The sequence below is a fragment of the Streptomyces sp. NPDC090108 genome, from assembly GCF_044747185.1.
Taxonomy (GTDB): Bacteria; Actinomycetota; Actinomycetes; order Streptomycetales; family Streptomycetaceae; genus Streptomyces.
The window spans coordinates 169,621-276,686 of record NZ_JBIVDQ010000003.1; the positions used below are offsets into that span (position 1 = coordinate 169,621).

Sequence of the window (107,066 nt, forward strand, 5' to 3'; positions counted from 1 at the left end):
CGCGGGTGCACGACCGGACGGCGATGGCTCCGGAGCGCATGGCAAGCGCTTGCCCGAATCACCACACACGGCTCACCCTTGGCCAATGCATGGCAAAATTCCAGTAATGCCATGCGCGCGGAAATGATCAGTGCTCGATGACGGCAACCGTCTACTTTTCTTGATCACTTCTCCGCGCCGGTCGACCGCAAATTCCGTGGAGAGAACGCTCACCAGTGCAAATGCCATTTCGGCCGCGCGCCGGAGCGGCACCGCCGGGCGACGTGCGGGCGATCGGACGGGGCACAACACCGGCCCCCCGGAGGGAGGAACGCCTCGAACACCTGTCTTCACACTTCCGCCACATGACATCCAGGCCATCTTTTCACTTGGTATGGTTCTGACCGCTTCGATGCGACGGGGTTTTTTCGAAGCTGTTGTGACCGCGCGTTCCCCGTTCGAAAACGGGACGCGCGGTCCCCGGGGGAGGGGGAGAAAAATGGAACGTCACTGGGGTGTGCCGCGTCCGCATCCGGACGGCCTGGCGTCATAGACCACACGCCGTTCGTCGACCGCGGGGCACTCATGCCGCCCCGCAGGTGAGCGATCTGCCGGCACGGTCGGATCCACTTCACCTTTTTCTCCGCCAACGGGCGCATCCCGCCCGGACGGAAACTCATGCTGCCCGGACGTGAAGAAGCGCTCCGGGAAATCCGCCATGTTTCCGCGCTGTTCCCAGACTGTAATTCCGGCACTATTGGGGGGCTCACGTGAAGAGGCTGTCCGTCGTCATTCCCGCGCTCAATGAAGCGCTCAATCTCCCACCGCTCATGGAGACCATCCCGGTCACGGCGCTCACCAAGGCGGGGTGGGAGACCGAGGTCGTCATCGTCGACAACGACTCGTCCGACGGGACCGGTGACGTGGCGCTGGGCCTGGGAGCCCGTGTCGTCCACCAGCCGCGACGCGGCTACGGGAACGCCTACCAGGCGGGGTTCGCCGCCGCGTCCGGCGACGTGATCGCCACGGGAGACGCCGACCTCACCTATCCCTTCGACGCCCTCCCGGCGCTGCTCACGGCGCTGGAGGAGCACGAGATCGAGTTCATGAGCACCAACCGGCTGCTCCGGGAGAACTCGAACGCCATGAAGTGGTCGCACATGGTCGCCAACCACGCGCTGAGCCGGGTCAGCCGGATGCTCTTCCGCAACGGACTGCGCGATTCGCAGTCGGGCATGTGGATCTTCCGGCACTACGTGTGGCAGGGGATCGACGTACGCTCCCCCGGCATGGCGTTCTCCCAGGAGATCAAGAACGCGGCGACGCTCGCGGGCTTCCGCACCGCGGAGGTACCGATCGAGTACCGCAAGCGGGGCGGCCAGGTGAAGCTCAACGCTCTGCCCGACGGGATGGCCAACCTGCGTCAGCTCTTCCAGCACCGCTACGGCAGACCGCACATGGCGTCCACGGCCCTGTCCTTCCCGTCGCCCCTGTCGACCGCGGAGGGATTCGGGACCACCGCATGAGCCGACTGCTCGACGCGCCCGGCCGGCCGGCGGGCTCCGCGCCGGAGCCCCGCCGCCACCGGCGTGCGCCGGCGAAGGGACGCACGCGAACACGGCGGGCACCGGGCCGGATACTGGCCTTCGCCGCGGCGCTGTGCGCGCTGGCCCTCGCCGCGTGCGCCGTGCCCGGGGTACGGCATCAGTTGCGGGCGTCGTTCACACGCCTGCCGAGCCCGTACACCGAGCTGTACTTCGCCGGTGAACCCTCGCTCTCGCACGGCGAGATCACCGCGCCGGTGACCCTGGTGGCCCACGGCGGATCCCCCGGCAGATACCGGCTGCGCACCTGGGTCACCACGGCCGGGGGCCGGGTGACCGGGTCCCGCACCGACACCGTGGCCCCGCGCCGCACGGAGACGCCGACGACGCTGACGGCGCGTCTGCCGGCCGGCGGCAGGGCACACAAGGAGTCCGGGGCGTTCGTCGTACACGTAGCGCTGGTGGGGCAGACACAGTCGCTCCACTTCACCCTGAGAGGCACCCCATGACACACCCCGCGGTGGTGGTCACCACCAGCTGGGACGACGGGCACCGGCTGGATCCGCGCCTGGCCGACCTGCTCGACGAGCACGGCGTCGCCGCCACGTTCTACATCGCCCCGCGCAACATCGAGTTCGACGCGGCGGACCTTCTCCCTCCCTCCGGTGTGCGGGAGTTGGCCGACCGTGGCTTCGAGATCGGCGGTCATACCCTGAGCCACCAGCGGCTGCCGCTCATCCCCGACGCCGCGGCGCGGGAGGAGATCGAGGCGGGAAAGTCCGCACTCGAGGACATCACGGGCGGGGCGGTGACGAGTTTCTGCTACCCGCGCGGCGAGTACCGGCCCGTGCACGTCCGGCAGGCGGCACAAGCGGGCTTCACCTTCGCACGCACGGTCGTCCGCGGCTCGCTCGGCAGCGGTCGCCCCATGGAGGCGGCCACCACCGTCAACGCCTATGCGCACCGGGTGGACGTCCCGCTGGTCCTCAGGATGGCGGCCGGCCATCCGGTCAAGGCAGCGCGGTTGTATCTGAACTGGGAGGAACTCGCCATCCACTGGTTCGAGTTGTGCCGCCGCGAGGGTGGCGTCTACCACCTGTGGGGACACAGCTGGGAGATCGACGAGCGCGGCGACTGGGACCGTCTGAAGCGGGTGCTCGCGCACATCGGCGGCCGGGCGGACGTCCGGTACGTCACCAACGGCCAACTGTCCGGGATGGAGGCCGCATGAGCACGGTCGTCCAGATCACGCCCTACTACCCGCCGCATCTGGGCGGGCTGGAGCGTGTCGTGGAGAGCCTCGCCGCCGGACTGTCCGAGCGGCACGACGTCCGCGTCCTCACCACCGGCATCGGAGCCGAGGGAGCGGCACGCCTCAGCCGGGAGGGCTCGGTGCGCGTCGTGCGGCACCGGTCGGTCGAGCTGGCGCACACGCCGGTCGCCCCCGGCATGGTCCGCTCGCTGCTGCGCGCACCGCGGGACGCGGTGCTGCACCTGCACTCGGCGCATGCCCTGCTGCCCGAACTGGTCGCACTGCTGGCCCGGTTGCGCGGACAGCGCTTCGTCCTGCACTTCCACCTGGACGTCGACGCCTCCGGACGCCTGGGGTGGCTGCTGCCGGCCTACAAGCGGCAGGTGTTCGGGCGTGCCCTGCGGGCCGCGGCGGGCGTGCTGGTCCTGACCGAGGCACAGCGGGACTTCGTGACCGGTGCCTACGGCGTCGCGCACGAGAAGGTGTTCGTGGTGCCCAACGGCGTCGGCGACCGGTACTTCAGGCCCGTGCGGGAGGCCGGACAGGGGCCGCTGGACCTGCTGTACGTCGGACGGCTCAGTTCGCAGAAGCGGGTGGACCGGCTGCTGGACGCCATGGCTCTGGTGAAGCGGCCGGTGCGGCTGCGGATCGTCGGCGACGGCGAGGACGGCGAGGCGCTGCGGGCGCACGCGGCGCGTCTGGACCTCGGCGACGTCGTCTTCGACGGCCCACGGCTGGGCGAGGAGCTGATCGAGGCCTACGCCCGTGCCGACGCCTTCGTGCTGCCGTCCGACAAGGAGGGCATGCCGCTGGTCGCCCTGGAGGCGATGGCCGCGTCGCTTCCGGTGATCGCCACCCGGGTGCCCGGCAACACCGAACTCCTGGACGGCGTGGGTCTGCTGGCGGATCCCGAGCCGGAGGCGCTGGCGGCGGCCGTCGACTCCGTCGCCGGTGATCCGGAGCTGCGCCGGCGGCTCGGCGAGCGGAGCGCCGCAGCGGCGCGCGAGCACACCTGGGACGCGGTGGTGCGGCAGGTCGAGGACGTGTACCGGACGGTGTTCGCGTGAACGTCCGCGTCTGCGCCGTCGCGTCGGCGACCTTGGCGGCGCTGCTGGAATGCGTGCCCGGTCCGCCTGCGGTCCTGCTGGTGCCCGCCGGGCTGTGGCTGCTCGTCGGGGCGCCGGCCCTGCTCTGGTACGGGGTGACGGAGCGGGCGGTGTCCACGCGGGACGGCCGTGCGCTCGTCGCCCTGGGGTTCGGCGTCCTCGGGGCGATGGTGGTGCCGCTCGCGCTGAACACGGTGCTGCCCGGTCTGGGCGTGGCGCGCCCGCTGGAACGCGCGCCGCTGACCGCGGCGTCCTGGGCGTACGTGGTGCTGGTCGCGGCCGTCATGACCTGGCGCGCCGGGGACTGGTCCGCGCTGCGGTCCCGTCCCGCGCTGCCGCGGCCGCGCGGGCCCCTCCCCCACGGCCTCGGCACGGTCGGCGCGGCGGGCGCGCTGGTGCTGGTGCTGAGCGTGGCCGGGCCCGTGCGGCTCGACAACGGGCTGGGCGGCCAGGTCGCCGTCGTCGCCCTGGTCGCGATCACCGCGCTGCTGGCCTGGCTGATCGTGCGGCGGGGCCGGTACGGGACCCTGGTGACGGGCCTGGGCCTGTGGTGCGCGGCGGCGGGACTGCTGCTGCTGACGAGTCTGCGGGGCTGGTACATCACCGGGCACGACATCCAGCGCGAGTACCAGGTGTTCCGGCTGGCCGCGGACAACGGGCACTGGGACATCGGGGCGTTCCCCGACCCGTACAACGCCTGTCTGAGCATCACGCTGCTGCCGACCGCGCTGGCCCGCCTGACCGGCATCGAGGGCACGTACGTGTTCAAGGTGCTGCTGCCCTTGCTGTTCGCGCTGACCCCGGTGCTGGTGTACCGGTCGGTGCGCAACGCGGCGCCGGCGATCGTCGCGCTGCTGTCGGCCGTGTACCTGATGCTGTTCCCGACCTTCTTCACCGACATGACGTTCCTGGGACGGCAGGAGGTCGCGTTCTTCTTCACCGGCTGCGCGATGGTCGTGGTCACGGACACGGCACGTCCGTTCGCGAGCCGGCGCCTGTTCTTCGCGGTCCTGGGGGCCGGGATCGTGCTGTCGCACTACTCCACCACCTATGTGCTCGTCCTCGTGCTCGCCCTGGCCCTGGGCACGGACCTGTGCTGGCGGCTGGTGACCCGGCTGCGGGGCAGGCCGGCCGCGGGGCGGAGCTTCCTGACCTGGTGGCTGGTCGTGGTGACCGCCGCGGGCGCGTACGTCTGGACCGGTCCCGTGACCCACACGTCGGGGCAGCTGCACCGGACCCTGTCGCTGACGGTGCGGGAGATGAGCGGCGGCGCGACCGGGGACACCGCGTCCTCCGACGTGTCGTACAGCCTGTTCAGCGGTGCGTCCGTCAGCGCGGGGCAGCGGCTGCGGGACTACCGGGTGGACATCGTCCGGCAGACGGCCCGCGGCCGGGCGCAGGGCGACTATCTGCCGCTCGCCACGATCGACCGGTACCCGGTGCCCGTGGTGGAGGGTCAGGCGCGGCTGCCGCTGACCGTGGCCGGACGCGCGCTGGACGGGGCCGGGATCGACGTGGCCGCCTTCAACGACCTGGTGCGGGCCTCTGCGGCGCGGCTGCTCCAGATCCTGCTGCTGGTCGGTCTGGTCGTGGCCGTGGTGGCCGCGCGGCGCTCGCGCGGCCGGGCCGGCTTCCGACCGGTCCGTGACCAGGTGACCCTGTCGGCCGGCATGGTCGGCGTGATCGGGCTGCTGACCGTGCTCCCCCAGCTGTCCGTCGACTACGGTGTGCTCCGCGCATTCCAGCAGGGGCTGTTCTTCTTCGCGCCGTTCGTGGCCGCCGGGTCGCTGTGGCTGTTCCGCTGGGCGCGGCGCTGGACGGTTCCCGCGGCGTGCGCGCTGGCGCTGGGTCTGTTCCTGGACCTCACCGGTGTGGTCCCCACGGTGCTCGGCGGCTATCCGGCGCAGCTGCACCTGGCCAACACCGGCCAGTACTACGACATCTACTACGTCCATCCGGAGGAGCGGTCCGCGATCCGCTGGGTGCAGCGGCGGGCGACCGAGTCGCAGCGGGAGGACGTCCAGTCGGAGGTGCAGACCGACCGGTACACGTTCAGCAGGTTGCAGACCCTGATCCGGGGCCGGGCCGAGAACGACATCTATCCGGTGCTGGTGGGCTCCCGTACCTATGTCTTCCTGGGCAGCACGACGGTGACCAAGGACGAGGCGACCACGTTCTACCGGGGCGACCTGGTGACGTACCGCTATCCGACCGGATTGCTGGACGCCACGAAGGACAAGCTGTACAGCAACGGGGGAGCGGAGATCTACCGATGACGCGGGTACTGCTGGTGAGCCACTACTACCCGCCGCACGTGGGCGGCATCGAGAACGTGGTCCGCCACGAGGCGCTGCACCTCACCCGTGCGGGCGCCGAGGTGACGGTGCTGACCAGTGGCCCGCGCACGGTCACCGAGGAGGACGAGGGGGTCCGGGTGGTGCGCGTCGCGGCGTGGAACGGCGTCGAGGAACGGACCGGGGTGCCGTTCCCGGTGCTCTCTCCCCGGGTGCTGGCGGCGGCGGTGCGCTGGGCCCGGTGGGCGGATGTCGTCCATGTGCACGACTGCCTGTACATGACCTCGTGGGCGGCCGGTCTCGGTTCGGCCCTGACCGGCACGCCTCAGGTGATGACCCAGCACGTCGCGCTGGTCGAGCATCCGTCCGTCGTGGTCCGTGCCGTCCAGCGTGCCGTCTACGGGCTGGCGGGACGGCTGCTGCTGCGCCGCGCGCGCCGTGTCCTCGTCGTGAACGGCCGCGTCGCCGACTTCGTCACCGCGCACGGGGCACGCGCCGTGGACCATCTGGCCAACGGCGTCGACACCCACCTGTTCCGTCCACCGCGCTCGGCGGAGGAACGCCGTTCGGCGCGCCGGGAGTTCGGGCTGCCGAAGGACCGGGTCCTGGTGCTGTTCGTGGGCCGGCTGGTGCCGAAGAAGGGCTACGACCTGCTGGTCGGCGCCGCCGACGCGGGGTACGACCTGGTCTTCGCGGGTGACGGGGCCCAGGAGACCGCCGACGCCCCCGGTGTGCACCACCTGGGTGCTCTGGCGCCGGACCGGCTGGCGGGGCTGTACCGCGCGGTGGACCTGTTCGCGCTGCCGTCGGTCGCCGAGGGCTTCCCGCTCACCGTCCAGGAGGCGATGGCGTCCGGGCTGCCCGTGGTCACGACCGACGATCCCGGCTACGCGCCGTACCGGTTGGCGGACGCCGGGGTGCGGCTGCTGCCCCGGGACGGCGGACGCCTGCGCGGGACGCTGCGGGAGCTGGCGGGGGACGAGGAGCTGCGGGCCGCCATGGGCCGTTCCGCGCACGCCCGCGCGGCCACGGACTTCGCCTGGGAGCAGCACACGGCCGCGCTGCTGCGCACCTACGCCGCGGCCGTGGTCCGCCGGATGCCGAAGGCCCCGGCGTGAGCCGCGCGCCGGGGACGGGGCCCGCGGCGGGTGGAAGGCCCGCGCCGCGCGTGATGCGGGCGGCCGCGGAGACCGCCATGGTGTACGGGCTGCTCGGCTGGCTGTACGTGGCCGTCGTCGCCGCGTTCCGCCCCGACGTCCTGGCCGGCCCGGTCAGCGCTCTGGTGCCGGTGCGCCGGGACACCTGGGGTGCCGTGTGCTTCGCCGTGTCGGCCGGCGCCGCGCTCGTGCTCCAGGCGACGACGGGCGCGTGGTGTCCGAGGGCGGCGCCGCGCCGCGGTCCGCTGATCGCCCTGGCGCGGGTGTGCTGCGGCTACGGGCTGCTCGTCTGGGCCTATCTGTGCCTGAATTCGCTCACCCATCCGGACACCCTGTCCCGGCCGCTCACGCACTTCGCCGCCGTGCCCCGGGAGGGGCAGACGGCGTTCTGGGCGTTCGTCGTGTCGGCGGCGGCCATGCTGGCGGCCAGGGCCACGGCGCGAACCGAGGACACCGGCGGAGGGATCTCATGACCTTGGCGACCCAGCCCTGTGCCACCGACCCCACCCCCGCGCCCGTCCCGGGCCGTGCCGCGGCCGGACGGGCGCGGCTCGTCGCGGCGGTCCGTGACCCGCTGCTGCGCAACTCCTTCTATCTTCTGGCCACCACCGCGCTGGGCGCGGCGGCCGGGTTCGCCTTCTGGATCCTGGTCGCCCGGCTGTATCCGGCGGCGGACGTGGGCCGTGCCTCGTCGCTGCTGTCCAGCCTCTCGCTGCTGTCGTACTTCAGCCTGTTCGGGCTCGGTTCCACGCTGGTGCGGCACCTGCCGACCAGTGAGCGCCGGGCGGAGGAGACCAGTACGGCGCTGAGCGCGGTCGTGGTGGCCGCGGTGGTGATCTCCGGGGCGTTCGTCGTGCTGGTGCCGTGGGCGGCACCCGAGCTGGGGTTCCTGCACGGATCGCCCCTGCGTGCCGTGGTGTTCGTGGTGCTCGCCACGGGTGCGGCCGTCAACCTGCTCACCGACTCCGTCTTCGTGGCGTTCCGCACGAGCAAGGTGAACCTGGCGGTCAACGGTGTGCTGATGAGCCTGGTCAAGCTCGTCCTGCCGGTGCTGTTCGTGGCGTTCGGTCCGTTCGGCATCGTCGCCGCGAGCGGCACGGCGTCCACCGTGGCGGCGGTGGTCAGCGTGCTGGTGATCCGGCATCTGCTGCGGGTGCGGGTGCGGCCGGCGTTCTCCTGGCGCACGTTCCGCTCGACGCTCGGGTACTCACTGAGCAGCTATCTGTCGGGGAGCCTGAACCTCGTCCCGCAGATCGTGCTGCCGATCGTCGTGCTGCAGACGCTCGGCCCCGTGCCCGCGGCGACGTACTTCGTCGCCTTCCAGATCGCGAACCTGGTGAACTCGGTGTCCTACGCGATCGGGGAGGCGCTGTTCGCGGAGGGCTCGCAGGCGGGCGTGGCGCTCGGACCGGTGGCCCGCAGCTCCGGCAAGGCGATCGCGCTGGCGACGGTGCCGGCCGTGCTGGTCGTGTGCCTCCTGGCCCGTCCGGTGCTGTCGGTGTTCGGACCGCGGTACGCGGCCGGCGGCACGGCGACGCTGGTCGTGTTCACGGTCGGCGCTCTCGCGGTCGCGTTCAACACCTGGGTGAGCTTCCTGCTGAAGGTGACCCGGCAACTGGTGGCCATGGTGGTGTCCAACGTCGTACTCGCGGCCGTGGTCCTGGCCGTCGCGGTGACCGGGCTGGAACACGGGCTGCAATGGGCGGCCGTGGCGTGGGGGGTGGGCAATCTCGCCTCCGGGGTCGTGGCCGGCGCGGCTCTGCTGGCCGGGGGTCTGCGCGAGCCCTACAGCGGGCGGCACCGCCGCCGGCGCGGTGGACGGAGGACGGCATGAGGATCCTGCAGATCGTCAACATCGGGCAGGAGGCCGGAGGCGCCGAGAAGAGCGTCCGGCTGATCGCGGACGGCCTGCGGGCCCGGGGGCACGGGATACGGGTCGTCGCCACCGATCTGCTCAGCGAAGACGGTGAGGTGTTCGCGGACGAGCTGGTGCCGGCCATCTCCGGCCACCCCGTACGGCGCCTGGCCCGCAAGTTCTGGTACCGGCGGGCGTACGAGCAGGTCACGCGGGCCGTGCGCGACTTCGCGCCGGACTGCGTGCACCTGCACACCATCGGCGAGTTCAGCCCTTCGGTGCTGTCCGCGACCGCCGGGGTGCCCCGGCTGCTGACCGTGCACGGTCCGGAGGACTGGACGCGCGAGCTGCTGCGGTGGAACCTGCCGAGCGCGGTCGACGGCCGGCTCACCCCGCGTGACGCGCTCCGTCATGCCTACCTGCGCCGGGTGCAGCGCCCCGCCTACCTGCCGCGGCTGCGGCACGTGGACCGGGTGCTGGCACCGAGCCGGTACTTCGCCGACGCCGTGCGGGCGGACTTCCCGCCGCATGTTCCCGTGCACGTGCTGCCGAACGGTGTGCCGGGCGCGGTCGCGGCGCGTCCGCTGCGCTCGGCGGAGGACGTGCTCTACGTGGGCAGGCTGGAGCGCGTCAAGGGCGTGGACGTCCTGCTGGAGGCGTTCGGCCGGCTGGAGCGCGGCCGGCTGACCGTGGTGGGCGACGGCACCGACCGGGCGCGCCTGGAGCGCCTCGCCGGACCCGGCACCGTCTTCACCGGCTGGCTGGACGAGGAGCGGGTGGCCGGGCGGCTGGCGGAGGCCTCCGTGGTCGTCCTGCCGTCGCTGTGGCCGGAGAACTTCCCGACCGTGGCGCTGGAGGCCCTCAGGACCGGGCGCGCGCTGGTCGCCTCACGCGTCGGCGGCCTGCCCGAACTGGTCGGGGACGACAACGGGGCGCTCGTCCCCCCGGGCGACGCCGGGGCGCTGGCCGAGGCGCTGCGGCGGCTGCTCGGCGACCGGGCGGGCCTGGAACGCAAGGGGGCCGCCTCGGCAGTGCGCGCCCACCGCTACACCGTCGGGGTCTTCCTCGACGCCCTGGAACGGCACTACAAAGAGGTGGCGGGACGATGAAGGTCGTGATCGTGAACGCGTTCGAGCGGGGCAACCGGGGTGACGCGGCCCTGCTCAGCGTGGCGGTCCAGCAGGTCCGGGAGGCGTTCCCCGCGGCCCGCGTGCTCGTGGCGGGTTTCGAACACCCCTACCGCTGGCCCGAGTTCGACGGGGCCCGCAACATCGGCTCGATCCGCCGCTACGCGGGCGACGAGGCCGCGAGCCGCCCGGTGCGCGTCCTGCGCAAGCTGCTGGTGCTGGCACTGGTGGCGGTCGCGGCGCTGCCGGTGGGCGCCCGGCTCGTGAGGGCGTTCGCGCGGCTGCTCCCCCGGGAGATCCGCGACGAGACCAGAGCGGTCACCGAGGCCGACCTGGTCGTGTCTCTGGGCGGTGGCTATCTGAACGCGCGCGCCGACCTGCCCTCGGACCTCAACATCGCCTTCCTGCTGCTGCCCCTGTGGCTCGCCCAGCGCGCGGGTGTCCCGACGGTGCTGGGACCGCAGTCCTTCGGCCCGTTCCCGCGCCGCCGTCAGCGGCTGATGGTCCGCCGGGTGGTGGGCCGCGCCGCGGCCGCCGTCGCCCGCGAGGACATCAGCGTGACCCGGCTGGCCGAGGCGGGAGTGACGGCGCCGACCGTGGAGCGCGGCGTCGACAGCGCGTTCGCCTTCCGGGGCGGCTCACGTCGTCCCTGGCGTGCCGAACTGGGTGTCCCGGCCGGTGCCCCGCTCGTGCTCGTCACCGCCCGCAGGCATCTGGCGCCGGAGCCGCAGGCCGCCTACGAGGCCGCCGTCGCCGCCGCCGTCCGCCATCTGCTCGGCCGGGGCTGCCACGTCGTGCTGGTGCCCCAGGTCACCTGCGCCTTCCAGGCCGACGACGACCGCGCGGTCAACGCGCGCATCGCCGAACTGGTGCCCGGAACGCCGGAGTTGCGGGTCCTGGACGACGCCGGGATCGACCACCACGACATCCACGCCCTGTACGGGGCCGCCGACTTCATCCTCGGCACTCGCTTCCACTCCGTCATCTTCGGCCTCACGGCAGGCGTGCCCTGTGCCGCCGTGGAGTACGACCACAAGACGCGCGGCATCATGCGGGACCTCGGACTGGAGGAGTGGGTGGTCCGGATGTCCGACGTGCGGGACAACGCGCTGATCCCGCTCGTGGACCGCCTTCTGGCCGACGGTGAGGACTACCGGAAGCACCTCGCGACGGTCCTGCCGGCCTACACGCGGCTTGCCGCCGGCTTCGTCCCCGTACTGCGCGAGGCGGTGGGCCGATGACCCCCGCGGCAGATGCGGACGACGCGCGTACGGGCGGCGCGGACGCCGGAGGGGCCGCGGCGGGGCGCGGCCCGGCGGTGCTGCTCGCCGCACCGTACTTCCCGCCGGCCATAGGGGGTGTCGAGCAGTACGTGTGGCACCTGGCACGGGAACTGCGGGACCACCACGGGCATCGCGTCGTGATAGCGACCACGAGCACGCCCGGCCCGAACGGCAGCGGACCGGGCCGCTATCAGGACGGCCCGGGTGGCTGCACCGTGTACCGTCTCGCCGCCCCCGCGCGCGTCTCGCGCACACCGTACGGGTTGGGCTGGCGGCGGCAGCTGAGCCGGATCATCCGCTCCGAGCAGGTGAGCCTGGTCAACGGCCACGCCCCGGTGCCCTTCTTCGCGGACGCCGCGGCACTCGCCGCCCGCGACGCGGGACGGCCGTTCGTCCTGACGTACCACACCGGCCGGATGCGCAAGGGCACGTTTCTGCGCGACGCGGCGCTGACGGCCTACGAGCACACCGTGCTCGCCCGCACCGTACGGTTCGCCCAGGAGGTCGTCTGCTCCTCCGACTACGTGGTCGCGGACCTGTCGCACCTCTTCCCGGGCCGGGCGACCGTGATCCCGCCCGGCGCCGACCTGGACCTGTTCACCCCCGGTCCGGTGCCGCGTGAGCCGCGTCTGCTGTTCGTGGGGTCGCTGGAACGGGGCACCGCCTACAAGGGGGTGCCCCGGCTGCTGCGGGCGATGGGCGAACTGCGCGAACGCGGCTCCGCGGTGACCTTGGAAGTGGTCGGGGACGGGTCGGCGGCAGGCGAGTACCAGCACCTGGCCGAACGGCTCGGCCTGCGGTCCGCCGTCACGTTCGCGGGCCGCCTCCAGGGCGCGGAGCTGGCCGCCGCCTACCGCCGCGCGCGGGCTCTGGTCCTCCCCACCTCCTACGACAGCTTCCCCACCGTCCTCGTGGAGGCGATGGCCGGCGGCCGCCCCGTGGTCACCACTCCCGTCGGAGGCATCCCGGCCCTGGTCCGCGACGGCGAGAACGGTCTCCTCGTGGAACCGGACGACGCGGACGGCCTGCGTGACGCGCTCGCCCGGGTGCTGGAGGACGACGTTCTGGCCGACCGGCTCGGCGCCGCGGCCGGGGCGGACGCCCGGAAGAACCTCGGCTGGGAACAGCGGGCCCGGCGCACCGCCGAGGTCTTCGACAAAGCACGGAGCGGCAGGGGACTGCGCACGGTGGCCGTCGTGGCGCCGTACTACCCGCCCAAGGTGGGCGGCGTCGAGCACTATGCCGCGCAGGTCGCGGGTGCGGCGGGCGCCGACCCCGACCTTCGTGCCGTGGTGCTCACCACGAACCCGGCCGGACGGCGTACCCGTGTCAGCGTGGAGGACGGGGTGCACGTCGTGCGCCTGGGCACCTGGGCGCGGCTGTCGAACACCCCGCTGAGTCCACTGTGGCCGCTCCAGCTCCGGCGCCGGCTGCGGCAGATGCGTGTCGACGTCCTCAACTGCCACGCTCCGGTGCCCGGGTTGGGGGACCTGGCGGTGGCGTTGAGCGGCGGCCGCCCCACCGTCGTCACCTACCACGCCGGTTCGATGCTGAAGGGTGAGGCGGCCACGGTCGACCGGATCATCAAGGCGTACGAACGGCATGTGCTGCCACGGGTGTTCGCGCGCGCCCGGGCGCTGGTGGCCGTGTCACCGGTGTCCCTCGCCGCCGGTCACCGTCATGCCGTGCAGATCACCCCTGGCGTCGACACCGGGCGTTTCACCCCGGGTCCTCTGCCTCCGTCCCGGCGCGGGCGGACGGTCGTCTATCTCGGGCGACTGGACCGCACCTCGGCGTGGAAGGGAGTCGACGTGCTCCTGGAGGCCTTCGCGGGGCTGCCGGACGACACACGGCTCGAACTCGTCGGTGGCGGCGACGCGCTGCCCGACCACACACGGCACGCCGAGCGGCTCGGCATCGCCGAACGAGTGCTCCTGCCGGGCCAGTTGACCGGTCAGGAACTGGTGAGCGCCCTGCAGGAGGCGGCCGTGGTGGTGCTGCCCTCCCTGACGGAGGCGGAGTCGTTCGGCATGGCCCTGGTGGAGGCCATGGCCTGCGGCACCCCTGTGATCGGCTCGGACGTCGGCGGGATACCGCACATCGTGCGGGACCGGGAGAACGGTCTGCTGGTGCCGCCCGGCGATCCGGGCGCCCTCGGCGGCGCTCTGAAACTGCTGCTGGACGACGGCGTCCTCGCGGACCGCCTCGGCGCCGCCGGCCGGCGTCATGTGGTCGGTCACTTCGACTGGGGCGGCCTCACCGCCAGGTACGTGGACCTCTTCAAGACGCTGACCTGACGTCCCCCACCCCACCGCACCGGAGGCTGGCGAACCGGTCCGGCGGGGTGGGGGCCGGGGCCGTCGATCCTGAACGGGCGGGACCGGGAAAACTGGCAGGACCGGGGGAACGGGCTAGGCCGAGGGAACGGGCAGGACCCGTGATCCGGCCGACGGCGTACGGGCCGCTTCCCGGGTCACTCCGTCTCGGAGCGCACGATCACGACCGGGCAGCTCGCGTGCAGCGACACGTGCTGGCTGACGGAGCCGAGGAGGGCGCGCACGAAGCCGCCGCGGCCGCGGCCGCCCACGACCAGGATCTCGGCGCCCTCGGCGGCCCGCAGCAGGATCTCGGCCGGGTTGCCGTGGGCCAGCCGGGTGTGGACCGTCCCGATGCCCTCTTCCCCGAGCACCTCGGCGAGCTCCAGCCGCATGCGTTCCCGGGCCTCCGCCAGGTCGATGTCCATGTCCACGGGAGGCGCCGACCAGCCGTACAGGCCCGGCAGGTCCCACGCGGTCACCGCGTCCACGGTGCCGCCGATCAGCCCCGCGTACCGCACGGCCCAGCGCAGTGCGGCGTACGAGGACGTCGACCCGTCGACGCCGACCACGACCCTCGGCTCACTGACTTCCCCGTCCATGGGTCCCACCTCTCCAGAGGCGCTCGCGCCCGCCGCTCGGCCGGCCTGCTCGCCTCCACGCTGCGCGAGACGGCGCCGTACCGCCAGAAATACGCCTCCGGGAGGAGGACGGCCGCGCCCACCGCCCACCACCGCGCGGCCGGCGCCCGGCCCCGGCGGTGGTGACGGCGACGCGGACTACTTCGGCCGGGACGCCTCCACGATGTCGCACTCGATGAAGGACGGGGGCTGCTTGCACAGCGCCGCCATGGACTCGGCGAACGCACGCGCCTCGGGGTTCTCGCGGCTGCGCATCGCCTCGTCGACGGAGGCGAACTCCAGCACCTCGTAGTAGCGGTCGGGCTGGTTCCTGTCCTTGAGGACCACCTGGTACGAGGGCCCGTTCTCCATGCCCGCGAAGCGCTTCTCCGTGTCGACCGCCAGCCTGCCCATCTCCTCGATCCGGTCGGTCTCGAAGGCGATGATCTGGACGAACTTCTCCGCTGCTGCCACGATTCCTCCAGCCGGGTGACAGCGCCCCCAGGGCGGGAACGCTCAGCTCCCAACGAAACACGGGGTGTGACGCTCGGCAATTCGTCGGCCTCCGCGCCGGGACCGGCGGCCCTTCCCCGGCGCGCGGTACGCCACCGCTTCGCGGGCCTCCCGGCGCGAGCTTACGATCCATTCGTGGCAGACATTCCGGACAACCTGATCGCGTTGGAACGATCCGCCGAGATCGAGCGCGCCAAGCTGGCCGGCCTCACCGGCGCCGAGTACGACGCGCAGAAGCAGCGGTGGTGCGCGGCGTACGAGACCGTCCAGGTGGCCATCACCGCACGCGCGGCGGCGACGGGCGAGAGCCGGGACATCCTGGAGCGCGCGGTCAAGGCCGCGGTCATGCGCGCGCAGGAGGATCCCGCCGTGGAGTGAGGCGTGCGGCACGGCATCGTGGCGCGCGGGGGCGCGGCGCGCCGTCGTGGCGCGCGAGGGTGCGGCACGACATCGTGGCGGCCTCGACCCCGGCCCCGCGCCCCAACCCCAACCCCGGGCCCGGCCGCCCGGCCGCCCGGCCGCCCGGCCGCCCTGTCAGGAGCCTGACGGGCCGGGCTCGGCCGAGGCCGCCGGGCCGGAGCCGCCCCGCGTACACTCACGCGTCGTCGCGCACCAGCCGGTACGCCGCGCCGGCGAGGGCCAGTGCCGTCCAGCCGAGGAGGACGAGCAGTCCCGCGCCGGGTGACAGAGTGGCCGAGTCGTGGGTCAGGGCGAACATGGCCTGTCCGGCGTGGCTCGGCAGGTAGGGGTCGAAGTCGTCCTGCCAGGAGGCCGGCAGCAGCGCGGCCAGGCCCGGAACCAGCATCAGGGCGGCGACCAGCAGGGAGATCCCGCCGGCCACGGACCGCAGCAGCGCGCCCAGCGCCGTACCGATGACGCCGACCAGGGCCAGGTAGAGACCGGCGCCGAACAGGCCGCGCACGACACCCGGGTGGGTCAGGGTCGTCGCCGCGGGGGTGCCCGCGAGGATCCTGACGCCGATCAGGAACGCGGCGAACGCGCCGACGACGCCGAGCACCAGCACGACGGCGCCGAACGCCGCCGCCTTCGACCACAGCACGGGCAGGCGTCGCGGCACCGCAGCGAGGGTGGAGCGGATCAGGCCGGTGGAGTACTCCCCCGCCATGACCAGGACGCCCAGTACCCCGAAGGCGAGTTGGGCGATGCTGGTGCCGAAGAGGGACAGGCTCAGGCCGGTGGCGCGGGCGAAGTCCCCCTGGAGACGGCCCGATCCGTAGCCCGACCGGTACCGGGCGGCGGCGACGGTCCCGAACGCGACGAGGAACAGCAGGCCCAGGCCGAGGGTGATCCAGGTGGAGCGCAGGGACCACAGTTTGGCCCACTCGGAGGCCAGTACGCGCCGTCCGGTGACCCGGTAGGCGGGCCGGGCGGGAGCGGTCCCCGCGGGCTGCGGGGGCCGCGGGGTCGTGGCGAGGGTGGTCATACGGTCCTCCCCAGGGTCTCGACGCCTCCCGCGGTCCCGCGGGCCGACGTGGTCTCGATGTCCCCCGCGGTCTCGGCGTCCCCCGTGCTCTCGGCGTCCCCCGTGCTCTCGGCGTCCTGCGCGGTCCCGATGCCTGCGGCGGCCTCAGGGGCGGCCGTGGCCGCGCGGGCCCGCACGGTCTCCAAGTCCTGCGCGGTCCCGCGCGCGCCCGTGGAACCGTGGTACTCCACGGAGTCTCTGGTCAGTTCCATGAACGCCTCTTCCAGGGACACCGCGCGGGAGCCGAGTTCGAAGAGCGGGATGCCGTGCTCGGCGGCCCGCAGGCCGACCTCGCGGGCGGTCACGCCGGTCACCTGGAGTTCCTCGGAGCCGGCACGGCCGGTGACGGTCACGCCGGGGCCGGCCAGCACCTCGCTCAGGCGTGCCGGGTCCCGGGTCGCCACCTTGACCGTGCCGCCGCCCGCGGCACGGACGAGGTCGCGCACGGTCGTGTCGGCCAGCAGCCGGCCCCGCCCGACGACGATCAGGTGGTCGGCGACGAGCGCGACCTCGCTCATCAGGTGCGAGGAGACGAACACCGTGCGCCCCTCGGCCGCGAGCGAGGTGAGCAGTTCGCGGACCCAGAGCACGCCCTCGGGGTCGAGTCCGTTGACGGGCTCGTCGAGCATCACCGTCCGGGGGTCGCCGAGCAGGGCGGCCGCGATGCCGAGCCGCTGTCCCATGCCGAGGGAGAAGGACCCGGCCCGCTTCCCCGCCACGCTGCCCAGTCCGGCGAGTTCGACGACCTCGTCGACGCGGCGGCGGGGGATGCCGTGGGTGAGGGCGAGGGCTCTGAGGTGCTGGCGGGCCGACCGGCCCGGATGGACCGACCTGGCCTCCAGCAGGGCCCCGACCTCCTGGAGAGGGGCCCGGTGGCGGGCGTAGCGCCGGCCGTCGACCGTCACGGACCCGCGGGTCGGCGCGTCGAGTCCGATGATCATGCGCATGGTGGTGGACTTGCCGGCGCCGTTCGGGCCGAGGAAGCCGGTCACCGTGCCGGGTCGCACGACGAAGTCCAGCCCGTCGACGGCCGTCTTCTCGCCGTACCGTTTGGTCAGCTGCTCTGCCTCGATCACTGGCGCTCCCTCTTCTCGGCCTGTGGCGCCCGTCGCCGCCGACGTCTCACCGGTAACGCTATGAGCCGCGACGCCGGGTACCAGCGGGACCGGGGTCCGACTGGGCCGGCCGGGTGTATGCCGTACCGCGAACGGTCAGGGCAGGATCGCGTCGACGCAGCCGCCGTCGACGCGCAGGGCTCCCCCGGTGGTGGCGGACGCCTGCTCGGAGCTGAGGTAGACCACCATGTGGGCCACCTCGGCCGGCTCGATGAGCCGTCGCAGCAGGGACTGCGGACGGTGCTCGCGCATGAAGACGCGTTCGGCCTCGTCCCAGGGCAGGTCCCGGTCGACGAGTTCGTAGACGAAGTCCTCCACGCCCTCGGTGTGGGTGGGGCCGACGATGACGCTGTTCACGGTGACGCCGGTGCCGGCCGCCTTCTTGGCGAAGCCGCGGTCCAGTGCGAGCATCGCGGTCTTGGACATGCCGTACTGGATCATCTCCTCCGGGATGACGATCGCCGACTCGCTGGCGATGTACTGCACCCGCCCCCAGCCCCGCTCCATCATGCCCGGCAGGTACATCCGGGTCATGCGCACGGCGGACAGCACGTTGACCTCGAAGTAGCGCCGCCATTCGGCGTCGGAGATGTCCAGCGGGTCCGCGGAGCCGAAGATGCCGAGGTTGTTGATGAGGATGTCCACCTGCGGGAGCACGTCCAGGACGCGTCGTGCGCCGTCCTCGCTCGCCACGTCCGCGGCCACGGGGACGAGATCGGCTCCCGGCACCTCCGCCGTCAGCCGCCGGATGCTCTCGTCGACCCGTGCTTCGTCGCGCCCGTTGACGCCGACCCGGGCGCCGGAGCGGGCGAGTCCGGCGGCGATGGCCGCTCCGATCCCCTGGGTCGAGCCGGTGACGAGGGCGGTGCGTCCTGTCAGATCGATGTGCATGGGTGAGCGGCTTCCCTTCATGCGTCCGATGTGCGGCACTCTGCGGGCTTATGCGGCACTCCGGTCAGTGTGACGGTACGACAGGCGCGGCACGCGCAGGCGCATCCGTCCGGCCGAGTTTGTCCGCGGCCGCCCGGTTCCGCCGCACGGCCCGGCCCTCCCCCACCGGCCCGGCCTCCCCCTTAGGGGCAGCCCCGTCGGCGCCACCCGCCGGCCCCGTCTCCCCCGCCCGAGCAAGGACCGTCTGCGCCACCCGCCGGCCCACTCATCGACGCCCGCCGACCCCGCCCGTCGGCACTCGTCGGCGCCCCCGGCCACGGCGCGGCAACGGGTACGCAACGGGTCGGCCGACGCCCCGCACGCCACCCCCTGGTCAGGGCTAATGTCGCGGAACCGGGGCCCGCGGGGCGGCCCCGCGGGGCTGGGGGGCTTCATGCGTACGGGTGTGTCCTGGCGGGGAGTACGAGGCCTGACCGGCACCGTCGTAACGGCCGCGGCCCTGGTCTCGGCCTCCGGGTGCACGGTTCCGGTCGGTGCCGTGAGCGGCATCTCCGTCACCGAGGACGGCCATCTGCTCGGTGTGATCGCGGTCTGCGGGCACCGGATCGACGGTGCGACCGTCTACGTGGACGGCCCCGACGCCGACCACTCACCCACCGTGGGCACCTGGACCGCCGTCCGTCCCGTCACCTCGGGCGTCACCACGTGGACCCTGGACACCCCGTCGCCCGGCTGGACCACGGACAAGCCTCTCGCGCCGCTCAAGGCCCGTACCGAGTACGCCCTCTACGGCTGGACCAAGGACAACGCGTGGTCCTCGGCCGATGCCGCCTTCACCCAGGCCGACGTGAAGCGGCTCACCCCGGGAAAGGTCCGGTACGACACGGAGACCGACGACGGCCGCGAGGTCGCGGTCACCGTCCCTCTGTCGCGGTTCAAGGACCGTGCCTGCAAGGACTTCCAGGGAAGCTGACGGCCCGAGGGCACGGGGAGCGGAGGAGCCCGGCGCCGGGCGTCACCGCCCCCAAAATCGATGTCGGCCGACGGGTGACAACAGGTTGACTGTCGGCATGACCACGACACCAGCCTCACGGACCTCCGGCCCGCGGGAAGAGCGTGCCACCCGCGCGGGAGGTCTGCTGCCCGCCGACCCCGTGCTGCGCGTCGCCACCGTGCTGACCGCCGCCAACTCCCTGGGCAACGGGCTGTACTTACCCCTCGGCATCCTCTACTTCACCCGCATCATCGGCCTCGACGCGACCGCGGTGGGGCTCGGGATGACCCTCGCCGGGCTGGTGGGGGTGGTCGCCGGGGTACCGGCGGGCCGCGCCGCCGACCGCTGGGGCGCCCGCCGCACCGGCGCGCTGCTGTGGGGCGGCACGGGTCTGGCCACGGCCGCGTACACGCTGGTGCACTCCTACGCCGGGTTCCTCATCACGGCCGTCTGCGCGACGGGGCTGATGGCCGCGAGCCGCGCGGTCCAGGGCGCGGTGTACGCGGAGGTGCTGCCGGCGGCGACGCGGGTGGAGGCGCGGGCGTATCTGCGCATGGTGACGAACGTGGGGATGGGACTGGGCGGGGCGCTCGGCGCGATCGCCCTGCAACTGGACACGCGTGACGCCTACATGGCCGTCATCCTGCTGAACGCCCTGTCCTTCGCGGGTCCGGCGGTGCTGCTGCCCAGGCTGCCGCTGGCTCCGCATGTACGGGAGCGCGCGGCACCGGCGGCCGGCGCCCCGGAGGCCGACCGCTGGCGTGCGGTGCGCGACCTGCCGTTCCTCGCCGTGACCGGGCTCAACACCGTGCTGGTGGTGCAGTACACGCTGTCCGAGGTCGGGCTGCCGCTGTGGATCGTGGAGCGGACCGAGGCGCCGCGCTGGACGGCCGCGCTGCTGATGGTCGTCAACTGCGTGCTGGTGGCGCTCCTCCAGGTCCGTGCCGCCCGCCGTTCCTCCCAAGTGGCCACCGCGGTGCGGGCGATGGGCTGGTCGGGGCTGCTGCTCGCGGCGGCCTGCGCGGTGTACGCCCTGTCCGCCGGGCTGTCCCCGCTGTGGGCGGTGCTGTCGCTGACCGCCGGTGCCGTGGTGCAGGTCTTCGCGGAGGTGCTGTCGGCGGCGGGCGGCTGGACCCTCGGCTACGAGCTGGCCGACGCCCGCGCGCACGGCGTCTACCAGGGCGTGTTCAGCACCGGCATGTCGGCGGGGATGATGGCGGGGCCCACGCTGGTCACGGTCACCGCGATCGCGCACGGCACCCTCGGGTGGGCGGTGCTCGGCGCGGTGTTCGCCGCGGCCGGTCTCGCGGTGGCACCCGCGGTCCGCTGGGCCCAGCGCGACGGCGCGTGGCGGGGCGAGCCGGTCCAGGAGCAGCCGTCCGGCGTGACTCCCTGAGCGGAGGGCGTGCCCCCTGACGGAACGGGCGGCGGACGCAGCCACCCGCGCCCGCCGCACGGCGCCCGCACCCACGGCCTACCACCCACGCCCCGTCGCCCACCGCTGCGCGCCCCTCGGAGGGCGGTCCGCCACCCGGACCGCCGTCCGGCCGGGCGCGTGCGGCCCGATGGACCGATGATCGGAAGAGAGACAGCAGACCCTTCCGGTCCTCGTGCGGCGAACAGGGGAGGAACGGCCCGTGAAGCAGTGGCGGCGCGGCCTCCACCGCGTTTGGGAGTGGATCGCTCTGCCCACCCTGCTCCGGTGGGGCAAGGAGCTGGAGCTGCTGCACCGGGCCATGGGGTTCGCCACGCTGGCGCTGGTCACGCTCGCCCCGCTGCTGATCGTGGTCGCCGCCGCCGATCCCCTGGTGCGGGGCGGCTTCTCGTCGTGGCTGGCGGACGGCATGGGGCTGTCGGGGAAGTCCGCGCAGATCCTCACCGACATCTTCAGCCCTCCGCACGAGGTCATCGGCACCATCAGCGCATGGAGTGTGGTCCTGCTCGCCCTGTTCGGCATCTCCTTCGGCAGCAGTGTGCAGAACGGTTTCGAACGGATCTGGAACCTGACGGCGGGGCCCTGGCACCGGGTGTGGCGGCAGGCGACCTGGCTGGTGGTGCTGATGGCCTACCTGTACCAGGAGGTGCAGACCAAGACGACGATGTTCGGGATCCAGCGGATCGTGGTGACGACGGTCAGCACGGTGCTGTTCTTCTGGTGGGGTCCGCGCTTCCTGCTCGGCGGCCAGGTCCGCTGGCGCGATCTGCTGCCGGGAGCCCTCGCCACGATCGTGGGCCTGGCCGGTCTGCGCGCCTTCTCCGAGCTCGTCTTCGCCCCGCTGATCGTCACCAACGCGCTCAGCTACGGCGCCGTCGGCACCGTGCTGGTCGTGGAGTCGTGGCTGATCGGCGTCGGATTCGTCGTGTACGGCGGCGCGCTGTTCGGCCGCTGGTTCTGCGAGCACCACTGGGTGCCGGGCCACGGCCACGACCATGACGAGGAAGGACGGGCGAGGAAGGACGAACGGGGCACGACGGACGGGGAATGAGGGACGGGGGACGCAAGGTGACGGCGGCCACGGCACGCGTCAGGCCAGTTCCTGCTCCGCCCAGATGATCTTCCCGTCGGCCGTGTACCGGGCGCCCCACCGGTGGGCGAGCTGGGCGACGAGGAAGAGGCCACGCCCGCCCTCGTCGGTGCTGCGGGCGTGCCGCAGCCGCGGGGCGGTGCTGCTGTGGTCGGAGATCTCGCAGGTCAGACGGGCGTCGCTGAGGAGCCGCAGCCGGATGGGGGGCGTGGCGTAGCGGATGGCGTTGGTGACCAGTTCGCTCACGACGAGCTCCGTCGTCATGGCCAGCGCCCCGAGCCCCCAGTCCTCGACCTGCCGGGTCGCCTCGGCGCGTATGCGCCCGACGGCGGCCGGTTCGGGGGGCACGTCCCAGGTCGCGATGCGGGCGGGCGCAAGGAGGTGGGTGCGGGCCAGCAGGAGCGCGATGTCGTCGGGCTGCGGGACGGGCACGAGCTGCCGTACGGCGGAGCCGCACAGAGTGACGAGGTCGGTGCCGGTGTCGCCGAGCACCTCGCCGAGGCGGGCCATGCCGTGCTCCATGTCGTGCTCCGGGCCCTCCACGAGACCGTCGGTGTAGAGGCCGAGAAGGCTGTTCTCCGCCAGTTCGATCTCGGTGGACTCGAACCCCATACCGCCGAGGCCGAGAGGGGGGCCGGCGGGGATCTCGGGGAAGGAGGCGTGGCCGTCGGGGGTCACGACCACGGGTGGCGGGTGACCGGCCCGGGCCATGGCGCACCGGCCGGTGACGGGGTCGTACACGGCGTACAGGCAGGTCGCGCCGGTGAAGGTGGGCGTGTCGCGGTGGGCCGTGGCGGGGTCCGCGGATTCGTCGCTCAGCCGCAGCACGAGGTCGTCGAGGTGGGCGAGGAGTTCGTCGGGGGGCATCTCCATGTCGGCGAGCGTCTGGACCGCGGTGCGCAGCCGGCCCATGCCGGCGGCCGCGCCGATGCCGTGGCCCACGACGTCGCCGACGACGAGGCCCACGCGGGCCCCGGACAGAGGGATCACGTCGAACCAGTCGCCGCCCACCCCGTCGGTCGGGTCGGCCGGCCGGTAGGAGGAGGCCACCTCCAGGGCGGTGCCGCCCGTCAGGGCCTGCGGCAGGAGGCTGCGCTGCAGGGTGACCGCGGCGGTGTGCTCCCGGGTGTAGCGGCGGGCGTTGTCGACGCAGATCGCCGCCCGGGCCACCAGTTCGCGGGCCAGGAGCACGTCGTCGGGTCCGAAGGACACCGGGTTGAGCGAGCGGAAGAACGTGGTCAGCCCGAGCGCGGTGTCGCGGGCGCGCATCGGCACCGCGATCAGGGAGTGCAGGCCGTACTCGCGGATGCGGGCGATCCGCAGGGGCTGCTCGGCCGGGTCCTGGCCGTCGGGCGGATCGAGGACCGGGATGAGGACGGGATCCCCGTGGTCGAGCAGGTCACCGGCGTGGGGCGCGGGGACGAAGCCCGCCATCTCGCCGACCCCGACGAACGCGCCGGAGCCCTCACCGCTCACCGAGCGCATGCCGGCCCGCCGCATGACCGTACCCGCGCGGGCGGGCCCCGCGTCGGTCAGCCACGCCCCCTGGCCCTCGCTGCTGAGCACGCGCTCCAGCAGGTCCACGACGACGTGGTCGGCGAAGCGGGGTACGGCGAAATCGGCGAGTTCCTGGGCCGTGCGCAGCACGTCGAGGGTCGTGCCGATGCTGGTGCCGGCCTCGTTCACCAGGGACAGCAGGCGGCGCGCGTTCCAGCGTTCGGTGACGTCGGAGACCATGTAGCAGACCCCGGAGACGGCGTCGGCCGCGTCCGTCAGCGGGAAGAACGAGGTCGAGTACGCGCGCTCGCGGTGCGGATCGGCCCAGCTCCAGCCGACGTACTCGTAGTCCATCACCGGCTCCCTGGTGGCCAGCACCTTGCGCATCCGCCCTTCCAGGGCGTCGGCCTGCATGCCGGGCAGCAGTTCGCTCAGGCGCCGGCCGAGGCGCTGCTCGCGGGGGACACCGCCGAAGCGCTCCAGGGTCTCGTTCACCCAGACGTAGCGCAGTTCGGGGTCCATGACGGCCATGCCGACGGGCGCGCAGGCCAGGAATCCCTCCAGGACGGAGTCGTCCACCTCCCACTGCGAGCAGAGGGAGCGCGCCGAGACGAGGAAGCACTCCTCCTCGGCCATGGAGAAGACCGCGGAGACGCGCAGGTCGACGTCCGTGCGGCGGCCGTCGCCGTCGCGCAGGGCGGCGAGGCCGCTCCAGCCGGCTCCGGCGCGGCACCGGTCGGCGATGCGGGCGGCCCGTACCGGGTCCTCGGCCGCGTCCAGCAGGCGGGCGGCGGTACGGCCGACGACGTCCTGGGCGGGGAGGCCCAGCAGCTCCTCGGCGCCCCGGGTCCAGCCGGTCACCACGCCCCGTGCCGTGATCACCGCCACCGCGTCGGTCGACGCGTCGAAGCCCTTCCGCGCAGATTCCATCGGTTCCTTCCTCGACAGCACCATGGTCCCGCTTGTCCGCCCGGCGCGCACGGGGCGGGCGGACGGGGGTGCACGGGGAGGGGCCCGGGGGTGCACGGGGCGGGGCCCGGGGATGCACGGGGCGGGGCCCGGGGATGCACGGGGCGGGGCGTGAGCGGCGGCGGGCGGGCGCGGGAACGCGAAGATCGGGGTGACGCCCCCTGGCGGAGGGGCGCCGAGACGCCTCCGCAGGGGGCCGCGGTGCGGGCAGCGGCGACGGCGACGACGTCCGGGCGGTCACCCTGCGCGTCCGGCCGTGCGGTCCCGGGACGGGTGCGGCCGCCGGGACGGGTGCGGCCGGGGCACGTGCGGCCGCCGGGACGGGGCGCGCCGGGGCGCGGGCGCCCGTCCGCGTGGTGGGCCCCGGCCGGTGATGCGACGCTGGGGGCGGAGGTGACGCTGGGGTCAGAGCTGTCCGTCCGAGAAGCGGAATCCAGGAGGGCCGATGGGGCGTGACGTCCCGGCGCTCGTCTTCACCCGCGAGGACCGCCGCCGGTACCGGATCAAGATGCAGGAGTGCCTCGACGCGTTCGCGCAGATGCTGCGCGAGTCACGGTTCGAGTCCGAACGGCCGCAGGTGGGGCTGGAGATCGAGCTGAACCTGGTGGACTCCGACGCGGAGCCGGTGATGCGGAACGCCGACGTGCTGGAGGCGATCGCGGACCCGGCCTGGTCCACCGAACTCGGCCGGTTCAACCTGGAGATCAACGTCCCGCCCCGCCGGCTGACCGCGGGCGGCCCGGACGCCTGGGAGTCGGAGATCCGGGCGGCGCTCAACCACGCCGACGAGCGCGCCCGTTCGGTCGGCGCGCACCTCATGATGACCGGCATCCTGCCCACGCTGCGCCAGGACGACATCGGGGAGGAGTCGCTCTCGGAGAACCCGCGCTACCACCTCCTCAACGACCAGGTCTTCGCGGCCCGGGGTGAGGACCTGCGCATCGAGATCGACGGCGTCGACCGGTTGCGGACGTACGCGGACACCATCACCCCGGAAGCCGCGTGCACGAGCACCCAGTTCCATCTCCAGGTGTCCCCCGAGAACTTCGCCCCGTACTGGAACGCGGCCCAGGCCATCGCGGGAGTGCAGGTGGCGCTGGCGGCCAACTCGCCGTTCCTGTTCGGCAAGGAGCTGTGGCACGAGACCAGGATCCCGCTGTTCGAGCAGGCGACCGACACGCGCCCCGAGGAGATCAAGGTCCAGGGGGTGCGGCCCCGGGTGTGGTTCGGCGAACGCTGGATCAACAGCGTCTTCGATCTGTTCGAGGAGAACCTGCGCTACTTCCCGGCCCTGCTGCCGCTGTGCGACGACCAGGACCCGGCGCAGACACTGGACCGCGGTGACGTCCCCGAGCTGTCCGAACTCACCCTGCACAACGGCACGATCTACCGCTGGAACCGCCCGGTCTACGCGGTCGTCCACGACCGTCCGCACGTGCGCGTGGAGAACCGGGTGCTGCCCGCGGGCCCGACCGTCGCGGACGTCCTCGCCAACGGGGCCTTCTACTACGGCCTCACCCGCGCCCTGGTGGAGGAGGACCGGCCGGTGTGGTCGCGGATGTCGTTCGCCGCGGCCGAGGAGAACCTCCACACTGCGGCCCGGCACGGCATCGACGCCCGCCTGTACTGGCCGGGCACGGGCGAGGTGCCGGTGCCCGAACTGGTCCTCAGACGGCTGCTGCCGCTGGCGCACCGGGGTCTCGAGCGCTCCGGCATGGACGAGGCGTGGCGCGAGCCGCTGCTCGGCATCATCGAGCAGCGGTGTGTCGCCGCCCGCAACGGGGCGGTGTGGCAGAAGGAGATGTTCCACCGCATCGAGTCGTCCACCCGGGCGGGCCGCCACGAGGCCCTGCGTCGGATGACGGCGCTCTACATGGACTACATGCACCTCAACGCTCCCGTGCACACCTGGCCCGTCGACTGACCCGGACCGTGCGCGGCCACGGGGAACACCTGGGGAATTCCCGGGTGCGCGGCGGAAAGACCGGCGTATAGGCTCCGCCTGGCATGACCGGGGGAACGGTGGAGGTGGGGGGCATGACCGACGTTTCGGTAGCCGAGAAGGGGCACAACGCGGGGGTCCAGGCGGTCGCGGCGGTGCTGGCCGTCGGGGGTGCCTTCGGGGGCCTGTGGGCGCTGGGCAACGTGCAGGGGAACACCACGTCGGCGAAGGGGCCGGCGGCGTGCTCGCACGACGACGACCGGCAGGTGTCCCGGCGGGTCTCCGCGCACCGCCTGTGCACCGCGCTGAACCGGACGGATCTGCCGGTGCTCCTCGGCGCGCCGCAGGAGGAGGCGCGGACGGCGTACGGCTCGGAGAGCTCCTTCTCGGGCGCCGACGGTTCCAAGGTGGCCATGCCCTCGGCCGAGGTCGACACCAAGACCTACTCCGTGCAGCTCACGGCGTCGGACGACCGTTACCCCGTCTCCGAGACGGCGAGCCTGATGGGTACGGGCGCCGAGAAGCGCACGCTGCTGGGTCATCCGGCGGTGCTGTACTCGGACCACACGATCGCGATCCGTTTCCGTCTGGACGGCGGCAGGACCGAGAGCGGTACGGGCGGCATCGCGCGGCATCTGATGGTCGCCCTGGACCCGGAGGACGGGGGCGGATCGTTCGAACTCGCCCTCTGGCGCCAGGACGACGGCACCCCCGACGACGCGGCGCTGCTGCGCGTCGCGGAACAGGTGCTGCCCACGGTCCCCGGCTGGAAGGCCGGCTGACCTCGCACGAACGCCGGGCCGGGCGGAGACCCTAGGGGGCGTCTCCCCGATCTTCGTGGGTCCGCGACGATCGAAGAGACGCCCCCTAGGAACGATCGCGGTCTCGGGATCGTCACGTATCGGCGGCTACGGCCCGGTGCGGGGGCGGGACTTGCTGAAATTACGTCATGACCACGCCCAGCCCTCGTACGGGTGCAGGCCTCACGCGGTTGCACCGGATCGCCGAGCGACGGCGCCGCCGGCAGCCGGCCGGGGCAGCACCCCTGCCGCACGCCGCCGTAGCCCCCGCGGGGTCGGCCGCGGCCGACCCCGGTGCCGGGTCGCGGTCGCCCGCGGCCCCCGCGACGCCGACGACGGACACCGCTGCCGGCCCGACCGCTGCGCCGCCCGTCGGCAGTGGGCCGCCGGGTCCCGGGGCAACGGCGAACGGCAGCCCTTGGTGGACGCGGACGGAACGCTCGATGTCCCTCCTGGTGAGCGTCGCGACCCTGACCGCCGCCTGGTTCACCTGGATGACGATCCAGCAGGCCGGCACCGAGCAGCAGTTGGCCCGGGACGGGCAGGTGACCGACCGGTACACGGCCGCGGTGACGAACCTGGGCGACTCCGCGGAGGAAGTGCGGATCGGCGGCATGTACGCGCTTCAGCGCATCGCCCAGGACTCACCCCGCGACGCGCCCACCGTCGTCCAGGTCCTGGCCGCCTACGTCCGCAGTCACTCACCCGAGGCACGGACGGGCACCGTGGGGGTGGGCCGGCCGGCCAACGACGTCCAGGCCGCCCTGACCATTCTGGCCGCCCCTCTCGCCAGGAACACCCCCGTCGACCTGCATCACGCGGACCTGCACGGCGCGGTGCTGCCCGCCGCCCACCTGGACGGTGCGGACCTGGACGGCACGAACCTGACGAACGCGAACCTGCGCGGCGCGGACCTGCACGGCGCTTTCCTGACCGGTACGAACCTGGGCGCAGCGGACCTGTACGGCGCGAACATGCGCGGCACCCTCATGGGTCCGCGCCGGAAGACGACCCTGGCCGAGACGCAGCGGCGAGGCGGCTCCTTCGCCGAGACGGATCTGAGTCTCGCGGACCTCACCGACGCGGACCTCACCGGCGCGGACCTGAGCCACGCGACCCTGGGTGGCGCGATCATGGACGGCGTGAAGGGCTACGGCCTCCCCTCGTCGAACACCCCGCAGCCCGGTCCGTCCTCGGCACACTGAGCAATCGCGGCACCGGAGCACCGAGGCGCCGCCGGCGCGATCAGCCGGTGGCCTCCGCCGCACGGCACGGAAGCCCGTGTCGGGGAACGGGCGGGGTGGCAGCTTCATCCACCCTGTCCGGCGGAAAGTGTGATCACTTTCCCTCTCATGGAGCGTTCCCGCCGCTCTAGTCTCGCTCACGACACGCGGCTGTCCCACACCCTCGCTCCCGCCACTCCCCCATCGAGCAAGACCCGGAGGTGCTGCTGTGACTTTCCTGCCCGAGGACGGATTCCCGCTGTCCGAGATTCCCGGGGCGTACGCCGCCGAGACCGGAGACACCGTTGCGGTCCGCGCAGGAACCCGGTCGCTGACGTGGACGGAACTCCACCGCGCAAGCAACCGGATCGCGCGGGGCCTGATGGCGGCCGGCGCGACCACCGGCCGTTTGGTGACCCTGCTGCTGCCCAACTCGACGGACCTGATCCTGGCCGTGTTCGCGTGCTACAAGGCGGGGACGACCCCACAGGTCCTCTCGCCGCGGATGACGCACGTCGAACTCGACGAGATCCTCGGACTCGGCTCCCCCGCCGTGGTGGTGACCGAACCGGGCGGCGGCCCGCTCGTCGGCCGCCCAGGGGTGGTGACGACCGTCGAGGACCTGGGACACGGGCAGCCCGACGGCGACCTGGAGCCGAGGATCGCGACGTGGTGGAAGGCCCCGACCTCCGGAGGATCCACCGGCCGCCCGAAGATCATCCTGTCCGGCCGGCCCGCGGTGACCTCCGGCTTCGATCAGGAGATGTGGGGCATCGCGGCGCGGGAGCAGGCGCTGGTCACCGCACCGCTGCACCACAACGCCCCGTTCGTCACCGCGCTTTCGACCCTCTTCCTCGGCGGTACGGTGACCCTGCTGACCAGGTTCGACGCCGAGGGGACGCTGGCCGCGGCCGACGAGCACGACGCGACCTGGCTGTATCTGGTCCCCACGATGATGCGCAGGATCACGGCTCTCCCGGACGAGGTCCGCGGCCGGTACTCGCTCGCGTCCCTGCGCTCGGCCTGGCACTGCGCCGAACCGTGCCCGGCCTGGCTGAAGCGGAAGTGGATCGAGTGGCTGGGCCCCGAGCGGATCTGGGAACTGTACGCGGGCACGGAGGCCGAGGCGGGCTGCACGCTCCGCGGGGACGAATGGCTCGCCCACGCCGGCTCCGTGGGGCAGGTCACGTGGGGGGAGATGAAGCTGCTCGACGCCGATGGTGCCGAGATCACCCGGCCGGACGTCTCCGGCGAGATCTACATGCGGGTGACCCCGGGGACCGACGCCACCTACCACTACATCGGTGCCGAACCCACGACGCGCGACGGCTGGTCCTCTCTCGGGGACATGGGCCGTTTCGACGCCGACGGCTACCTGTATCTGCACGACCGCCGCTCGGACATGATCACGGTGGGCGGTGTCAACGTGTACCCGGCGGAGATCGAGGCCGCGCTGGTCGAGCACGAGCAGGTGCTGACCGCGGTCGTGATCGGCCTTCCCGACGCCGACACCGGTAACCGGCTGCACGCGATCGTCCATACGCCGGAAGAGGCCGAGGTCACCGCGGACGGCATCCGGTCCTTCCTCGACGGCCGGCTGTCCCGGCACAAGCTGCCGAAGTCGATCGAGCTGGTCCACGAGTCGCTGCGCGACGAGGCCGGCAAGGTCCGCCGTTCGGCCCTGCGCTCCCGACGGGTCACCGAGTCGCCCCGATGACGGCACCCGGCCCTCGGCCGCGCTTCTCCGACCAGGACTTACCCGGCACATGATCACCGAGCGAGTGTTCCCCGGCGCCACCGTACGGCGGGGCGGCATCGGCGGCGGTCGACCACGACGACCACGTCGGATCGTGTCCCGCGCAGGTCCTGGATGTCCACCCGCCTGCGGAACATCGCGTTCGTCGGAGGGTGCGGGGGTGGTCAGTCGGAGAACGCGGCGACGTACGACGCCGCGCATGTCTTCGGTGTGGCGCGGGAGGTCACGACGTGTCCGGCGACGGTCACCGGCGGGTCGAGCGGCACCTGGGTCATCCTGCCGGAACGCGGTGCGGCGAACTGTTCGGCCGGCATCAGCGTCCAGGTCCCGGGTTGTCGGCTGACCTCGAACAGTACGTTGACCAGGTCCCCGGCGGGCGGTGCCGGCGGCGCGACGGGCAGGGCGGCGAGGAGGGCGTCGTGCAGGGGCGGGTCAGTGTCGCGCGCGGGCAGTCGCAGTCCGGTGGGGTCGAGGTCCAGCAGACCGAGCGACGGCGCACCGGCGGCCGGGTGGTCGGTCGACAGCACCGCGTGCAGCGGCTCGGACCAACTGGGCATCACCCGAAGTCCGGGCTCCGTGACCGCGCCGCGGACCAGCGCGAGGTCCAGGCTGCCGTCGCGGACGGCGTCCAGACGCGCGGTCACCGGCAGGTCGACGAGGTGGGGAACGGCGGGGCGTTCGCTGTCGCGCAGACGGGCCAGGGCCCGGTCGAGCCGTGCGGTGACGCAGGACGCCACGCCGATGCGCAGCGGGGCCGCCTCCTCGCCGGCGACCACCCGGACGCGGGCCGCGGCGGCCAGAGTCTCCTGGGCTGCCGTCAGCACCCGCTCGCCCACCGCGGTGAGCCGGACGCTGCGCGACGTGCGCTCGAGCAACTGGACGCCGAGTTCCCGTTCGAGCCGGACGATCTGCTGGCTGACCGCCGATTGCACGATGTGCAGCCGTTCGGCCGCCCGGCCGAAGTGCAGCTCTTCGGACACGGTCACGAAATACTGCAACGCCCTCAGTTCCACCCCTCTGATCTATCACGAAAGGTGATCGCTGACTCGTGATCCTGATGATTGTTCACGCATCCCGCATCGGGTGAGCTGTCCGTATGAAGACACCGATACTTGGCATCATCGGCACCGGCATGGTCGGCACAGGGGTGGCCCGTCGCGCCGTCGCCGCCGGCGTCCATGTCGTCCTGAGCAACTCGCGCGGCCCGCGGACTCTGGCCGCCTTGGTCGCCGAACTCGGCCCCCGGGCCAGGGCCGCCACCCCGGCCGTCGCCGCCGCCGAAGCCGATCTCGTCCTGGCCGCGGTGCCGCTGACCGCCCGCAAGCGGTTGCCGATCGCCGGACTCGTCGGCAAGACGGTCATCGACCCGATGAACTACGCGATCTACCCCGGGGCGGAGATCGCGGAGCTCGACGACAACGCGTCGACCTCCAGCGAGCTCGTCCAGCGTGATCTGCCGGGCACCCGTGTGGTGAAGGCCTTCCACAACATCGGCCCCCGGCAGCTCCAGTCCCTGGCCCGCCCGGCCGGAGCCGAGGACCGTACGGGAATCCCCGTCTCGGGCGACGACCCGGCAGCGAAGAAGGAGGTGGCCGATCTGCTGGATCTGCTGGGGTTCGACGCGGTCGACCTCGGCTCCCTGGCGGAGAGCTGGCGCAGCGAACCCAACACGCCGCTGTACGCCTCCGCCTACACCGGACAGCCTCCCGCCGGCCTCAGCGTCCCGGACGCGGTGGCCTGGTTCCAGAACGCTCCCGGGACGCCGATCTCCGCTGCGAGGATCGCAGAATTGGCCGCGGCCACGGTGCGCGGACCGGCCGGCTTCCGGTTCTAGGGGCCATTCCTCGCTCCGGGGGATCAGGCTGCGGCGTCCGGTGCGGTGCCAACCCGCCCCGCTCCGGGGGCGGATCGCCCGCAGCCGGCCCGGGAAGTCAGCCCCGCCTCGTGAGCACGCGCGCGAGAGCGGTGGCGGTGCGTGCGAGGGGGCGGTGCGTGCCGAGGGCCGCCCGGGCCGCGTTGGCGCCGGGGGCGCCGTGGACGCCACCGCCGGGATGCGCGGACGACGATGCCAGGAAGAGGCCGTGGATCGGTGTCTCGGGGCGGCCGGTGCCGGGAACCGGGCGGAAGAAGGCCTGTTGGTGGAGGTTGGTGGTGCCTCCGTTGATGGCTCCCCCGTCCAGGTTGGCGTCGGTGGCCTGCAGGGTGGGCGGCGCCAGGATGCGCCGGTTCATCACACGGTCGCGGAAGCCGGGAGCGTACCGCTCGACCTGCTGCTCGACGCGGTCCGCCATGGCCTCGCGTTCCGCCCGGTCCCAGGCACCGGTGAGGTGGTCGTCCCCGGCGTCGTCCCGTATCTCCCGGGGCAGGTGGGTGTAGGCCCAGGCGGACTCGGTGCCCGCCGGTGAGCGCGTGGGGTCGGCGGTGGTCATCTGTCCCAGCAGCAGGAACGGCCGGTCGGGGACGAGCCGCATGGCGATCTGGGCGGCGAACCGGGTCAGGTCGTCCACGCTGTCGGCGAGATGGACCGTGCCGGCTCCCGCCGCCTCGCCGGCCTTCCAGGGGATGGGGCCGTCGAGCGCCCAGTCGACTTTGAAGGTGGCGAAGTCCCACTGGAAACGCCGCATGTCCGCGTGCAGACGCTGCGGCAGGTGCTCCGCGGCGATCAGCCGGCCGTACAGCGCGGGGGCGGAGACGTCCGCGAGGACGGCCCGCCGGGCCCGGATCGCGTCACCGTCGGCGGTGCGGACACCGAGGGCCGTGCCGCCTCTGACGACGACCTCGGTCACCCGCGCGCCGCAGCGGACGGTGCCGCTCCGGCGCTCCAGACGGCGGACGAGCGCGCCGGTGAGCGCGCCCGCGCCGCCGACCGGGACGGGGAAGCCGTACTCCTGCCCGAGCATGGTCATCAGCCAGCCGAAGCCTCCACTCGCGGCGGATTCCGGGCCGAGGTCGGCGTGCAGGGCGGTGCCCGCGAGCAGGAGGCGGCCGGCCTCGCCGGAGAACTCCTCCTCGCCGAAGCGCCGTACGGGCAACAGCATGCTGCGGGCCAGTCTCAGGGTGCCTCCGCCCCGCATCCGCAGGGCGAGTGCCACGAGGGATCTCACCGGAGGCATGGTCGTGAACACCGCGCCGAGGAGATCGTCACCCGCCCGGTCCCAGATCGCGCACAGGTCCTTCCAGGACTGTCCGTCGCCCTCCGCGAAGGTCTCCAGCGCGTCCGCGGTGACCTCCCGGTCCCGGTCGAGGACCGCGCAGCGCCCGTCGGGCAGCGGGTGGGCCAGTACGCGGGGCGCGTGGGACCAGCGCAGCCCCTCCCGGTCGAGCCGGAGGCCGGCGATGACCGGAGAGGCCGCGGCCAGCGGATAGAAGGAACTGAACAGGTCGTGGACGTAATCGGGGTGCAGGCCGCGGTCGCTGCGTACGGCCCCGCCGGGAGTGTCCTGTGCCTCCAGCACCTCGACGCTCCAGCCGTGGTCGGCGAGGATGTTGGCCGCCACCAGCCCGTTGGGTCCGGCCCCGATCACCACCGCGTCACTCATGGCTCGCCTCCTCCGGCGGCCGGGGCGCATCACCGATCACGCCGGCGTTCACGGCCCGCGGACCGGTGACCTCTTCCTCCACCGCTCGTGCGAGGTTGCTGAGCATCTTGCGGTGACGGATCTGGATCAGGGCGTCGAGAAGGGAGTTGTGCAGGGTGCCGCCGAGGCCGCGGAGCGGATGCTCGTCCACGAGGACCAGGGTGCCGTCGCCCCACGGACGGATGTCGAAGGCGATACGGGCACTCTGCTGCCCCGCGTGAGCCTCCAGTTCCAGGTAGCGGGGAGGCTCGTAGCGGCGGACCACCGTGAACCCCTCGGTCTTCCTGGGGCCGATCCTGACCGTGTAGGTGAGAGAGGAACCGAGCTCGGGCCATCGCCCCTCGCGCGGTGCGGAGTCCGACGTTCCCACGACCCAGTCGGCGAACCGCGACGGGTCGTCCAGCACGGTCCAGAGTGCGGTCGGTGCGCGCTGGATGAGCTGATGCCGGATCGCCATGTCTCCTCCTCCCGGCCGGCGCCGTGCGGGACAGCCGGCCGCGGCCACCCGTCACTCCGGTCACTCCGGCGACCGAGCGGCCGCGCTCCCGCTTCAGGCCTTGTCCTGCATGCCGCTGCGCGCCGGGTTGCCCTGGTCCGCGGCCTTGGGGTCGGTCTCGTCCGCCTTGGACCGCACGCTCTCCTTGATCCGCTCTCCGGTCTTCTCGTCGATGTTCGACCAGTACGCGAAGGCGCGTTCGAGGACGGGCCCGGAGACGCCGTTGAGGAGATGTCCGGCCACGTTGTCGACGAGCCGGTCCCGGGCGGCGTCGTCCATGACCTCGCGCACCAGCGTCCCGGCCTGGCCCCAGTCGTCGTCCTCGGGATGGTCGACGTACGCGGAACGCGTGATCTCGCCGTCGGCCTCCCAGCCGGGCGGGGTTCCGAAACGAGCGGTGTCGGCGGCGGGGCCGCCCTTGGAGTTCGGGGCGTACACGGGGTCCGTGGTCCTGCGGTAGGCCATCGCCCCGTCCTTCGAGTAGCTGTTGACGTCGACGATGGGCGCGTTGACCGGCAGCTGCTGGTAGTTGGCGCCGATGCGGTGGCGATGGGCGTCGGCGTAGGAGAACAGCCGGGCCAGCAGCATGCGGTCCGGGCTGGGGCCGATGCCCGGCACCAGGTTGTTGGGCTGGACCGCCAGCTGTTCGATCTCGGCGTGGTTGTCGGTGGGGTTGCGGTCCAGCGTCATGCGGCCCACCGGGATGAGCGGGTGGTCGCCGTGCGGCCACACCTTGGTGAGATCGAAGGGATTGAACCGGTACGAGGGCGCGTCGTCGTACGGCATCACCTGGACGTAGAGAGTCCAGCTCGGGAACTCGCCGTCCCTGATGTGCTCGAACAGGTCACGCATGTGGTAATCCGTGTCGACGGCGGCCATCTGGTCGGCCTCGTCCTGGGTGAAGAACTCGATGCCCTGGTCGGTCTTGAAGTGGTACTTCACCCAGAACCGTTCACCCTCGGCGTTGATCCACATGTACGTGTGCGACGTGTAGCCGTTCATGTGGCGCCACGTGCGCGGGATGCCCCGGTCGCCCATCAGCCAGGTGACCTGGTGCGCGGATTCCGGCGAGAGCGTCCAGAAGTCCCACTGCATGTCGTGATCACGCAGGTTGTTGTCGGCGCGGCGCTTCTGCGACCGGATGAAGTGCTGGAATTTCATCGGGTCCTTCACGAAGAACACGGGCGTGTTGTTGCCGACCATGTCGTAGTTGCCCTCGGTGGTGTAGAACTTCACCGCGAAGCCGCGAGGGTCGCGCCACGTGTCCGGGCTGCCCCGCTCACCGGCGACGGTCGAGAACCGCGCGACCAGGTCGGTGCGCGTGCCCGGCTGGAAGAGGGCGGCTTTCGTGTAGGCGCTGACGTCGTTCGTCACCTCGAAATGCCCGAAGGCGCCGCTGCCCTTGGCGTGCGGCTGCCGCTCGGGTATCCGCTCCCGGTTGAACTGCGCCATCTGCTCGATCAGGTAGGCGTCCTGGAGCAGGACCGGCCCCGCGGGGCCGACGGTGAGAGAGTGTTCGTCACTCTCGACCGGCGTGCCCGCATCAGTGGTGGTGTACGGGATCTCACTCATCCTGTCCGATCCTTCCCTCCGAGCGAACCGGTGACTTCGCCGCCGTTGCCACGGCCGTCACAGGCGGGAGCGGCAACGGGCCGGCGCCGCGGTCCGACGCCGCGCCGGATACGGACCCGTGAGGCCCGCGCGCCGTCATTCCGGGTGACCTCGGCATGCGACGGCAAACCTCCTCCCCCGTTCCCGCTGCCCCGACGTCACCCCGGCCGCCCGGTTCCGTCCGCTCCGGTCACCGGGCGCGCACGGCCGCACCCCGCAGGTGAACGGCCCGGGACCGCCCACCTGGGCCGGCCTGCACCGCGCGGTGGGCGGCGGGGGCCAAGGGCGCTCATTCAGGAGGCCGTGGAGAGCGTGGCGTCAGCCGAGCTGCCCGGTCGGCCGCATCGTGATGTTGTTGATGTCCACGCCCGCGGGCTGGTCGACGGCGAAGACGATCGTGTCCGCGATCTGCTCGGCGCTCATCGCCGGCGCCGCCTCGGGGGTGCCGCCGCGCTCGTCCCAGAACGGGGTGTCCACCACCCCAGGAGCGACGACGGTCACGCCGACCCCGTCCTTGCCGACCAGCAGGCGGGTGTTCTCGGCCAGCGCGTGCGCGGCCCACTTGGTGACCGAGTACAGATTGCCCGGTGTGTTGCGCACCCCGGCGACCGAACCGATGACCACGATCCGGCCCTTGGACTCCCTGAGGTGCGGCAGGGTCTCCCGCACCAGCAGGGCCGGGCCCAGGACGTTGGTGAGGACCATGGCGCGCATGTCCTCCGGGGCGTGGCTCTCCAGGTTGCCGGGCAGCGAGAAACCGGCGTTGGCGACGGCGTTGTCCAGTCGGCCCCACGCGTCCACCACGCGGCGCACGGCGGAGGCGACATCGTGCGCGTCGCTGGTGTCGCCCGCGATCGTCAGCAGTCGCTCGCCCGCTCCGGCCGAAGCGGCGAAGGCTGCCAGCTTGTCCGCGTCACGTCCGGTGACGGCCACGCGGTGACCCTGTCCGAGCAGAGCACGGGCGGTGGCGGCGCCGATTCCGGTCGAGCCACCGGTGATCAGCGTGACGGCTTCCATGGGACGGCCTCCTCAGCGATACGGGTCGGGCTGCGCCAGGAGGCCGGACGCCGATGGAGGCGCGGTGGCGCGTGAGTTCGGCCGCATCCGGGTCACCGGCCCCCGGAACGCCTGCACCATACCCAGCGATCTTCACGCCGCTCCGGTACGGTCGGCCGGAGTCAGTCCCTGGGGCGGAACTGAGGACCGTAGGTCTTCGGGGTGCCGGCGACCGGCGTCTCCATCAGGGCCACGGCAGGACTCTCCAGCCCACGCATCTGCCGTACGGCCGTCCTGAGGCTGCGGGGGTCGCCGTCGGCCCATGCCGTGTCCAGCGCTTCGAGCATCGCGCTGTACGTGCTGTCGAACTCGTCCAGGAGCCGCGCCGCTGCGGCGGGTGGCCGGTCCCAGCCGCCTGCCGGGACCCTGGACATGGGCCGTGTGTCGGGGAAGGGGACCGGTGCTCCGGTGAACTGCCATGTTCCGCCCTCCTGACGCAGTCGGCGGCCGTGGTGGATCTCGGCGAAGGCGTAGTAGTGCGCCAGGTGGCCGTCTCCCACACCGTCGGCCGGCGAGACCGAGGTGCCCTCCCCCTGGTCCTTGATGATCTCGATCGCACGCTCGACGTCCTCCAGGGTCCTGACGGGTCCGAGTGTGTCCTCGCCGATCCGTTCGCGCAGCTGCCGGTCCGTGGAGAGGCCGGGTGCCACCGTCTTGAACGCCTTGAGCAGTTCGTCGTAGAAGTGGCCGATGCTGTGGGGATCGGGCGCGCGGTCGGTCAGGGGGGCCGCGGGCGCCTCGATGGCCATCATCACGTCCCGTACGAGCTCTTCGGTCAGGCCCGACAGGTACACGTTGAGTCCGGGATGCACCCCTCCCGGCAGCGGACCGGGGTAGACCGGAGCCGTCTCCCTGATGCGTGGGCGGCCCCCCAGCCCCACCAGCAGATTGCAGACGATGCCGAGGTGGTACATCTCGTCGGAGACGATTCGCCGAATCAGCCTCGCGGCGTCACATTTGCGGTTCCTGATGGACCACCAGCCGCACAGGTACGGCGGGATGGTGGAGAACTCGATCTCCACGGCCGTCTGAAGGGCCGATCTCAGCCAGTCCACGCCGCGTTTCTCCGTGGGGACGGCGACGAGACGGGCCACGGACCCTTGCTGCGGCGGGGCGGGCCGCGGGCGTACGGAGCCGGGGGCGCACGCGGCCACGGAGACCGGTGTGGCCGCTGCCAGCGCGGCCGACGCCAGGAGAGTACGGCGCCGGACGGGAGCACCGGCCGTCTCGTCGGGGAATCCAGGTGTCTCGGCCACCGCCACGGCCGCCTCCGTAACCGCCGGTGATCCCGGCATCGCTCTCGAACCAGGTGCGCGAAGCTAGCAGCGTCGCCGGGGCTCGCCGGGGTGCCCGGAGCGCACGACACGGCTCACCACGCCGTCGGTCCAGCGCCGGGAACCGACCGGCCGTCGTACCCGACTACATGCGGATCGAGGGAAGTTCGTGCCGCCGGAAAGGGTCCGCTCCGGGCCTGCCGGCTGGCCCCTGCCGTCGGCCGACACCCTCGAAGCACGTCAATCCCGACGCCCGTCACCCTCGCCGCTCTGGTGCCCGTGCCGGCGGGCTCGTGGCGTTCGGGTGATCTCGTGGCCTCCACCGTGGAGTTCCGGCGCACCGGCCCGGTCACGGCTCCGGCCGTGGTGGCGCGGCCGGGTACGGTGTCGCTGCAGTGGTCGTCACCGTGCTCATGAATTCCCGGGCGTCCGCTGCGAGGTGCTTCACCTCGTTGTCGGTGGGTCGGAGGGCGGAGGTGCTCACGTACCGCCGTCGACGATCGGACCCCGGGCGCGAGGATGAGCGGACGATGACTGTGCCAGGGTGGTGCCGCACGGCGCGGGCCGGCGTGTTCGCCGCGGTCTGCGTCCTGCTCGCCGCCCTCGGCCACGCGGCCATGTCGGAAGTCGCCGTCCCCTGGTGGGCCATGGCCGCGGGAGCGGCCGGGACCGGCGCGGCAGGCTGGCTGCTGGCCGGGCGGGAACGTGGCCGCACGTCGATCGTCGCGGTCGTGGCCGCTGCTCAGGCCGTCCTCCACGCGGCCTTCTCGCTGTCCCAGCCGTCGGCGTCCGTTCCCACCACCATGTCCCGGACGGGTCGGCCGACCGGCGCGAGCGTCACGGACATGGGGCCGATGGGCTCGATGGACATGGGCTCCATGAGCGGGACGGGCATGCACGCCGGGTCCTTGGGCGGGATGCACCTGTCCGCCGGCCACATGGTTCACGGCATGGCCGGCCTCGGGTATACGCACGGCAGGGGCGGTGGCGCCTCGCTCGGCATGGTCGCCGCGCACCTCCTGGCCGCGGTCCTGTGCGGGCTGTGGCTGGCCCACGGCGAGCGGGCCGTCTTCCGCCTCCTGCGGGCCACGGCGGCCTGGCTGGCGGCTCCGCTGCACCTGCTGCTCGGGACCCTGCCTGCGCCGTTCCGTCGCCCCGCTGTACGCGGGCGCCGTGCTGTCGACGCATCGGCACCGGTGCGGCTGCTGCTGTGCTGTTCCCTCACCTTCCGCGGACCGCCGGTGGGTGCCGCTGTCCGCTGAGACAGCCTGATCCACCGGAGCCCCGTCGCCTCCTGTCCTGCTGTGCCTGTGCCTGTGCGCGCGGGTGTGCCCGGCCTTCGCCGTCTGGCACCGGTGCGCCGCCGAGAGCGGACTGTCCTCCTGACGGGCTCCGGGTATCGCCCCTGCCTCCCGTGCGCGGGCGCACCCATGTGCCGGTGAGTCATGCCCCGGAGCGGGCTTGCCTCCCACAGGACCTGAGAAGGACATCACGAGATGACCTCTGCCATGCCCGCTTCACGGGCCGAACGTGCCGCCATGGACGCGAGGGCAACCGCGTGGGCCCTGGCCGCACGCGGCGGTGACCCCGACGCGGCCGAGCAGTTCGTCCGCGTTCTCTACGGTGACGTACTGCGTTTCGTGGCTCACCTCAGCGGCGATCCCCAGGCCGCGCACGACCTGACCCAGGACACCTTCGCGCGGGCGTTCGGCAGCCTGCACCGCTTTGAGGGCCGGGCCACGGCCCGTACCTGGCTGCTGTCGATCGCGCGCCGCGCGGTCGCCGACAGTCTGCGCCGTGCCGCGGTCCGTCCCAGGATCGCGGATGCCGCGGACTGGCGGACGGCGGTGGAGGGCAGCCGGTCCGTGGGCCTGCCGGCCTTCGACGACGGCATCGTCCTGCTCGACCTCCTGGAAACCCTGCCCGACGAGCGCCGCGAGGCTTTCGTGCTGACTCAGCTGGTCGGGTTGTCGTACGAGGAGGCGGCGGGCTTCGTCGGCTGTCCGGTCGGTACGGTCCGCTCGCGGGTCTTCCGCGCCCGCGTGGCTCTCGAAGGGCTTCTGCGGGATGCCGAGGCCACGAGCGCCCTGGGCTCCGGCGTCCCATGGCACGCCCGCACCACCAGGTCTGCCATGGCCACGGCTGCCGGGTAGGCAGGACGCGTTGTGCGCATGCCGTGCCGACGCCCCCGGGAGCGGTACACCCGGGAGCCGTGGCTTCTTGCAGCCCGGGACGTGGCGGGCCGGACCCGGGGCCTTCCGGGCTCGATGCGGCGCACGCGGATAGCGCTCCCGGCGCCCGGCGCCGCCGGATCAGCGGACGGAGGCGGGTTTCCACCAACGGGACCCTGCCGACCGGGCGTACGGGCATCATGACCATATGCCCCAAACCGAAGGAACCGGGAGCCCGCGGGACCCCGAAGGCAGCGCCTTGTCCGCCGACGAGCCTGCCACTGTGCCGACGCAGGCGTCAGGGGCTGCTGACGGCCCGGCCGGTGCTGCGACGAATGAGTCCACGCCCGTTGCCGGAACGGCTGGAGCGGCGCCGACGCCGACGCCTCGGCGCGACGAGGCCGGGGCCGCCCCGGACGCGGATGCCGACTCCGGTCCGTACCGCGTCACCGTGCTGGATCTGGGACGGTTCACGGTCGCCGCGGTCACCGTGATCGCGGCGCTGGTCGGCCTGGTGCTCGGGATCCGGGCCGAACAACGGGCCGGGGCCGACGAGCGGCGGACCGACGCCACGGAGCAGCGCGAGAAGGAATCGCGGGAGAAGTCGTACGCCGACCTCGTCGACTTCTACCGGACCGACTCGGGGGTGATCGTGGTGAACGGAAGTTCCCGCGTCATGGACATGCGGCTCACTCTCCCGGCGAGCAGGCTGACATGGGACCTGGACCTCCAACGACCGTGCAAGCAGGTCGACATCCCGAACCGGGAACTGCTGGACTCCATGGCCGGGAAACAGCCGTCGGTACGCCTGACAGAAGCAGACCTCGCCCAGCTTCGCCTGGAGTTCAAAGACCCGGCCGGCCGGGTCTGGATCCGCAGCAGCGGCGGGCCGCTGGCGCGCCTGGACACGTGGAGGCCGTCAAGGCTGCCGAACAGAGCCGACATCGTGAACTCCGAGAAATGGAACGCTCGAGCAGAGGATGCGCCCCAGTGCGGTGCATCCTGACGACTGCAGGACTCACCCGCGCGCGCCGGGACCGGACTCCGGCGGTGCCGTGCTGACCTGGATACTTACCGGCATGCGCGTCGACTTCGATCCCGAGAACATGCCCGCCCACGACTTCTACCGGTTGCTCACCTCGGTGGTGGTACCCCGGCCGATCGCGTGGGTCTCGACCCTCACGGCGGACGGGGAGACGGCCAACCTGGCACCGCACTCCTTCTTCACCGTCTCCTGCGTCGATCCGCCCATCGTCCAGTTCACGTCGGTCGGCAGGAAGGACTCGCTGCGCAACGTGGAGGAGACCGGGGAGTTCGTCGTCAACCTGGCGCCCGAGCAGCTCTTCGCCGAGATCAACGCGACGGCGACCGACTTCCCCCGTCACGAGGGCGAGTTCGACGCGGTCGGCATCGCCCGCGAGCCCTCGCTGCGCGTGCGGCCGCCGCGCGTGGCCGGCTCCCCGGCCGCGCTGGAGTGCACCCTGCACTCGACGCTGCGGCTGGGGGACTCCACGGTGGTGTTCGGCCGGGTCGTGCACGCCGTGGTCAGCGAGGAGGCGCTGGTGGAGGGCCGGCCGGACATCCGCATGCTGCGCCCCCTGGCACGGCTGGGCGGCAACGAGTGGAGCACCGTCGGCGAGGTGAGCGAGCTGGCCCGCCAGCGATACCAGGACGAGCCGCGCGCCTGACCCGCCGACGCGCGCCTTCCGCGACCGGCTGGCGGGCCGAGCCGGCCGGGACGACGGGGGCCCGAGGTCAGGCCGACCGCTCGCCGGTTCCGTCCGCGCCGGCCGTCTCCCGGTTCTCGGTCGCGGCACGGCCGTGCGGCAGCGGTCCGCCCTGCGACGGGCGGCGTACGACGAGCCGGCTCACCTCGTACGACATCGTGGTGATCCGCGGTCCGGGCGCGGGGTGCCAGCGCCCCGCGCACACGGACAGGTTGACGATGAGATAGGCGTGCCAGGAGCGCCCCGTGCCCCGGTGGTCGGCGTACACCCGCTCGCCGTTCACCCACCAGACGACCGACCCGGCGCCGAACTCGGTGCGCAGGTCGATCCAGGCGCCGGGCGACACGTCCTGGCGGTGCACGTAACGCCCGCCGCCGCGCACATGGTTGCTGAACTCCAGCAGGTCGGGGTTGTCGGGGTGGTACTCGAAGACGTCGATCTCCTGGCCGCCGTCCCGCCAGGTCCAGATCGCGGGCCAGGCACCGGTCTCCCGGGGCAGCCTCACACGCGTCTCCAGGATGTCTCCCGCCCGGAGCATGAACCCCTCGTCGCTGCCCTCCGTGGTCAGCAGTCCGGTGTTCCACAGGCCGTCGGGACGGCGGGTGGCGCGGAAGACACCCGCGCGGCTGTAGTCGGGGTCGGCGACGAGGTGGTCCAGTTTGTCGTCGTCCCGGTTCTCCGGGCCGCCGTCGGGGTACGCCCACGACCGGCCCGCGACCCACTGCCGCCGGGAGGAGAAGTCGGCCGCGAACACCACATCGGGGCCGGACGGAATGCGCGGGGGCGGGACCGGGCCGCCCGCAGTCGGTTCGTGCATGTCCCATGTCTGACCGCCTCACGGCGAGCCATGCGCACAGAGCGTGACATCGCCACCGGAATGACCCGTCCGGGTGAACGGATGCCACCTTCAGCGCTGTTACCTACGGTCACCGCAAGGCCTCCAAGGCTTCGGCATCAGCACCAGGAGACCAACAGGCGTCCCGGCCTCCAGCACCAAGCCCGCGCCCCGCCCAGCCCCGCTCCCCCGCTCAGCCCCCGTCCCCCTCCGCGTCCTGGACCAGGACGAGCGGGACGCCGTGGCAGGGCACCAGGCGCAGGCCGTCGTGCCCGGCCGGTACGGCCTCCGCGAGGAGCCGGCCGAAGTCGGGGCCCTTGACCAGCGAACCGGCCAGGCGGGCGGGGTCGGTGGAGGCGGCGACCCGCCCGCGGGCGTTGACCAGGTAGGCGGGCCGGGGCAGCCGTCGCAGCAGGGGCAGCGCGGCCGCTTCGAAGTGGCGCAGATACACGTCCGCGGCGGCCACGCCGGCGAACCGTCCGTCCATGCGGACGGGCGCGGACAGCGTGAGGCTGTACTCGTCGGAGCAGAGGTAGTCGACGTAGGGGCCGGCCACCGCGCGGCGCCCGGTGTCTCGGGGCAGCGCGAACCAGTCCCAGTGCGTGTAGTCGGAGTACGCCGACTGCCCGGGGTCGAGGTCGAGCAGCAGCGGCCGTACGACGCCGTCGGCGCCCGACTGCCACCACTCCAGCCAGGCGGGGACGTCCGCGAGCAGGCCGGGGGCGGCCACGAAGCCGACGCCGGAGACGAGTTCCTGGCGGGTCAGGCGCAGGTGGAGTCCGGGGCGCAGGGCCGCGAGGTCCGCGCTCGTGGGGCGCCGGCCGTCGGCGGTGACCCGGGCGAGCAGGGCCGCCGTGTCGGCGCGGGTGGCGGCGACGGTCTCGAACACGGCCTCCAGCGCGCCGCCCACCCGCGCGGCCACCCATGTCCCGGTGTCCGTGTCGAGCGTCGCGGCCGCGGAGCGGTCCGGCCCGGTGCTCCAGGCCATGGGGTCCTCCAGCGGACGGGAACCGGACGCGGCGCGGTCAGAGGGTGAGGCGTACGGCGACGAGTCGTGCCGTGGACTCCCGGACGCACCGCTCGGCCAGCGTGCCGGCCGTTTCGTGGGCCCCATCTTGCACGGCCGAGATCACGGCGCGGTGACGGTCCGACACTTCTTCACGATATTCGTCCGCGGCCATGACGAGGCAGAGCAGGGCGCCGACCTCGCTCTGCAGCGCGACCTGTTCGCGGGTGAGGCGGGCGGACTGGGCGGCGGCGGCGAGTTCGACGTGGAAGCGGCCGTACAGGCGGCTGCGGGTGGCCGGCTCCCCGGCGTGCGTCAGCTCGTCGGCGGTACGGCGGAGCGGGCGCAGGTCGGCGGGTTCGGTGCGCTGGGCGGAGAGGCGGGCGGCGGCGCCGGACAGGGCGGCCCAGTGGTCGCCGAGGTCGCGCAGTTCCTCGGTGCTCCAGCCGGACAGGCGCATCCGGAGGCGGTCGTCGGCGGGGTCCTCGGGGAGGGTGACGAAGCTGCCGCCGCCGCGGCCCCGGCGGGTGGTGAGAAGCCCCTGCTGGCGCAGGGCCATGAGGGCCTCGCGCAGGGTCACGGTGGAGACGCCGAGCTGCGCGGACAATTCGCTCTCGCCGGGCAGTTGCTCACCGTCGGCGAGGAGGCCCAGTTCGATGGCGTCGCCGATGCGCCGGACGACCGCGTCCACGCGCGCGCGGTTCTCCACCGGGCTGAAGACGGCCCTGCGGGCCCCGCCGTCCACCTCGTGCTGTCTCACGCCACCACCTCGTACGTTGACTCAAGCTTTACCCTAAGGGGATCTTGAGGTTTGAACTATGAGTTCATATGTTTACGCGCAACGTTGAACGCGCCAGAAAGGTTCCCGCATGGAGGGAATAGCGATCCGGCTGCAGGATGTGCGGAAGTCCTTCGGTGAGACGACCGCCGTGGCCGGAGTCGACCTGGAGATCCGGGACGGGGAGTTCTTCTCCATGCTCGGTCCGTCCGGATCCGGCAAGACCACGGTCCTGCGGCTCATCGCCGGGTTCGAGAGCCCGACCGGGGGCAGGATCGAGCTCGCCGGACAGGAGGTCACGGGGCTCGCCCCGTTCGAGAGGGACGTGCACACCGTCTTCCAGGACTACGCCCTGTTCCCGCACATGACGCTCGAACAGAACGTGGCCTACGGTCTGAAGGTCCGCAAGGTGCCGAAGGCCGAACGTCTCGCCCGCGCCCGCAAGGCACTCGCCGAGGTACGACTGGAGGGGTACGGGGGGCGCCGGCCCGCCCAGCTCTCCGGCGGCCAGCGCCAGCGCGTCGCGCTCGCCCGCGCCCTCGTCGGCCGCCCGCGTGTACTGCTGCTCGACGAGCCGCTGGGCGCCCTCGACCTGAAGCTGCGCGAGCAGATGCAGGTCGAACTCAAGGCGATCCAGCGGGAGGTGGGCATCACCTTCGTGTTCGTGACGCACGACCAGGAGGAGGCCCTGACGATGAGCGACCGCATCGCCGTCTTCGACCAGGGCCGGATCGCCCAGGTCGGCACCCCGGCCGAGATCTACGAGCGCCCCGCGACCGCCTTCGTCGCGTCCTTCGTCGGCACCTCGAACCTGCTCGACGGGGAGGCGGCCGAGCGGATCGTGGGCACGGCGGGCACGTACAACATCCGCCCGGAGAAGATCCGTGTCCTCGACGACTCCGCCGCGGCCGACGAGCCGGAGCACGACTCCGTCACGGGCACGGTCGCCGAGGCGGTCTACCTCGGCGACGCCACCCGTCTCCTCGTCGATCTCGACGGCGGCGGCAGGCTGACCGCGCTCCAGCAGAACCTGGAGACCTCCTCCGAGGACGTGGCCGCCTACCGCGGCACCCGGGTCCGTCTGCGGTGGCACCGGCGGCACGCCGTCCGCATCCCCTCCTGACCCGCCGCTCCCCCGTCGTCCCCGCAGTCCCCGCAGTCCCCGCAGTCCCCGCAGTCCCCGGCGACTCCGGTCGCCGGCAACACCCTTGGTTCCCCGCACCACCCGCTCCGCGCAAGGCTCCCTCACCCTCTGGAGAACGTCGTGCGTCTCACCCCGATCCTGCGGGCCGCGGCCGGCTGTGCCGTCCTGCTGCTCGCCACCGCCTGTGGCTCCTCCGGCTCCGGCGGCTCCTCCGCCACCGGCCTCAACCCGCCCGACCTCAAGGCCCCGACGAAACTCGGGAAGACAGAAGGCCAGGTCAACCTGATCGCCTGGGCCGGTTACGTCGAGGACGGCTCCAACGACCCCAAGGTCGACTGGGTCAGCGACTTCGAGAAGCAGACCGGCTGCCAGGTCCACTCCAAGGTCGCCGCCAGCTCCGACGAGATGGTCAAGCTGATGAAGACCGGCGAGTACGACGCCGTCTCCGCCTCCGGCGACGCCTCCCTGCGCCTGATCGCCTCCGGCGACGCGGCACCGGTCAACACCGCCCTCGTCCCCAACTACAAGGACATCTACAGCGGGTTGAAGAACGGCCCCTGGAACTCGGTGCGCGGGAAGATGTACGGCATCCCGCACGGCCGGGGCGCCAACCTGCTGATGTACAACACGCGGAAGGTCACGCCGGCCCCGGACTCGTGGTCGGCCGTCTTCGGCGGCGCGGCCGCGCACAAGGGACACGTCACCGCGTACGACTCCCCGATCTACATCGCCGACGCTGCCCTGTATCTGAAGTCCGCCCGGCCGGAGTTGAAGATCAAGGACCCCTACGCGCTGGACCAGAAGCAGTTCGACGCCGCCGTGGACCTGCTGAAGAAGCAGAACGCGGACATCGGCGAGTACTGGGGCGACTACCTCAAGGAGGTCTCGGCCTTCAAGAGCGGCGACTCGGTCGTCGGCACCACCTGGCAGGTCATCGCCAACCTCGCCGCCTCCGAGGGCGCGCCGGTCAAGGCGTTCGTGCCCAAGGAGGGCTCGACCGGCTGGTCGGACACCTGGATGGTCGCCGCGAAGGCCAAGCACCCCGACTGCGCCTACAAGTGGCTCGACTGGATCGTCTCCCCGAAGGTCAACGCCCAGGTGGCCGAGTACTTCGGCGAGGCCCCGGCCAACTCCAAGGCCTGCGCCGAGACCAGTGACAAGAACTTCTGCACGGTCTACCACGCGGCCGACGAGAGCTACTGGAAGAGGATCGCCTTCTGGAACACGCCCATCGAGCAATGCCTCGACGGCCGCAAGGACGTCCGGTGCGTGCCCTACGCCAAGTGGGTGCAGGCCTGGACCGAGATCAAGGGCTGAGGCGTGACGACCGATGTGACGCCCGCCGCCGGACGGGGAACCGTCCGGCGGCTCGCCGGAACCCTGCACCGCAGGCCACGGCTCCGGCTGACCCTGCTCCTGACGGCCCCGCTGCTGTGGCTCGCCGTGCTCTACCTCGGCTCGCTCGCGGCACTGTTCGTCTCCGCGTTCTGGACGACGGACTCCTTCACCTCCCAGGTGGTGAAGGTCTGGTCGACGGACAACTTCCACGAGCTGTTCACCACGCCGGTGTACCGCCAGGTCGTGCTGCGCAGCGTCGGCGTGGCCCTCGCGGTCACCGCGCTGTGCGCCCTGATCGCGTTCCCGGTCGCGTTCTTCACCGCGCGGGTGGCGAGGCCGAGGTGGCGGCCGCTGCTCGTGGTGGCCATCCTGACGCCGCTGTGGGCGAGTTACCTGGTCAAGGTGTACGCGTGGCGGCTGATCCTCTCCCAGGGCGGACTGGCCGACTGGATGCTCGCGCCCTTCGGGCTGAACGGCCCCGGCTTCGGCCTGCCGGCCACCGTGCTCACCCTGACGTACCTGTGGCTGCCGTACATGATCCTGCCGGTCCACACGGCGCTCGAACAGCTGCCGGACAGCCTGCTGGACGCCTCCGCGGACCTCGGCGCGCGGGCGGGCCGCACCTTCCGGTCGGTGGTGCTGCCCATGGTGCTGCCGTCCGTCGCGGCCGGTTCCGTGTTCACCTTCTCGCTCAGCCTCGGCGACTACATCACCGTGCAGATCGTCGGCGGCAAGACGCAGCTGATCGGCAACCTCGTGTACTCCAACATCGAACTCAACCTGCCCATGGCGGCCGCGCTGGGCACCGTGCCCGTGGCCGTGATCGTCCTGTACCTGCTGGCGATCCGCCGTACGGGCGCCCTGAACAGCCTGTAGGAGAGCGCCATGCATCTCAGCCGCACCGCGCGCATCGCGTTGCGCGTCGGCGCCGGACTCGGCTTCGCCGTGATCTACGTGCCGCTGCTGCTCGTCCTCGTCAACTCCCTCAACCCCGACCGCAGCGCGAGCTGGCCACCGCGCGGACTGACCACGCGCTGGTGGACGGTGGCCGCCCACAGCACCGGCGCGCGCGACGCCCTGTGGGTGTCGGTGAAGGCCGGCCTCGGCGCCACGGCCGTCGCGCTGGTGCTCGGCACGCTGATCGCGTTCGCCGTCGCCCGGTACCGCTTCTTCGGGCGCGGCACGGTCTCGTTCATCGTGGTCCTGCCGATCGCGCTCCCCGGCATCGTCACGGGCATCGCCCTCAACTCCGCTTTCAGCACGGTGCTCGCGCCGCTGGGTGTGGGGCTCGGGCTGTTCACCGTGATCGTCGGACACGCCACCTTCTGCATCGTCGTGGTCTTCAACAACGTGGTGGCCCGGCTGCGGCGCACGTCCGCGTCGTACGAGGAGGCCGCGATGGACCTCGGCGCGACCCCCTTCCGCACCTTCCTCGACGTCACCTTCCCGCTGGTCCGCTCCGCGCTGCTGGCGGGCGGGCTGCTCGCCTTCGCGCTGTCCTTCGACGAGATCGTCGTGACGACCTTCACCGCGGGCCCCGGCATCGAGACGCTGCCCATCTGGATCTTCGGCAACATGACCCGCCCGCAGCAGGCGCCGGTGGTGAACGTCGTCGCCGCCGTCCTCGTCCTGCTGTCGGTCCTGCCGATCTACGCGGCCCAGCGGCTCTCTGGAGACACGGCGACGTCGAGCAGGGTGTGAGGGCCTCCCCGCGGCGCCGGCGACGCGCGCGGGGAGATCGGCCCGGCGGCGGGATGGCGAGGGCTTTCGTAGGCTGAGGGTGCCCGGAGCTTCTCCGGGAGGTGTGCCCGCAGGCGGGAGACAGTCGTGATCGAACTGGCCGCGGCGTTCGCCGTCGCGGGAGCGGCGAGCAATGCGGTGGGAACGGCGTTCCAGCGCAAGGCCGCCTCCGTGAGCCGGCACAGCGGTGTCCGGCTGCTGGCGGAGCTCGTACGGCAGCCGGCGTGGCTGTTCGGCATGGCCGGGGTCATCGGCGCGGCGGTGTTCCAGAGCCTGGCCCTGGTCAACGGGCCGCTGGCGCTGGTCCAGCCGCTGTTCATCCTGGAACTTCCCTTCGCGCTGCTCGCCATGGGCCGGATCATGCACCGGCATCTACCGGCGTACGGCTGGGCGGGCGTCGGCGCGGTGGTGGCGGGGCTGGCCGTGCTGCTGGTCTCGGCGGCACCGCACGGGGCCACCGACCAGGCCGCGCTGGTCCGCTGGATCCCCGCCGTGATCATCTGTGTGGGCGCGATCGCGGCGGCCGTGTTCCTCGCCGGGAGACGGCACTCCCCCGCCCGGCGCGCCGGGCTGCTGGCCGCGGGCTCGGCGATCGCCAACGCCCTGACGGCCGCGCTGCTGAAGTCGGCCACGGGCACCTTCGCCGACCACGGATTCCCCGCGTTCCTGAGCGCCTGGCAGACCTACGGCTTCGCGATCGCCGGAGGGGCGGCCGTGCTCCTGCTGGAGAACGCCCTCCAGGCCGGTCCCCTGGCAGCGGCCCAGCCCGCGCTGACCATCGGCGACGCGGTGGTCAGCCTGATCCTCGGCGTCACCCTGTTCGGGGAGACCATCCGCACGGGCTGGTGGCTGGTGCCGGAGGCGTGCGGGGCCGTCGTGATCGTCGTGGGCGTGCTGATCCTCAGCCGGGCGGTGCAGAACCTGATCGAGCGGCCGCCGCGCGGGACCGCCTCGAAGGCGCGGGCGGCGAGCCCCGACCAGGGTCGGTGATCTCCGCGGCGGCGGTGACCGCGTCCCCCGAACGGCCGCTTCCGCCGCCCGCGGATCCCGGGCGCGCGCACCACGGTCGTGGCGCGTGCGGCATCGCCCCGGACCCGGGGCACCACGACCCCCTGCGGACGCGTCACCCCCTGTCGCGCGCTCACCGCACCCGGCGGCGAGCACGGCACACCCGGCCGGGTGCGGATCGCACGCCGCCCGCCCCGGGCAGGCCGGGGCGGGCGGTGTGGGCGGTGTGGGTACGGTCCCTTGCCCGCCGTCCCTGGCCGGCGGGGCCGCCGCGCCGGGCGGGCGGTCCCCGGCGGTGGGAGGAACGGCGGAGCCGGTGGGGGGTGACGGCGGGCGAGGGAGGCCGGTCAGCGCACCTTGTTCAGCTTGTCCAGCGCCTTCGCGAGTCCGGCGGCCCACAGCTGCTCCACACGGGAACGCTCGCTCGCATCGGGGTAGCGGTTGGTGCAGGAGGTGCCGGGGCCGCCGCCCGACATGAGCTCGCTGCACGGCCCGCTGTAGTGGTCGGGCAGCCCGAGCACGTGTCCGGTCTCGTGCGCGGTGACGCGGACGGAGTCGTACTGCTGGTTCTGCGCGTAGTCGAGGAAGATGTAGCCACTGCCGTGGCCGTCGGTGGAGGCGTACGAGCCCTGCGGGTCGTTGCCCTCGTAGTAGGTGAAGTCGCCGCTGCCCGAGGTCGCCTGGAGCTTCACGTTGGACACGGAGCCGTTCCAGACCGACGCAGCGCTCGCTATCTGCGAGCTGAAGCTGGGCGCCTGGGAGGCGTTGTAGTAGACGGTGACCGACTTGATGCCCGGGTGGGCGGCCTGCTTCTTCGCGACCGAGTCGAGCACGGCCTCGAAGAACGCCTTGTTGTCCGCGGCCTGCCCGGCCGAGGGGGTGTAGTGGGAGTGGGGGGCGGCGGCTGCCGTGGGGGAGGGAGCCGCGGAGACGGCACCGGCCGGAACGGCGGTGCCCAGCGTCGCACAGGCCAGGCCGAGGCCCAGCGCGGTCAGCCTTCTGGTGGTCCTCGCGGACGTGGTGGTCGTACGGGACGACGACATGTGGGGGGAACTCCTTCTCGTTCGTGTGGGGTGGTGAACGATCGGTTGCCCACGAGTCTCGGCCACCTCAACGGCATCCGGATGATGGCAACTTGGGATAGCGCCGGGCTATCACGGGCGACTCGGGCGGTTCCGTCGGGGTTTGATCGTCTGGCGCCGCACCGGTCACCGCCCTACGCTCCCCGGCATGGAGCTAGAGGTGAGGCACTTCCGCGTCCTCTGCGCCATCGCCGACGCCGGCAGCCTGCACCAGGCCGCACGTGAACTCGGCCTGGCACAGCCGTCGTTGAGCACCCAGTTGCGCCGCATCGAGGAGGAGCTGGGCGGACTGCTCTTCACCCGCGGCCGCACCGGCTGCAGGCCCACTCCGCTCGGGCGGCTGGTGCTCGGCAGAGCCCGGCCCCTCGTCACCGAACTCGCCGCGCTCGTCACCGAGACGAGAGCGGCGGCCGCCCGCGCCACGGGTGGGCCCCGGCCCCGAATCGGCGCCACCGCCAGCCGCGCCCTGCCGGGCTGGCTGCGCCGGCTGCGCTCGCGGACGTCACCGCTCGCGCCGGCGCTCCAGATGGACGCCTCGGCCAACGCCCTGCTGCGCATGGTCGCCGAGGGGCGGCTCGACCTGGCCTTCGTGCACGAGGTCGAGGGCAGTCCGCTCCGCATCCCGGAGGGGCTGCGGCTGCGCGTCCTGATGGAGCGGGAGCCGCAGTTCGTCTCCCTCGCCGCCGACCATCCGGCCGCCGGCCGTCCCGAGGTACGGCTCACCGATCTCGCCGCAGACCGCTGGATGGTCGACTCGACCGTCGACGGCGAATGGGACGGTCTGTGCCGTGTGCTGCGCGAGGCCGGGCTGGAGCCGCAGATGCTGCACGGCGACTATCTGACCGCCTACGCGCTGGCGGCGATCGGCGAGGTGGTCACGGTGAGCCAGCCCACCGCGCACCCGCGCTCCGACCTCGCCATCCGCCCCCTGCACGGCGACCCGATCGGCGTACGGCTGCTGCTCGCGGCGCGCACCGAGGCCCAGTTGGACAACGGCTTCTCCGAACTGGAGGAGGCCTACTGGGAGGCGGCCCGCCAGGCACCGGCGTACCGGGAGTGGCTGGAACGCACGGACCGCGCGACGCGCCCTCCGCGCATAGCACGGGCCTAGGGGGCTCCACTCCGTCAGGCGGCGACCGTGGCCGGTCCGGGGCGCAAGGAGGCCGCGGCGGCGCGGCCGGCGTGGTCCAGGTCGGCCAGCAGGCGTTCGACGTCGGTCATGAGCGAGCCGTAGACGTGCCAGGCTCCGGGCTCGGGCAGATCGCCGCGGGCGATCAGGTCGGTCATCGCCTGGTGCCAGAGGGCTGCCTCGCCGATCCCCCGGCGCAGCCGGTCCCGGGCGGCGTCGGGCCGGCCGGGGTCTTCGCCCGCTGCGGGGTCGCCGCCCGCGACGGGTGCGGCGCACACCCCGGGTGCGGCGCACACTCCCGGTACGGCGAGCGCCGGGAACGCGGCGTAGGCGGTGACCGCCTGCCCGGCCGCCTCGAGGGTCTCCGCGTACCGCTCCAGGAAGAGTCTGCCGAGGCGGTGGCCGGTGTGGCGGTCGTCGACGTTGTCGGCCAGCGTCCGGGCGATGCCGCGGACCTGGAAGGACACACGATGCAGGGTGTGGAGGGCCTCGCGGTGGGCGTGCGGTTCACGCGGCCGCCTCTTTCCGTGCACGGCGCACCGCGTGTTCCAGCGCAGGCTCTCCTGCCCCCGGTCCACGTCCTCGTGCGCCCGCGCGACGAGGTCTTCCAGGTGCCTGCCCTGGTCCAGCCAGGCGTGCGCGCGGTCGGTGTGCCGCCGTTCACGCAGCCCGCGGCCCATGTCGTCGAGCAACGCCCCCATGGAGGCGGCAAGTTCGCGCACCGAGGCGTCGGAGTCGGCCAGGTGCAGGGGCGGCAGGACGAGCGCGTTCACCACGATGCCCACCGCCGCTCCGGCCAGTGTCGCCAGGACCACCGCGACCACGTGGCCCACCGGGGCGGCCGCGGCCACGGCCAGGGCGAGGACGGCCGTCGAGACCACCTGGAGCCTGCCGTCGGCGCCGCGGCGGCCGCCGGCGCCGGCGAACAGGGCGATCGCCAGGACCGCCGCGACGCTCCCGGCGGTCGTACCGAGCAGCCACACGACCGCCGCGGCCAGCGCGAGCCCCGCCGCACGGGTGCCCACGCTGCGGACGGCCTGGATCACCGACCGGTGGACCGTCGGGGCACCGGCCATGAGCAGGGCCGTGGCCACGGCGGAGTACTCCTGCCCGCCGGGCAGCCACCACGAGGCGATCTCCCAGGCCAGGAGCGCGGCGATCAGCCCTTTGGCGCCCTGGACCAGCACGGCGGGCAGCCGCGCACGGTACGGCGCCCGCGCGGCTCGCGGCGGACGGCCGGTGACGAATCGCAGGAGGGAGAGAGCGGAGCGTGTCGCGTCGTTCATGCCACTGGCCTCGTGCACGCCGGAGCCGGAGCCGATGTTCTCGCACGCGGCGGCACCGCCGCGCGAAGGCGCCCGGTCCGCCGCGGCACCGGAAAGACGCCGGGCGCGGTGCGGGAGAGCGTGCGGGTGGGGGTGGACGCGAGGGCGCGGGCGCGGGTCACGTCGCTCCGTGGAGCAACCGTGACAGCGCGGCGTCCAGGCGGAGTTCGCGGCCCTCCGCTCCGGCGGGCACCAGCAGATACGTGCGCTCCAGCCATTCGGCCACGGCCGGGAGCGAGGCTCTGAGACGGGCGTGCCCGTGCGGCGACGACAGGGTCAGATACAGGACGGCCGCGGATCCGCTCCCCTGCGGCCGGACCCGGACGTCCCCCTCGCCGACGGCTTCCCGCATCCCCCGTGCCAGCAGTTCGCGGGCGAACACCCACCGGACGGGGGGTCGGACGCCGGTGTGGAAGGTGAGGTGCACGGCGAGCGGGTCGTGCCGCCGGTACGACAGACCGGCGCGCAGGGCGACCGGCTCCTCCGGCGCGAGCAGGAGCTCCATGGGCATTACGTGATCGATACGGTCGGCCATGGCTGGACTCTCCGATTCGGCATCGGCGGACGGGGAGCGGCGCCGGTTCCGGATCACGGATCCGCACGCGGGGCTCCGAAGCGGCCGCGGTGAGAGGGGCGGCGTCCCGTTCGGTGATCGCCGCTGTCCCCTGGACGATCAGGGACACCGCCCCGGCTGTGGAACACGGCGCCCCGCGCCGTGCCGTCTCTCTCTTTCCCCTAGGGGGCGTCTCTTCGATCTTCGTGGATCAGGCCGCGGCGTCCGGTGCGGTGCCTCGGCGTGCGGCCGGACCGCCCTCGTACTGGGCGTACGTGGGCGGTTCGGCCGTGCGGCGAGGTGCCGTGCCGGGCGTCGCGGACCCACGAAGATCGGGGAGACGCCCCCTAGCGGTCCTGGAGCGGCAGTCCGTGGGCGCGCGCCCACTGGACCTGGTCGAGAACCCATGCGGCACGCGGGTCGTCGGCGCTGCCGAGCCCGGCGCGGGACGCGTGCGCGGCGTGTCCGTCATGACCGCCGGCCACCCGGGCGGGGGCGCCGTGCGGACCACCGGCACGCCCCTCCGCCGAGGCGGCGCCGGCGACGGCGAGAAGTGCCGCCGCGGCGACGGTCACGGAGACGGCCGCGCCGACGGCGCGACGCACGATCATGGGCGTCATTGTCGATTCCTCCTTGCTCACCCCGTGGCCCACGCAGGACCACGGCGGTTCGCCCTCTTTCCGGGCAATGGAGACAGTACGCCCTTTTGGTTGAACGATGAACTATCCACCCTGTGAGGTCCGTCATGGCACGCGGAACCCGGCCTCGACCCTGCGGTCGGATGCCACGAACGGCCAGGTCAGGTCCCTGATCCGAAGGTCTGCGTCGTGTAGGCGCACTCCGTGTAGATGTAGCCCGGCCGGAGCTTCGCCGTGTCCGAGGCCGGGGTGGCGGTGCTGCCCCCGTGCGGTTTGTGCACGAAGTACGTGGTGCCGGCGGGCAGGCTCAGCGTGCGCTGCGGGTAGTTCCTGCCGCTGTCGTCGCACGGCTTGAAGCCGCGCACGAGCGTGCTCACCAGGGAGTACGACGTGCAGCGGCCGCACGCCTTCAGCGTGAAGCTGCCGGTGACCGGGCCGGTGTACAGGACGGTGACCTCGTCCGGGCTGTCGTTCTTCACGGTGACGGAGATGCTGCCGCCGGAGGCCGTGGTGGGCAGCTTCTTCCCGGCGGCCGGGATGGTCTGCGCCACCTCGGCGGCTATGGCGATCTTCTTGGCGCGGTCCCGCCTGGCACCGCCGCCGGTGTCGGCGACGAACTGCTCCATGGTCTTCTGGGCGCTGTCGAAGTCGCCGTCCCTGTACTGGTCGACGCCGCACGCGTACCCGCCCGCGTCGCCGCTGCGGCCGGCGCGCGCGGCGGCCTTCGTCAGACCGTCGGCGGACTGCCCCGCCGAGCCCGCCAGCCGGCCGATCTCCGTGTCGAGGCCGCGGAGTCGCTCCACGGCCGCGCAGGGGCTGCCGCCGTCGACCGCCTTCTCCGCCTTGCCCACGGCCGACTCGACGGCGGGCACGACCTTCGCCGCCGGCGCCGACCCGGGGAAGGTGTCCAGGAGGTCACCGAAGTGCGTGACCCAGTCCGCGCCGCCGCCGGCCAGGGCTGTCGAGCCGCACGCGTAGAGCGACTCCGCGAGCCGGCCGTCCGGCCAGCGGCTCAGCGGACCGAGCTGCCCAGCGGGCATGGTGCGCGGAACCGTGCGCAGATACGTCAGCGGCTCGATCGCCTCGCAGTAGGCGTGCCGGCCGTACGCCGCGCCGACGGTCGCGTAGTAGGTCCGCATACGGTCGGGCACCTTCCCCGCCGCACGCGATCCGGGGTGGTGCACCGCGAGGTCCCGGTACACGCCGAGGGCGGTCCGGTAGTCCGCCCGGGAGGCGGTGAAGGGCTGCCGGCCCGCCGCCGTCACCAGCTCGTCGGCGTGCCGGAGCCGGTCGAGGAGGGCCTGCTGCACGGCCTCCTCACGGGCGTCGTCGTACCAGAGCCCTCCGCCCACGGGCACGGCGAGCAGCAGCACGCCCAGGAGCAGCGCGAGCGGCGCCCGGCCGGGCCAGGTCAGACGGGTGCGCAGCCCGGCGAACGCGCCGTGGACGGCCGCGAGGACGAGGAAGAGGGCGTACACGGCGAGCGCGGACGCGGGGACGCCGTCGGCGTCCGCGGGCAGCGCCACGAAGAGCAGGACGGCGGTGGCCGCCCAGCACGCGGCCGCCGCTGCCCATCTGCGCAGGAGGGCGTAACCGAGGCCGAGCCCGGTCAGGTTGAGCAGGCCTGCCGCGACCGCCCGCAGCGCGTCCGGCGGAGCCGGCGGCGGTCCCGGAGGCATGGGCGGGACGATGAAACCCGGGCTCGGACCGTACGACTGACCGGACATGGCGGCTCCCCCCGTCAACTGCCCGCGTATGTCTGCGGATCGGCAGTGTAGGACCGTGGAAGCGCGCCCGACAGAGGGCGCGTGCACGGCGGCTCCGCGGCGGGCCGGACGGTCCGTTCGACGGACCGCCGTCGCGGCGGCGCACGGCGGGCAGCGCGCGGCGTCAGCGCTGTTGCGAAGCGGCGAGGGTGTGCACGGTGTCCGCCGTCTGCTCGTACAGCCGTCGGTAGAGTCGGTACAACTCGTCGTATACGGCGGCCTGTTCGCGGCGCGGGTGGACCGTCTCGCGTACGGGGTTCCAGTCGTCCACGCGGGCCTCGCCGACGGTCTGCGCGGCGAGCAGGGCGTCGCCGTAGGCGGCTCCGAGGGTGACCGCGCGTACTTCCTGCGGGAGGCCGGTGATGTCGGAGACGATCTGCGGCCACAGCGGGCCCTGGGTGCCGCCGCCCACGGCGACCACGCGGCGGATGTCTCCCCCGGCCGCCTCGATCGTCTCGACGTTGTGGCGGACGCCGAACCCGGTGGCCTCCAGCGCGGCCCGGTACAGGTCGGCGCGGGTGTGCGACAGGGTCAGTCCGGCGATGACGCCGCGCGCGTCGGGATCCATGAGCGGGGTGCGTTCACCGGCGAAGTAGGGGAGCATCAGCAGGCCGTTCGCGCCGGGCGGAGAGGCGGCCGCCTCGCGGCTGAGCGTGGCGTGGTCGGCGCCGGCGGACAGGTCGCGCAGCCAGTCGGTGACCGCTCCCGAGGTGGCCATGCCCCCGGCCAGGTTGCGGGTGCCGGGCAGGGCGCCGACCGTCCCCCACAGGGCGGGACTGGTGAGCGGCCGGTCCACGGTGTGGAGCAGGAACATGGTCGTGCCATACATGAGCATCAGGTCGCCGGTGTGGTGGGCGCCTACGCTGAGGGCCTCGGCCCAGGCGTCGATCGTGCCGGTGGTGACGGGGATCCCGGCCGGGAGACCGGTCTCCCGGGCGGCCTCGGGCGTCACGGTGCCCGCCGGTTCGCCGGACCAGCGCAGTGGCGGCAGGTCGAGGCCGGGGGCGACCTCGGCGGCCCAGGGGGCGTACCACCGGTGCGCGTGGGTGTCGTACAGCGGGGTGCACTGGCTGGCCGAGTGGTGGTCCAGCACATAGGCGCCGGTGAGCTTGCCGACCAGCCAGCCGGCGGTGGTGTAGAGGCGGCGGGCCCTGGCGTAGACGCCGGGTTCCTCCTCCGCGATCCAGGCGATCTTCGGCCCGGCGGCCTGGGTGCTCAGGGCGGAGCCGCAGCGCCGGACGATCTCCTCGGCGCCGAGCCGCTCCTCGATGTGCCGGATCTGGCGGACCGAGCGGGTGTCCACGCCGTAGAGGACGGCGGGGCGCAGCGGCTCGTCGTCCTCGTCGGTGAGCAGGACGCAGGGGCCCATCCCGCTGATCCCGACGGCGACGACGTCGGCGTCGCCGGGGCCGGTGAGCTCACGGGTCAGAGCGACGCACTCGCGCCACCACACGCGCGCGTCCATCTCGAAGCGTCCGGGGGCCGGCCGGTCCGGGGTGTGCACCCGTACGGCCGAGCGGATCACCTCGCCGTCCAGGCCGACCAGGACGCCCTTGCTGCCGGAGGTCCCGATGTCCACTCCGATGACTGCGTCGCGGGGCATGGCGAGGACGCTCGCAGAGATCATCGGCGGGGTCAAGGGAGCCGGGCGGCGTGGCCCGGCGTCGATCCGGCACCCGGCGGGACGACGTCGTGGGCGGTCGGGCGCAGCGCCGGACCGGCCGGCTCACGGGACCGTGCGAGGCTGCGGGCGCAGGCGGCCGGTCCGGGTGACGGCCGGGCGGCCCGGCGGGCTTCACGGGACACTTGTCGGGACGCGACCGATCGGCAGGGCGGGAGGCGATGAGCGGTGATCGCCGTCAACCCCACGGACAGCGGCTCGCTGCTGGCCGCCTTCGGCGCCATCGGGGTCCTGGTGGTCATCTTCGCGGAGTCGGGCCTGCTCGTCGTCGGGTTCTTCCTGCCCGGGGACACGCTGCTGTTCCCGGCCGGTGTGCTGTGCGCGGGCCACGGCGACCAGGCACCGCGGCTGGAACTGTGGCAGGTGCTGCTGTGCGCGGCCGTGGGGTCCGTCGCCGGCGCGCAGGTCGGCTATCTGCTCGGACGGCACGGCGGGCGGGCGCTGCTGACCCGTACCTCCAGCCGCCGGGTGAAAGAGGGCGCGGCCCGCGCGGAACGGCTCCTGGCCCGCTACGGCTACCGCAAGGCACTGGTGATCGGCCGGTTCGTGCCGATGGTCCGTTCCGTGCTGCATCCGGCGGCGGGCGCCCTCGGCGTGCCCGTGCGCACGTTCACCGTCTGGCAGACGGTCGGCGGCCTGCTGTGGTCGCAGACCATGGTGCTCGCCGGCTATCTGCTGGGGTCGTCGGTGTCCGGAGTCGAGAACTACCTGCTGCCGCTGGTCGCCGTGATCGTCGTCCTCTCGCTGCTCCCGCTGGCGGTGGAGGCGTACCGCACCCGGCACACCCGGCGGGCCGAACGGGAGGAATGAGCGGAGCCCGTGCGACGCGGCCCGCGAGGAGCGCCGCCGGGAGAACCGGGCAGGGCGCGACCGGACCGTGCGGCACCGGACCGGGGAGGACCGCACCAGGGAGGACCGCATCGGGGAGGACCGCATCAAGGAGGGCAGCCGCCGCGGACCGGTGTGCGCCTGCCCGGCCCGGGTGCGCTGGACGGGCCGCTTTCCCCGGCGGCGCTTACCGTTCTCTAGACGTGACCCACGGTCGCGATCCGACTGCGGAGCGAGAGGAGGTGGGCGGAGTGGGGCGGTGGTGGGGGCGTCGGCACCGGGGCGCGGACGCGGGCCGTGAGGCGCGGAAGGGACGGCCGGACGGCTCGGCGGGGCCCGGCGACGGCACCGCTTCCGGGTCCGGCGGGACGGTGGTCGAGCACACCGTGCCCTGGCTGCGGGTCACCGCCGCGTACTCCTGGCGCCTCATCCTCGTCGGCATCGTCGTCTACGGCGTCTTCACGGTCCTCGGCCGCTTCCAGCTGATCGCCGTGTCCCTGTTCCTCGCGCTGATCATCACCTCCGTGCTGCGTCCGGTCGCCGATCTGCTGGACCGGGTGCTGCCCCGGCCGCTGAGCGTCGCCCTCGCGCTGATCGGCAGCATCCTGCTCATGCTGGGCCTGCTCGCGCTGGTGGGAAACGCGGTGGCCGGCGAGTCGGACCGGCTGGCCGGGGAGTTCCGGGGCGGGGTGCACCGGGTCGAGACCTGGCTCCAGCGGCCGCCGTTCCGGCTGAGTCCCGGGACGCTGTCCGATCTGCAGGGCCAGCTGACGGACTACATCTCCTCGCACCGGGCGGGTCTGCTCAGCACCGCCGTCTCCGGCCTCGGCCGGATCGTGGAGCTGATCACGGGCGGCGCGCTCGCGCTGTTCGCGTCCGTCTTCTTCATCCACTCCGGTGAGCACATGTGGTGCTGGGCGCGGGAGCAGTTGCTGCCGCGCGGCGCGCGCCGGGCCTGGGACCGGGCGGGCCACGCGGCCTGGCGGACGTTCTCGGGGTACACGCGCGGCATCATCATCGTGGCCGCGACCAACGCCGTGCTGGTCGGCATCGCGCTGTTCGCCCTGCGGGTTCCGCTCGCGCTGCCGCTGACGCTGCTGGAGTTCTTCGCCGCGTTCGTGCCGCTGGTGGGCTCCCCGGTCGCGCTCGGGGTGGCCACGGTGGTCGCCCTGGCCGGGCGGGGACCGTTCACGGCGGCCGCGGTGGTGGTGCTGATCGTCCTCATCGGCCAGTTGGAGGGGCATGTGCTGCACCCGCTGGTGATGAGCTGGGCCGTCCGTCTGCACCCGCTCGTCGTGGCCGTGTCCGTCATCGCGGGCAGCATCGTGGCGGGGGTGATCGGTGCCGTGGTGGCGGTGCCGTTCGTCTCCGTGGTCTGGGCGGTGCTGGGCGCGCTGCGGGCTCCTCCGGAGGCGGATCCGCGGCCGGACGGGGAACCGGATCCCCCGGCACGGCCGCCGCCGGAGCACCCCTCGGATCCGTCCCGGGCGCATCCGAAGCCGACGGCGAAGGCGGCCACGAGGTCCGGGGCCGCGAGCTGACGGCACGGCGGACCCCGGCGCGACCGGTTCCCTCGTGGCGGCCGCCCCGCGACCGGCCGGGGAGGCTCACGGACGCCGGGGCGGCGCCTGCTCCCCCGTTCCGGGGAGAGCGCGCCGCCGTCGGGCGGGTTCCGGGGCGACGGCCTTCCGCCGGCCGCGGGTGAAGCGCCGCCGGAATCCGGCGTACCGGCTCAGGGCGCGATCGGAAGTCCGCGCTTGTGCCCGGTGAGGCGGTAGCGGGAGACGATGGCCTGGAAGGCGGGCTCCGCGACGGGCTTGCCCTCCAGCAGGTCGTCGATGTCGTCGTACGTGACGCCGAGCGCCTCCTCGTCGGGCTTGCCCGGGGCGAGGGTCTCCAGGTCCGCGGTAGGGGTCTTCCACACGAGGTCGGACGGCGCGCCCAGGGCCTCGGCCACGGACCGCACGCGGCGCTTGGTGAGACCGGTGAGCGGAACCACGTCGGCCGCGCCGTCGCCGAACTTGGTGAAGAAGCCGGAGATCGCCTCGGCCGCGTGGTCGGTGCCGACGACCAGGCCGTTGTGCGCGCCCGCCACCGCGTACTGGGCGATCATGCGCTGGCGGGCCTTGATGTTCCCGTGCACGAAGTCCTGGTGATGCGCGTCACGGAAGTCGGTGCCGCCGGCCACGACCGCGTCCATGGCGGCGTCGCTCGCGGGCTTCACGTCGACGGTCAGGGTCCGGTCGGGCCGGATGAAGTCCAGCGCGCGCTGGGCGTCGGCCTCGTCCGCCTGGACGCCGTAGGGCAGGCGCATCGCGTAGAAGGTGGCGTCGTGGCCCGCCGCGCGGACGCGCTCGACGGCGAGCTGGCACAGCCGGCCGGCCGTCATGGAGTCCACGCCGCCGCTGATGCCCAGCACCAGCGAGCGCAGGCCGGTGGAGGTCAGCTGCTCGGCCAGGAAGGCGACGCGGCGCTCGGCCTCCCGCTCGGCCTCGAAGGACTCGGTCACCTGGAGATCCCGGGCGATCTCCTGCTGCAGCGACGTGGACGCCAGGTCGGTCACGGTCGTTCCTCATCCTTCCGCGGTGCCGGCGGGGCCGTCCGAGCCGTGTCGGTGCGCGCCGTCACCCGTGGTCGTCATCGGGCTGGACGCCCGTTTACCTGAGCAAGGGTATGCCGAACGCCGTCCGGGCCGGTCGCGGCCCCCGCCCGCGTCCCGTCCCCGCGGGCCCGGCGGGCGGCGGGCGGCGGGCGGCGGGCGGCGGGCGGCGGGCGGCGGGCGACCGAGCCGGCCCGGGGTACCGGGGCGTTGTCAGTGGCGGGTGGCAGGCTTTCCCCATGGTGATCGACGGGTACGACGACGACTGCGTGGTGGCCGGGGAGGAACTGCTCGGCCTGCCGGGGTTCTGGGCCGCCTACCTGCTGATGCTGTGCCGGCGGGACGAGGAGCGGGGTGAGCCGTCGCCGGAGTGGTTCGGCGCGGACGCGGCCGACGTGGACGCGGCCTCGGACGCGCTGTCGGACGCCGGGCGGTGGCCGGCGCTGCGGATACCGTTCGCCGACGGGCACACCGCGGTCGTGCTCGGCCGGAACTTCGAGGACGACCCGGGAACCGAGTACTTCGTGGTCCACCCGGAGTGGAACAGGCCGGGCCACCTGGCCACGATCGACGGACACGACTCCGGCCCGGGTCTCGCCTGGCGCGAACTCCTGCACATCGCGCGCACCGTGGCGGCCGGCGCGCCCGGCACCCACGACGCGCACGCCCGGCTGCTCCTGCTGCTGCCGGCGCTGGGGGACAGCGAGCTGCCCGGCGACGCGGTCGGCGTCGTCGGGCGGGCACTGGCGTGGGCCGGGGTGCCCGTCGCCGACAGCACGTGGCTTGCGGCCCATCTGCTCGACCACACCTGGTTCGCTCCCGCCACGTGGTCCCTGCCCGGGTCCTCACCGCTGACGGGGGGTGAGGACCCCTACGAGGGCATCCTGGTGTGCGACGGCACGCTGAGCCCGCGCCACGGGATGCGGCTGGCGCAGGGCATATCGCGGGAGCACAGCGACCGGCTGGCCAGGGCGCTGGGCACCTGGACGGGCGCCTGAACGCGGCCTGCCGCCTCAGGCCTTGGCGAAGGCCCGCACGTCGTCGGCGGAGCCGCGGAACCGGTCACGGTCGCCGACCGTCGGGCCCGTGGACGTGTACTGCCACATGGTGTAGGCGCTCCAGCCCGCCGGGAGCGTCCCGGCCGTGGAGGCATAACGGGCGATCCACAGGGGGTTGGCGCCGAATCCGCTGTAGTTGCCGGTGCAGTCGCTCCACCAGGTGGTGGCGGTGTAGATGACGGCGGCGCGGCCGGTGCGCTTCTTGTAGCGGTCCAGGAAGTCGCGGATCCAGGTGACCATGGCGCTCTTGGACTTGCCGTAGCAGGAGCTGCCGTACGGGTTCCACTCGATGTCGAGGACTCCGGGCAGGGTCCTGCCGTCGCCGGACCAGCCGCCGCCGTGGTCGACGAAATAGTCGGCCTGCGTGGCGCCGCCCGTGGTGTCGGGGGTGGCGAAGTGGTAGGAGCCGCGGACCATGCCGACGCCGTACGGGCCGTCGTACTGCTGGGTGAAGTAGGGGTTCTTGTAGTACGTCCCCTCCGTGGCCTTGGTGTACGACCACTTGACGCCGTCGCCCCACAGCTTCTTCCAGTCGACGTCGCCCTGGTGGCTGGAGACGTCCACGCCCTCGGCCGTGGAGGCGCGGGCGGCCTGGGGCGACCGGGCGCCGGGAGCGGCGCCGTCGTGGGCCAGGACACCGACGCCCATGTAGGCGCTGCCGCGCGGGGGTGTCCGCCCGCCGGAGTCCGGCGCGGCGGTGGCGGTCGGCAGACAGAGCAGGAGGCCGGTCAGAACACCCGTCAGGACGGCGAGGGGGCGCCGGCGCGCGCGGAGACCGCGGTGGGGGGACATGTTTTTTCGCACGCTGTCCATATGACACGCCGCCGGTGCCTGCCGCACTCCGGATTCACCCCTGAGAAGAGCCGACGGGCCGCAGGTTGGTCCGTGTGGGTGGCGCAGGCCGCCGGTGTGCGGGGGCGCGGTGCACCGGGAGCCGGGAGGTGCGGGAGCCGTGGGCGACGCCTCAGGGGCGCCGCCCACGACCGTCGGGACTGGGCCGTCCGGGTCAGCCGTCGATGCGGTGCTGGGTCCAGAACGAGGTCAGGTCGGTGCTCGTGGCGGCCTGGGCCGCGGCCTTGAACTCGGCCGTGGTCGAGACGCCGTACCAGTGCGCGGTGGCGTAGTCCTTGAGCAGCTTGGCCATGACCGTGTCACCGAGGAGACGGCGCAGATCGTGCAGGGCGCACTTGCCGTAGCCGTAGACGACGGTGGAGTAGCGACTGGAGTGCGCGTCCCAGTAGGCCATGGAGTTGGTGATCTTCTCCGAGCTGGAGGACCAGGAGACGTTGCTCCAGCAGTTGGTGCCGGTCAGCCCCTGCGCCAGGTCGGTGGCGTAGTCGGTGAACGCCTCGTCGAGCCACGGGCTGTTGTACTCGTCGTCGCCGACGATGCCGTACCACCACTGGTGGCCGATCTCATGGGTGAGGGCGGTGGTGCTGACCAGGTCGAGGACGAACCCGGGGTACTCCATGCCGCCGAACCAGTAGTTGTTGTCGATGACGGCGTCCAGCTCGCCGTACGGGTAGGCCCCGAAGCGTGCCGCGTGCGCGTCCACCGCGGACTTGGCGGTGCTGAGCATGGACTGGGCGCTGGAGGAGCTGATGCCCGAGACGGAGTACACGTTGACGGGTACTCCGGCGGAGGAGGTGCCGGAAATCTTGCTGAACGGGCCGGAGCCCCAGGCGAAGTCGCGGACCTTGGACGCGGTGGCGGTGGTGACGGTCCGGCCGCTCGTTCCCGGGGTGTCGGTGGAGGTGCCGGTGGCCGGGACCAGCAGCGAGGACGGATGGTCGAGGGTCACCCGGAAGTCGGCGGCGAGGGAGTAGAAGGACTCGCCGTTGTTGGTGTACGGGTCCAGGTGCCAGCCCGCGCCGTCACGCACCGCGAGGACGGGCAGGGCGTTGCCGATGTTGCTGAACGCGCCGTCGTGGCCGAAGCGGTCGGCGCCGCTGGGCACGGTGATGCCGAGGTCGAAGCCGATCGTGGTGCTCTGCCCCTGGTTCAGCGGGGTCGGCAGGGTGATCTTCAGGGCGGTGCAGTTCACCGAGAGGGCACCGGCGGTGCCGCCGGTGACGTTGGTGACCGTGATCGGCATCGCCGAGCAGGTGCCGTGGTAGTTGTCCCACAGCCGCAGGTAGACCTCGTTCAGCGCGGACGCGGAGGCGTTGGTGAAGGACACGCTCTCGTGCCCGTTCCAGACGAAACCGTTCGTGTCGCTGCTCAGGTTCACGGTGTAGGAGGGCGCGGCCGGTGTCCGGGTCGAGTCGGCCGGGGGCGGGGTGCTGTCGCCGGAGGTGTCGAGGGCGATGTCGTCCAGCACGAAGCTCGTCCTGAGGCTGGAGTCCTCGGTCCCGGTGAAGGACAGGGTCACGGTCTGGCCCGCGAACGAGGACACGTCCAGCGACTTCTGCACGTAGCCGGTGTTCTTGTCCAGGTTCGAGTAGGTCGCGAGGGTGGTGCTGCCGATCTTCGCCGTGAGCTTGTCGTAGGCGGTGGACGACGTCGTCTCGGTGGTGTCGATGTGCAGCCAGAAGGTGAGGGTCGCGCTGCTGCAGCCGCCCGGGATCGTGACGCTCTGCGAGAGGGTGTCGGTGTGGGTGCTGCCGACGCCGTCGAGCCAGGCGAACGTGGTTCCGCCGTGGGCGCTCTCGCCGGTGCGACTGGTGATCACACTGGTGGAGGACGCGCTCCACGGCGATGTGCCGTTCTCGAAGCCGCCGTTGGTGACCGCCTGCGCCGGGGTGCAGGCCGCGGCGACCGGGGCCGGGGCGGACCGGGCCGCCTCGGAGGTCCGGGCGGCCGCGGGGGTTGCGGGGAGGGAGAGGGCGGCCAGCGCGGCGACGACGAGCGCGCCGGCGCCGAATGCCCTGTGGGGGGTCGATCTCACACGCTGCTCCTTTACGGAGGCCGGGGTCTCCCGGCCTGCTCGATGGCCGCCCGGCCGGCAGGGGTTCGCCGGGGCGGCCGTGGATTGCGGTTGCGCGATCGCTGTTCTCGAAAGGGCCGCGCCCTCATGGGGTCGGGGCGACGGCTGTCGAAAGAGTGACAGATTTGAACAGGGCATGCCAGAAGGGGAAGGTAAGTGAGGGACCGTGCTCCTGATGCCGGGCACCTCCCGGCCTCGCGGGCTCTTCCCCGGCTCCCGGGCTCTGCACCCTCGCCTCCCCCGGTTCCGGGCTCCCTTCTTCTACCCCCCGCCGGTCCCCGGCTCCTCCTCCCCGCCGCCCGGGTCAGTCCGCGCCGAGCACCATGAAGACCGCGCGCAGACGGGTGCCGTCCGGGGCCGCCCAGCCGCCGGCGACATGACCGACCGCGCCCTGTGCGGGCAGCGGCGGGTTCCCGGCGGCGGGCGTCAGGACGCGGTGGACGCGCAGCGTCGTGCCGGCCGGCACGGGAAGGCGGGTACCGCTCTCGTCGTCGGCCGGGGACGGGGTGAACGCGGTGCGCGGGAGGGGGCCGCCGCTGTGGCCGCGGGTCACCTCGTCGTCGGGGGTGTCGGAGACGCTCTGGGCCATGGCCGGTGCCCTGCCCTCGATCAGGGCGAGCAGTTCGGTGGCGAGCACCGGGTCGTGGCAGCCGTCGTAGACCCAGCGCTTGCCGAGCACCCCGTGTTCCAGGGTGCCGACGAGGCCCTGTCCGGCGCCTTCCAGCGGCGCGCCGCGATAGGTCAGCGGGACCAGGTAGGCGGTCGGCTCGGGGCCGGCGGTGTCGGTGACCACCATGAACTCGATGCCGACCTCGCCCTCCGGGTCGTCCAGCCGGAAGCCACCGGACTTCTCCAGCACGGGCACCGCGGAGCCGCCCCGGTACCAGGGGCGGCCGGGCAGCCAGTCGGTGAGGAGTTCGACCTTGGTCGGCGTGAGCGTGGTGCGGTGGATGACGGCCATGAGGCGGACTCCCCTGATCGGCGCGGGTCTGTCCCGGCAGCCTTCCACATCCACCGCCCCGCTCAGCCCACCGCCCCCACCAGGGCGGGAGTCAACTCCGACCAGGGGTTGGGCGGTTCGCCCGTGACCGGTCCGCAGACCCCGGCACCGCGCTCGTGCGCGGTGCGCACGGCGAGCGGTACCAGGGCCTCGGGCACCCCGTAGACGAGGTGGCAGAACCGGTCGGGCGCCCTGCGTGCCGCCCAGGCCGGCCGGGTGAACGCCGAGACGTACGTGGACCAGTGGCCCTCGAACGTGACGGTCAGATCGGCGAGCCGGAGGTAGCCGGGCGCCGGGTGGACGCCCGGGTTGAGGACCACGGGGTCCGCGCCGAGCCGCCGCAGGTCCCTGACCAGGCGGCGGCAGGCGGGCAGGCCGTCCCGGGTCGCGGTGACCCGGTCGAGGAAGCAGCCGTCGGTGGCGTACCACTCCTGGTGGCGGCGCAGGTCCGCGGCGATGTCGGCGTGCTCGCGCAGGCCGTAGTCGGTGTCGACGTAGCCCAGCAGCCGGGCACCCGCCGCGCGCAGGGCCCGCGCGACGGCGGTGAAGGCGGGATCGGGGCCGTCGCCGGGACCGCTCGCGGGGTTGAGGACCACCGCGTAGGTGCGCGTGGCGGCGCCGATCAGGCGGTGCCAGGCGCCGGGGTCCTCGGCCGGGTGCACATAGAGGGGTATCAGCAGGGTCACGGCACGCGCTCGCTCACGGCCGTGGCGGCCCACAGCGCGTCGAGGGAGTCGTCCAGGCCGTGCGCGGGCCGCCAGCCGAGCGCGCGTCCGGCCGAGGTGATGTCGGAACACTGCCACGACACCGGCGCGGACCGCGCCGGGCCGCGGTCGTCCTCCTCCAGCCGTCCGCGGAACCCCGCGCGGCGGGCCAGCCCCCGGACCAGTTCGCGCACGGGGACGGCCGCTCCGCCGCCGATGTTGAGCACGGGCGGCAGGGGGCCGGGAACGGAGACGGCGAGCACGACCGCCCGGGCGAGATCGCGTACGTCCACGAAGTCGCGGTGGGCGGACAGGTCGCCGAGCCGCAGCACCGCTCCTGGTTCCGTCCCCGCGGTCCGCAGCAGCGAGGACAGCCGTCCGGGCAGGCTCGTGGCGGGTGCTCCGGGGCCCACCGGGTTGCCGACGCGGAGCACCACGCCGTCGAAGGCCGCCGAGGTCACCGCGACCGTACCGGCCAGTTTGGTCACGCCGTACGGGGTGACGGGGCAGGCGGGTGCCGTCTCGGTGACCGGGGTGCCGGGGGCGCCCGGTCCGTACTCGGCGGCCGAGCCGAGATGGACCAGGCGGGCCGAGGGCGCCGCCTCGCGGAGCGCGGCGCACAGGGCGGCGGGCCCACGGGCGTTGACCTCGGCGAGCGTCACCGGATCACCGCCCGTGGCGCCCGCGCAGTTGACCACGGCGTCCGGCGCGGCCGCGGCCAGGACCGCGGCGAGCCGCTGCGGCGGGTCGGTGGCGAGGTCGGCGGGGTACCGGGCGGCCGAGGAGCGGCCGGCGGCGAGGATCTGCGCGCCGGGGAGGGCGCGCAGCCCCTCGGCCACGTGGCGGCCCAGGTATCCGGAGCCGCCGAGGACGAGAATGCGCATGTGGTACTCAGGCTCCCTTGAGCAGAAGCGACTTGCGGGTGGTGAATTCGGCGTTCGCCCGGTCGTAGTCGTCGGGGCGTCCGATGTCGAGCCAGTACCCGTCGAACTCGTAGGCGTGCGGCGGGTTCTGGGTCCGGAGCAGATCGAGGACCAACTCGTCGAAGCCGAGGGGCAGTCCGGGGGTGTAGCCGTCGAGGGTGGTACGGCTGACGCCGTAGACCCCCATGGAGACGCGGTAGTCCATGCTCGGTTTCTCGGTGAAGGCGACGACCTTGCTCGCGTCGGTGGTGAGCACCCCGAAGTCGATGTGCACCTTGCGGGCGTACGTGGCGATGGTGAGCGGGGCGCCGGACGCCTCGTGCCGTCTCAGGACGTCGGCGTAGTCGAGGTCGGTGAGGACGTCCCCGTTCATCACGAGGAAGGTCTCGGGCAGCCGGTCGCGCAGGGAGAGCAGCGGGCCCATGGTGCCGAGCGGGCTGTCCTCGGTGGCGTAGTCCACCTTCATGCCCCACTGGGAGCCGTCGCCGACGTACGCGCGGATGATCTCGCCGAGGTGGCCGATGGCCAGGGTGCAGCGGTTGAAGCCCGCGGCCGACAGCTGGCGCAGCACGATCTCCAGGATGGCGTGCTGGTCGCCGATGGGGACGAGCGGCTTGGGCAGGGCGGTGGTGTAGGGGCGCAGCCGGACGCCCTTGCCTCCCGCCAGGATCACGGCGTGCATGGGGTTCCTCCTTCAGGGACGTTGCGGGTGTGCGGACGGGTGGTGCGGGTCAGATGTTGTAGATGCCGGTCTTGTAGCGGGCCAGGTTGGCCGGGTCGCGGAAGAACTCCACGGTCCGCGCGAGGCCTTGTTCGAGGCTGTGGGCGGGCTGCCAGCCGGTGGCCGCGGTGAGCCGGGAGGCGTCGGCGACGAGCCGCATCACCTCGGAGCCGGCGGGCCGGACGCGCTCGGGGTCGGCGCGGACGTCGAGCGGGGTGTCCATCACCTTGCCGATGAGCGCGACGAGGTCTCCGACGGAGATCTCCTCGCCCGTACCGGCGTTGAAGGTGCGGCCGACGACCTTCTCGGCGGACGCGGTGCCGACGGCGAGGAAGGCCCGCGCGGTGTCCTCGGCGTAGGTGAAGTCACGCGTGGGACGCAGGTCGCCGAGGGTGAGGGTGCGCTCCCCCGCCGCGACCTGGCCGATGACGGTGGGGATGACCGCGCGCATGGACTGGCGGGGCCCGAAGGTGTTGAAGGGCCTGAGCGTGACCACGGGGGTGGCGAAACTGGCGTGGTAGCTGTCGGCCAGCCGGTCCCCGCCGGCCTTCGAAGCGGCGTACGGGGACTGGGTGTTGATGGGGTGGTCCTCGGTGATGGGCACGGTCAGCGCGGTGCCGTAGGTCTCACTGGTGGAGGTGTGCACCAGTCGGGGCGTGCCGAGTGCGCGGACGGCTTCGAGCACGTTGAGGGTGCCGGTGACGTTGGTCTCCACGTAGCTGTGCGGGGCCCGGTAGGAGTACGGGATCGCGATCAGCGCGGCCAGGTGGTAGGCGACGTCGGCCCCTTCGAGCAGGCCGCGGACCGAGCCCGGGTCGCGCACGTCACCGAGGACGATCTCCACCTGGTCCAGGACGTCCGGGGCGAGGGTCTCCAGCCAGCCGTAGGAGGAGAAGGAGTTGTACTGGGCCATGGCCCGTACCCGGTGTCCGGAGACGACCAGGGCCTCGGTGAGATGCGAGCCGATGAAGCCTTCGGCCCCGGTGACGGCGGCGAGCGGTGCGGAGGTCAACTCGGTTTTCCTTCCGGTTGGTTGCACAGGTGTGGCGTGAACGGACGCGGTGCGCACGGGCGCGGTGGGTGTGTCAGGCGTGCCGGGCCGGGCGGCCGAGGAGGCGCACCGCGCACAGCAGCAGGCAGAGTTCGGCGGCGGCGCAGCACAGGGGCAGCCCGGGGATCCCCGGTGGCAGGCGGGGCGCGGCGGCCGCCGCGGCGGTGACCGCCGCGGCGAGACAGACGGCGGCCGGGGGCCACGCCGCGCCGAAGGCCTGGAGGAGCAGCGCGGTCCACAGGGTGGCGGCGAGGAGCAGCAGGGTGACCGGGCCGGAGCCGGTGAGGAGCGCCGCGGGCAGCAGCGGCAGGAGATAGCCGAGCAGGCACAGTCCGAGCACGCCGGTGGAGCGCAGCAGGAATCCGGCGGGCCCGGCGGCGGCGCGCAGGGCGGCGACCGACAGGCCGCGGTAGCGGTAGAGAAACCATTCAGCCGGGCCCATGCTGACGGTCAGCACGATCACGGCGTACGGCTCCTGCCGTCCCTCCAGCAGCACGAGCAGGCCCGCGGCCAGTCCGAACAGCCCGTACGGCAGGGAGTCCAGCAGCGCGGGCCGCCCGGCGTCCGGCACGGCCGGGGCGGTGCGGGCGGCGCGGAGCGCCACTCCTGCGGCGGCGAGCACCGCGAGCAGCGCCGCGAGGGGCAGCCCGGTCCGCAGCCAGGGCCCCGGTTCCCACCAGGGCAGCACGGCGGCACCGGCGATCAGCGGGGTGAGCGCCGCGAACAGCAGGCGTTCCCGGGCGAGGACGAGCAGGACGCCCGCCGCCGCGAGGTACAGCGACTGGGCCGCGACCGCGAGGAGCGCCGCCCCGGTCCCCGCGGGCAGGGCGGAGTCCCACGCGGCCGGACCGGACGTGACGGTCGCGCGCAGGGCGGTCCAGGGCAGGGCCGCGCCGGACAGCACGGCGGTGGCCGTGGCGAGGAGGGCGCCGAGCGGCGCACCGGTGAGCAGGGTGCGGGCCGCCTCGCGGCGCCCGGTGGCCATCCGCAGATGGGCGCGGTGGCCGAGGCCCTGTCCCCACGCCCAGGAGACGAGTCCGGCCACGATCAGCCCGGGCGCGTGCCGGCCCGGGTGCCACAGGGGCGCGGTGAGGAGGTAGGCGAGTCCGGGCAGGGCGAACAGGATGCCGCGCAGCAGGCAGCGGACCGTGTCGGGGCGCCAGGGGTCGGCAGCGGGCGCCGGTTCGGGGAACGTGCGGGGCACCTGGTCGTACAGGGCGGCGGCGAGGGAGAACAGACCGGGGTGGCCGTAGCGTTCCCTGATCAGGTCGGCGGTCAGGCCCTCGGCCTCCAGCAGGGCGGCGACCTCGTACGGGTGGACGGCGGGCCCGATGCGGTCGGCGAGTTCGGCGGCGAGCCGGCTGACCTCCTCGCCGCCGCGCCCGTCGGCCCGCGGGGCGGGTGTGCCGTCGTCACCGTGTCCGGCGGGCCACGGGACGAGCGTGCCGTCGTCGCCGTGTCCGGCGGGCCGCGGAACGCGCCTGCCGTCGTCGCCGCGGCGCCGGGCGGGTGTGCCGGCGAGCCGGAGGGCGAGGGTGTCCTGTTCGGTTCCACCCGGTTCGAGGGCCATCGGTCCGCTCATCCGACCAGACTCCCCGCGCCGGTGGCGACGTCCCGCACGGGGATGTTCTCGGCGGGCGGCGCCGTGAACGTCTCCGCGCGGAGGGAGAGGTCGAGGTAGACGGAGCGGAAGGTGTCGATGGTCTGGCGCAGGGTGAACTGCTCGATCACGCGCAGCCGTGCCGCCTCCCCCATCGCCCGGCGGCGTACCGGGTCGGCGAGCAGGTCCAGGGCGGCGGCCGCCATGGCGGCCGGATCGCGGGGCGGGACGACGAGCCCGGTGTCGCCGACGGCCTCGCGGACGCCGCCGACGTCGGTGGAGACGGTGGCCCGGCCGCAGGACATGGCCTCGATGAGGGTGAACGGGAAGCCCTCGCTGATGCTGGAGAGCATCACGACGTTGCCGGCCGCGTAGGCGTCCTTGATGTCGTCGACGCGGCCCTCGAAGGTGACGGCGTCCGCGTGGCCCAGTTCGGCGGCCAGTGCCTCACAGCGTTCGCGGTAGGCCTCGCCGCCCCGGGGTGTGCCGCCGAACAGCCGCAGCCGGGCCTCGGGTTCCCGGTCGCGGACGAGGGAGAAGGCACGGATGAGGGTCTCCAGGTCCTTGATGGGGTCGACGCGGCCCGCCCAGCTGAGGGTGGGCGCGGCGGGCTCGGGTCCGGCCGGCGGGAAGGCCGCGGGGTCGACGCCGTTGTAGACCGTGCGGATGGCCGCCGGGTCGGCGCCGCCCTCCTCCTCCCACAGCCGGTTGTAGCGGTTGCCGGGGGTGATCAGGGCGGCCCGGCGGTAGCTCTCCTCGGCCAGCAGCCGGAAGAAGCCGAGGACGACGGCCTTCACCGGCCAGCGGTACGGGGCGGTGCGGTAGCCGAGGTAGCGCTCGCGCAGGTACACGCCGTGCTCGGTGAGCAGCAGCGGGACCCCGTCCCGTTCCAGGGCGGCGAGTCCCGGCAGGACGGCGACGCCGCCGCTGACCGCGTGCGCGACCCCGTCGCCCGGCGGCCGCGCGGCGAGCGGCCGCAGGGCGTGTTCCAGCAGAGCGGTCGCGGTGACGGCGTCGTGCAGGCTGGGCCGGGCCTCGCGGACGGCGAGTCCGGGCCGGTTCCAGACGGCGGCGAGCACCGCGACGGCCTTGTCCCCGCGCAGGAAGGGGCTGAGCGTGCCGTCGCCGGCGGCGTGCGCCATCGCGTACAGGGCGGGGGCGAATCCGTCCTCGGCAGACGGGTCGAGCAGGGCGGTCAGGAACCTTTCCCAGGCGGCGGTGAGCCGGTTGCGGGCACGGCCCCGGGGCGGCCGGCCCTCGGGCGGCGCGCCCCACATGGGGACGGCGCACACGTCGCGGACATGGCCGGGCAGGTCCCAGACGACCGGTTCGCGTCCGGTGCCGGTGACGGCGATGACGTCGAAGTCGAGGTCGGGCATGCCCTGGACGAGTTGGTCGCACCATACGCTCACGCCGCCGTGGCTGTGCGGGTAGGTGCCTTCGGTGAGCAGGGTGACGCGCGTCGCGGCGAAGCCGCGCGCGCCGTCGGGAACGTGCATCGATGTGCTCCACGGCCGAGGTGTGGGGTGGTCGTGACGGCCCCGGCCGCCGGGAGGCGGCCGGGACTGCGGGCGTCGGTGCGCCGTTCAGTTGTCCGGGACGTACGGCACCCGCTCGGTCACACCCGCGGGAGTCCTGGTGCGCGGTGCGGGAGCGGTGGCCGGCCGCCGGGCGCCGGAGGGCCGGGCGGCCGGGGCGGCGGAGGGCAGGGTGAAGGTGCGCGTGGTGCCGGAGGCGGCGGTCCAGCCGGAGACCAGGCCCGCGTAGGCGCTGCCGAAGGCGGTGGTGCCGAGGGTGGTGCCGGCGGGCAGGGTCGCGGTGGCGGCGACGCCGCCGGGCGCCTGGACGGTGACGGTGTCACCGATGCGGTAGGCGGTGACCTGACCCGCGTCCACGGCCGTCTTCCACGCGGCACGGCGGCGGAGTTCGGTTCCGATGTCCTTCATGCGCAGGTTCACCAGCGGGGTGTCGGCGGCGAACAGGGCGTCGTAGCCGTCGAGCACGCCGTCCAGGACCGGGTAGGCGATGCGGTCCTCGGCGAGGTTGGACTGGTGGATGAAGTGCGGCTTGGGATCGTTGGCGAGCACATGGCCGAGGTCGATGCGGGTCTCCAGCGGCACGATGTAGCCGGCGTATCCGGTGCCGGTGTCCAGTGGGGCGGGCAGGCAGGTGCTGGTGGCGGGGTTGTCCTCGCAGATGCCGCTGCCGCCCTGGGCGCGGCTGGTGTAGATCCAGTTGTACTCGTCGACCTGTTCGGCGGTCCGGCCGGCGTTGTAGAAGACGTTCATCGGGTAGCGGGACACGGTGGTGGCGGGGCCGACCTGACGCTGCTGGGGGTCGCGGGAGTTGTCGGAGCCGAGCCAGCCGATGCCGTTGTCGGCGAGGGCCGGTGCGAGGTTGGGATTGTCCGCGGGCTGCTGCGGGAGGATCTTCAGGCCGGAGTGCTCGCCGGTGACCAGCTCGTCGTTCTCCAGGGGGAGTCCGGCGCTCTGTCCCCAGGCCCGGTTGGTGGCGATCTCGTCGTCGATGGTGCTGCGGCTGACCCATTCGATGCCGCCGCCGGCGCCGGTCCGGCAGGTCCAGGGGACGACCGTGGTGTTCTGTTCGCAGCCGAGGAAGGCGTGCGTGTAGGTGTGGTTGACCCAGCGGAACCGGTTCCGGTCGGCGACGAGTCTGTCGGCCAGCTGGTCGACGCCGTCGTTGTCCTCGCGCTGGTCGACGCTGCCGGCCCCGTTGTAGACCAGGTCGAGGGTGAAGTGGTGCTCGCTCTGCCAGGCGACGGCGTGGTCGACGTCGGCGGGGGTCATGCGGATGGGGCTCGGGGTGCCCGCCCCGTCGGCGCAGTCCACGTCGCCGGGGGTGCAGTTGAGCTGGGTGTCCCAGCGGTCGTCGGCGGCGAACACGTCGTCCACGTGCACGGCGAAATAGTTGCGGGAGGCGCCGAGGTGCACGCCGCCGGTCATCCACTCCACGATGCCCCGGGCGAGCAGCCGGAACTGCTGCTGATACTGGTTGTAGACGAAGGTGACGACGAGCTCGCGCCGCCCGTCGTGACGGTACTCGCCGACGAGTGAGCCCTGTTGCGAGCTGCCCGGGACGGTCGCCTCGACGTACGGGGTGAAGTCCGCGCCGGGGGCGGGGGCCGCCAGGTAGGCGTAACTCTCGCCGACGCTCGGCGAGTTGTCCTCGAAGGGGACGGCGCCTTCGAGGTAGCCGAAGGGGCCGGACCTGCCGGCGGCGGTCACCTGGGCCCGCACGCCGTCGACGCTGCCGCCGTACGCCGGGTACTGGAGGCCCGCTTCGGGACGGGCGTAGGTGTAGGCGTCGACCTGGGGGATCGCGTAGGCCTGCTCGTAGGCGGCGAGTGCGGCCATCTCGGTGGAGCCGGCGGCGAACGGGTTGTCGTTGGGCAGCACCACCGCCTGGAACCTGGCGCGGGGGCGCCCGCCGACGGTGTCGGAGAGGAATCCGGCGTCGATGGCGGGCCGGTCGGACCGCGTGAGGTCGACCTTGGTGAACGGGGTCCCCGCGGTGTCGAGTTCGGCCGCGATGGCGTCGGTCGCCGGACCGCCGTCGCTGACCAGCAGGACTCTCAGGTCGACACGGGGCGCCGTGGCCGCGGCCTGGGCCGGACCGGCCGGCAGGCCGAGCACGCCCATGAGCGCGCCCACCGTCAGCGCGGTGGTGCGAATCGTCCGCTTCATGCGGTGAAGTCCCCTCCCCAGGGCAGGGGTGGGCACAGCTCCCATGGAGCGGACGCACCCCCTTGCGCGACGCCGGCGCCCCCTCAGAAGCCGGTCGTCCACACATCCGTTGCGTCACATAGTGGTGCCTCTGTGTAGCTTTTGTGCGGGAGTCGCGAAACCTGACGGAAAAGCGCAGGTGTCCATCGGCGTCCCAGGGGAACCGGATGGACCGTTTTCTCCTCCGCGCCGGCCACCTGGTCCCCACCCGGCGGACCGCCACGACCTGGCAGTTCCGTTGCCGGGCGACGCGCCGCCGGCCTGCGCGGGTCCGCCGGGCGGGAGTTCCGCGGCCGGGTCGGGGCCCGCTTCCGGCCCGACCGATGATTTCCGGTCAGTCCGACCGCGGGGCGGCCGGAATCCGGACCACCGGTTGCGCGTCGGGGACTCCCGGCCAACCGTCGTTTCCCGGGCGGCAGTTCACCTTCGGCAGAAGGGCCCTCCCTGGGCACGAAGTTGGCTCCCGCTTCTGGTCGGCGGCACCTACTGGACGGTATACAGACCCAGTTGAATCCGCGAGCATCGCCCGTCGGGGGTGCTCGACGTGGTGTTGCGGCCTCAGGGGGAGGACTTCATGGCGAACGGCACGCGCACGGGGAACCGGGTCACGAGCAGGGGGCGGGCGGTGGCGCTGGGGGCGGCACTGGGCGGCTGCGCCCTCGTAGCGGCCTCCACCACGCCGGCCGCCGCGCACCCCTCCGGGCACGGTCACGGCCGTGGGATCTCCTACGCCGCCCTCGGCGACTCCTACACCTCCGCGCCTCTCGTGCCGACCCAGGTGGACGCCAACTGCGCCCGGTCGGACCGGAACTACCCGTCCCTGGTGGCGGCGGGTCAGCACGTCGGCACGTTCAAGGACGTCAGCTGCTCCGGCGCGACGACGAACGAGATGTGGAAGGCGCAGGGCACGAACGGACCCCAGCTCGACGCGCTGGGCCGCGACACCGACCTGGTGACGGTGCAGATCGGCGGCAACGACGTCGGTTTCGGCACGATCATCGGCACCTGCGCCCACCTGGCCGCCCAGGACCCCTCGGGCAATCCCTGCGAGCGCTACTACGGGTCGGGCGGATACGACCAGTTGGCGCTGACGGTCGCACGGACCGCGCCGAAGATCGACCGGGTGCTGCGCGCCGTGCGCGACCGGGCACCGCACGCCAGGGTCGTCCTCGTCGGCTACCCGGACCTCCTGCCGGACGACGGCAGCGGTTGTTTCCCCTCGGTGCCGTTCGCCCAGAAGGACTTCCCGTACCTGCGCGACACCGAGAAGCGCCTGAACCTGATGCTGCGTCTGGTCGCCGCGTGGAACCGGGTGGACTACGTGGACACCTACGGCCCGACGGTCGGCCACGACATGTGCAAGGCCCCCGCCGACCGCTGGATCGAACCCCTCCAGCCGGCCTCCCCCGCCGCTCCCGCCCACCCCAACGCCAAGGGCGAGGCGGTCATGGCGCAGGCGGTGCTGGACCGACTGGAGCGGCACCGGGCACGGAGCTGACCCCGGGCGTGACCACGGTGCGGGCCCGGCCCGGCAGATGGGCCGGGCATCGCCTGACGGGTGAGCCGGAGACGGCCTGACAGGGTGACGGACTCGACGGGTGAGCCCGGCGGCGTCTGACGGGTGACGGACTCGGCGGACGAGCCGGACGCGATCGACCGGCGACGGCCTCCACGCACTCTGCGCGGAGGCCGTGGCCGGCCCTCGGGTCAGCCCTTGAGCGCGTTGTCGACCACGCCCTTGGCCTCCTCCTGCACACGGGCGAGGTGGTCGGAGCCGAGGAAGGACTCGGCGTAGATCTTGTACACGTCCTCGGTGCCCGAAGGACGCGCGGCGAACCAGGCGTTGGCGGTGGTGACCTTGATGCCGCCGATGGAGGCACCGTTGCCGGGAGCCTCGGTGAGCACGCCGGTGACCGGCTCGCCCGCGAGGGTGTCCGCGGTGACCTGCGCCGGTGACAACCTGCCGAGCAGCGCCTTCTGTTCGCGGGTCGCCGGCGCGTCGATGCGCGCGTAGGCGGGGGCGCCGAAGCGGGCGGTCAGGTCCGCGTAGTGCTCGGAGGGCGTGCGGTCGGTGACCGCGGTGATCTCGGAGGCGAGCAGGGCCAGCAGGATGCCGTCCTTGTCCGTCGTCCACACCGAACCGTCCCGGCGCAGGAAGGACGCGCCGGCCGACTCCTCACCGCCGAAGCCGAGGGAGCCGTCCGCCAGTCCGTCCACGAACCACTTGAATCCGACCGGCACTTCGACGAGCCTGCGGCCGAGATCGGCGGCGACCCGGTCGATCATCGAGGACGAGACGAGGGTCTTGCCGACGCCCGCGTCCGCGGACCACTGGTCCCGGTGCCGGTAGAGGTAGGAGATGGCGACCGCGAGGTAGTGGTTGGGGTTCATCAGGCCCGCGTCCGGGGTGACGATGCCGTGCCGGTCGGCGTCGGCGTCGTTGCCGGTGGCGATGCGGAAGCGGTCGCGCTGCTCGATGAGGGAGGCCATCGCGTACGGGGAGGAGCAGTCCATGCGGATCTTCCCGTCCCAGTCCAGCGTCATGAACCGCCAGGTGGGATCGGTGCCCGGGTTGACCACGGTCAGGTCGATGCCGTGCCGCTCGGCGATCCGGCCCCAGTAGGCGACGGACGCCCCGCCCAGCGGGTCGGCGGCGATGCGGACGCCAGCGGCGCGGACGGCGTCGAGGTCCAGCACGCTCGGCAGGTCGTCGACGTAGGTGCCCAGGAAGTCGTACCGCCCGGTGGTGGGCGCGAGGAGCGCGCGGGCGTACGGAATCCGCCGTACGTCCTTCATGCCGTCGACGACGATCTGGTTGGCGCGGTCCTGGATCCAGGAGGTCGCCTCGGAGCCGGCCGGTCCGCCGCTCGGCGGGTTGTACTTGAAGCCGCCGTCGCCGGGCGGATTGTGCGAGGGGGTCACGACCACACCGTCGGCGAGGCCCGCGGTGCGGCCCCTGTTGTGGGTGAGGATCGCGTGCGAGACCGCGGGGGTGGGGGTGTAGCCGTCCTCGCCGTCGATGAGCACGGTGACCCCGTTGGCGGCGAACACCTCCAGCGCGGTGACCTTCGCCGGCTCCGACAGCGCGTGGGTGTCCGCTCCCAGGAACAGCGGGCCGTCCACCCCCTGGAGGGCGCGGTACTCGCAGATGGCCTGGCTGGTGGCGGCGATGTGGTCCTCGTTGAAGGCGCCCACCAGGGACGAACCCCGGTGCCCCGACGTGCCGAAGGCGACCCGCTGTGCCGGGTCGGCCGGGTCGGGGTGCAGCGCGTAGTACGCCGTGACCAGCCGGGCCACGTCGACAAGGTCCTCGGGCCCGGCCGGCCGGCCGGCTCGCTCGTGCGGCATGAGTCCGTTCCTTCGTGTCGGTGTGTTCGAACGCTCGGGGCCATCTTTCCTTGTCAGGAGCCTGGCGTGCGACCACGCCACCGGCGGGGCGAGCGGAACCGGCCGTCCGCCCGGTGATCCCGCCTCTCCGGCGCGTGCGCGCTCCGGTCCCGCTCGCCGGCGTGGCGCACGCGCCCGGAACGCCCTGGCCGGTCCCGCTCGCGTCGCCCCGGCGACGCGACCGAGGCAAGGTGCGTTTGTCCGACTGATGATCATCGGGGCTTCCGTGCCACAGATCCCACATGAGACAACACGGACTCCATTGAGTTGTTCCGGGCTACTATGCGAGAGGGGAGACTTTCCACTGCTGAGCGACGTGCCGACGCGGCGACCCTGCTCCCCTGCCCTCGTCCGGCGACCCCGAGGTGGCAGATGGCGGAGAGCTCGTCGAGACCGGCGTCAAGAGTTCCCGACCATGTGCTCCGGATCGCCGCCGTCCAGCTCGATTACACGCCCAACACGGAGAGCAGCAACAACAGACGCTGGTTCCCCGACGAGCCCCTTGTCGACTGGCGGCAGGCGAACCAGGGGGCCGAGGCCAGATTCTCCGTGCGCAGCGGGCCGATCGACGCGCACCAGCCGACGCGGGACCGCACCCAGTCGGTGATCAAGCAGTTCCGCCGGTACCGGCAGGAACAACTGGACCGCAAACTCAAGCAGATCCTGGAGTTCTGCGTCCGGCGCGACGTGGACATCGCGGTGCTGCCCGAAGCCCTGGTGCCCGCGGCGCTGGTGCCTGTCCTGGTCCACGGCTTCCGCAGCCGGCTCGCCGTCTTCGCGGGCCTCGGCACCCTGCGCCCGGAGGACGCCCGCACGCTCCAGGAACTCGGCTTCGAGAACGCGGCGGAGGAGATAGGCCGCAACGCGGCCGTCTACGTCGACGCGCACACCATCGAGCTCGTCACCAAGCGCGACCGGGCGGCCAACGAGGTGATGGAGCGCGGCTCGGGCACCGCCAGGGTCGAGTTCCGCAAGGGCAGGTTCACCCGTGACCTGGGTCTGGCCGTGTGCCGTGACTACGTCAACGCGCCCCGGACCTTCGACACCGAAGTCCCCCCGCCCGACCTCGTCCTGGTGTCGGCCCTCACCAAGCCGACCGAGGACTTCATCCGCACACCGCGCAACTTCGCGGTCGCTTTCGCCAACCACGCCGCCGAGGGCGGGAGCGCGGTGCTCGCACCCCAACTCCAGGGGTTCTTCCTCGACATGGCGCGACGCGGGACCGATCCTCTGCCGCCCGGTGAGTCCATCGTCGTCGTGGACTACGAGAAGTTCGGCCAGACACCCACCCAGACCGTCGAGCCGGGCAACCGGCTGGTCCACCGCGCCGCCCTGGTCTACGACGACCCCTCCCCCACCGACCCGGGCGGTTCACGCAGCTCCCTGACCCGGCAACTGGCCGACCTCACGCTCACCGGCCTCAACTTCGGTGACTACGACGAACTCCTGAGCGTCGCCGAAGCACGGTTGCAGGGCATGTCGCCGCAGACGCCCGTCCTGCTCAGCGCCGTACAGGAGTTGCGCCGCAACGCCGGAACACTCAGCAGCCAGCTGGACCTGAACCTGTTCACCAGCCATGTCATCCTGACCGACGTCAAGTCCGAGGCGGAGCTGCAGTACGAGGTCCTCGGCAAGCTGCTCCGGGAGTGGCACTACCTCATCGACCCGGACAGCGACCTCGACCTGCCCGAGGGGATAAGCCTCTACTTCGAGAGAGGCCGCACCCTGCGCAGCCGGCTCTCCGCGCAGATCCGCACCGCTCACCGTGACTCGCCGCTGGTCACCAGGGAGAACGAGGGGCGCGGGTCCGACGGCGCCACCACCGCCTCGGAGGAAGAGGAGAGCGACGGGTTCTCCCTCTTCTACAGCGCCCGCCTCGGTTCCTACGGCTCCGACAACGCGGTGCGGAGTCTGGAGCAGCAGCTCGGCGCGCTGCGCACCCTCTCGGCGGCCGACGACGACACGGTGCGGCTCGTCTACCAGACCCACACGGCGCGGCAGACGAAGGGACATCTCGCGCCGTTCTTCGACGTGATCGGCATGACCGAGTCGACGGAGGCGGACACGCTGGAGGGCCTCGGCGAGGGGGTCGGCCAGCAGCTCGCCACCGCGTTCCGCAGCACCTGGGACGTCAGCGCGGGGCCGGAGCACGGCACGCTGGAGGCCGACACGGTCGTGGAGCTGCGCCTGCGCCCGCAGGCGGTCCCCTGGATCCGGGAGGACTGGAGCACCCTCGTCGACTACCTGCGCACCCTTCGTGTGCCGGTCACCGTGCAGTTGACGTGCCGCCGGCTCGGGAAGGGCGACGGGGAGGAGGAGCGCGAGCCCTCGCCGGCCGAGGCCGTGCTGAACGCTTTCGCCACGGCGGCGCACCACGCCGACCCCACCGGGTTCTTCTCGGCGTACGAGCGGGACGCCGCGGCCTTCCTGGAGCGCGCCGCCCGGGAGGAGGCGGACGAGCGGCGCAATCTCACGCTCCTGGTCCACATCGGCTCCGCGGAGCCGCTCCCGGACTCGGTGCTGTGGGCGATCGGCAACTGGCTCTTCCGGTCCATGCCGTTCGACATCGTGCGCGGCGAGGAGGCGAGGGAGCCCCTGGCGCCCGGAGCCGCACCGGAGAACGCGCCGCGGCTGACGCCCTCGGAGATCCTGCGGATCTTCCATCCCCCCTACGGCCGGATGGAGTCACGCGGACTCGACACACGGCGGGCGACCAGTGTCCCGGTCCCGGCGCCCGCGCTCCCCACCGAGGGCCTGCTCCTTGGTAGCGCGCGGACCGAGGGGACCCGTGAGGACCGCTGGCTCGACGTGCGGCTGGACCGGACCGCGCGGCTCCGGCACACCTACGTTCTCGGCCCCACCGGGTCGGGCAAGACCAACCTGCTGAAGAACCTGGCCCGTCAGGACATCCTGGAAGGCCGCGGCCTCGTGGTGATCGACCCGCACGGCGACCTCGTCGACTACCTGGTGAGGCACACCAGGACCCGGGACGGGGAGGTGCTGCTGCTGGACTTCGGCGACCCCGAGTACCTGCCGGTGCTCAACCCCCTGGATCTGGACGTCCAGTCGGCCAACGACCGCAATCTGGCCATCGAGCGGTTCATCGGCCTGATGGTGCGGCAGTCGCACCACACTTTCTACGGCCCGCGGTTCGAGAGCTTGATCAGGCTGGTTCTCGCCTCGGCCACGCACTCGGTGTATCCGATCCGCCCGGCGTCGGTACTGGACGTCGGCACGATCCTGCGGAACAAACAGGTCAAGTCGTGGGTGCAGTATCTGCTGCGGGACGTGCCCGGCCTGCGGGAGCGGTGGCAGACCTTCGACAACCAGGGCGGCTCCGACTTCGCCGAGCTGCTCGACTGGGCGCTGTCCAAGTTCAGTGAGATGGAACAGGACGGGACGCTGCGGCACGTGCTGGCCAGCGGGGAGTCGACCGTCTCGCTCAGCCGCTTCGTGCACAACGGCGGGGTGGTGCTCGTCAAGATTCCCGAATGGGAGATGAGCGCCTCGTCCGCGGCACTGCTCGGCGGGTTCGTCCAGGAGCACATCCGGCAGACGGTGTACCGGCGGTGGCGGCAGCCGGAGGGAACGTCCGAGCCGTTCTTCATGTATGTGGACGAGTTCCAGGCCTTCTCGCTCGGCGGCTTCGAGGACATCGTGGCCGAGGCCCGCAAGTTCGGCCTCGGACTGGTCCTGGCCCACCAGCACCTCTACCAGCTCAACTCCTTCTCGCGCTTCACCGGTTCGTCCTCGGAACAGCTGATCGGGGCCATCCTCGGCAACGTGGCCAACCGCATCGTCTTCGGCCTGTCCCACCGGGACGCGACGGAACTCGCCAAGGACTTCGACACCGACGTCAAGCGCCTGATCAATCCGGGTCTGCACCGGGCCACCGCGCAGGTCCTGCTCGGCCAGCAGCAGCGCACGTTCACGCTGGCGATGACCGACGCCGACTCCGACGCAGGCCTCCCGGACCAGTACGACCACGTCCGTCGTCAGATGATCGAGAAGGGCTACTGGCGCAGCCGCGAGGACCTGCGCTCCCAGGACGAGGCACGGGCGCGCAAGCTGAAGCTGGTGGTCAGGCGCTGGCAGGCGGACCGTCGGCGGCAGGCCTCGCAGCAGTCCGGCAAGGTGCCGCCGCAGTCCAGGCCGATGCCCCAAGGGGAACCGCTCACACCATGGCCACCTGAGGGCGCCCCCGGAACCGACCACGTGCACGCATGGGAGCAGGTGCTGAGGCGGTGGCTGCAGCGGGAGCAGACGCCTCCCGGGAACGACGAGCCGAGGAAGGACGGGAGGCCCGATGATCGCCCTTGACGACGCGCTGCTGCGGGAGATCGGGCTCGGGGAGCTGCCGGAGCCCCACGTCAGGCTCATGTTCCGTTACTTCTACGAGGTGCTGGAGCAGCGGGTCGGGCTGGCGTTCGCCGAGGAGATGACGGAGGAGGAGTTCGAGGAGTTCGAGGCTTTCATCGACGCCGCCGACGAGGCCGGGGCGATGGGCTGGCTGAGCAGGAAGAGGCCGGACTACCCGGAGGTCGTGGCCGCGCAGTTCGAGAAGCTGAAAGGCGAACTGCGCGATCAGGCCACCGCTCTGGTCAGAGTCTCCGGCCTGTACATGTCCGGGTGGAAAGCCGCGGAGAAGGCCGAGGACGGCGTCGCGCAGCCCGGGGGATCCGAGGTTCCCGCCCCGCGCGCCGGGGCGTCCGCCGGGGAATCCGAAGTGCCCTCCGGTGAAGGCGGGGCTCCGGCCCAAGAACCGGAAACACCGGCAGGGAGTCCCGGAATACCGGTCGGGGCTCCCGAAGCGACCGCGGAAGACGTCGACGTACCGGGCCAGGGGGGAACGCCCGAATGACCACGTGGATACTCGCACTGTCGTCACCGGCCGTCGCCGTCGCCATCGCCCTGTGGGGCTTCCGGCGCGGTGACCGGGCGGACCGTCTGCGGATGCTCTTCGAGATCCAGGAGCGCTACCTCGCCCAGCGGGCCCGGGACGGCCGCCGGCTGATCCACACCCGTCTGGCCGGGCGGGGAGCCGACGGGGTGCGGACGTGCACCCGGGAGGAACTCACCAGCATCGGTCACACCCTCGCCGTCATGAACATGATCGCAATCAGCGTGGAGAGCGGCCTGGTGGAGGAGCAGCTGGTGCGGCGGAGCCTGGGGCGGTCGTTCGCCAGCGCGGTCGACGGCGCCGCCGACTACATCGATCTCGTCGAGCAGCAGCGGGGATTCCGCCCGTACGCGTACGCGCAGCGGCTCGCGGCGAAGTTCAGGACCGGATAGCGCGGGCGGGCCCCCACAGGGCCCCGGGCTCCGGCACGTGCCGGCGCCGGGGCCAGTGTCGGGACCGGGGTCATCGCCGGGGTCGGTGCCGGGGTCAGTGCCGGAGCCGGTGGCCTTAGCCGATGTGGTAGCTGTCGCCGTACACCTTCCAGTCCAGCGGGGTGCCGAGGTCGAGGTTGCCGTTGCGCAGGAAGACCCGCTGCTCGGTGTCGACCCTGGTGGTGTCGCTGTGGGCCTCCTCCTGCTTCATGGCCCAGACCCGGGCGTCGAGGAAGGCGTTGAGGTAGGTCTTCTCGTCGCCGCCCTGCGCCGGGGTCTTCGCCGTGCGCAGGGCGCGCCCGCGGATGGCGGGAAAGCCGGTGGGGTCGTCGCCGCCGCCGTGCATCACGATGGCGTCGTAGTAGATGAACTGCCCCAGGGCGCGGAGCCCGTCCGACTTGCCGCGGGAGACGGCGGGGTCGAAGTAGACGCGGTCGCGCTCGTCGTTCTGGGCCTGCTGGAACGCGGTGTCCTGGGCGGCCTTGCGCCAGTCCCTCGGATAGTCCGGGTCCAGCCCGTCGTGCGCGTCGGTGCCGTCGACCCGGCGCAGGGCGGGCAGGTACTTCACCAGGACGTTGCCGGGCCTGCGGTCGGCGTAGAGCTGGACGAGGTCGAGCATGTCGCCGGTCCCGGAGCAGAAGCCGATGATGCCGGCCGTGTAGCCGCGCCCGTCGCCGATGTCCTCGATGTACTTGTACTGGGCCTTCCAGTCCAGTGAGGAGTTCTCCGCGCTGGAGACCAGGCGCATGGCGATCTCCTTCTTCGCCGGGTCGTCGAGCCCCGGGGCGGCCGCCGGAGCCGGTGCGGCCGCGGCGCAGCGGGAAGCGCCGAGCAGTGTCCCGGAGGCCACCACACCGAGCGCGGCGACGATGGCCCGCCGGGATATGCCGGGAGTGCGGGGACCGCCAGGGCCGATGGGGCTGATGGGGTCATGGGCGGGGGATGCGTTTGTTGCCGTCTCGCGGTCTGCGTGCACCACAGGGTCTCCAAGGAAGGTGGGGGGTGGGGAGTCGCTCCGTCACGCACTGGTAGGAAAGTTTCCTATCAAGGCAGGGCGATGGCGGTAACCCGTAGTGCGGGAAGTTCGTAGGATCGGACAGGGCCCGGCGGGCCGGGCTCCGGCACGGCCGCCGGCATGACAGCGTGCCGCGGCGGCATCGCGGCCGATTCAGAAGCCGTGACGCTCAATCTCATGAAGGGCAGCGGTTGGACTTACGAATCTTGAAGGCGCAGGGTGGAGCTTGACCCCTGCGCGTACCAGGGGCACCCCTACGGCACCACCCGGAGAAGACCCGATGAACCACGTCGCTGACCCCGAGCGCTACAACGGCACCATGCGCTACCGGCGCACCGGACGCTCGGGACTGGACCTTCCGCTCCTGTCCCTGGGCTACTGGCACAACTTCGGCGACGACCGCCCCTTCGAGACGCAGCGCGAGATCGCCCTGCGCGCGTTCGACCTGGGCATCACCCACCACGACCTGGCGAACAACTACGGCCCGCCCTACGGCTCGGCGGAGATCAACTTCGGCCGGCTGATGAAGCAGGACCTCGCGCCGTACCGCGACGAGCTGGTCGTCTCGACCAAGGCGGGCTGGGACATGTGGCCGGGCCCCTACGGGCAGGGCGGCGGCTCCCGCAAGTACGTGCTCGCCTCCCTCGACCAGTCCCTGAAGCGCATGGGCCTGGACTACGTGGACATCTTCTACTCCCACCGGCTGGACCCGAGCACTCCGCTCGAGGAGACGATGGGCGCGCTCGACACCGCCGTCCGCCAGGGCAAGGCGCTGTACGTCGGCATCTCCTCCTACGACGCCGAGCGCACCCGGCAGGCGGTGTCCATCCTGCGTGAGCTGGGCACCCCGATGCTGATCCACCAGCCGTCGTACAGCATGCTCAACCGCTGGATCGAGACCGACGGCCTGCTGGACGCCGCGGAGGACGAGGGCTTCGGCGTCATCGGCTTCACCGCGCTGGCCCAGGGCCTGCTCACCGGCCGCTACCTGGACGGCGTCCCCGGCGACTCGCGGGCCGCGCAGGGCAAGTCCTTCGACCCGTCCTGGCTCACCGAGGACATGCGGGGCCGGCTGCGCGCCCTGAACGACCTCGCCGCCCGCCGCGGTCAGTCGCTGGCCCAGATGGCGCTGGCCTGGGCGCTGCGCGACGAGCGGGTCACCTCGCTGGTCATCGGCGCCTCCCGCGTCGAGCAGCTGGAGCAGAACGTGGCCGCGCTCGAGAACCTCGAGTTCTCCGCCGAGGAGCTGGCCGAGATCGACAAGTACGCCACCGACGGCGGCGTCGACCTGTGGCGCAACGCCCGGCTGGGCACCCTGGACAGCTGACCTGCGCCTGGGGGGTGTCTCCCCGGTGACCTCCGTCGCCGGGGCACCCCGGTGGGACGTGGCCGGTACCGGCCGGCTCCGACGCACGGAGCCCGGCGGTGCCGGCCACGGGCGTGTGGTGGCGGATGCCGTGGGGGCGGATGCGGTGGGACCGGGCCGTGAGCGACGTACCGTGACCCCATGAGCCCTCCCCTCCCGGGCCCCCTCGGCCACCTCGCTCCGCTGCTCGGCCACTACGGGTACTGGGCGGTGGGGGGCGTGGTCCTCCTGGAGGACTTCGGGCTCCCGGCGCCGGGCGAGACGATCCTGCTCGCGGCCGGTGTCTACGCGGGGGCCGGGGAGCTGAACATCTACGCGGTGGCGGGCATCGCGTTCGCGGCGGCCGTGATCGGCGACAATCTCGGCTATCTGATCGGCCGCACGGGCGGCAGGGCGTTCGTGCAGCGCTGGGGCAAGTACATCTTCCTCACCCCGAAGCGTTTCGCGGCGGCCGAGGACTTCTTCGCCCGGCACGGCGGCAAGATCGTGACGGTGGCCCGGTTCGTCGACGGCCTCCGCCAGGCCAACGGCATCATCGCCGGCACCACGCGCATGCCGTGGCCCCGGTTCCTCGCCTTCAACGCGCTCGGGGCGGCCCTGTGGGTGGGTCTCTGGGCCACCCTCGCCTATGTGGCCGGCAACCACATCGGGGCCGTGTACGACGAGATCGTCCGGTACCAGCGCTACGTCCTCATCGCGCTCGGCGTGGTGGTCGCGGCGCTCGTCGTACGCCATCTGGTACGACGCAGGCGCCGGCGTGACTCCGGCACTCCCCCGGAGCCCCCCACGACGCCTCCGGCTCCCCCGGCTCCCCCGGCGCGTTAGCGTCCGACCCGGGGCGTCAGCGTCCGACCCGGCGCGCGGCGGGAGCATGGGCTCAGGGTGAGGACGGTGTGCGGTGCTGCGCCGCCCGGCCCGTCTCGGAGTCGTCCTGCGGGGTGTCCCGTGGGGCGTCGTGCGGGGTGTCCTGAGCCGGGTCGCCGTCCGGACGTTCCCGGCCGCCCCGCAAGGCGGAGGCGAGCGCCGAGACCAGTGCCATGCCCGCGGCGACGCCGAAGACGATGGTCAGACCCTGGTGGAAGGGCCCGGAGACCAGTCCGGGGAAGAAGGTGTGACCGGTCAGGGTGGCGTGCTGCGCGGCCCCGAGACGGCCGAGGGTGTCGGCGCCGAGGAGATGCCCGACGGGGTTCTCGCCGAGGAACGTCGCGAAGAGGGTGCTGACCGGCGGGAGTCCGGCCGCCTCGTGGGCCGTCGCGGCCGGGACGCCGTGCGCCTGGAGTCCGCTGCTGAGGGTCGCGGGCAGCGAGGACGCCAGCCCGGAGACCATCAGCGAGAAGAAGACGCCGATGGACAGGGCGGTCCCGGAGTTCTGGAAAGTGGATCGCATCCCGGAGGCCACGCCACGGTAGCGGGCCGGGACGCTCCCCATGATCGAGGAGGTGTTGGGCGCCGAGAACATGCCCTGGCCGATCCCGTTGAGCAGCAGCAGCGCGGCGAACATGCCGTAGTCGAAGTTCACGGGCAGCGCCAGCAGGCCGAGGAAGGAACCGGCGACCACGATCAGGCCGGACGTGGAGAACACGCGGGAGCCGAAGCGGTCGGACAGATAGCCGGAGAGGGGCCCGGCGATCAGGAAGCCGAGGGTCAGTGGCAGCATGAAGATGCCCGCCCACAAGGGCGTTTCCTCGAAGTCGTAGCCGTGCAGCGGCAGCCAGATGCCCTGCAGCCAGATGATGAGCATGAACTGCAGGCCGCCGCGGGCGATGGCGGTGAGCAGCGCGGCGAGGTTGCCCGCCGCGAAGGACCGCACGGTGAACAGGGACAGCCGGAACATGGGTTCGGCCACCCGTGTCTCGACCAGGCAGAACACCAGCAGCAGGAGCACGCCGCCGGTCAGGCCCGCGAGCACCCAGGGGTTGGTCCAGCCCGTGGCCCGGCCCCCGTAGGGCTGGATCCCGTAGGTGATGCCGGCGAGCAGGACGCCGGCGCCGGTGGCGAACGTGATGTTGCCGAGCCAGTCCACACGCCCACGCACGCCGGTCGCGGTCTCCCGCAGGCTCAGATACGACCAGACGGTGCCGGTGATGCTGATGGGGACGCTCACCCAGAACACCGCGCGCCAGTCGACGGCGGCCAGCAGACCACCGGCGAGCAGGCCGAGGAACTGCCCGGCGAGCGCGGTGATCTGGTTGACGCCGAGCGCCATGCCGCGCTGCCGGGAGGGAAAGGCGTCGGTGAGGATGGCGGCCGAGTTGGCGGTCAGCATGGAACCGCCGAAGGCCTGTACGACGCGCCACAGGATGAGCCACAGGGCGCCGGCTCCGGCCCGGAAGGGGTCGAGGGACAGCGCGACCGAGGCGCAGGCGAAGACGAGGAAGCCGAGGTTGTAGATGCGGACCCGGCCGAACATGTCGCCCAGCCTGCCCAGGACCACCACCAGCACGGCCGATACCAGCAGATAGCCGAGGATCATCCACAGCAGATAGCCGATGTTGCCCGCGGCGAGGGGGTCCAGACCGATGCCTCGGAAGATCGCCGGCAGGGAGATGATCACGATGGAGGCGTCCATCGTCGCGATCAGTACGCCGAGCGTGGTGTTGGACAGGGCCACCCACTTGTAGCCGGGGCCGGGCGGCGTGTCGCGGTGCCGGGCGGAACGGGCCGGCAGCCACGCGCGCGCTCCGCCGGCGGGTTGCGCGGCGGACGGTGCGGCGGCCCGCTCGGGCCGGTGCCCCGTCACAGCCGTTCCTCCAGACGGTCGAGGAGCGGCAGTGCCGCTCGAAGGGCCGCCCGCTCCCCCGGCGTGAACTCGTCCAGGGCGTGGGCGAGTCGGGCGACGGACTCGGAGCGGCGCTCCTCCAGCATGGCCCGGCCCTCGTCGGTGACCGACACGATGGACCGTCGTCCGTCGGCGGCGTCGGGGGTACGGCGGACCAGCCCGCGCTGTTCGAGACCGGCGAGGGTGGCGGCCATGGCCTGGGGGCGGACGCGTTCGAGTTCGGCGAGCGAACCGGGCGAGTCCGGGCCCTGGGCGGCGAGCCGCGCGAGGACGGAGACCCCTGACAGGGAGATGTCTCCCACGGCGTGTGCCTGGCGCAGCCTGCGCACGGTCCTGCCCATGGCCAGCCTCAGGGCGGCCGCGAGCGCGACCGAGTCCGGTGAGCTGTCGGCAGCGCCTGGGGCTCCGGGACCCGCAGGGGATCTGGAACCAGTAGGGGAACCAGGACCCGTAGGCGATCCGGAACCAGTAGGGGAATCGAGATCCGTAGGGGAACCAGGGTCCGTAGGGGAACCAGAACCCTTAGGGGAACCAGAACCCTTAGGGGACCCGGAACCCTTAGGGAACTCAGGCCCCGTAAGGGACCCGGGACCCGCAGGGGACTCAGGGACCGTAAGGGATCCCGGTCGCGGCGCCCGCGACCCGGCTATGAAGGGGCGGGTTCCGCCCTCGGTAGCGTCCTCCACGTCCACACTTACTAACATTAGATTTATCAGCCTGGACTGTTCAACAGGACGTCGGGCATCGAGCCCGCCTACCGCCAGGGAAACGCCGCACCCTGCCCCTCGTGCCCCACGACGAGGACGGCGGCGTCGTCCTCGTAGCCCACGCTCTCCGCCCCCTTGATCACGGCCGCGGCCAGCGTGTGGACCTCCAGCCCGGCGACGGCCGCGATGCCCGCGAGCCGGACCACCCGGTCGAGCCCCTGTTCCACGCTGAGCGCGGGGCCCTCGACGACTCCGTCGGTCAGCAGGACGAACACGCCCCCGGTGGAGAGCCGGTGCCGGGACACGCGGTACTCCGCTCCCCGCGCGACACCGAGCGGCGGCCCTCCCTCGTCGTCGAACAGGCCGGACTTGCCGTCCGCCGTGGCCCAGACGAACGGGACGTGCCCGGCCCGGGCACTCTCCAGGAGCCCCGACTCCGGGTCGAGGCGGACGAAGGTGCAGGTGGCGAACAGTTCGCCGCCCAGGGAGATCAGCAGGTCGTTGGTCCGGCCGAGGAGTTCGCCCGGGTCGCCGGTCACGGGGGCGAGGGCGCGCAGGCCCGCCCGTACCTGGCCCATGAGGGCGGCGGCCTCGACGTTGTGACCCTGGGCGTCTCCGATGCAGAGCCCGACGCAGCCGTCGGCGAGGGAGAAGGCGTCGTACCAGTCACCGCCGATGTCGAGGCCGTGCCGGGCCGGCGCGTAGCGTACGGCCAGGTGCACGCCGGGGACCTCGGGGAGGTCTCTCGGCAGCATGCCGCGCTGGACCGTCGTGGCGAGCTCGACCTGGGCACGCCGCACCTCTGCTCGTTCGCGCGCCTGAGCGGTGGGCCGGCCGAGCCTTGCCGGCAGCTTGCCGCCGTCTTCCGCGAAGCGCTTGCGGTGCATCGGTCCCTTCCGGACGGGCGGGAGCCTTCGAGAGCGGATACCAACATTTTACCTTCACTGGCTGATATCTCCCCATTACGGGACAAGCCGCCTCGCATTACGGGAGACAAGCCGCCCCGCACCTCGTCCCTCACACCTGCCCCCTACAGCGGCGAGTGCGCCACGACCAGCAGATAGGCCCCGTACAGCAGGGACACGACCGCCAGCGCGACGCCGACCAGCAGGGCCTGAGCCGGGCGGACCCGCCAGGTGCGGGCGAGCGCCAGAGCCGGCGGGACGAGAAGCGGGAAGACCGGCAGAAGGAAGCGCGGCTTGGACGAGAAGGAGCCGGAGGCGCCCACGACGAGCAGGAGCAGGACGCCCGCGAACACCACGAGGGCGAGAGGAGCACGGTCCAGACAGAGCAGCCCGAACAGCACCAGACAGACGATGATGATGATCAGCGCCGTCGGGTAGACCACGCCGCCGCCGTGGAGGAACAGCGCTCCCAGGAAGCGCACCGCGCCGACGCCGAGGTCGAAACGCGAGTCCCAGGCGCTCTGCACCCGGAAGTACCCTCCGAACGGATCACCGGTGCGCCACCCCACCCACAGCACGTAGCCGAACCAGCCCAGCGGGGCGAGCAGGGCGCCGGCCCACAGCCGGACCGGTACCCGCCCGCGCCGGCTCAGTACCTCGTGTGCCGCGGCGGCGCAGACGGCCACCGCCACGGCGAATCCGGTCGGCCGGGCCAGACCGGCCGCCGCGGCGAGCGCGCCCGCCCACACCCAGCGCCCCTTGAGGACGCTGTACAGGGCCCAGGCGGCCAGTGCCGCGAAGAGGGATTCGGTGTAGGCGATGGTCAGCTCGACCGCGTGCGGCAGCACGGCCCACAGGGCGACCAGGGCGGTGGCGGCGGCACGGCCGTACAGATGGTGCCCGATGGCGTAGACGCCGTAGGCCGCCACGATCGCGGCACCCCAGGCGACCAGCAGTGCGGCCTGCCCGGGGGTGACGAAGGGGAGGGCGGCGGTCGCGGACCGGATGAGCAGGGGGTAGAGCGGGAAGAAGGCCCAGTCGGTCTGGACCCCGCCGGTCGGGGTGATCCAGATGAGGCGGCCGTAGCCGTGCGTGGCGATGTGCAGGTACCAGCGTGAGTCCCACGAATGGGCGAGGATCCTGCCCGCCGAGTGGCTGTCGAGACGGGCGCCGACGATCACTGCGGCGACCCCGGCCAGCCGTACCGCCGCGAACAGGGCGAGGGCGAGCGGGGCCCCGTAGGGGATCCGGTCCCGGGCGGCGCGCGGCAGTACCGGACGCGTGACCCGGGAGAGCGCGGGGCGGAGGTGGCCGGACGGCACGGCGGGCTCGGGCCGGGATGCGGAAGACGTGCTCACGCTCCGACCTTGGTCACGCCGTGGTGGCCGTGCAATCCACGACCCGGGTTTCTCGCGGTCTTTAACCCTGATTCAGGAACAGGGACGACCCGGACGACCCCGACCGGACCTCCGGGACGGCACGGGCGGGACCTTCAGAGAAACGAGGACAGTGCCTCCGCGGTCCAGGAAGCGGTGCATGAAGGCGCGCCCGAGCCGCACATGAAGCCATGCGCGCAACCTTGCGCGAAACCCGGGCAATCCGGACCGTGGCGACCCTCACACGCGCCGCCCGGAGAGATCAAAGTAGGGTGTGGCTACCATATGAGCGCCGCCTAGCTCGAAAGTTAGATCTGTGACTGTCAACGACGACTCGTTCACCAACTGGATGCACCGCGAGGAAACCGCGGAGTCGATGATCCCGCTCATCGGGAAGCTGCACCGCGAGCGGGACGTGACCGTCCTGCTGCACAGCCGCTCCCTGGTGAACAAGTCGGTGGTCAGCATCCTGAAGACGCACCGCTTCGCCCGGCAGATCGCCGGCGCCGAGCTGTCGGTCACCGAGACCATGCCGTTCCTGCGGGCCCTGACCACCCTCGACCTCGGGCCCTCCCAGATCGACCTCGGCATGCTCGCCGCCACCTACAAGGCCGACGACCGCGGCCTGAGCGTGGAGGAGTTCACCGCCGAGGCCGTCTCCGGCGCGACCGGCGCCAACAAGATCGAGCGCCGCGAGCCGCGCGATGTCGTCCTGTACGGCTTCGGCCGCATCGGCCGCCTGGTCGCCCGCCTCCTGATCGAGAAGGCCGGCTCCGGCAACGGCCTGCGGCTGCGTGCCATCGTCGTGCGCGGCGGCGGCCCCCGTGCCGCCGGGGACCTCGTCAAGCGCGCCTCGCTGCTGCGGCGCGACTCCATCCACGGCCAGTTCCAGGGCACCATCACCGTGGACGAGGACAGCAGCACGATCCTGGCCAACGGCAACGCGATCAAGGTCATCTACGCCGACGACCCGTCCGCGGTGGACTACACCGAGTACGGCATCCGGGACGCCATCCTCATCGACAACACCGGCAAGTGGCGTGACCGTGAGGGCCTGTCGAACCACCTGCGCCCCGGCATCGACAAGGTCGTGCTGACCGCACCGGGCAAGGGTGACGTCCCGAACATCGTGCACGGCGTGAACCACGACACGATCAAGCCGGACGAGCAGATCCTGTCCTGCGCCTCCTGCACCACCAACGCCATCGTCCCGCCGCTCAAGGCGATGGACGACGAGTACGGCGTACTGCGCGGTCACGTGGAGACGGTCCACTCCTTCACCAACGACCAGAACCTGCTGGACAATTACCACAAGTCCGAGCGCCGCGGCCGGTCCGCGCCGCTCAACATGGTGATCACCGAGACCGGTGCCGCCTCCGCCGTGGCGAAGGCGCTGCCCGACCTCAAGGCGCCCATCACCGGCAGCTCGATCCGCGTCCCGGTCCCGGACGTCTCGATCGCGATCCTCAATCTCCAACTGGCCCGCGAGACGACCCGCGAGGACGTCCACGAGTACCTGCGCGACGTGTCGCTCACCTCGCCGCTCAAGCGCCAGATCGACTTCACGACGGCACCGGACGCGGTCTCCAGCGACTTCATCGGCTCGCGCCACGCCTCGATCGTCGACGCCGGCGCGCTCAAGGTCGACGGCGACAACGCGATCCTCTACCTCTGGTACGACAACGAGTTCGGCTACTCCTGCCAGGTCGTCCGCGTCGTCCAGCACGTCTCGGGCGTGGAGTACCCCACCTACCCGGCCACCACGGCCTGACCGGACCTCCACCCCGTCTGCACAGAGCCATTCGGAACAACCTCAGCTTCTCTGAGAGTTGCTCCTGAACTGCACAGACGGGCACGATCGAAGCACACGGCGAGGGCCGTCACCTACCACTCGGGTGACGGCCCTCAGTGATCATTTCTAGGCGCAGGGAGTTCTCAGGGAGCTTCCACCGGCGCCGACGTCTCAGCCTCGGAAGGGGCGATGCGGAGCTGCCCCAGAGCCTGGCACGGCCGAACCGCCTCCGGGAAGTAGCCGCTCCGGTTCACCGCCTGGACCACGGCGAGACCCCGCCCTTCCCAGTACTCGTCGACCCATGACGCACAGGAGAGTTGGTGTTGTTCATCATGGTGACCACCCAGTGCTCATCCGGCGTTGCTGCGCCCTGCCTGTCTGTCGAAGCGCCAGCCTTCGCGGCAACCATGCGTATCCGCTTGGCTTGAGCCGTACGCCGATCCTCGGCCGCGGCGCGCAGCTCGACATGCTCCATCTCGAGGTTCTGCTGCCGCTCAGCCATGAAGCGCGTCTGGTCTGCGATGAACCCCCCTCTGCTCACTGATCTGCCGACGCTGACTTTTGATCGTCATATACGCGAACCACGCTGCGGCGCCGCAAATATGGGCGCGCCCCAGGTCGGAACGTCCCCCCACTGAACGCCATGCGTACGTTCCCCCGCTTTCTTGATCCTGAAGGAACGCTGTACCGCACCGGCTTGGATCCAGTACACGTCCGACGGCCCTGACGACCGTCACGACGGGGCGAACGTTACAGGACTGCCACAACCACCACACAGGCGGACAGCCCTCGCCATGATGCCCCTTCAGGACATCAGCGCAGGGGGGACCATGAGCAATCCGCCGTACCAGCAGCCCACCGGCCCACAACCGCAATGGGGCGCCCCACCACCCGCTCCCGCCCCGAAGAAGAACAGTGCCGGGAAAGCCATCGGCTGCGGCTGCGCCGGCATCATCGGCCTCTTCATCATCTGCCTGGCCATCGGCGCAGCGGTCGACGAGAACCCCAAGAGCACCACGACCAGCAGCTCCGCCGCGCCACGAAAGGCGCCCCCCGCGCATGCCCCCGCGGCGCAGGCGCCCACGCCTGCGGCCACCACCATGGACAAGCACGAACTGACCCGGCTCAGTGTCGGCGTGGTCTGGGACAGCTACACCTCGGAACAGCGAGACTCGCTCTGCCTGGGAGTCGATGTCTACGGCACCGACTGGTTCGCCAGGCAAATGCACTCCGACAACCTGGATCCGGACTACGCCGCCCAGCTGGTGAAGGCCAAGTGCGCCGCACGATGACACCGCAGACGCAGTTGCAATCCGGCGCCCGGTGATCCATGTCGGGGGCCAAGTCCGGTGTGCCCGGACACTGAAGCTTCCCCGAAGGCCCCGCCCGCTGCGGGGGGGCGTGGAGTACCCCACCTACCCGGCCACCACGGCCTGACCGGACCTCCACCCCGACCGCGCGGTCCTGGACGAACAGCTCCTGAACTGTGCGGACGGGTAGGTCGATACACGCGGCGAGGGCCGTCACCCATCACTCGGGTGACGGCCCTCAGCGGTCGTTCTCCGATGCGGGAGTTCCCCGGGGGCGGGACTCGCAGCCGGTGACGGTGGCCTCTTCGGAGGAAGTGCTGCACCTGCGCGAACAGGCAGGTCCGGCCGCGGTGTTCGGCTGTGAACGACAGTACGGGGTGCTCGCCGAAGGTCCCGTGGACGCCCGGCAGGACCAGCCTCGGACGGCGGAGATCTCCGCGGAGGGGTGACTTTCTCTTCACAGTGCAACCACATCGCCTTTACCTGAGTCATACATGAGCACGCATTCGTCACTTTGGGGGGCTCATGACTCAGCAGGACCCGCACTACCCGCAGTACCCGCAGCAGCCCGGCCAGCCCCACTACGGCCAGCAGCCGCCCGGCGGATGGGCCGGCCCCGGCGCACCGCAGCAGTGGGCACCGCCGCCGCCGAAGAAGAGCAACGCGGGGAAGATCGTCGGATTCGGCTGCCTCGGAGTCGTCGGCCTCTTCGTCGTCCTCGGCATCGCCGGAGCGGCCATGAGCGGTGGCTCCAAGGACACGGCCGACGACAAGCCCGCCCTCGTCACCGACGCGCCCAAGGCCGGACAGCCCAAGAAGGACGACAAGCCGGCCGAGGCCACCAAGACGCAGGCGCAGCAGTTCCAGGCGTGCGTGGCCAAGTCGGGCACGCCCACGGAGAAGGCCGCCGTGAAGCACGTCACCAAGGTGACCGGCACCGACAAGCGCAACGACATCCTGGACTCGGCCGAGGTCTACACCGACTTCACCGGCGGGTTCATGAGCAAGGACGCCGGAGACGCCAAGCTCATCGCCAGCGCGTTCACGTCCTGCTACAAGTCGGACAACGGGCTGGTCACGGTGTACGGCTCGGACGGCGACATGATCTCGAACGCCAACTACTGACCTGACCTATGGGGGCCTGGTCCCGTGGTCGTGCCCCAGTGGCCATCCGGGCTCACCTCAGAGCGGCCTCACGCCGTCGACTCAACAACCAGGCCCCGTCGCGGAATCCCGCCCGCGGCGGGGCCTTCGTACGTCACCCCCGGCAACGACGTTGCACGCTGCTACAGACGGAAATCAAGCTGCTGCGGCCCGCTTCGCCGCATAACCTCCAGGCCGTGGACAAGGAACGCAGTGCTCGGCAACTGGGTCTGATCGGTGAGACCGTCGGGATCGCAAAGACGCTCGGTGTGGAGGTGTGGCTCCGCGGCGGCTGGGCGATGGACTTCTTCCTCGGGGAGGTCACGCGCGACCACGTGGACATCGACTGGTTCGTCCGGGCGAAGGATGCGTCCGCTCTCACTGCCGGCCTCCTGCGTTCGGGCTATGAACCTCTGCCCGGGGCGCCCGCCCACCAGCAGCTCGATTTCCGTAAAGAGGGGATGGAGAGCAGCTTCGCCCTCCTGGACGTCAACCGGTGCGGCCAGGTCGTGGTCGCCGGGGGCCCCTGGGCCGGAGCGGTGTGGCCAAAGGGCATGCTCGACGCTTCCTCGGGCCGTATCGGGGCACTGCGGTGCCCAGCCATCAGTGCTCACGCCCAGATCGAGATCAAGCGGATGATGCCGGTCTGGGTTCCGGGCCGGGCGCGCCGCCCGAAGGATGCCGAGGACATCGCCCGGCTGGAGGCGGCTCTCCAGGAGCGGGGCGCACACCCGGCGTGAGTGCTTCGGCATGCGCGCGGCTCCGCTGTCGCAACGTGGGAGACCGGGTGCGCTCGCGCGAGACCGATGCCGCTGGGGCCGGCGGCCGCCGGGACGGCCGTGTGCCGCCGGTCCCCCGTCACGCCCCCGTCACACCCCCGGGCCGCTCCATGTACGGGAAGCCCAGGCTCTCAAGTGCGGGGCCTGGGCGACGAGATCGCGGTAGGCGGCGGTGGCCGACTGGAACAGGGCGTCCACGATGTCGTCGGTGACCGCGTCGGGGCGCCACGCGAGTACGTACCGGCACCACAGCGGGGAGCCCGCCAGCGGCTTGACGACGACGTGCGGGATGGGCCGCAGGGTCGGCTGCACCATGGAGACGCCGAGGCCGTCCGCGATCATGGTCTGCAACTGGGTCGTGTCGCCCAGGAATTCGTGCACGGCGACCGGGGTGAACCCGGCGGCCGTGCAGGCGTCGTAGAACACGCCCGGCCAGCCCGCACCGTCGTCCGGGGTGAGGAACCACTCGTCCTCGGCCAGGTCCGCGAGCTGGACCTGGGCGTACTGGCGCAGCCGGTGCCGGTCGGGCAGTGCGACGAACGTCGGCTCGGTGACGATCCCGCGATGCCGGACCGCGGCCGAGTGGCGCAGTTCCATGCCCGGATAGTCGGCGGCGATGGCGACGTCCGCGGCGCCCTCCTCCAGCAGTTCCACGATGCGCGAGGAGGCGTAGACGCTGGTCATCGTGAGGGACAGTTCCGGCAGCCGGGTGCGGGCGCGGGACAGCGTGCCCGAGAGCACGGGCGAGTTGGTCGCCGCGACGCGCAGTGTCCGGCGCGGCCGGACGGCGGCCGGCCGGTGGCCGATGGCGTCGGCGCGGGCGAGCACGTCCCGGGCCTGGTCCACGACCTCGGCCCCGTACGGCGTCACCCGTGCGCCGCTCGCGTCCCGCTCGAACAGCGGCTCGCCCAGATGCCGCTCGATGCGCGTGAGCTGCGTGCTCACGGCGGGCTGCGAGTACCCGAGCTGTGCCGCCGCCCGGCCCACGCTGCCCGTGTCGGCGACCGCGCACAGCACGCGCAGGTGCCGAAGCTCCAGCTCCATCAGCTCCACTCCCCGTTCCGCTCCACGCGGCCACTCGACAGCCGGCCCAGGGCCGGTACGCGACCGCTCCGCGGCCCGGTCCACAGTCCGCTCCGTGGCACGCTCCGCGGCCCGGTCCATGGCCGGTACGCAGCCGATACGCGGCCGGTCCATTGTGCCTCCACCGGCGTGGGCGGTGACCGGATGTCCGGCTACAGTTGTTTCTTGTTTGCCTAAAGGATTTAGGTTTCCACATAATCTGTTCAGTTCAGAAGGAGGTGCTTCATGGTGCGCGCGGGTCTGACCACGGAACGTCTGGTGCGGGCGGGAGCGGAGCTGGCCGACGAGGCCGGCTTCGAGCAGGTGACGGTGTCGGCGCTGGCGCGGCGGTTCGACGTGAAGGTCGCGAGTCTGTACTCCCACGTGAAGAACTCGCACGACCTGAGAAGCGGGATCGCCCTGCTCGCTCTGGAGGAACTCGCCGACCGCGCCGCCGAGGCCCTCGCGGGCCGGGCCGGCAAGGACGCCCTCAGCGCCTTCGCGAACGCCTACCGCGACTACGCCCGGGAGCACCCCGGCCGGTACGAGGCGGCCCGGTACCGCCTGGATCCGGAGACGGCCGCCGCGAGCGCCGGCGGGCGGCACGCGGAGATGACCCGGGCGATCCTGCGCGGATACGACCTGACCGAGCCCGACCAGACGCACGCGGTACGGCTGCTGGGCAGTGTGTTCCAGGGCTTCGTCACCCTGGAGACGGCAGGCGGTTTCAGCCACAGCGCGCCCGGCTCCGAGGAGTCGTGGACCCGCGTCATCGACGCCCTCGACAGCCTGCTGCGCACCTGGCCGGCGGCCTGAACACACCCAGGACACGGAATACGGGACGCGCGCTCCTCTTCCCCCTGCCGTCGAGCGCCGGCCCCCTCGGCGCCGCAGTCCCGGCCCGGCTCCACGCCTCCCCGACCCGGGCCAGAAGCCCCAGCCCCGCCCTCCGGCCCGACCAGCGGCGCCCGGGCTCCGGACCACCCGCCCGACCCATGACACCCGGCCCACGACCCACGACCCACCGACAGGCTCGCCTCATGCCCACCACCTCGTACGACTGGATCACCACCCCCCTCACCCCGGCTCTCGTGCGCGGCGCGCTCGATCTGGAGCGCACCGGTAACGGCCTGCTCCCGCACCGGCTCCCCGCGTGGGCCCGGGCTCAGTGCGCCGACCCGCAGCTGCTCATGGCGGAGTCGCAGCCGTCCGGCGTGAGGCTCGTCCTCCGCACCCGTGCCACCGCCGTCGAGCTGGACACCCTGCCGACCCGGCGGGTCTACCTGGGCGCCCCGCCGCGCCCGGACGGGGTGTACGACCTGCTCGTCGACGGACGCCCGGCCGGCTCCGCGAGCGTCGACGGCGGCGACACCCTGGTGATCGACCTGGCCACGGGGTCCGCCGAGCGGCGTCCCGGCCCGGTGGGGACCGTTCGCTTCACCGGACTGCCCGGCCACGCCAAGGACGTCGAGATCTGGCTGCCGCACAACGAGACCACCGAGCTGGTCGCCCTGCGCACCGACGCGCCGGTGGAGCCCGTCCCGGACCGGGGCCGCAAGGTGTGGCTGCACCACGGCAGTTCCATCAGCCACGGTTCCGACGCCGCGACCCCCACCACGACCTGGCCGGCGCTCGCCGCCGCGCTCGGCGGCGTGGACCTGGTCAACGTGGGACTGGGCGGCGGCGCCCTGCTCGACCCGTTCACCGCGCGCACCCTGCGGGACACGCCCGCCGACCTGATCAGCCTCAAGCTGGGTATCAACCTGGTCAACACCGACCTCATGCGGCTGCGCGCCTTCGGCCCCGCCGTCCACGGCTTCCTCGACACCGTCCGCGAGGGACACCCCGCCACCCCGCTGCTCGTGGTCTCGCCGATCCTGTGCCCCCTCCACGAGGACACCCCGGGGCCCAGCGTGCCGGACCTGTCCGCGCTCGGCGCCGGGCTGCTGCGGTTCCGGGCGGCCGGAGACCCGGCGGAGACGGCCCGGGGGAAACTGACACTGAACGTCATCAGGGAGGAACTGGACCGAATCGTGCGGCAGCGTGCCGCCGACGACCCCCACCTCCATCTGCTCGACGGCCGCGACCTGTACGGAGCCGCCGACTTCGCCGAACTGCCGCTCCCCGACGGCCTCCACCCGGACGCCGCCACGCACCGCCGCATCGGGGAGCGCTTCTCGGCGCGGGTCTTCGGGCCGGGCGGCCCCTTCACGGACGGCCCTCTCGCTCCGGCCGACGCCGACTGAGCCGCGGTGGGCCCCCACAACCGGAGGACCCCGCTTCCCCCGTCGGCCCGACCGCCGCCGGAGAGCGAGCCGCCGGCCCGCCGCCGCACGCCCCGCCCCGCCCCGCCCCGCCCCGCACCGGTGCGGACCACACCGCCCGATGCGGACCGCCCCGCGTCACACGAGGTGCGCGAACACCACCAGGTTCTCGGTGTAGTCCTTCGCCGTGTGGTCGTAGTCGCCCGCGCAGGTGATGAGCCGTACCTCGGGGCGGGACGCGTCGGCGTACACGCGCTCGCTGGGGAAGGCGTCCTTCTCGAACGTCTCGGCGCTGTCCACGACGAAGTCCGCCGTACGGCCGTCGGCCCGTTCCACGGAGAACCTGTCGCCGCGCACCAGGTCCTCGAGGCCGGCGAAGACGGCGGCCGAGGTCGTCGTGTCCACGTGGCCGGCGATGATCGCGGTCCCCTTCTCCCCCGGTGACACGCCCTTGGCGTACCAGCCGACCAGGTTGGTGTTGCCGGCCGGCGGGGGTTCGAGCTGGCCGGAGGCCCCGATGACGAGGGCGGTGAAGGGGGCGTCGACGCCGATCTTCGGGATGCGCAGCCGGGTCGGCGCGGAGTGGGGCAGCCCCTGGCCCGCCGTGCGCGGGTCGGCCGTGGCGACGCCGGCCCGGGAGGTGCCGGAGGCGTCGGTCGTACCGCGGTGACCGCCGAGCACGCTGAAGGCGAGGACGACGATCGCCACGCCCCACAGCGTCAGCCGGCCGCCGCGGCCCGGGGTCTGCTCGTGCGACGCCGGTGCGGCGGAGTGCGGGGAGGAGGGATCTGCTGCCATCGGACACCACCTCACTCGGGCACGGCAGCACGGGGATCGGGATGCGGGTGGCGCGGGCCGCCGGCACGGAGACGCACCGGCGGCGGCCGCGGCATCCGGGTGGGGGAACCCGGGGGCGGTTCAGGAGCCCTGCTCGGCCCTCTTGCGGCGCAGCGCGTACAGGCCGGTGGCGCCTACGGCGAGGACGGCGAGGCCGCCCGTGGAGACACCGGAGCCGGCCAGGGCGCCGCCGCCGGTGTGCATGCCGCCGCGAGGCTCGTCACGGCCACTGCCCTTGTCGTAACCGTCGTCGCCCGAGTCGCCGTTGTCCCCCTTGTCGCGCCCGCCACCGTTGCCGTTGCCGTTGCCGTTGCCGTTCCCGTTCCCGTTGCCGTTGCCGGAGCCGCTGTCGCCCTTGTCCTTGTAGGTCTCCGGGTCGAACCTGCTGTCACCGGAGCCGGAGCCGCCACTGTCGCTGCGGACCGCCGCGAGGGCGCCGCCGCCGGTGTGCATGCCGCCGCGCGGCTCGTCACGGCCGCTGCCCTTGTCGTAACCACTGCCGGAGTCGTCGCCCCGGTCTCCGCCGGAGCCCTTGTCGCGGCCGCTTCCGGAGTCGTTTCCGGAGCCCTTGTCCCGGCCGCCGCCGGAACCGCTGTCGCGGTCGCTGTTGTAGGAGGAGTCGTCCCGGTTTCCGCCGTCCGCCGCGAGCGCGGCGCCGGGTGTCGCGCAGGCGAGCGCCGCGGAGGCGGCCGCCGAGGCGAGAAGAATGCGGGCAGAGCGCATGTCGTCGTCCTTCCGCCGTGACCGGGCAGCGGATCCGTCATCGGCTGTAGAGCCCGGCCTCGACATGACCCACCGTCGATCAGGCCGTTGCACCGCACCATCCAGGCCGCCCAGCCGGGTCACCTCTCCACCCGTCTGTCGCAGCGACACGCCGTCACAGCCCCCGTTCGGACCCACCCGCGTCACCCGCGAGCACGTCACGCCGATGTGCCTCGGGCCCGTTGTCCGGGGCGGGTTCGAGCACGGCCCTTGTTATGACGATCTTCGTACCCCAGGCTGATGCCGACAGCAGGCAATGACCGGCTCGGTGGGAGGCCTCGGTGGCGGACGGAATCGCGCGGGCGATGTGGGAACGGTACGAACCGGTGCACGATCTCGTGTACTTCGCGCCCGAGGCGAGGCGGGCCGCGGACGGGCTGGGGCTGCGCGGCTACTGGATGGGGTACTTCGCGCTGCGGGCCGCGCCGCTCGGCGCGGCGGGACCGGCCGTCGTGACGAGCTGCTTCTACGTCTTCCATCCGCGCAGGGTGGGCCGGGCGCTGCCGGACGCCTGGACGTACACCACGCCGGCGGACGCGCTGGCGGCCCGGTGGGAGGCCGTGGACGCGGCGGCGACGCGGGTGCTGGGCGCGGACGTGGCCCGGTCGGCGGAGCTGGCCGAGGCGGCGGACCTCGCGTGGGAGGCGGCGGCCGCCGCGGACACGACGGGCCGGGTGCTGGCCGCGGCGAACCAGGCGCTGGAGCGGCCGGAGCGGCCCGCCGTGCGGCTGTGGCAGGCGCTGACGACGCTGCGCGAGCACCGGGGCGACGGTCACATCGCGGTCCTGGTGGGCCGGGGGGTCGGGCCGGTGGAGGCGATGGTCCTCAAGGCGGCCGTCGGGGACTCCGACAAGGCGTTCCTGCGCGACACGCGGCAGTGGGAGCCGGCCGAGTGGCAGGACGCGGAGCGGCGGATGCGGGAGCGGGGGCTGCTCACGCCGGACGGCGCCCTGACGCCCGCCGGAGTCACGCTGCGCGAGGAGGTGGAGGCGTCGACCGACGCGGCGGCCGAGAGTCCCTGGACCGCGCTCGGCGCGGACCGCAGCGCCCGCCTCGCCGCTCTGCTGGAGCCGCTGACCCGCGCCGTGGAGACCTCGGGCATGTTCCCGCCCGGCAACCTGGTCGGCCTCACCCGTCAGCGCCCCGCGGCTCGCTGACACCGCGCCGGGTCGCGCCGGCCGGGCGCCCGGTGCAGAGCGGGCACCTCTCGGCCGTGCGGCCCGGCCCGGTCCCGGTGGAGACCGAGGCGCCCTGTCACCGTGTGGCGCGGCCCAGGTGACAGTGGCGAGCGGGACGCCCTTTCGCCGTGCGGCACGGCCCGCCGTGGACACCGGGGCGCCCTGTCACCGCGCGGCGCGGCCCAGGTGACAGTGGAGAGCGAGACGCCCCCTCGCCGCGCGGCACTGCCCCCCGTGGACACCGGGGCACCCTTTCACCGTGCGGCGCGGCACGACCCTCCGTGGACACCGGGGCACCCCTCCACCGCGCGGCGCGGCACGGCACCGCCGGCCGACGCCCCGGACGGGAGCGGCCGTGCGCGACCGTGCGTGGCCGCTCGCCGCAACGGCCGGGATTCGCCGCCTGGCCGTCTTTTCGCCCGTCGTACCCTGGGCCCGTGGTCGAGCGAGACGAGGATCCGGGGCAGGTGGCGTCACGGCTCACCGGGCTCCGGGTCACGGATGCGGCACCGGCGTCCGGGTCGCCCGCCGAGGTGACCCTGGAGGACGGCACGACGGTGATGGTCAAGCGCGGTGACGGCCCCGGCGCGGTACGCGCCGAGGTGGCGGGTCTGCGCTGGCTCGGCGCGGCGGGAGCCGTACGGGTGCCCGAGGTGCTCGGCCACGACGAGTGGTGGATGGTCTCCGAGCGGGTACGGACGGGGCGGCCCGGCCCCGGGGCGGGCGTGCGTTTCGGCCACGCGCTGGCGGCACTGCACGCCGCCGGGGCGCCCGCGTTCGGGGCGCCGCCGCCGGGCGGCCCGGAGGCGGCCCGCATCGGCCGCGCGCCGATGCGCAACGTGCCCGGAGCCGACTGGCCCTCCTGGTACGCCGAGCACCGCGTCCTGCCGTACCTGCGCGACGCGGTCGACGCCGGGACCATCGGGCCCGGCGAGGCCCTCGTCGTGGAGCGGGTGTGCGAGCGGCTGCCCGAACTCGCGGGCCCGGCGGAGCCGCCCGCGCGGCTGCACGGCGACCTGTGGAACGGCAATGTGCTGTGGGGCGCCGACGGCGAGGTACGGATCATCGACCCGGCCGCGCACGGCGGTCACCGGGAGACGGACCTGGCGATGCTGAGCCTGTTCGGCTGCCCCTGTCTGAACCACGTGCTGGAGGGGTACCAGGAGGCGGCGGCGCCGGCCGACGGCTGGCGGCGGCGGGTCGGGCTGCATCAGCTCTTTCCGCTGCTGGTGCACACGGTGCTGTTCGGACGGGGGTACGCGGAACAGGCTCTCGTGACGGCACGCGGTGTACTGGCGGCCTGAGCGGGCGGGCATCACCTCCGTAGGACGGGCCGGTGTCCCCGCACAGGTCCGCCGGGTCCCCGCGCAGCCTCCCCGGCGCGTTCGGCGTCCTTGTACCTGAGCGCCGGACACCCCGTGCCCCAGGCGCCGGTGACGGAGCGTGAGGAACCCAATCGCCCGTTCGAATCGTATAAGGACGTGAAAGCCGAATCAGGGAGAGACCATGCAACCGTTCACGCTCAACTATGCGCGACCCGCTGTGCAGTTGGATGTCATCGCTCCGTACGCGTACGACTCCGGACTGCAGTTGAACGTCCTCCCGGACGGGCGGATCGCCGCCACGGACCACGCGACCCTGCGTGCCCTGGGTACGACGACCTCCACGGCGGGGTCCAAAACACACTTCGACGACTGAACGCGGGCCCGCTGAAGATGACCGTACTCATCCTGACCAGTGAAGAGGACGTGACGGCGGACCTGGTGGTGCTCCGGCTGGGCGAGGCGGGCGTGCCCGTCGTCAGGTTCGACCCCGCCGATCTCACCAACGGGGTCGCCCTGTCGGGCGAGTACATGGGGGGTTCCTGTGGCGGGCATCTGTCCGTCGGCGGCCGCCTGGTGAGCCTCGACGGGGTGCGCTCGGTCTGGGTGCGCAGACCGGGAAAGGCGGCCCTGCGCGCGGCCCAGCCGTCCGCGTGGCTGACGGAGGAGTCCACGCAGGCGCTGTACGGCATGCTGCGCTGCACCGGGGCGCGCTGGATGAACCATCCCGACGCCGCCCGGCGGGCCCGGCAGAAGCCCTGGCAGCTGCGGCTGGCTCAGCTCAGCGGTCTCGCGGTGCCGGCCACGCTCATCACGACGTTCCCGCAGGCGGCCCGGGAGTTCGCCGAACGGTTCCCGGACCTCGTGGTCAAGCCCGTCTCCGGGAGCCACCCCCAGGAGCCGCCGCGTGCGGTGCCGACGAGCAGGGTCGCGCCCGACACGGACTTCACGGCGGTCGCCTACGGCCCGACGCTGCTCCAGCGGCGGGTCGCCAAGCAGGCGGACATCCGGCTGACGGCCGTGGGGAACACGCTGCTCGCCGCGCGCAAGCGGACCGATCCCGACGCCCATCCCGACGACGTGGACGTACGGTTCGCGCCCTCGGCCTCCCCCTGGCGGGCCGCCGAGGTGCCCCCGCGTGTCGCCGAGGCCGTCCGCCGCTACCTCGCGGATGCGGAACTCTCCTACGGCGCGTTCGACTTCGCGGAGGACACGGACGGCGACTGGTGGTTCCTGGAGTGCAACCAGTCGGGTCAGTTCGGGTTCGTCGAGCTGGACACCGGGCAGCCGATCGCCGCGACGATCGCGCGCTGGCTGGCCGGAGACGAAGAGCCGCCGCAGCCGTATGTCAACGGTGAGCGGGACACGGCGCGCTGACGCCGCGGAACCCGGATCGGAGAAAGGGACACGACATGCGCATCGGACTGCTGGGAACGGGCCCCTGGGCCCGTGCGGCCTACGCCCCAGCCCTCGCCGGGCATTCCGGCCTGGAGTTCACCGGGGTGTGGGGCCGCCGTCCGGAGGCGGCGGGCGCCCTCGCGCGGGAGCACGGCGTGCGGGCGTACGACGACGTGGACACCCTGCTGGCCGACGTGGACGCGGTGGCGGTGGCGCTGCCGCCGTCCGTGCAGGCGGAGCTGGCGGTGCGCGCGGCACGGGCGGGACGCCATCTGCTGCTGGACAAGCCGCTGGCGCTGGGGGCCGCCGAGGCGGCGGCCGTGGCCGGGGAGGCCGAGCGGGCGGGGGTGGCGTCGGTGGTGTTCTTCACCACCAGGTTCCAGAAGGAACCGGACGCCTGGATCGCGGAACAGGCCGCCGCGGCGGGCTGGTTCACGGCGCGCGCCCAGTGGCTGGGCGCGGTGTTCACCAGTGACAGCCCGTTCGCCGACTCGCCGTGGCGGCGTGAGAAGGGCGCGCTGTGGGACGTGGGCCCGCACGCGCTCTCCGTACTGCTTCCGGTGCTCGGTGACGTACGCCAGGTCCTGGCCGCGGCGCACGGACCCGCGGACACCGTGCATCTGGTCCTCGAACACGCCACCGGCGCCTCCAGCACGCTGACCCTGAGCCTGACGGCGCCGCCCGCGGCGGCCGGCGCCGATGTCGAGCTGCGCGGGGAGTCAGGGGTGTCCCTCCTGCCGCGAAGCACGGAGGGCGCGATACCCGCCCTCACCCGGGCCGCCGACGCGCTGCTGACCGCCGCCCGCACGGGCCGGCCGCACCCCTGCGACGCGGGGTTCGGCAGACGTGTCACCGAGATTCTGGCGACGGCGGAGTCCCGGCTGGCGGAGGGGGCGCCGGTCCAGGTCCACTGAGCACGCGTGCCGCCGGCAGGGGCACCGGCACGTCCGGCGGGCGGACCGGCTCCGCCGGTCGCGCCGGGGTGCCGGGGTGCCGGGGTGCCGCCGTCACGATCGGCGTCCCT

General features: G+C 72.7%; 92 protein-coding genes and 1 pseudogene. 51 read left to right on the top strand and 42 right to left on the bottom strand.

Annotated features, from left to right (window positions below; all coding sequences use genetic code 11):
* Positions 1 to 749: 749 nt before the first annotated feature.
* From ACIPRD_RS10905 to ACIPRD_RS10955, 11 genes are all read left to right on the top strand, one after another.
* Complete coding sequence (locus ACIPRD_RS10905) at positions 750 to 1,505, top strand: glycosyltransferase family 2 protein (protein WP_401562164.1); 756 nt, start codon at positions 750 to 752, stop codon at positions 1,503 to 1,505.
* Positions 1,502 to 2,032 carry a hypothetical protein gene (locus ACIPRD_RS10910; protein WP_401562165.1) on the top strand — a complete coding sequence of 177 codons (531 nt, stop codon included), beginning with the start codon at positions 1,502 to 1,504 and terminating at the stop codon, positions 2,030 to 2,032. The genes ACIPRD_RS10905 and ACIPRD_RS10910 overlap by 4 nt, the downstream gene beginning before the upstream one ends.
* Positions 2,029 to 2,754: a polysaccharide deacetylase family protein gene (locus ACIPRD_RS10915; protein ID WP_401562167.1), complete on the top strand. Its 726-nt coding sequence runs from the start codon at positions 2,029 to 2,031 to the stop codon at positions 2,752 to 2,754. The genes ACIPRD_RS10910 and ACIPRD_RS10915 overlap by 4 nt, the downstream gene beginning before the upstream one ends.
* On the top strand, positions 2,751 to 3,842 hold the full coding sequence (locus tag ACIPRD_RS10920; RefSeq protein WP_401562168.1) for a glycosyltransferase family 4 protein: 1,092 nt from the start codon (positions 2,751 to 2,753) through the stop codon (positions 3,840 to 3,842). Before ACIPRD_RS10915 ends, ACIPRD_RS10920 begins: the two co-directional genes overlap by 4 nt.
* A complete protein-coding gene (locus tag ACIPRD_RS10925) occupies positions 3,839 to 6,157 on the top strand; it encodes a hypothetical protein (RefSeq protein ID WP_401562170.1) in 2,319 nt (772 codons plus the stop codon). Before ACIPRD_RS10920 ends, ACIPRD_RS10925 begins: the two co-directional genes overlap by 4 nt.
* Complete coding sequence (locus ACIPRD_RS10930) at positions 6,154 to 7,293, top strand: glycosyltransferase family 4 protein (RefSeq protein WP_401562171.1); 1,140 nt, start codon at positions 6,154 to 6,156, stop codon at positions 7,291 to 7,293. The genes ACIPRD_RS10925 and ACIPRD_RS10930 overlap by 4 nt, the downstream gene beginning before the upstream one ends.
* Before the next feature lie 77 nt (positions 7,294 to 7,370).
* A complete protein-coding gene (locus tag ACIPRD_RS10935) occupies positions 7,371 to 7,805 on the top strand; it encodes a hypothetical protein (protein WP_401562173.1) in 435 nt (144 codons plus the stop codon).
* On the top strand, positions 7,802 to 9,166 hold the full coding sequence (locus ACIPRD_RS10940; protein ID WP_401562174.1) for a lipopolysaccharide biosynthesis protein: 1,365 nt from the start codon (positions 7,802 to 7,804) through the stop codon (positions 9,164 to 9,166). Before ACIPRD_RS10935 ends, ACIPRD_RS10940 begins: the two co-directional genes overlap by 4 nt.
* Positions 9,163 to 10,296: a glycosyltransferase family 4 protein gene (locus ACIPRD_RS10945; RefSeq protein WP_401562175.1), complete on the top strand. Its 1,134-nt coding sequence runs from the start codon at positions 9,163 to 9,165 to the stop codon at positions 10,294 to 10,296. The genes ACIPRD_RS10940 and ACIPRD_RS10945 overlap by 4 nt, the downstream gene beginning before the upstream one ends.
* Positions 10,293 to 11,555, top strand: coding sequence for a polysaccharide pyruvyl transferase family protein (locus tag ACIPRD_RS10950; protein WP_401562177.1), 1,263 nt, complete (start codon positions 10,293 to 10,295; stop codon positions 11,553 to 11,555). Before ACIPRD_RS10945 ends, ACIPRD_RS10950 begins: the two co-directional genes overlap by 4 nt.
* Entirely contained in the window at positions 11,552 to 13,894 is a 2,343-nt protein-coding gene (locus tag ACIPRD_RS10955; protein ID WP_401562179.1) for a glycosyltransferase family 4 protein, read from the top strand. The genes ACIPRD_RS10950 and ACIPRD_RS10955 overlap by 4 nt, the downstream gene beginning before the upstream one ends.
* A gap of 176 nt (positions 13,895 to 14,070) precedes the next feature.
* Here the strand turns inward: ACIPRD_RS10955 and ACIPRD_RS10960 are convergent, their stop codons facing one another.
* Entirely contained in the window at positions 14,071 to 14,514 is a 444-nt protein-coding gene (locus ACIPRD_RS10960) for a universal stress protein (RefSeq protein WP_356402747.1), read from the bottom strand.
* A gap of 177 nt (positions 14,515 to 14,691) precedes the next feature.
* Positions 14,692 to 15,006, bottom strand: coding sequence for a hypothetical protein (locus ACIPRD_RS10965; protein ID WP_356402749.1), 315 nt, complete (start codon positions 15,004 to 15,006; stop codon positions 14,692 to 14,694).
* A gap of 174 nt (positions 15,007 to 15,180) precedes the next feature.
* On the opposite strand from ACIPRD_RS10965, the gene ACIPRD_RS10970 reads away from it, so the two are divergent.
* Positions 15,181 to 15,423, top strand: a complete 243-nt coding sequence (locus ACIPRD_RS10970; RefSeq protein WP_356402751.1) for a hypothetical protein — start codon at positions 15,181 to 15,183, stop codon at positions 15,421 to 15,423.
* A gap of 217 nt (positions 15,424 to 15,640) precedes the next feature.
* Here the strand turns inward: ACIPRD_RS10970 and ACIPRD_RS10975 are convergent, their stop codons facing one another.
* The 3 genes and pseudogenes from ACIPRD_RS10975 to ACIPRD_RS10985 all read right to left on the bottom strand — a co-directional run bounded on the left by ACIPRD_RS10975 (position 15,641) and on the right by ACIPRD_RS10985 (position 18,534).
* The gene (locus ACIPRD_RS10975) at positions 15,641 to 16,489 is read right to left on the bottom strand and encodes an ABC transporter permease (protein ID WP_356402753.1); all 849 of its coding nucleotides are present in this window, start codon (positions 16,487 to 16,489) and stop codon (positions 15,641 to 15,643) included.
* A gap of 209 nt (positions 16,490 to 16,698) precedes the next feature.
* Positions 16,699 to 17,604 (bottom strand): annotated as a pseudogene (locus ACIPRD_RS10980) (ATP-binding cassette domain-containing protein); the annotation flags it as partial.
* Between the two features lie 135 nt (positions 17,605 to 17,739).
* Complete coding sequence (locus ACIPRD_RS10985) at positions 17,740 to 18,534, bottom strand: SDR family NAD(P)-dependent oxidoreductase (RefSeq protein WP_401562182.1); 795 nt, start codon at positions 18,532 to 18,534, stop codon at positions 17,740 to 17,742.
* Between the two features lie 538 nt (positions 18,535 to 19,072).
* Between ACIPRD_RS10985 and ACIPRD_RS10990 the strand changes: the two genes are divergently transcribed.
* The 3 genes from ACIPRD_RS10990 to ACIPRD_RS11000 all read left to right on the top strand — a co-directional run bounded on the left by ACIPRD_RS10990 (position 19,073) and on the right by ACIPRD_RS11000 (position 22,014).
* The gene (locus ACIPRD_RS10990) at positions 19,073 to 19,507 is read left to right on the top strand and encodes a hypothetical protein (RefSeq protein WP_401562184.1); all 435 of its coding nucleotides are present in this window, start codon (positions 19,073 to 19,075) and stop codon (positions 19,505 to 19,507) included.
* A 97-nt stretch (positions 19,508 to 19,604) separates the two neighbouring features.
* Positions 19,605 to 20,924: an MFS transporter gene (locus ACIPRD_RS10995; RefSeq protein ID WP_401562185.1), complete on the top strand. Its 1,320-nt coding sequence runs from the start codon at positions 19,605 to 19,607 to the stop codon at positions 20,922 to 20,924.
* Between the two features lie 241 nt (positions 20,925 to 21,165).
* Positions 21,166 to 22,014 carry a ribonuclease BN gene (locus ACIPRD_RS11000; protein ID WP_401562187.1) on the top strand — a complete coding sequence of 283 codons (849 nt, stop codon included), beginning with the start codon at positions 21,166 to 21,168 and terminating at the stop codon, positions 22,012 to 22,014.
* A gap of 39 nt (positions 22,015 to 22,053) precedes the next feature.
* Here the strand turns inward: ACIPRD_RS11000 and ACIPRD_RS11005 are convergent, their stop codons facing one another.
* The gene (locus ACIPRD_RS11005) at positions 22,054 to 24,480 is read right to left on the bottom strand and encodes a SpoIIE family protein phosphatase (protein ID WP_401562189.1); all 2,427 of its coding nucleotides are present in this window, start codon (positions 24,478 to 24,480) and stop codon (positions 22,054 to 22,056) included.
* Positions 24,481 to 24,964: 484 nt separating this feature from the next.
* Here ACIPRD_RS11005 and ACIPRD_RS11010 point away from each other — a divergent pair, with 484 nt between their 5' ends.
* The 4 genes from ACIPRD_RS11010 to ACIPRD_RS11025 all read left to right on the top strand — a co-directional run bounded on the left by ACIPRD_RS11010 (position 24,965) and on the right by ACIPRD_RS11025 (position 30,201).
* The gene (locus ACIPRD_RS11010; protein ID WP_356402769.1) at positions 24,965 to 26,443 is read left to right on the top strand and encodes a glutamate-cysteine ligase family protein; all 1,479 of its coding nucleotides are present in this window, start codon (positions 24,965 to 24,967) and stop codon (positions 26,441 to 26,443) included.
* A gap of 113 nt (positions 26,444 to 26,556) precedes the next feature.
* Positions 26,557 to 27,243 (top strand): DUF6215 domain-containing protein, encoded by a 687-nt coding sequence (locus ACIPRD_RS11015; protein WP_401562191.1) that lies wholly within the window; start codon positions 26,557 to 26,559, stop codon positions 27,241 to 27,243.
* Between the two features lie 461 nt (positions 27,244 to 27,704).
* The gene (locus ACIPRD_RS11020; protein WP_356402775.1) at positions 27,705 to 28,466 is read left to right on the top strand and encodes a pentapeptide repeat-containing protein; all 762 of its coding nucleotides are present in this window, start codon (positions 27,705 to 27,707) and stop codon (positions 28,464 to 28,466) included.
* A gap of 247 nt (positions 28,467 to 28,713) precedes the next feature.
* Positions 28,714 to 30,201: an AMP-binding protein gene (locus ACIPRD_RS11025; RefSeq protein WP_401562193.1), complete on the top strand. Its 1,488-nt coding sequence runs from the start codon at positions 28,714 to 28,716 to the stop codon at positions 30,199 to 30,201.
* Positions 30,202 to 30,404: 203 nt separating this feature from the next.
* Here the strand turns inward: ACIPRD_RS11025 and ACIPRD_RS11030 are convergent, their stop codons facing one another.
* A complete protein-coding gene (locus tag ACIPRD_RS11030; protein ID WP_401562195.1) occupies positions 30,405 to 31,253 on the bottom strand; it encodes a LysR family transcriptional regulator in 849 nt (282 codons plus the stop codon).
* Between the two features lie 83 nt (positions 31,254 to 31,336).
* Here ACIPRD_RS11030 and ACIPRD_RS11035 point away from each other — a divergent pair, with 83 nt between their 5' ends.
* A complete protein-coding gene (locus ACIPRD_RS11035; protein ID WP_401562197.1) occupies positions 31,337 to 32,074 on the top strand; it encodes an NADPH-dependent F420 reductase in 738 nt (245 codons plus the stop codon).
* A 97-nt stretch (positions 32,075 to 32,171) separates the two neighbouring features.
* Here ACIPRD_RS11035 and ACIPRD_RS11040 read toward each other — a convergent pair whose 3' ends face one another.
* The 5 genes from ACIPRD_RS11040 to ACIPRD_RS11060 all read right to left on the bottom strand — a co-directional run bounded on the left by ACIPRD_RS11040 (position 32,172) and on the right by ACIPRD_RS11060 (position 38,243).
* Positions 32,172 to 33,779, bottom strand: a complete 1,608-nt coding sequence (locus tag ACIPRD_RS11040; RefSeq protein ID WP_401562199.1) for a phytoene desaturase family protein — start codon at positions 33,777 to 33,779, stop codon at positions 32,172 to 32,174.
* Positions 33,772 to 34,275 (bottom strand): SRPBCC family protein, encoded by a 504-nt coding sequence (locus ACIPRD_RS11045; protein WP_401562200.1) that lies wholly within the window; start codon positions 34,273 to 34,275, stop codon positions 33,772 to 33,774. Before ACIPRD_RS11045 ends, ACIPRD_RS11040 begins: the two co-directional genes overlap by 8 nt.
* A 93-nt stretch (positions 34,276 to 34,368) precedes the next feature.
* Positions 34,369 to 35,886, bottom strand: a complete 1,518-nt coding sequence (locus ACIPRD_RS11050; RefSeq protein ID WP_401562202.1) for a catalase — start codon at positions 35,884 to 35,886, stop codon at positions 34,369 to 34,371.
* Between the two features lie 357 nt (positions 35,887 to 36,243).
* Complete coding sequence (locus ACIPRD_RS11055; RefSeq protein WP_401562204.1) at positions 36,244 to 36,942, bottom strand: SDR family oxidoreductase; 699 nt, start codon at positions 36,940 to 36,942, stop codon at positions 36,244 to 36,246.
* Positions 36,943 to 37,103: 161 nt separating this feature from the next.
* Entirely contained in the window at positions 37,104 to 38,243 is a 1,140-nt protein-coding gene (locus tag ACIPRD_RS11060; protein ID WP_401562205.1) for a ferritin-like protein, read from the bottom strand.
* A gap of 542 nt (positions 38,244 to 38,785) precedes the next feature.
* Here ACIPRD_RS11060 and ACIPRD_RS11065 point away from each other — a divergent pair.
* From ACIPRD_RS11065 to ACIPRD_RS11080, 4 genes are all read left to right on the top strand, one after another.
* Complete coding sequence (locus ACIPRD_RS11065; RefSeq protein ID WP_401562207.1) at positions 38,786 to 39,517, top strand: hypothetical protein; 732 nt, start codon at positions 38,786 to 38,788, stop codon at positions 39,515 to 39,517.
* 276 nt (positions 39,518 to 39,793) lie between these two features.
* Positions 39,794 to 40,408 (top strand): sigma-70 family RNA polymerase sigma factor, encoded by a 615-nt coding sequence (locus ACIPRD_RS11070; protein ID WP_401562209.1) that lies wholly within the window; start codon positions 39,794 to 39,796, stop codon positions 40,406 to 40,408.
* Between the two features lie 301 nt (positions 40,409 to 40,709).
* Complete coding sequence (locus tag ACIPRD_RS11075; protein WP_401562211.1) at positions 40,710 to 41,432, top strand: hypothetical protein; 723 nt, start codon at positions 40,710 to 40,712, stop codon at positions 41,430 to 41,432.
* A gap of 73 nt (positions 41,433 to 41,505) precedes the next feature.
* Positions 41,506 to 42,114, top strand: a complete 609-nt coding sequence (locus ACIPRD_RS11080; protein ID WP_401562213.1) for a flavin reductase family protein — start codon at positions 41,506 to 41,508, stop codon at positions 42,112 to 42,114.
* Positions 42,115 to 42,181: 67 nt separating this feature from the next.
* On the opposite strand, the gene ACIPRD_RS11085 is transcribed toward ACIPRD_RS11080, so the two are convergent.
* The 3 genes from ACIPRD_RS11085 to ACIPRD_RS11095 all read right to left on the bottom strand — a co-directional run bounded on the left by ACIPRD_RS11085 (position 42,182) and on the right by ACIPRD_RS11095 (position 44,754).
* The gene (locus ACIPRD_RS11085) at positions 42,182 to 42,970 is read right to left on the bottom strand and encodes a beta-glucanase (RefSeq protein WP_401562215.1); all 789 of its coding nucleotides are present in this window, start codon (positions 42,968 to 42,970) and stop codon (positions 42,182 to 42,184) included.
* A 211-nt stretch (positions 42,971 to 43,181) separates the two neighbouring features.
* Positions 43,182 to 43,976 carry a cache domain-containing protein gene (locus ACIPRD_RS11090; RefSeq protein ID WP_401562216.1) on the bottom strand — a complete coding sequence of 265 codons (795 nt, stop codon included), beginning with the start codon at positions 43,974 to 43,976 and terminating at the stop codon, positions 43,182 to 43,184.
* Positions 43,977 to 44,013: 37 nt separating this feature from the next.
* Positions 44,014 to 44,754, bottom strand: coding sequence for a GntR family transcriptional regulator (locus ACIPRD_RS11095; RefSeq protein ID WP_356402822.1), 741 nt, complete (start codon positions 44,752 to 44,754; stop codon positions 44,014 to 44,016).
* Positions 44,755 to 44,863: 109 nt separating this feature from the next.
* Here ACIPRD_RS11095 and ACIPRD_RS11100 point away from each other — a divergent pair, with 109 nt between their 5' ends.
* From ACIPRD_RS11100 to ACIPRD_RS11120, 5 genes are all read left to right on the top strand, one after another.
* Positions 44,864 to 45,895, top strand: coding sequence for an ABC transporter ATP-binding protein (locus ACIPRD_RS11100; protein WP_401562218.1), 1,032 nt, complete (start codon positions 44,864 to 44,866; stop codon positions 45,893 to 45,895).
* A 141-nt stretch (positions 45,896 to 46,036) separates the two neighbouring features.
* On the top strand, positions 46,037 to 47,233 hold the full coding sequence (locus ACIPRD_RS11105; protein ID WP_356402829.1) for an ABC transporter substrate-binding protein: 1,197 nt from the start codon (positions 46,037 to 46,039) through the stop codon (positions 47,231 to 47,233).
* Positions 47,234 to 47,236: 3 nt separating this feature from the next.
* Positions 47,237 to 48,130, top strand: coding sequence for an ABC transporter permease (locus ACIPRD_RS11110; protein ID WP_356402832.1), 894 nt, complete (start codon positions 47,237 to 47,239; stop codon positions 48,128 to 48,130).
* 9 nt (positions 48,131 to 48,139) lie between these two features.
* On the top strand, positions 48,140 to 48,955 hold the full coding sequence (locus ACIPRD_RS11115) for an ABC transporter permease (RefSeq protein ID WP_356402836.1): 816 nt from the start codon (positions 48,140 to 48,142) through the stop codon (positions 48,953 to 48,955).
* Positions 48,956 to 49,081: 126 nt separating this feature from the next.
* Complete coding sequence (locus tag ACIPRD_RS11120; RefSeq protein ID WP_356402839.1) at positions 49,082 to 49,984, top strand: DMT family transporter; 903 nt, start codon at positions 49,082 to 49,084, stop codon at positions 49,982 to 49,984.
* A 365-nt stretch (positions 49,985 to 50,349) separates the two neighbouring features.
* Here the strand turns inward: ACIPRD_RS11120 and snpA are convergent, their stop codons facing one another.
* Positions 50,350 to 51,045 (bottom strand): snapalysin, encoded by a 696-nt coding sequence (gene snpA / locus ACIPRD_RS11125; RefSeq protein WP_401562221.1) that lies wholly within the window; start codon positions 51,043 to 51,045, stop codon positions 50,350 to 50,352.
* Between the two features lie 187 nt (positions 51,046 to 51,232).
* On the opposite strand from snpA, the gene ACIPRD_RS11130 reads away from it, so the two are divergent.
* Positions 51,233 to 52,195 (top strand): LysR substrate-binding domain-containing protein, encoded by a 963-nt coding sequence (locus ACIPRD_RS11130; protein ID WP_401562223.1) that lies wholly within the window; start codon positions 51,233 to 51,235, stop codon positions 52,193 to 52,195.
* Between the two features lie 14 nt (positions 52,196 to 52,209).
* Here the strand turns inward: ACIPRD_RS11130 and ACIPRD_RS11135 are convergent, their stop codons facing one another.
* The 5 genes from ACIPRD_RS11135 to ACIPRD_RS11155 all read right to left on the bottom strand — a co-directional run bounded on the left by ACIPRD_RS11135 (position 52,210) and on the right by ACIPRD_RS11155 (position 58,098).
* Positions 52,210 to 53,499 (bottom strand): hypothetical protein, encoded by a 1,290-nt coding sequence (locus tag ACIPRD_RS11135; RefSeq protein ID WP_401562225.1) that lies wholly within the window; start codon positions 53,497 to 53,499, stop codon positions 52,210 to 52,212.
* A 157-nt stretch (positions 53,500 to 53,656) separates the two neighbouring features.
* Positions 53,657 to 54,049, bottom strand: a complete 393-nt coding sequence (locus ACIPRD_RS11140; protein WP_356402851.1) for an SsgA family sporulation/cell division regulator — start codon at positions 54,047 to 54,049, stop codon at positions 53,657 to 53,659.
* Positions 54,050 to 54,438: 389 nt separating this feature from the next.
* Complete coding sequence (locus tag ACIPRD_RS11145; protein WP_401562227.1) at positions 54,439 to 54,702, bottom strand: hypothetical protein; 264 nt, start codon at positions 54,700 to 54,702, stop codon at positions 54,439 to 54,441.
* Between the two features lie 188 nt (positions 54,703 to 54,890).
* On the bottom strand, positions 54,891 to 56,408 hold the full coding sequence (locus ACIPRD_RS11150; protein ID WP_401562229.1) for a hypothetical protein: 1,518 nt from the start codon (positions 56,406 to 56,408) through the stop codon (positions 54,891 to 54,893).
* 211 nt (positions 56,409 to 56,619) lie between these two features.
* Complete coding sequence (locus tag ACIPRD_RS11155; protein ID WP_401562231.1) at positions 56,620 to 58,098, bottom strand: FGGY-family carbohydrate kinase; 1,479 nt, start codon at positions 58,096 to 58,098, stop codon at positions 56,620 to 56,622.
* 246 nt (positions 58,099 to 58,344) lie between these two features.
* On the opposite strand from ACIPRD_RS11155, the gene ACIPRD_RS11160 reads away from it, so the two are divergent.
* Positions 58,345 to 58,986, top strand: coding sequence for a DedA family protein (locus tag ACIPRD_RS11160; RefSeq protein WP_356402863.1), 642 nt, complete (start codon positions 58,345 to 58,347; stop codon positions 58,984 to 58,986).
* A gap of 389 nt (positions 58,987 to 59,375) precedes the next feature.
* Complete coding sequence (locus ACIPRD_RS11165) at positions 59,376 to 60,545, top strand: AI-2E family transporter (protein WP_401562233.1); 1,170 nt, start codon at positions 59,376 to 59,378, stop codon at positions 60,543 to 60,545.
* A 191-nt stretch (positions 60,546 to 60,736) separates the two neighbouring features.
* On the opposite strand, the gene nadE is transcribed toward ACIPRD_RS11165, so the two are convergent.
* Positions 60,737 to 61,567 carry an ammonia-dependent NAD(+) synthetase gene (gene nadE / locus ACIPRD_RS11170; protein WP_401562235.1) on the bottom strand — a complete coding sequence of 277 codons (831 nt, stop codon included), beginning with the start codon at positions 61,565 to 61,567 and terminating at the stop codon, positions 60,737 to 60,739.
* A gap of 275 nt (positions 61,568 to 61,842) precedes the next feature.
* On the opposite strand from nadE, the gene ACIPRD_RS11175 reads away from it, so the two are divergent.
* Positions 61,843 to 62,601 (top strand): hypothetical protein, encoded by a 759-nt coding sequence (locus ACIPRD_RS11175; RefSeq protein WP_401562237.1) that lies wholly within the window; start codon positions 61,843 to 61,845, stop codon positions 62,599 to 62,601.
* Positions 62,602 to 62,616: 15 nt separating this feature from the next.
* Here the strand turns inward: ACIPRD_RS11175 and ACIPRD_RS11180 are convergent, their stop codons facing one another.
* From ACIPRD_RS11180 to ACIPRD_RS11225, 10 genes are all read right to left on the bottom strand, one after another.
* Positions 62,617 to 63,453, bottom strand: coding sequence for a lysozyme (locus ACIPRD_RS11180; protein WP_401562238.1), 837 nt, complete (start codon positions 63,451 to 63,453; stop codon positions 62,617 to 62,619).
* 214 nt (positions 63,454 to 63,667) lie between these two features.
* The gene (locus ACIPRD_RS11185) at positions 63,668 to 65,548 is read right to left on the bottom strand and encodes a M1 family aminopeptidase (RefSeq protein WP_401562240.1); all 1,881 of its coding nucleotides are present in this window, start codon (positions 65,546 to 65,548) and stop codon (positions 63,668 to 63,670) included.
* A 343-nt stretch (positions 65,549 to 65,891) separates the two neighbouring features.
* The gene (locus ACIPRD_RS11190; protein WP_356402881.1) at positions 65,892 to 66,548 is read right to left on the bottom strand and encodes a maltokinase N-terminal cap-like domain-containing protein; all 657 of its coding nucleotides are present in this window, start codon (positions 66,546 to 66,548) and stop codon (positions 65,892 to 65,894) included.
* Positions 66,549 to 66,610: 62 nt separating this feature from the next.
* A complete protein-coding gene (locus ACIPRD_RS11195; RefSeq protein WP_401562242.1) occupies positions 66,611 to 67,273 on the bottom strand; it encodes a spherulation-specific family 4 protein in 663 nt (220 codons plus the stop codon).
* Positions 67,270 to 68,175 carry an NAD(P)-dependent oxidoreductase gene (locus tag ACIPRD_RS11200; protein WP_356402889.1) on the bottom strand — a complete coding sequence of 302 codons (906 nt, stop codon included), beginning with the start codon at positions 68,173 to 68,175 and terminating at the stop codon, positions 67,270 to 67,272. Before ACIPRD_RS11200 ends, ACIPRD_RS11195 begins: the two co-directional genes overlap by 4 nt.
* A 7-nt stretch (positions 68,176 to 68,182) precedes the next feature.
* Entirely contained in the window at positions 68,183 to 68,896 is a 714-nt protein-coding gene (locus ACIPRD_RS11205; protein WP_356402892.1) for a sugar phosphate nucleotidyltransferase, read from the bottom strand.
* Between the two features lie 49 nt (positions 68,897 to 68,945).
* Positions 68,946 to 69,947, bottom strand: coding sequence for a GDP-mannose 4,6-dehydratase (locus tag ACIPRD_RS11210; protein WP_401562245.1), 1,002 nt, complete (start codon positions 69,945 to 69,947; stop codon positions 68,946 to 68,948).
* 73 nt (positions 69,948 to 70,020) lie between these two features.
* Positions 70,021 to 71,568 carry a hypothetical protein gene (locus ACIPRD_RS11215; RefSeq protein WP_401562247.1) on the bottom strand — a complete coding sequence of 516 codons (1,548 nt, stop codon included), beginning with the start codon at positions 71,566 to 71,568 and terminating at the stop codon, positions 70,021 to 70,023.
* On the bottom strand, positions 71,565 to 73,085 hold the full coding sequence (gene pelF / locus ACIPRD_RS11220) for a GT4 family glycosyltransferase PelF (RefSeq protein WP_401562249.1): 1,521 nt from the start codon (positions 73,083 to 73,085) through the stop codon (positions 71,565 to 71,567). The genes ACIPRD_RS11215 and pelF overlap by 4 nt, the downstream gene beginning before the upstream one ends.
* Positions 73,086 to 73,172: 87 nt before the next feature.
* Positions 73,173 to 75,290, bottom strand: coding sequence for a hypothetical protein (locus ACIPRD_RS11225; protein WP_401562251.1), 2,118 nt, complete (start codon positions 75,288 to 75,290; stop codon positions 73,173 to 73,175).
* A gap of 613 nt (positions 75,291 to 75,903) precedes the next feature.
* On the opposite strand from ACIPRD_RS11225, the gene ACIPRD_RS11230 reads away from it, so the two are divergent.
* Positions 75,904 to 76,827: an SGNH/GDSL hydrolase family protein gene (locus tag ACIPRD_RS11230; protein ID WP_401562252.1), complete on the top strand. Its 924-nt coding sequence runs from the start codon at positions 75,904 to 75,906 to the stop codon at positions 76,825 to 76,827.
* Between the two features lie 209 nt (positions 76,828 to 77,036).
* Here the strand turns inward: ACIPRD_RS11230 and pgm are convergent, their stop codons facing one another.
* On the bottom strand, positions 77,037 to 78,677 hold the full coding sequence (pgm, locus tag ACIPRD_RS11235) for a phosphoglucomutase (alpha-D-glucose-1,6-bisphosphate-dependent) (protein WP_401562254.1): 1,641 nt from the start codon (positions 78,675 to 78,677) through the stop codon (positions 77,037 to 77,039).
* A gap of 456 nt (positions 78,678 to 79,133) precedes the next feature.
* Between pgm and ACIPRD_RS11240 the strand changes: the two genes are divergently transcribed.
* The 3 genes from ACIPRD_RS11240 to ACIPRD_RS11250 are packed head-to-tail and all read left to right on the top strand — an operon-like array spanning position 79,134 to position 84,008.
* Complete coding sequence (locus ACIPRD_RS11240) at positions 79,134 to 83,036, top strand: type IV secretory system conjugative DNA transfer family protein (RefSeq protein WP_401562256.1); 3,903 nt, start codon at positions 79,134 to 79,136, stop codon at positions 83,034 to 83,036.
* Positions 83,023 to 83,577 (top strand): DUF5663 domain-containing protein, encoded by a 555-nt coding sequence (locus tag ACIPRD_RS11245; RefSeq protein WP_401562258.1) that lies wholly within the window; start codon positions 83,023 to 83,025, stop codon positions 83,575 to 83,577. The genes ACIPRD_RS11240 and ACIPRD_RS11245 overlap by 14 nt, the downstream gene beginning before the upstream one ends.
* Positions 83,574 to 84,008, top strand: a complete 435-nt coding sequence (locus tag ACIPRD_RS11250; RefSeq protein WP_356402920.1) for a hypothetical protein — start codon at positions 83,574 to 83,576, stop codon at positions 84,006 to 84,008. Before ACIPRD_RS11245 ends, ACIPRD_RS11250 begins: the two co-directional genes overlap by 4 nt.
* A gap of 115 nt (positions 84,009 to 84,123) precedes the next feature.
* On the opposite strand, the gene ACIPRD_RS11255 is transcribed toward ACIPRD_RS11250, so the two are convergent.
* The gene (locus tag ACIPRD_RS11255; protein ID WP_401563159.1) at positions 84,124 to 84,972 is read right to left on the bottom strand and encodes a chitosanase; all 849 of its coding nucleotides are present in this window, start codon (positions 84,970 to 84,972) and stop codon (positions 84,124 to 84,126) included.
* Between the two features lie 370 nt (positions 84,973 to 85,342).
* Between ACIPRD_RS11255 and mgrA the strand changes: the two genes are divergently transcribed.
* Both mgrA and ACIPRD_RS11265 read left to right on the top strand, forming a co-directional pair.
* Entirely contained in the window at positions 85,343 to 86,389 is a 1,047-nt protein-coding gene (gene mgrA / locus ACIPRD_RS11260; RefSeq protein WP_356402926.1) for an L-glyceraldehyde 3-phosphate reductase, read from the top strand.
* A gap of 180 nt (positions 86,390 to 86,569) precedes the next feature.
* On the top strand, positions 86,570 to 87,253 hold the full coding sequence (locus ACIPRD_RS11265; protein WP_401562261.1) for a DedA family protein: 684 nt from the start codon (positions 86,570 to 86,572) through the stop codon (positions 87,251 to 87,253).
* Positions 87,254 to 87,305: 52 nt separating this feature from the next.
* Here the strand turns inward: ACIPRD_RS11265 and ACIPRD_RS11270 are convergent, their stop codons facing one another.
* The 4 genes from ACIPRD_RS11270 to ACIPRD_RS11285 all read right to left on the bottom strand — a co-directional run bounded on the left by ACIPRD_RS11270 (position 87,306) and on the right by ACIPRD_RS11285 (position 92,177).
* Positions 87,306 to 88,997: an MFS transporter gene (locus tag ACIPRD_RS11270; protein ID WP_401563161.1), complete on the bottom strand. Its 1,692-nt coding sequence runs from the start codon at positions 88,995 to 88,997 to the stop codon at positions 87,306 to 87,308.
* 167 nt (positions 88,998 to 89,164) lie between these two features.
* A complete protein-coding gene (locus tag ACIPRD_RS11275) occupies positions 89,165 to 89,548 on the bottom strand; it encodes a MarR family winged helix-turn-helix transcriptional regulator (protein ID WP_401562263.1) in 384 nt (127 codons plus the stop codon).
* 413 nt (positions 89,549 to 89,961) lie between these two features.
* A complete protein-coding gene (locus tag ACIPRD_RS11280) occupies positions 89,962 to 90,801 on the bottom strand; it encodes a PP2C family protein-serine/threonine phosphatase (RefSeq protein WP_401562265.1) in 840 nt (279 codons plus the stop codon).
* Between the two features lie 143 nt (positions 90,802 to 90,944).
* Complete coding sequence (locus ACIPRD_RS11285) at positions 90,945 to 92,177, bottom strand: hypothetical protein (protein WP_401562267.1); 1,233 nt, start codon at positions 92,175 to 92,177, stop codon at positions 90,945 to 90,947.
* Between the two features lie 334 nt (positions 92,178 to 92,511).
* Between ACIPRD_RS11285 and ACIPRD_RS11290 the strand changes: the two genes are divergently transcribed.
* Positions 92,512 to 93,966: a glyceraldehyde-3-phosphate dehydrogenase gene (locus tag ACIPRD_RS11290; RefSeq protein WP_401562269.1), complete on the top strand. Its 1,455-nt coding sequence runs from the start codon at positions 92,512 to 92,514 to the stop codon at positions 93,964 to 93,966.
* 271 nt (positions 93,967 to 94,237) lie between these two features.
* On the opposite strand, the gene ACIPRD_RS11295 is transcribed toward ACIPRD_RS11290, so the two are convergent.
* The gene (locus tag ACIPRD_RS11295) at positions 94,238 to 94,489 is read right to left on the bottom strand and encodes a hypothetical protein (RefSeq protein WP_401562271.1); all 252 of its coding nucleotides are present in this window, start codon (positions 94,487 to 94,489) and stop codon (positions 94,238 to 94,240) included.
* Between the two features lie 328 nt (positions 94,490 to 94,817).
* Here ACIPRD_RS11295 and ACIPRD_RS11300 point away from each other — a divergent pair, with 328 nt between their 5' ends.
* From ACIPRD_RS11300 to ACIPRD_RS11315, 4 genes are all read left to right on the top strand, one after another.
* The gene (locus tag ACIPRD_RS11300) at positions 94,818 to 95,279 is read left to right on the top strand and encodes a hypothetical protein (RefSeq protein ID WP_401562273.1); all 462 of its coding nucleotides are present in this window, start codon (positions 94,818 to 94,820) and stop codon (positions 95,277 to 95,279) included.
* Between the two features lie 308 nt (positions 95,280 to 95,587).
* Complete coding sequence (locus tag ACIPRD_RS11305) at positions 95,588 to 95,746, top strand: hypothetical protein (protein WP_401562275.1); 159 nt, start codon at positions 95,588 to 95,590, stop codon at positions 95,744 to 95,746.
* A 76-nt stretch (positions 95,747 to 95,822) separates the two neighbouring features.
* Positions 95,823 to 96,422, top strand: coding sequence for a hypothetical protein (locus ACIPRD_RS11310; protein ID WP_401562277.1), 600 nt, complete (start codon positions 95,823 to 95,825; stop codon positions 96,420 to 96,422).
* Between the two features lie 215 nt (positions 96,423 to 96,637).
* The gene (locus tag ACIPRD_RS11315; protein ID WP_356402952.1) at positions 96,638 to 97,180 is read left to right on the top strand and encodes a nucleotidyltransferase domain-containing protein; all 543 of its coding nucleotides are present in this window, start codon (positions 96,638 to 96,640) and stop codon (positions 97,178 to 97,180) included.
* A gap of 129 nt (positions 97,181 to 97,309) precedes the next feature.
* On the opposite strand, the gene ACIPRD_RS11320 is transcribed toward ACIPRD_RS11315, so the two are convergent.
* Positions 97,310 to 98,263 (bottom strand): LysR family transcriptional regulator, encoded by a 954-nt coding sequence (locus ACIPRD_RS11320; RefSeq protein ID WP_401562279.1) that lies wholly within the window; start codon positions 98,261 to 98,263, stop codon positions 97,310 to 97,312.
* 264 nt (positions 98,264 to 98,527) lie between these two features.
* On the opposite strand from ACIPRD_RS11320, the gene ACIPRD_RS11325 reads away from it, so the two are divergent.
* Both ACIPRD_RS11325 and ACIPRD_RS11330 read left to right on the top strand, forming a co-directional pair.
* Positions 98,528 to 99,097, top strand: a complete 570-nt coding sequence (locus ACIPRD_RS11325) for a WHG domain-containing protein (protein WP_356402958.1) — start codon at positions 98,528 to 98,530, stop codon at positions 99,095 to 99,097.
* 224 nt (positions 99,098 to 99,321) lie between these two features.
* Entirely contained in the window at positions 99,322 to 100,527 is a 1,206-nt protein-coding gene (locus tag ACIPRD_RS11330) for a GDSL-type esterase/lipase family protein (protein ID WP_401562281.1), read from the top strand.
* 156 nt (positions 100,528 to 100,683) lie between these two features.
* On the opposite strand, the gene ACIPRD_RS11335 is transcribed toward ACIPRD_RS11330, so the two are convergent.
* Together ACIPRD_RS11335 and ACIPRD_RS11340 are read right to left on the bottom strand one after the other, a co-directional pair.
* Positions 100,684 to 101,343 (bottom strand): class F sortase, encoded by a 660-nt coding sequence (locus ACIPRD_RS11335; protein ID WP_356402964.1) that lies wholly within the window; start codon positions 101,341 to 101,343, stop codon positions 100,684 to 100,686.
* A 120-nt stretch (positions 101,344 to 101,463) separates the two neighbouring features.
* A complete protein-coding gene (locus ACIPRD_RS11340) occupies positions 101,464 to 102,105 on the bottom strand; it encodes a hypothetical protein (RefSeq protein WP_401562283.1) in 642 nt (213 codons plus the stop codon).
* A gap of 320 nt (positions 102,106 to 102,425) precedes the next feature.
* Here ACIPRD_RS11340 and ACIPRD_RS11345 point away from each other — a divergent pair, with 320 nt between their 5' ends.
* The 5 genes from ACIPRD_RS11345 to ACIPRD_RS11365 all read left to right on the top strand — a co-directional run bounded on the left by ACIPRD_RS11345 (position 102,426) and on the right by ACIPRD_RS11365 (position 106,956).
* Positions 102,426 to 103,301, top strand: coding sequence for a hypothetical protein (locus ACIPRD_RS11345; RefSeq protein WP_401562285.1), 876 nt, complete (start codon positions 102,426 to 102,428; stop codon positions 103,299 to 103,301).
* A gap of 488 nt (positions 103,302 to 103,789) precedes the next feature.
* Complete coding sequence (locus ACIPRD_RS11350; RefSeq protein WP_356403105.1) at positions 103,790 to 104,626, top strand: fructosamine kinase family protein; 837 nt, start codon at positions 103,790 to 103,792, stop codon at positions 104,624 to 104,626.
* A gap of 202 nt (positions 104,627 to 104,828) precedes the next feature.
* Complete coding sequence (tgmA, locus tag ACIPRD_RS11355) at positions 104,829 to 105,020, top strand: putative ATP-grasp-modified RiPP (protein WP_189893498.1); 192 nt, start codon at positions 104,829 to 104,831, stop codon at positions 105,018 to 105,020.
* 17 nt (positions 105,021 to 105,037) lie between these two features.
* The gene (gene tgmB / locus ACIPRD_RS11360) at positions 105,038 to 106,021 is read left to right on the top strand and encodes an ATP-grasp ribosomal peptide maturase (protein ID WP_401562287.1); all 984 of its coding nucleotides are present in this window, start codon (positions 105,038 to 105,040) and stop codon (positions 106,019 to 106,021) included.
* Between the two features lie 35 nt (positions 106,022 to 106,056).
* Positions 106,057 to 106,956, top strand: coding sequence for a Gfo/Idh/MocA family oxidoreductase (locus ACIPRD_RS11365; RefSeq protein WP_356402977.1), 900 nt, complete (start codon positions 106,057 to 106,059; stop codon positions 106,954 to 106,956).
* The last annotated feature ends 110 nt before the right edge of the window (positions 106,957 to 107,066 follow it).

Bases quoted from the DNA above. Each gene is read 5' to 3' on its own strand.
- ACIPRD_RS11070 (WP_401562209.1), top strand. From the start codon at position 39,794: ATGGACGCGAGGGCAACCGCGTGGGCCCTGGCCGCACGCGGCGGTGAC.
- ACIPRD_RS10945 (WP_401562175.1), top strand. From the start codon at position 9,163: ATGAGGATCCTGCAGATCGTCAACATCGGGCAGGAGGCCGGAGGCGCC.
- ACIPRD_RS11180 (WP_401562238.1), bottom strand. From the start codon at position 63,453: ATGTCCCCCCACCGCGGTCTCCGCGCGCGCCGGCGCCCCCTCGCCGTC.
- ACIPRD_RS10930 (WP_401562171.1), top strand. From the start codon at position 6,154: ATGACGCGGGTACTGCTGGTGAGCCACTACTACCCGCCGCACGTGGGC.
- ACIPRD_RS10960 (WP_356402747.1), bottom strand. From the start codon at position 14,514: ATGGACGGGGAAGTCAGTGAGCCGAGGGTCGTGGTCGGCGTCGACGGG.
- ACIPRD_RS10940 (WP_401562174.1), top strand. From the start codon at position 7,802: ATGACCTTGGCGACCCAGCCCTGTGCCACCGACCCCACCCCCGCGCCC.
- pelF (WP_401562249.1), bottom strand. From the start codon at position 73,085: ATGCACGTTCCCGACGGCGCGCGCGGCTTCGCCGCGACGCGCGTCACC.
- ACIPRD_RS10915 (WP_401562167.1), top strand. From the start codon at position 2,029: ATGACACACCCCGCGGTGGTGGTCACCACCAGCTGGGACGACGGGCAC.
- ACIPRD_RS11300 (WP_401562273.1), top strand. From the start codon at position 94,818: ATGAGCAATCCGCCGTACCAGCAGCCCACCGGCCCACAACCGCAATGG.
- ACIPRD_RS11115 (WP_356402836.1), top strand. From the start codon at position 48,140: ATGCATCTCAGCCGCACCGCGCGCATCGCGTTGCGCGTCGGCGCCGGA.
- ACIPRD_RS11020 (WP_356402775.1), top strand. From the start codon at position 27,705: ATGTCCCTCCTGGTGAGCGTCGCGACCCTGACCGCCGCCTGGTTCACC.
- ACIPRD_RS11295 (WP_401562271.1), bottom strand. From the start codon at position 94,489: ATGGCTGAGCGGCAGCAGAACCTCGAGATGGAGCATGTCGAGCTGCGC.
- ACIPRD_RS11150 (WP_401562229.1), bottom strand. From the start codon at position 56,408: ATGCCTCCGGGACCGCCGCCGGCTCCGCCGGACGCGCTGCGGGCGGTC.
- ACIPRD_RS11085 (WP_401562215.1), bottom strand. From the start codon at position 42,970: ATGCACGAACCGACTGCGGGCGGCCCGGTCCCGCCCCCGCGCATTCCG.
- ACIPRD_RS11050 (WP_401562202.1), bottom strand. From the start codon at position 35,886: ATGAGTGAGATCCCGTACACCACCACTGATGCGGGCACGCCGGTCGAG.
- ACIPRD_RS11325 (WP_356402958.1), top strand. From the start codon at position 98,528: ATGGTGCGCGCGGGTCTGACCACGGAACGTCTGGTGCGGGCGGGAGCG.
- ACIPRD_RS11215 (WP_401562247.1), bottom strand. From the start codon at position 71,568: ATGAGCGGACCGATGGCCCTCGAACCGGGTGGAACCGAACAGGACACC.
- ACIPRD_RS11230 (WP_401562252.1), top strand. From the start codon at position 75,904: ATGGCGAACGGCACGCGCACGGGGAACCGGGTCACGAGCAGGGGGCGG.
- ACIPRD_RS11245 (WP_401562258.1), top strand. From the start codon at position 83,023: ATGATCGCCCTTGACGACGCGCTGCTGCGGGAGATCGGGCTCGGGGAG.
- ACIPRD_RS11090 (WP_401562216.1), bottom strand. From the start codon at position 43,976: ATGGCCTGGAGCACCGGGCCGGACCGCTCCGCGGCCGCGACGCTCGAC.
- ACIPRD_RS11275 (WP_401562263.1), bottom strand. From the start codon at position 89,548: ATGGGCAGGACCGTGCGCAGGCTGCGCCAGGCACACGCCGTGGGAGAC.
- ACIPRD_RS11250 (WP_356402920.1), top strand. From the start codon at position 83,574: ATGACCACGTGGATACTCGCACTGTCGTCACCGGCCGTCGCCGTCGCC.
- ACIPRD_RS10975 (WP_356402753.1), bottom strand. From the start codon at position 16,489: ATGACCACCCTCGCCACGACCCCGCGGCCCCCGCAGCCCGCGGGGACC.
- ACIPRD_RS11280 (WP_401562265.1), bottom strand. From the start codon at position 90,801: ATGCACCGCAAGCGCTTCGCGGAAGACGGCGGCAAGCTGCCGGCAAGG.
- snpA (WP_401562221.1), bottom strand. From the start codon at position 51,045: ATGTCGTCGTCCCGTACGACCACCACGTCCGCGAGGACCACCAGAAGG.
- ACIPRD_RS11065 (WP_401562207.1), top strand. From the start codon at position 38,786: ATGACTGTGCCAGGGTGGTGCCGCACGGCGCGGGCCGGCGTGTTCGCC.
- ACIPRD_RS11005 (WP_401562189.1), bottom strand. From the start codon at position 24,480: ATGGAATCTGCGCGGAAGGGCTTCGACGCGTCGACCGACGCGGTGGCG.
- ACIPRD_RS10950 (WP_401562177.1), top strand. From the start codon at position 10,293: ATGAAGGTCGTGATCGTGAACGCGTTCGAGCGGGGCAACCGGGGTGAC.
- ACIPRD_RS11040 (WP_401562199.1), bottom strand. From the start codon at position 33,779: ATGAGTGACGCGGTGGTGATCGGGGCCGGACCCAACGGGCTGGTGGCG.
- ACIPRD_RS11055 (WP_401562204.1), bottom strand. From the start codon at position 36,942: ATGGAAGCCGTCACGCTGATCACCGGTGGCTCGACCGGAATCGGCGCC.
- ACIPRD_RS11200 (WP_356402889.1), bottom strand. From the start codon at position 68,175: ATGCGCATTCTCGTCCTCGGCGGCTCCGGATACCTGGGCCGCCACGTG.
- ACIPRD_RS11140 (WP_356402851.1), bottom strand. From the start codon at position 54,049: ATGCCCATGGAGCTCCTGCTCGCGCCGGAGGAGCCGGTCGCCCTGCGC.
- ACIPRD_RS10935 (WP_401562173.1), top strand. From the start codon at position 7,371: ATGGTGTACGGGCTGCTCGGCTGGCTGTACGTGGCCGTCGTCGCCGCG.
- ACIPRD_RS11310 (WP_401562277.1), top strand. From the start codon at position 95,823: ATGACTCAGCAGGACCCGCACTACCCGCAGTACCCGCAGCAGCCCGGC.
- ACIPRD_RS11045 (WP_401562200.1), bottom strand. From the start codon at position 34,275: ATGGCGATCCGGCATCAGCTCATCCAGCGCGCACCGACCGCACTCTGG.
- ACIPRD_RS11145 (WP_401562227.1), bottom strand. From the start codon at position 54,702: ATGATCGTGCGTCGCGCCGTCGGCGCGGCCGTCTCCGTGACCGTCGCC.
- tgmA (WP_189893498.1), top strand. From the start codon at position 104,829: ATGCAACCGTTCACGCTCAACTATGCGCGACCCGCTGTGCAGTTGGAT.
- ACIPRD_RS11270 (WP_401563161.1), bottom strand. From the start codon at position 88,997: ATGGACGCCTCCATCGTGATCATCTCCCTGCCGGCGATCTTCCGAGGC.
- ACIPRD_RS11080 (WP_401562213.1), top strand. From the start codon at position 41,506: ATGCGCGTCGACTTCGATCCCGAGAACATGCCCGCCCACGACTTCTAC.
- ACIPRD_RS11340 (WP_401562283.1), bottom strand. From the start codon at position 102,105: ATGCGCTCTGCCCGCATTCTTCTCGCCTCGGCGGCCGCCTCCGCGGCG.
- ACIPRD_RS11265 (WP_401562261.1), top strand. From the start codon at position 86,570: ATGAGCCCTCCCCTCCCGGGCCCCCTCGGCCACCTCGCTCCGCTGCTC.
- pgm (WP_401562254.1), bottom strand. From the start codon at position 78,677: ATGCCGCACGAGCGAGCCGGCCGGCCGGCCGGGCCCGAGGACCTTGTC.
- ACIPRD_RS10920 (WP_401562168.1), top strand. From the start codon at position 2,751: ATGAGCACGGTCGTCCAGATCACGCCCTACTACCCGCCGCATCTGGGC.
- ACIPRD_RS11225 (WP_401562251.1), bottom strand. From the start codon at position 75,290: ATGAAGCGGACGATTCGCACCACCGCGCTGACGGTGGGCGCGCTCATG.
- ACIPRD_RS11155 (WP_401562231.1), bottom strand. From the start codon at position 58,098: ATGCCCCGCGACGCAGTCATCGGAGTGGACATCGGGACCTCCGGCAGC.
- ACIPRD_RS10995 (WP_401562185.1), top strand. From the start codon at position 19,605: ATGACCACGACACCAGCCTCACGGACCTCCGGCCCGCGGGAAGAGCGT.
- ACIPRD_RS11335 (WP_356402964.1), bottom strand. From the start codon at position 101,343: ATGGCAGCAGATCCCTCCTCCCCGCACTCCGCCGCACCGGCGTCGCAC.
- ACIPRD_RS10955 (WP_401562179.1), top strand. From the start codon at position 11,552: ATGACCCCCGCGGCAGATGCGGACGACGCGCGTACGGGCGGCGCGGAC.
- ACIPRD_RS11320 (WP_401562279.1), bottom strand. From the start codon at position 98,263: ATGGAGCTGGAGCTTCGGCACCTGCGCGTGCTGTGCGCGGTCGCCGAC.
- ACIPRD_RS11035 (WP_401562197.1), top strand. From the start codon at position 31,337: ATGAAGACACCGATACTTGGCATCATCGGCACCGGCATGGTCGGCACA.
- ACIPRD_RS11010 (WP_356402769.1), top strand. From the start codon at position 24,965: ATGGGGCGTGACGTCCCGGCGCTCGTCTTCACCCGCGAGGACCGCCGC.
- ACIPRD_RS11205 (WP_356402892.1), bottom strand. From the start codon at position 68,896: ATGCACGCCGTGATCCTGGCGGGAGGCAAGGGCGTCCGGCTGCGCCCC.
- tgmB (WP_401562287.1), top strand. From the start codon at position 105,038: ATGACCGTACTCATCCTGACCAGTGAAGAGGACGTGACGGCGGACCTG.
- mgrA (WP_356402926.1), top strand. From the start codon at position 85,343: ATGAACCACGTCGCTGACCCCGAGCGCTACAACGGCACCATGCGCTAC.
- ACIPRD_RS11130 (WP_401562223.1), top strand. From the start codon at position 51,233: ATGGAGCTAGAGGTGAGGCACTTCCGCGTCCTCTGCGCCATCGCCGAC.
- ACIPRD_RS11015 (WP_401562191.1), top strand. From the start codon at position 26,557: ATGACCGACGTTTCGGTAGCCGAGAAGGGGCACAACGCGGGGGTCCAG.
- ACIPRD_RS11135 (WP_401562225.1), bottom strand. From the start codon at position 53,499: ATGAACGACGCGACACGCTCCGCTCTCTCCCTCCTGCGATTCGTCACC.
- ACIPRD_RS11175 (WP_401562237.1), top strand. From the start codon at position 61,843: ATGGTGATCGACGGGTACGACGACGACTGCGTGGTGGCCGGGGAGGAA.
- ACIPRD_RS11100 (WP_401562218.1), top strand. From the start codon at position 44,864: ATGGAGGGAATAGCGATCCGGCTGCAGGATGTGCGGAAGTCCTTCGGT.
- ACIPRD_RS10985 (WP_401562182.1), bottom strand. From the start codon at position 18,534: ATGCACATCGATCTGACAGGACGCACCGCCCTCGTCACCGGCTCGACC.
- ACIPRD_RS11330 (WP_401562281.1), top strand. From the start codon at position 99,322: ATGCCCACCACCTCGTACGACTGGATCACCACCCCCCTCACCCCGGCT.
- ACIPRD_RS10910 (WP_401562165.1), top strand. From the start codon at position 1,502: ATGAGCCGACTGCTCGACGCGCCCGGCCGGCCGGCGGGCTCCGCGCCG.
- ACIPRD_RS11365 (WP_356402977.1), top strand. From the start codon at position 106,057: ATGCGCATCGGACTGCTGGGAACGGGCCCCTGGGCCCGTGCGGCCTAC.
- ACIPRD_RS11190 (WP_356402881.1), bottom strand. From the start codon at position 66,548: ATGGCCGTCATCCACCGCACCACGCTCACGCCGACCAAGGTCGAACTC.